Source organism: Chelativorans sp. YIM 93263, from assembly GCF_028767125.1.
Classification (GTDB): Bacteria; Pseudomonadota; Alphaproteobacteria; order Rhizobiales; family Rhizobiaceae; genus Chelativorans.
Genome location: NZ_JAKCWP010000002.1, coordinates 345,272 through 459,041, shown reverse-complemented (window position 1 = coordinate 459,041; position 113,770 = coordinate 345,272). Strand labels below are relative to the sequence as shown.

Sequence of the window (113,770 nt, the reverse complement as noted above, 5' to 3'; positions counted from 1 at the left end):
ACTTCCCTCAAAGACTTCAGTCCGTCCAGCGGACTTGCGTCAGATCATTGGCCTGGATGGGCATGTTCTCCCACATGCCTTCGAGGTTCACGTCCCACACGCCCGTTTTGGGGAGCTGGAAGAGAAAGCCATTGACCGCATCCTCGGCGATGATGCGCTGGGCGCGGCCATAAAGCTCGTTGCGCTCTTGGGGATCCGTGGTTGCCTCGAGCTCCTCCATCACGGCATCGAACTCGGGATTGTCATAATCGAAATAGTAGTCATCCCGCGCATAGATCTCGATGTCGTTGGGCTCGGTATGGGAAATGATCGTCAGGTCGTAGTCCCTGTTGGTGAAGACCTGTTCTAGCCACTGCGCCCACTCCATCGGGATGATCTCGAACTCTATCCCGATCTCGCGCAGCTGCGAGGCAACGATCTCGCCGCCCTGGCGCGCATAGGTGGGCGGGGGCAACTTCAATGTGGCCTCGAAGCCCTCGGGATAGCCGGCTTCGGCAAGAATCTCCTTCGCCTTTTCTATATCGTGCGGATAAGTGTCCGTCAGATCGACGTAGGCCTCGCTCGCGGGAGAGAAGTGGGAGCCGATCGGAACGCCGTTACCCGACGTCGCGCCGAGGATGATCTCGTCGCGGTTCAGCGCATGAGAGATGGCCTGGCGGACCTGAAGGTTGTCGAACGGCTCCTTGCCGTTGTTCATGGCAAGGATCGTCTCGCCTTCTGTGGCGCCGATGACGACCTCGAAGCGCGGATCGGCTTCGATCTGCGGCAGGGAATCGCTGGCCTGCAGATTCGGGAAAGCCTGAACATCGCCGGACAGAAGCGCTGTGACCGAAGCCGCCGCATCCGGAATGAAGCGGAACTCGGCCTCGTCAAGCGCAACCGGCTCACCCCAGTAGTCGGGGTTTTTCACGATGGTCACGGAAGAACCTTTGGCCCAGTTCTCGAACGTGAAAGGGCCGGTGCCGACGGGGTTCTCCCTGTTGTTCTCTGCCGATTCCGGCGCGACGATCACCGCGTCGCCCCAGCCCATGTTGTACAGGAAAGAGCCCTGGGGATTTTCAAGAGTGACCTCGACCGTGGCGGGGTCGATGACCTCAACGGTTTCGATGGCGGAAAAGAGCTGCTGCTGGGCGTTGGTGGAATCCTCCGCCATGGCGCGTTCGAGCGAGAACTTCACGTCCTCGGCATCGAAGGTGGTGCCGTCGTGGAAGGTAACGCCCTCGCGCAGGTGGAAGGTGTAGACCGTGCCGTCGTCGGAAACTTCCCAGCTTTCGGCCAGGGCGGGCTGCACATTGCCGTTCGGCCCGATGCGCGTCAGTCCCTCGAAGATGTTGGCATAGACGATCTCATCGATTGCTGCGGCTGCGCCTGCGGTGGGATCGAGGTGAGGGGGCTCCAGTACGACGCCGACCACCAGATCGGTGCGCGCGCTCAAAGCCGCAGACCCTGACGTCAGCACCATCGCCGCAGCGCCGAGCATCGTTGCTAAAGTTTTCATGCCATGTCTCCCCGTTTCTTGTTCGCGCGACGGTGCGCTCTTTTCTGGCGCTGATTGAAGCGCGGTTTGATGTGTGAGTAAACGTCCCCCGGAGCGCTTTCAAGCGTTCACACCCCGAAGCAGCGCGTTCAGCCCCATGGCCATAACCGTGGCGGACTGGATCATATCGTCGATGCCGACCCATTCGTCCGGCTGGTGAGCGAGATCGAGCACACCGGGGCCATAGGCCACGCAATCATGCAGATGGCCGAGCCGTGCGACGTGCTTCTGGTCATAAGTACCGGGCGAAATCACGTATTCAGGCTCCTTGCCGAAGACGTCCCGAATGGCGGCGGCCAACGCTTGTGGCACGGGAGCATCCTGCTCGGTCATGGTCGGCAGGACCTCCATGAGATCGCGCATGTGGTAGTCGAAGCGCGAGCGCTCGCGTTTCAGGCGGTCGAGGATCGCCGTCACTTCGCTCTTCACCTCGGCAATGTCTTCCTCGATCAGAAAGCGCCGGTCGATGACCATCCGGCAGGAGTCCGCCACGTTGGGCGAGGGCAGGCCGGGGAAGTGGTCCTCCGTCTGGCCGCCATGGATGGAATTGATGTTCATGGTCGAGCGCCGGGCGCCTTCCGGCACGACGGGCATGGAGGTCTGCTTGCGGTCGAGCGCCGGGAAAAGCTCCTGCTCGAATGCCTCGAGGACCGCGCCCATGTGCCGGATGGCCGAATCGCCGAGGAAAGGCATGGAGCCATGGGCAATGGCGCCGTGGGTCTGGATCTCCGCCCACCAGACGCCGCGATGGCCAAGGCAGATGCGGTCCTTGTTGAGCGGCTCGGGAATGATGACGTGATCGACGCGCGGCCGGGAAAAGAAGCCCTGCTTCGCGAGATGGGCGACGCCGCCAAAGCCGCCAGACTCCTCGTCCACCGTGCCGGAGATTTCGATCGCACCGGGAAAATCGGGAAAAATGGCGAGGAATGCATCTACGGCGATGACAGAAGCCGCGAGACCGCCCTTCATATCACAGGCGCCGCGACCAAAGACCTTTCCGTCGCGTACGGTGCCGGCGAATGGATCGACCGTCCAACCTTCACCGGCCTCTACCACGTCAATATGAGAATTGAAGTGAACAGTCGGGCCGGGGCGGTTGCCCTCGCGGCGGGCGACGACATTGGTGCGCGGATATCGATCATTGTCGCCCGGAGCCCCTTCGCCGCGAATGAGCCGGGTTTCGAAGCCACGGCGGGCAAGGTCGCGCGCAATGTATTCCGCACATGGCGTATAGGCTTCGCCGGGCGGATTGACTGTGGGAAAACGGATCAGGTCGACCGTAAGGTTGACGATTTCATCGGCACGGTCGGCGACCGCTTTGGCAAGCTGCTGGTTCATTCGGGCAATCAAGACTCTGTTTCAATTTTTTGCAAGCAAGGGAGGGTTGCAATGCCACAAGAATATTGGTCCAGACGCTATCTGATCTCCCAACGCTTGTGGAACCACATCCACTGGCCGGGATCGGCGCGAACCCACTCTTCCACGGTATCGTTCAGGAGTTGAGTCATGCGGGTAACGTCGACGGCACCGTTCGAATCGCGCGGCAGGTCGAGCTTTTCGCTGACTTCCAGCCGGAAGCGGCCGCCGGGCAGGCGGATGCAGCGGGCCGGGTATACGTCGCATTCATACTGACGGGCGAGCTTCGGCACGAGCGGGCTCGTGTTGCATTCGCGGCCGAAAAAGTACGTGCGTACGCCCCCTAGGAATTTCTGATCCACCAGCGCGCCGACATTGCCGCCGTCCTCCAGAATGCGAGCGAGCTGTAACGCGGCGCCCGCACGTGAGGCGAGGAGACGGCCCATGGATGCCCGGCGCGTGCGTTCAATGTAGTCGGCGATGAAAGGGTTGTTGGGCGGGCGGAAGAGTGCGGTGACGTCGAGGTCGAAGGTTGCCGCGGCGATCGGCAGGAACTCGAAATTCCCGAGGTGAGCGGTAAAGAAGATATGGGGCTTGTCCTCATTGCGAATGCGCTTGAAGATCTCGGCGCCGGAGACCTCCACGCGTCCCGGTTCGGCTTGTTCAGGGTCGTAGTCGAACAGCTTGTCGAGAAAGACATATTCCGTTGAAAGCCGCGCCATGTTTGCCCACATGTCGGAGGCGATGATTTCGATCTCGTCTTCCGACTTTTCGGGATAGGCTTTGCGCAGGTTATCGAGCGCGAGTTTATGGCGCCCGACGAGCGGGCCAATTCTGCGCGCTGCGCGTTCGGCGAAGCTTAGTGCCTTGTCGGGCGGCAGGCGCCGCAGGAGCGAGAGGATGGCGAGCGCTACTTGCGCCGTCAGCCAATGTTCGGCCGTCTTGAGATTGCGGCCGAGCTTTCGCAGCAGGCGTTTCATTTCGCGCCGGGCAGGGTGCTTGGCTGGGGGCGTGGGCGTCGGCCGTCTTGTAAGTGAAACTGCTCAGGCTTGACTCGAGGATCCATGCCTGAGCCGTCCCGCTTCGCTACGGGAGACAACGATATCAGCAGAGGAGGCCAGCACCGACGCAAAATGGTCTCCTAATCAACCCGCAGGACGATCTTGCCGAAGACATCGCGGGTTTCCATGCGCTCCAGCGCCTTGTCGATATCCTCGAAGCCGACTTCGGTATCGATGACAGGCGTGACGATTCCGGCGGCCATCTTCTGCATGGCGTCGGCCATGTTCTCCATGCGGCAGCCGAAGGAGCCGAAGATCTTCAACTGCTGCTGGAAGAGCTGCATCAGGTTCATGTTCGTCGAGACACCTGAGGTGGAGCCGCAGGTGACGAGCCGGCCTCCGCGCTTCATGCACAGCATGGAGCCCGCCCAAGTGTCGGCACCGACATGCTCGAAGACCACATCCACGCCGCGCTTCTTGGTGATCTTGCGCACGACGCCTTCGAAGCGGTCTTCACGGTAATTGATGACGTGGTCCGCCCCCAGTGCCGATGCCTTTTCGGCCTTATCGTCCGAGCCGACGGTGGTGATAACCGTGCATCCCATGCGCTTGGCGAGCTGGATTGCAGCGGAGCCGATACCGGAACCGCCGGCGTGAACCAGGATCGTCTCGCCCGGCTCCAGCTTCGCGTTGTCAAACAGCATGTGCTCGACCGTGCCAAAGGTGACGGGGGCGACGGCAGCGGCAATCTCGTCCGCTCCGGGCGGGGCAGGGACGAGCAGGCGGGCCGGCAGATTGATCTTTTCCTGGGCAAAACCGTCGAGATGAAAGCCGTGAACGCCGCCGACATGCTCACAAAGATTGTCGCGGCCCTCGCGGCAAGGGCGGCAGAGCCCGCAGGTACGTGCGCCATAGATGGAGACAAGCTGACCGGGAACCAGGTCGCTCACACCTGGACCGACCGCGTCAACAATGCCGGAAGCTTCTGCACCAATGACGAGCGGCAACTTGCGCTTTGCAAACGCCATGCCGCGCCAACCCCACACGTCGATGTGGTTGAGCGCGACGGCAGCGATGCGGACCGTCACCTCGCCCTGGCCGGGGGCGGACGGTGGTGAGATGTCGGCAATTTCGAGATTGCGGTCTGCGACCAGTTGTAGTGCGCGCATGGGTCAATGCCTCGAGGAAAAGCGGATAGCGAGTAGAAAGTAGCGGATAGGAAAGAGCCGAGAGGACGGCAAACTTGCAGATGCAAAACTCACTATTCGCTACCCGCTATTTTGCTATTCGCCCGTTTCATCCTGCTTCCCGAGCCATCACCAGACACGTGTTCTGGCCGCCAAAGCCGAAGGAGTTCGAAAGCACGGTCGCGACCTCCGCCTCTCGCTTGGTGTTGGGAACGACGTCGAGCGCGATGGAGGGATCAGGATTGTCGTAGTTGATCGTGGGCGGGATTACGCCTTCACGCATGGTCATCAGTGAGAAAACCGCCTCCACCGCGCCGGCCGCGGAGAGCGTGTGGCCGATCATCGACTTGTTGGAAGAAATGGGCAGGGTGGGCATCCGCTCGCCAAAAACCGCGGAAAGCGACATATGCTCCATCTTGTCGTTTTCCGGCGTCGAGGTGCCGTGGGCGTTGATATAGTCGATCTCGTCCGCATTCATCCCGGCATCGGACAGCGCGGCTTCCACCGCGGCGATGGCCGGCGATCCATCCGGCTTCGAGCGCGTGCGGTGGAAATCGTCCGCCTTTTCCCCGCAACCGCGCACGATGCCCAGAACCTCCGCGCCGCGGGCCAGGGCGCTTTCAAGCGATTCGAGGACGAGCGCGGCAGAGCCTTCGGCGAGCACAAAGCCGTCGCGATCCTTGGTGAAGGGCTTGGAGGCCTTTTCCGGATTGTCGTTCTGCGTGGAAAGCGCCGAAAGCAGCAGAAAGCGGATGAGGGCCTCGGCGGTCGCCGAGCCGTCGGAACCGATGGCCAGCGCCCGGTCGCATTCGCCCCGGCGAATGGCCTCGACACCGAGCTGGATGGCCGTGGCGCCGGAGGCGCAGGCGGTGGAAAGCGTGACGGGCAGGCCGCGTGTGCCGTATTTTTCCGCCAGCCGGTCGGCTATGGAGGCGAACTGGCTTTCCTCAAAAAGCGCTTTCTCTCTGGTCTCGCGCGCTTGCTGGATCAAGCTGCGCCAGCCCTCCGAGCGATCCGACTCGCCATAAAGACGCAGGCGATTATGCCAATCGAGTTCGACGGGCGGGGAGGCAAGGAAAAGGGGGCCGTCGAAATCGCCACGCGCAAGGTCGGCCTCGGCAATCGCCTCGTCGGCGGCAAGATCGGCCAGCGCATGGGTCAAGGCGCTCGCACCCTGCCGGCTTTCGGGCAGGAAATCGACCATGCCGGAGATGGTGGTCGCCAGATGATCGATGGGAAAGCGGGTAATGCGGTGAATGCCGGACTTGCCATCGGTCAGCGCGGCCCAGTTTTCCTCCTTGCCCTGACCGAGGGACGTGACGACGCCCATGCCGGTCACCGCCACGAGCGGTCTTGCGAAACTGTCGGTCGTTTTCACGCCGTGCTCCTTCCTGCTCAGGCCTTGACGACGAGTCCCATGCCTTCGAAACAATTATAGCCGATTGTCGTGGCAAGGGCCGCCGAGGGCGCGGCGTCAAAGGCCTTTTCGTTTTCCATGTCGAAGGCCGGGTAGGACGCCTCGTGATGAACGGCAAGCGCGGCAAGCGCCACGGCGAACGGGAACTGCGCTTCCTTGAGGTGCCCGGTCAGACTGGAAAAGCCCCGCGTGACGATCTTCCGCCCTTCCAAAGCCGCTTTTTCGGCTTGCGTTGCCGCGTGTGCGCCGGAGGCGCCCGACAGGCCGAGAATCGGTTCCCGATTGCCGGAGAAGGCCTCCAGCATTCCGTCCAGATGCTCCTGAAAGGCGCGTCCCTGGCGGCGTGCGCGGCCCGACAGGACCGTGCCGATCGCCGCATAGGCGTCTCGTCCGCGCTCCTCTGCGTGCTCGCGCGATTCGAGCACCAGAAAGGCCGCGCCCGAGCCTGTTATGATGCCACCACCTTTTTCGTCATCGCGCTGCCAGACCGGCGACCACGCATCACGCTGAAGATGGCCGGCCAACTCATAGGAAAGGAGCATGTCGGGATGCTCCGTCTGAAAGGCCGCGCCGACCAGAATATGGCTCGACTGCCCTGAGCGGATGCGCGCGGCCGCGGTCTCGATGGCCGAGACACCCGCGCCTTCCTCGCCCATGAAGGTACGCGAGGAGCCGGTGACCTTGTGCACGATGGAGATATTGCCGGCCAGGAGGTTCGAAAGCTGTGAGAGGAACAGCGTCGGGCGCAGTTCCGTGGTCAGCTTCTCGTTGATGAGGACATCGTGATCGTTGCGCGAAAGCGATTCGTCCAGAATGGCCTGGTCGACGTCCACGTCCCGCTCGCCGCCGCCGGCCGCCACGACCATGTCCATGGAAGCGCAGAGCGCCTCGTCGGCCTTGATCCCGGCATCGTCGAGCGCAAGCCCGGCCGTATAGGTGCCAAGGCGCTGCCAGGTGCCCATCTGACGCTGATCGCCGCGGCGCGGGATCTGCTCGCTCCAGTCGATCTCGGGCAGGGGGTGGACCGTGTAGGGGGCAAAACGCTCCCGGTCGAGAACCGGGACAGGCGTCTTTTTCGTCAGCGCCTGCCAATGCGCGTCGGGGCCGAGCCCGAGCGAGGAGACGATGCCCATCCCGGTGATGACCACATCTGTCGGATTCATGTCGCCTCGCACGCTGTCCCTGGCGTTCCTAAGCCTTTTCGGCCACCAGCGAATCGATCTTGGAGCACAGATTCTTCATGACGAAGTATTCGTCCGCCCCGACTTTGCCGTCGTTGACTTCCTGTGTCCATTTTTCGAGCGGCACCTTGATGCCGAACTCTTTATCGATGGCAAAGACAATGTCCAGGAAATCCAGGCTGTCGATGCCGAGATCGTCAATGGTGTGGCTTTCGGGCGTAATCGTGTCGCGGTCAATCTCGCTGGTTTCGGCGATGATATCGGCAACCTTGTCGAATGTTGTTGTCACTGCAGGTTTCCCCTGAAACGGGATTCGGTTCCTTGATAAACGATGGCTGTCTAATCGGTTTTTCTAGGCAGGAAAAGGGCAGAACGGTGGTTGCCCCCGGCAAAGTCAGTTGAAGTTTATGCGCGCGGCAACGCCGATCTCGTCATCGGAGCGGGACAGGATGACAGCTTCGGCGTCCCGCGGGCGCACGCCGGCCACGGCTTCTATGGTTTGCGTATGGGTGATCATGATCAGATTTCCTGCGCCGCTATACGTGTTGATGCGCTCGCGCAGCTCTTCAAGTTGGGCGTCCTGCAACTCCGGATCGGGCGAAGGCGGATTCAGCGGCGTGAAAATCTCCACGTCGGTATCGAAGGCGAGATCGGCCGTATCCCGCGCCCGGCAATAGCCGCTGCTCAATACCTGTTGAACCGGCGCCGCACGGGCAAAGAAGAGCGCGCCCATGCGCCGTGCCTGCTGTTCACCCTCGCTGGAGAGGTTGCGCTGGGTGGCGCAGTTCTCGATGTCGAAATTCGCCGGCTCGTTGCCGCCCGGTGAATGCGCGTGGTTGATGAGGATAACCTGGCCGCCATAGCGCAAGAGCGCCCAGCCGGCCTCCGTGGCTGCCACGGGAAGCGCAGCGAGGAGAACGAAGATGAGAACGGCGGCACGAAGCATCAAAATTTCCTTGCTGTTCCCAATCATATAGAGGTGGTGTGCCCGCACATACAATCAGCATCACATAATATTGCGTGAGGACAACCTGCCGCATCTCACTTGCCGGCACCCGCTACATGCCATAAAGCGGACCGCGATGTCGCCCCTTGCTGCCACCGTCGCATTCGTTTTCGGTCTTGTCGCACTCGGCTACTTCAGCGGCTGGTCCGGCCTGTTGAAGCAGGAGACCGATACGGCGCTCACCGAGTTTGCCGTATCCGTCGCCGTCCCGCTGCTTCTTTTTCGCACCATGTCACAAGCCGATTTCGCCGGCAGCCTCCCGCTGGGGCTGTGGGCGGTCTATTTTTCGGCAATCGTGGTCACATGGGGGCTGTCCCAGCTCATAACGGTTCGCGTTTTCGGACGCGACAGTCGCGCCGGGGTCGTCGGAGGCCTGGCCGCCGGATTTTCGAACCTGGTTTTGATCGGGATACCGTTCATGCTGGGCGTTTACGGGCAGGAGGGCTTCGAAATCCTCTCGCTCCTCGTGTCCGTCCACTTGCCGGTTATGACCGCGGCGTCAATTCTGCTGTTCGCACTTTTGGGCAGCAAGGCAGGCGAACGGCCGGGATGGCTGGATATGACGCGGGATTTTGCACGCACCCTCCTGTCCAATCCGCTCGTCATCGGTATTCTGGCCGGGCTCTTGTGGCGCGTGACGGGGCTCTCGATGCCGGCGCTGCTCGAACGGCTGATCGATGCGCTGGCGGATGTTGCCGGGCCGGTCGCGCTGTTTGCGATGGGGCTTAGCCTGCGCCGCTACGGCATCAGCGGGAACGTGCGCCCGGCTCTCGTTGTCGCGGCGCTTAAGCTTTTTCTGATGCCGGCGGCGGCGCTCGTTTTTGCAAAGCTGTTCGGCTTGCCGCCCTTGACTGCCAAGGTGGCCGTTGCGGCCGCGGCACTGCCATCCGGCGTCAATCCCTATCTCATCGCCTCGCAGTTCCGCACCGGCCAGGCGCTGGCCTCCAACGCCATGACCATCGCGACCGCCTCGGCGGTGGTGACGACGTCGTTCTGGCTGGTCGTGGCCCAGTGGGCGTTCGGATGATGGATATACAACGGGAAACTTGCATTCGTTAGATCGGACGTTAGTTTCCAAGGCAAGTTGGCTCCGCTGATACCCGCAAGGCGAATTCGGCGAAGCGCTTTTCGGCTGATACTCGATTTTCATGCGGAACAAGGCGCTTTATCCGCGGCGCCGAGGAGGAAAGAATGCTCCAGAAAACAAGCCAGTTTCTGCGCGAGGCAAACTACATCGACGGTGCCTGGGTCGGAGCCGACTCCGGCGCGACGGTCGAAGTCACGAACCCGGCGGCGGGACAGACGATCGGTACCATACCGAAGGGCGGCAGGACCGAAACACGCCGGGCGATCGAGGCGGCAGACAAGGCTTTTCATTCGTGGAAGAAAACATCCGCGAACGAGCGCGCGGTGCTCCTGCGAAAGCTTCACGACGCGATCATGGACAATCAGGATGCGCTCGCCGAACTGCTCGTTCTGGAGCAGGGCAAGCCGCTGGCGGAAGCCAAGGGCGAGGTCGGCATGTCGGCGGCCTATGTGCTGTGGTTCGCCGAGGAAGGCCGGCGCGCTTATGGCGATCTCGTGCCGTCGCCCTGGGCGGACCGGCGCATTATGGTGACGAAGGAGCCGGTCGGCGTCATCGGCGCCATCACGCCGTGGAATTTCCCGTCTTCCATGCTGGCGCGCAAGATCGGCCCGGCGCTGGCGGCGGGCTGTACGACTGTTGCCAAGCCGGCCACGCAGACGCCTTATTCCGGGCTTGCCTGGGGCGTTCTGGCCGAGGAGGCAGGTATCCCGAAAGGCGTGGTGAATATCGTGACCGGCTCGGCCTCGGAGATCGGCGACGAGCTGTGCGAGAACCCGTTGGTGCGCAAGATCACCTTCACCGGCTCGACTGAGATCGGCAAGATGCTCATCAAGAAGTCGGCGGATACGGTCAAGAAGGTCTCGATGGAGCTCGGCGGCAATGCGCCGTTCCTGGTTTTCGACGATGCCGATGTGGACCGGGCCGTGCAGGGAGCGGTCGCCGCGAAGTATCGCAACTCCGGCCAGACCTGCGTTTGCACGAACAGATTCTTTGTGCAGGAGGGTGTTTACGACCAGTTTGTTGAGAAACTGATTCAAGCGACCAACGAACTGAAAGTCGGCTCCGGGCTGGAGGATGGCACCCAACAGGGGCCGCTGATCGACCAAAGTGCGGTGGAGAAGGTCGAGGAGCTGATCGCTGACGCGACAAGCAAGGGTGCCAAGGTGGTCGCTGGCGGTAATCGCCATGCGCTGGGCGGCACCTTCTTCGAGCCCACCGTGATTTCGGATGCTTCGCCGGACATGCGCTTCATGCAGGAGGAGATCTTCGGGCCCGTTTCGCCCATATTCCGCTTCAAGGAAGAGGATGAAGGCGTGGCTCTCGCCAACGATACGATTTTCGGCCTCGCCTGCTACTTCTATACCGGCGACCTGGGGCGCACGTTCCGCGTCATGGAGGGCCTGAGATACGGTCTCATCGGGGTGAACGAGGGCATTATCACCACCGTCGAAGCCCCGTTCGGCGGCCTGAAGGAATCCGGCCTCGGCAAGGAAGGCGGACATCAGGGCATTGAGGACTATCTCGATACCAAGTACGTCTGCATCGGCGGGCTGGGGCTTTAAGGTCATGATGAATTGACGAGGTGCGCGATTTACTCGGAAGTCCGCCCTCGTGTTTCGTATTTAGGCACGCTCAGGAAGCTCACGGTAAAGGCTCGTGTTGCGCCTGGCTCTTCAAGGCCGCAGCTTTGCACAGCCGCTCCCACCCAAGTTCATCTTGCTTTATAGCCAGGTGAACTTGGGTGGGGCACCTCTCTCGCTCGTCACAAGATTTCCAGGTTCATTGCTTCAGGAGTAGCCCTTCAGGATATGAGTTTGGCAAACAGGCCGGCATCGACATTGCCGCCGGTGAGAACGATGGCGACCGTTTGCCCCCTCACATCGATGTGCTGGCTCAGCAAAGCAGCAAGAGCCGCCGCTCCGGAGGGTTCCACCACCAGCTTCAGTTCACGGAAGGCGAAAGCAACGGCCCGCTTTACCTCTTCCTCCGAGACGATCAGGCCTCCCGTGACATGCTGCTTGTTTATCTGGAAGGTAAGTTCGCCCGGCATCTGAACCAACAGCCCGTCGCAAATCGAACCGGAGGCTTTCTGATTGGCTCGTCGTTCGCCCGCGATGAACGATCGCGCGTGATCGTCGAATTCTTCCGGTTCCACGGAGTAGAGCTCCGTTGACGGTGCTTGGTCGTGGATCGCCAGGGCGCTTCCCGCGAGCAGTCCGCCGCCCCCGCAGGGAAAGAGGACCGCGTCGGGCGTGAGTTTCAGCTCGTTCAGGTCTTCGACGATTTCGCGGCCGACGGTTCCCTGTCCAGCGATGATGAAGAAATCTTCGAATGGCGGGACGACAATAGCGCCACGCTCCTCGGCGATCCCGTTGGCCACGGCCACACGGTCGTCTTTGTCGCGATCGAACAGCACCACCTCCGCACCGGCTGCGGCCGTACGCTCCCGTTTCGTCGCGGGACTGTCCATCGGCATCACGCTGGTGGCGCGGATGCCGAGCAATCTGGCGGCCGTGGCGACGCCAAGCGCATGGTTTCCGGAAGACAATGCCACCACACCGACCGCTTTGCGCTCGTCGGGGATGCGTGAGAGACGGTTATACGCACCACGAAATTTGAAGGCGCCGGCGCGCTGCAGTGTCTCCGCCTTCAGGAACACCCTGGCACCGGTGATGGTATCGAGCTCGGGCGAGGTCAGGAGCGGCGTGCGAAGCGCCACGCCGGAGATCACACGGGCTGCATCGGCGACATCGGCCGCAGTGGGTAATTCAGGCACGGGCGAATCCTGTGTCAGACGCGAGGTTCGGATACGATAAGAGGCTGTGTCCCGATAGTAATGCGGGCAGGATCGTGCGCGCTCTCGACGGCGGCGGCATCGAACTCCTCCCCGGAAGGCTCTGGGCCTTCGTCCTTGCCGGAAAGGTTTGAGTGAAACTCGGATGCGAGCCACCGCGCTGCGGGGCCAAGCGGATTTGCGCCATTGCGTATTGTGTAGACCGGGTATCCACCCTGGTCAAAAGCGGGAAACTGAAGATGGACGAGGCGGCCACGAGCCACATCCTCCTCTACGAGGGGGGCAGGAAGCCCACCCCAACCCAATCCGCCACGGATAAACATGTACTTGGTCGCGCCGTCGCTGACCCGCCAGGTCTTGAAGGAGAGAATGTTGAAATCCTCTCCCTCCGTAAGCCCTGAGTCGTCGTGTATGACGAGTTGCGTCTTGTCTCGTACATCGGCCAGGGTCAATGGGCGGTCCAGCATTCCCAGGGGGTGCTCCGGAGCCGCGACGGGAATCATAGCCGACGAGTGGCCGATCCGTTCGAAAATGATCCGGTCGTTTTTCGTTGGCAACACACCGCCGAAACCGATGACGGCCTTGCCGTTTATGACGGCATCCATGACGTGCCCGAGCGTGCCAACCGTCACATTCAAGGACACGGCAGGATAACGACCTCGGAACGCGCGCAGCGTATCGATAACGGTTTCACACGGCACCATGCCGTCCACGGCGACATTAAGCTCCCCCTCGAGACCATCGTTCAAAGCCTGCACGCGGGCTCGCATCAGGTCGAGGTCGCCAAGCATCCGGCGGGTATCCTCAAGGACGGATTTACCCGCTTCCGTAAGTTGCGGTCGCTTCGTGCCGGAACGGCTAAAGAGCTTCAGGCCCAGCTGGGCTTCGAGATTCGTGATCGTGTAGCTGATAACCGATTGTGTGCGATTGAGCGCGCGGGAGGCAGCCGAGAAGCTGCCCTTCTCCACGACGGTCAGGAACACCTGTAGCTGATCCAGGGTCGGATTGGGCTGCATGTCTCATCCATCCGTTCGATAAGTTTGTTCGAAATTATCGCGGTTTTGGACAGATATGTCCATTCCTATCTCATGCTCATCGAGCGTGGGCCAGGAACGGAACGAGTTTCGAGAAGGCCGCGCTCTCAACTCGAATAGGAAAGAAACACCATGCGTAAGATCATTTTCCTTGCTTCCGCCCTCTCGGTTCTGGCCGCGCCGGCCTTGGCGCTTGAGCCCATCCCGGGCAGCATCACCTATGGTGGGCCGTCCGAGGTCCAACTGGAGAAGACACCCGTCGGCTCCGTGACGTTCCACAACGTGCATCATCGGGGCAACCACTATCGGGAGGTCTATGTGGTGGGGCCCGATCAGCGTTTTGAACTGGTCAGCCGCACTCTCCTAAGCAGCGACTGATAAGCCTCCTACGTTCTCTCCTGCTGCCCGCCGTTTCCGCTAAGAAACGGCGGGCACTTTTTATACGGGTGGGCCGAGAGTCCGTCCAGCGCGATTACCGATCCTTCACCGACTCCATCGCCACGAAGGTGGAGGTGTGTGAGACATGGGGAAGAGTCGAGATTTTTTCGCCGAGCACGCGGCGGTAAGCCGAGATGTCCTTCGTGCGAACCTTCAAAAGATAATCGAAACCCGACGCAATCATATGGCACTGCTCGATCTCGGGGACTTCGAGAGCGGCGCGGTTGAAGGCCTGAAGTGCTGCCGAGCGCGTATCGGACAATGTCACTTGCACGAAAGCCAGATGGGCTTCTCCGGTGCGCTCGCGGTCGATGATCGCGCTATAGCCGCGAATGATGCCTTTCTCCTCGAGCCGGCGCAGGCGCGCCTGCACGGGCGTCTTCGACAGGCCGACACGGCGGGCGAGCTCAGTTGTGGAAAGCCGCGCATCCCGAGACAGCGTTTCCAGGATGGCGCGGTCGATGCGGTCCAAACGGGCTGACATTTCGATTTTTCCAGTCCAATCAGGATTTCGACGCGAGGCAGAATAGTCAAATCGACCAGTTATTTCGCTGTTTTAGGCCGATGGAGACGAATATTATATGGTAGTCAATAGCATCTTGTTGCTGTTACGTCAGAGCGGAGGCCAGCCATGTCCATACCCGATTCCGGGCCCCTGCGCGCGGAGATCCGCGACAATTACCTGACCGAAGAGGGAAAGGCGCTTGTGCGTCTCGTTTCCATGGCTGACCTTTCCCAAGCGCGGCGCGAGGCGATTTCCGCGCATGCGGCCGAATTGGTGCGCGCGGTTCGCAAAAAGTCCGACCTTCATCTTATGGAGGCGTTTCTTTCCGAATACGGCCTTTCCACGAGCGAGGGCGTGGCGCTGATGTGTCTGGCAGAGGCACTGCTGCGCGTTCCGGACGCGGAGACGGTGGACGATCTCATCCGCGACAAGATCACGCCGCACGACTGGTCTGCGCATTCGGGCGATTCCGCCTCGATTTTCGTCAACGCCTCTACCTGGGCCTTGATGCTGACGGGCCGGGTGCTGGACGAGCGCGGGGAAGGGGTGGAATCCACCTTGCGCCGCATGGTGCGGCGGCTTGGCGAACCGGTGATTCGTACGGCAGTGGGCGCGGCCATGCGGGAGATGGGCGAGCAGTTCGTGCTCGGCCGAACCATCGGCGAAGCCGTCAAGCGCGGCCGCCCCTATACCGACAAGGGCTATACCTATTCCTACGACATGCTCGGCGAGGCGGCGCGTACCGAGGCCGATGCCAAGCGATACTTCGAAGCTTACCGTCAAGCGATCGCCGCGCTGAAGGAGCAGGCCAACAGCCGCGATATCCGTGAGAATCCCGGTATCTCGGTGAAGCTTTCGGCGCTCCACCCTCGCTACGAGGCAACGCACCGCGAGGCGGTGGTGCCGCAAATCTCCGAGCGGCTGCTCATCCTGGCGCAGGCGGCGCGGGAAGCCGGCATGGGGCTGAACATCGATGCTGAGGAGGCGGACCGGCTGGACATCTCGCTCGATATCATTGAGCGCGTGCTTGCCGAGCCGTCGCTCGCAGGTTGGGATGGCTTCGGTGTGGTCGTGCAGGCGTATGGGCAGCGCGCGCCCTTCGTACTCGACTGGCTCCACGCGCTCGCGTCGAGACTCGACCGGCGGATCATGGTGCGGCTGGTCAAGGGCGCGTATTGGGATACGGAGATCAAACGCGCCCAGGTGTTGGGGCTTTCGGGCTATCCCGTCTTCACCCGCAAGGTGAACACCGACGTTTCCTACATCGCCTGCGCGCGCAAGCTGCTTTCCATGACCGATCGCGTCTATCCGCAGTTCGCCACTCATAACGCACACACCATGGCCGCGATTCTGGCGATGGCGGAGGACAAGGACACGTTCGAGTTCCAGCGTCTGCACGGTATGGGCGAGGCGTTGCACGAGACCGTCCGCCGGCGTGAGGGCACGCGTTGCCGCATCTATGCGCCCGTGGGGGCGCATGAAGACCTGCTGGCCTATCTCGTCCGCCGGCTTCTGGAAAACGGGGCCAATTCTTCCTTCGTGCACCAGATCGTGGATGAGGATGTGAGTGCCGAGGAGATCGCGCGCGATCCCTTTGCCACAGTGGAGGCGAACAATCAGGCGGCCAATCCCGCCATTGCCGCCCCGTCCGATATTTTTGGGCCCGACCGGCCGAACGCCAAGGGGTGGGACATCACCGACCCGCAGGCGATGGAGATCGTCGACACCGAGCGCAACCGCTTCCGCCCGCCCCATCAATGGGAGGCAGGGCCGATCACGCGCGCGCCCGGTTCCGGCAAGGCGCGTACTGTTCTGAACCCAGCGCGGCTGGACGAGGTGGTCGGCACTGTAACGGATGCCTCCGCTGACCAGGCCCGCGAGGCCGTGGGGCTCGCGCTTGCCGCGCAGGCCGGCTGGGCGGCAACGCCGGTAAAGGAACGCGCGGCGATTCTCCGGCGGATTGCCGATCTCTACGAGGCCAATGCGAGCGAACTTTTCGCCCTTGCCACGCGGGAGGCGGGCAAATCTTTGGCCGACGGCGTGGCCGAGGTGCGGGAAGCGGTGGATTTCCTGCGCTACTACGCCATGGAGGCGCAGAACGTCGAAGCGGGCACCCGCGCACGCGGGGTGATCGTCTGCATTTCGCCGTGGAACTTCCCGCTCGCCATCTTTACCGGGCAGATTGCGGCCGCGCTCGTCACCGGCAATACGGTGGTGGCCAAGCCGGCCGAGCAGACCTGCCTCATTGCCGCGCGGGCAGCCGCGCTCATGCATGAGGGTGGGATTCCGCAAGACGTGCTGCAACTCCTGCCCGGCGATGGGCCCAGCGTGGGCGGGCCGTTGACGGGGGACCCGCGGATCGCCGGCGTGTGTTTCACCGGTTCGATGGATACGGCCCGGCTCATCGAGCGGCAACTGGCCGAGACGGCGGCGCCGGATGCCATGCTGATCGCCGAGACGGGCGGGCTCAACGCCATGATCGTCGATTCCACGGCGCTGCCGGAACAGGCAGTGCGGGACATTCTGGCCTCGGCGTTCCAGAGCGCGGGGCAGCGCTGTTCCGCGTTGCGCGCGCTTTATATCCAGAAGGATGTGGAGGACCGTACGGTCGAGATGCTGACGGGCGCCATGAAGGCGCTTTCGATGGGCGACCCGTGGGAGCGCTCCACCGACGTTGGGCCGGTCATCGACGATGAGGCGCGGGCCGATATTTCCGGCTATTGCGCCGAGATGGAAAGCAAGGGCCGGCTGATCGCCAAGCTCGACGCGCCGGAGGGCGGCCGCTTTGTCGCCCCGCATGCGTTCAAGGTTTCCGGAATTGAGGAGATAGAGAGGGAGGTCTTCGGCCCCGTGCTGCATGTGGCGACGTTTGATGTCGAGGAGATGGAAAAGATCATCGCCGACATCAACGCCAAAGGATATGGGCTCACATTCGGACTTCACACACGGATCGACGCTCGCGTGCAGGAAATCGTGGACGGTGTGCATGCGGGCAATCTCTATGTAAACCGCAACCAGGTGGGCGCGGTAGTCGGCTCCCAGCCCTTCGGCGGCGAGGGGCTTTCGGGAACGGGCCCCAAGGCGGGCGGGGCGCATTACCTGTGCCGGTTCCGGAGCGCGCCGGAAAAGAGCGACGCCATGCCCTCGGGCAGTCCCATCCTTGGCACGAGGGAACTGGCCGACCGCCTTCCCGAATTTTCGCAGGAATGGGCCGGGCGGGGTGATCGCGTGTCGGTCCTACGGCAGATTTTACGCGGGCGCTGGTCGGACGTGCTTTCGGCCGCCGCGGGCCTGGACTACGGCCCCATCGACCTGCCGGGACCGACAGGCGAGGCCAACAGCCTCAAGTTGACCCCGCGCGGGCGCGTCCTCTGCCTGGGGGCCGATCCGGAGGTGCTGGTCGCGCAGGTTATCCAGGCGCTGAGCGCGGGGAACGCCGTTCTGGCCGTGGGTGGGGAGGCGATGTCTCTCCTCCAGCCGCTCCTGAAAGGCGAACTGCCGCTCGCCGTGTTGGACGGGCGAGTGGAGGCGGAAGCGCTGACGAGCCTTGCCGTGGATCTTGTCGCGGCCCAGGGCGAGTCCGGCTGGCTGACGGCGCTTCGCCGGGCGTTGGCCGCGCGCCAAGGGGCGATGGTACCTCTGGTGACGGAGACGCTTTATCCGGCGGCGTATGTGCACGAGCGCGCCGTTTGCGTCGACACGACCGCGGCGGGCGGTAACGCGACGCTGCTCGCGTCGGCTTGAGCCGCACCGGTGGGGCGCGAGACGAATCGGCCACGCGGCATTTTCCTTATCGTGGGTCCGTCCGGCCGGTCATTTTCCGAATCGTGATGGCCTCTGTTGCGCAATGATTCGCGCTGGGAGGGGTCGGAGAGTGTGCTTGTCTACACAGGCGAGGCGGTTTTTTCGCTGTGTTCCTTAACGAGTCCTTACTGGGACCGCTATATTCGTGGCATTTGTGCAACAGGTGATGCGGATAGGCTCCATCAAGCGCAGTTGAGCGGGCGATCGTTGTTGAACGCAGGCGCTCCATAGGTAATGTCGGCTTCGGAGAGAGAGCGCTGCTGCGCACTTATCTCACACATTGGGGATGGGGCAGGGAAGCTGTCCTTCAGCAATATACCCAGACCCTACTTTAAAACTTTGACTGGAGGTCAGAACATGAACATTAAGAGCCTTCTTATCGGCTCTGCGGCTGCCACGGTTGCCGCTACCGGCGCCCAGGCTGCCGATCCGATCATCGTGCCTGAGCCGGAGCCGATGGAATATGTCCGCGTCTGTGACGTTTACGGCGCCGGCTTCTTCTACATTCCGGGGACCGAGACCTGCTTGCGGGTCGGTGGAATGGTTCGTTACCAGATCGGTTTCACCAATGGTGACTTCGGTGATTCCGATGGTTGGGATAAGTATGCTCGTGGTGAGCTCAACATCGATGCCCGCTCTGAGACCGAACTCGGCACGCTGCGCGGCTGGATAAAGTTCCGTGGCACCAGCTCGAATGGGCCTACTTATGCAGTGCCCGGCCTGAACGAAGGTGAGGCCATTTCCACAGGTGTCACCAGCTCGGGTGTAAACCTGCAGCAGGCGATCATCTCGCTTGGTGGCCTCTCCATGGGTATGAGCGACTCGATCTATGATGTCGGTATCCACGGTGAGCAGGATCGGGGTTACTTCCCGGATTCGCGCGTCCACTTCGTTAGCTACACCTTTGATGCGGCCAACGGCTTCTACACCACGATCGTGCTCGAAGAAGCTGACGAAGACTACGATTGGACGCCAAACGTCGTCGGTAACATCGGTATCGCTCAGGGCTGGGGCAGTGCCGATCTCTACGGTGCCTATGACGCCACCGCCGAAGAGTTCGCCCTTAAGGGTATCGTGAGGACCAACCTGACGGAGACGTTCTTTGCGGAGGCTCTGGCCACGTATGAGAGCGGCATCAGCTTCTACTCGGTCAATCCGTTTGATGGCATTTCCTCCACCACTTATGACACCGACGAAGGTACTTCCAGCTTCCATCCGGGCGCCGAGTGGTCAGCTGCTGGTACGCTGGGCTTTCATGCCACGCCTAAGCTGACGGCTTCTGTGGGTGGTGCTTACTACAGCAATGTTGGCCATGATTTCGCTGCAGACCTGTTCGGTGGCGAGGTTAACGCCTACAATGTCGGCACGACCATCGACTACGAGATCGTCGAGAACTTCGATGCCAAGTTGGCTGTCAACTACACCAACTTCGACACCCCGGAGGGTGATGTTGACCAGTGGCATGGCTTCCTGCGCTTGCAGCGCAACTTCTAATCTCGGTTAGAAGTCAGCTATCCATGACCCGGCGGGCTTGCCCGCCGGGTTTTTCTTTGCCGAGTGTAATGGCGGCTTTGCGTTTCAAAGATCCTTCCGCAAGTGGCCAGTTTCCTTGTATTCTATAGAAGAACTTGCTGTTTGCCCGGGGCAGGGATCTGAAATTATCCCTCAGAGTTGATGACGCGCGTGAGGTGCATTTCCAAGAAGCGCTGTCACGTTTCGCCCTCGCTCAGGCTCGGTTCTAGGCTCAAGTTCTGGGATCTTGAGTGGCCATCCAGCGCGCTGGTGTTTCCGCAGAAGCCGCCTCACAGGAACATCCTGGGCCCGCGAGCAAAGCGAGGCTACGCGTGAGGTGCTATCCGGCACAAAACCGCTGTGGCTCGAATCGACCGAGAGCATCAATCCACAGCGGGATGGGGGCTTACGGCCCCTCGATGAGCAAGCAAAGGTCGGCTTCGCGGCGATGAAACACAACCGCGTTACCAGGGGAACATGAGCGCCCTTCTGTCGTTCGCAGTGGAATCATCAACGCGACCCAGGAGATGAACGATGAAACGACTTCTATTGCTTCCCGCAATCGTGGCGTTCAGCGCCGGAACGGCTCTCGCTCAGTCGAACACCGAGAGGCAGGTGACGGTTGATCTCGAGAACATTGAGCCGGAGATCGCCGCCAACGTGACCGTCGACTCCACCAGCGGCATCCCGAGTACCGTGAATGTGGAGCCCTGGCTGGCGGAGAGTGTCTGCGATGTCGACTCGGCTGAGCTGGCCGCCCAGCTCACGGCGGGGAACGCGTATTGCATGGCCGTCGCGAACTCGCCCGAACTGATGCAGATCGTGGAAGAGGTGATGGTCGCCGGCTATACTACCAATGATCCTGCCAGGGATACTGAAAGGACCACCGGCACTGACGAAACCGTCACAGGTGAAATAGGGGACGACGACGGAATCGGTGACGACGGCGCGACCGATGGCGACGATGACACCGATAGTGGTGACGATGACACCGATACCGGTGGCGACACGGACGATGGCGAATTGGACTGATCATCCGTCCGGCCATTCCCGTTGATATTGTCGGCCTGAAAACGCCCGCCGCGTCCGCGCGGCGGGCGCAAACGTTGCTGGCCGGTCAGCTATGATGCAGGGTTGAAAGCTCGCATTTGCGATAGCGTTCCGCTTGCCTTCGTCCTCCTATTTGTCAGTCTTTGTCAGTAGTGTATTTTTTTCTAGGAATTTTATCCCCGACCTCTCAGCCACCCTTATTCNCATTTGCGATAGCGTTCCGCTTGCCTTCGTCCTCCTATTTGTCAGTCTTTGTCAGTAGTGTATTTTTTTCTAGGAATTTTATCCCCGACCTCTCAGCCACCCTTATTCTGCACCCATCGCCCTCACGGGAACCGGATGCGCACCGGGTGTTCGGGAGGGCGGCGGCAGCCTCCCCCTGCAGGTAACCGGTACCTGGAGGCATGTGAGGGCCCGCAACAGGCCGGCGGCGCCGGGGTGCTGGGTGACAGACAGCATCGCCGGAAAAACCGGGCACCGGGTGAGAGACGGTGTCGGGCAGCCGCGGAGAAGCCGCTAGGGCTTCTTCTTCGGCCCGGCCAAGACCACCCCCTAATTGGGTGCAGCCGGGAAGGAGAGAGAAGCCCGAGTGACCGGCCAACCGCGGGACAGCGGCCGGACGGGCGGCCCGAGGGTCGCACGATTACTACTAGACGAGCGATGCTTTGGCCGCCCGTCTTCCCATACCGCTCTTGGACGACCAGAGAGCGGGTTCTTTGACAAGCCCCGGCGGACCACCGCGCGGGAACGAATAGGCATGCCTTCACCGCATCCTGAGGTGCGGAGCGGTGGAGGTCTCGAAGGGCGAGGTGAGCGCAAGCACTAGCCCGCAGGCCTCACACAATAAATCACTTCCTGCCGTCCCATGGTCAATTTTCGCCCTTATAGGTGGTGAAACTCCACTGCAAGGGAATGCCGAACAATGAAGATACCAGCCGCACGGCGCGCCGCATCGGCTCTGCTGGCTCTTTCACTCTCCACCCTCTATCCCGCAACAGTTTACGCCCAATGCGGCAGCGCTTCATGGTATGCGTTGACTTCAAAGACCGCCTCCGGCGAGCGCATGAACCCGTCGGCCATGACGGCCGCGCATCGCAAGCTTCCCTTCGGCACGAAAGTCAAAGTCGTGAACAGGCGCAACAATAAGTCCGTCATCGTGCGTATCAATGACCGCGGCCCGTTTGTTGGCGGGCGCATTCTCGACCTCTCCAAGGCGGCAGCGGCCAAGCTTGACTTCGTCCGCGCCGGTCACACGAATATCTGCCTCGAGAGAGTAAAGTAGCCGCTCAGGTGTAAAGCCTAACGTCGTCCACCCCACGGGAGCGGGTCCGTCGAGGAATGAACACCCTCTCCGGCCCGCCTTCGGCGGCCCAACTCCCCCGTCGAAGGGGAGGAGAAGCCTGCCAGCATCACTTTAGCAAAGCGCCCATACTCGTCGCTGGCGGAGGAACGCCGAACCCGGCTGGGACAACCCGTCCAGCCGCCTCAGGCGGCAGTCGCCCCTCAAGGGGAAAGCGTTCAAGTCGCTTATCGCCCCTTCGTCAGGTCGTCCACGATATCGAAGCTGCCGGTAAGGCGCATCTTGTAGACTTGGTAGTTTTCCATCACGCGCTGCACGTAGTGACGCGTTTCGGTGAAGGGGATGCGCTCGATCCAGTCGATCACCTGGTCGAGGGGTTTTCCGCGCGGATCGCCATAGCGTGCCATCCACTGCTGCGCGCGGCTCGGGCCGGCGTTGTAGCCGATGAACGTCAGAATATAGGAGCCGTCGAAACGGTCGAGCTGCTCGCTCAGATAGGTTGCGCCGAGGGTGGCGTTGTATCCGGCATCGGCAGTAAGGCGGGAGGTGGAAAAAGGAAGGCCGCTTTTGCGCGCCATGTCCCGTGCTGTGCCCGGCATGAGCTGCAGCAGGCCAAGCGCGCCCGCGCTGGAGCCCGCGCCGACATTGAACTCGCTTTCCTGCCGGGCGATGGCATAGGCGAGCGCCTTGCCCGCGCCTGAGACCGCGGCGCCGGCCGGAATTGCTCCAACCGGATGGGTGAGCGCTCCGACATCCAGCCCCCGCGCTGCCGCAATCTTGCCGATGCGCAGCGCCAGATAGTGGCTTCGGTTGCGCTCGGCCATTGCCGCGAGAAGCGCGAGCTCGCCAGCGGTCGGCAGTTCCTCGGCTAAGGCATGATAGAGGCTATCGGCCAGCCGTTCGTGACCGGCGTTCTGCAAGCGGGTGATTGCGCGCACGGTTTCGCGCGCGGTAAAGTTTTTGCTATCGCTGGTCGTCGGTTCGGGATGATCGGCTGTGATCGTGTTGCGGCCCAGTTTCGCGGCCGCAAGCTGCCCGTAAAACGCCGTGCCGTAATTGGCGGCGCGCTGGTAATATTCCGTCGCATCGCCGGCCCCGCCGGCTTCCGCGGCACGGCCCAGCCAGTAGTAGGCGCGGGAAAGGGAGATCGCGCCCTCGGCAACCTGCGCAATCCTGGCGAAGTGGCGGGAGGCCGTCTCAGCGTCGTCCAAGTGTTGCAGGGCCAGCCAGCCCGCATGGAATTCCGCGTCGGCGATGGCGGTCTTGCCGTCCGCGGCATGCCCTGCGGCAATGCGATAGGCCGTTTGCGGGTCGCCTTCGTCCAGAAGCTCACGCGATAGGACGCGTCGTTCCACCCACCATTCGTCGGGGTCGATGAGCTGCTCTGCATCGCCGGGCGCGGAAAGCATTACCTGCGCTGCTTCATCGAATTTTCCTGAGCGGCGCAGATATCTCGCCTTGGCAAACAGGTATCCGGCGAAGTGCTGCGCCTTCGGGACCGCATCCAACAGTGTGCCCGCATCCGACTGGTTGCGGATGACCGCTGCCCAAGCCTTGGTCAGCGCCTCGCCTCCTGCGCGCGCCGCCACGCGCTCGGCGGAGCGTATCCGGTCTTCGTATAGCATGCGTTCCATGCGGTAGCGGTGATCGTCGGCCGAGATCAGATCTCCGAAGGCCTTGAGGAATGCGTGCTCCTGCGAGGCCGCCAATTTCTCCTGTCGCCAGAACGGGGTCAGGAGACGGCGCGCGGCCTCCCGCTCTCCGAGTGCTACATGGGCTTTCGCCAGCGCCATGGTGCCTGCGAAGGTGGTCGGTTGCGTGTCGCCGAAAGCCTCGACAACCTCCTGCGGTGGCGCATTCTCGCGGTAGAGCGCTCGTTCGCTGTTGGCGCGGCGGCGGGCCATTCCGGGCCAATCGTCGAGAATGCCGGAGGCGCTCGCAATTTCGATGCTGGGAATGTCCGCAGCATTCGACATGGCGATGGCCCAGGTCAGGATGCGGTGATCGAGAGACTCGTCGGCAAGTCGGTCGCGCGCGCTCAATGCGCGCCGACCATCGCCCTTGGAGAGGGCGTCCAGCCCTTCCTTGAGCACGCTCATGTCGGTTTGCGTCAGCACGCCGGCGGAAAAGGGGATCGAGGCGGCGGAGGCCGTCGGGTTCATGGGAGCGTAGGGTCTCGGGTCCGGCAGGGGGGCGGTGGAGGGAAGGTCGAGACTCATGGCCCCCACACTCGAACAATTCATCGCCAGCGCAAGTCCCGCCAGCCTCGATACAGTGCCCAACCTTGTCATTGCGTAACCACTCTGCGTAAAACAGCCCGCATACACTTCCTATGGTGCGACCATGAAAAACGGGCAATTGCAGCTTATCGTGCATGGCCGTTTTCTAACAACCATGCCGTTATCCTCACCTTGCGCTTAGAGCGTGGCAACACTATGGTCCCGCGTCCGTCGATCAGATGGCGGCAGGCTTCGGGGTTTGGTGGAGTAAGAGAATGTTCAGTGGTTCGATGACCGCGCTGGTAACGCCATTCCGGCAGGACGGTAGTATCGATGAAGAAGCCTTCCGCTCGTTCGTGAAATGGCAGATCGAGGAGGGAAGCAACGGCCTCGTTCCCGTAGGCACTACGGGCGAGTCGCCGACCCTCAGCCATGAAGAACACCGCGAGGTGGTCCGTATTTGCGTGGAAGTTGCCGGCGGCCGCGTTCCGGTGATCGCCGGCGCGGGGTCCAACTCGACGCGGGAAGCGGTGGAGTTCGTCGCGCACGCCGAGTCGGTCGGTGCCGATGCCGTTCTGGTCGTCACGCCCTATTATAACAAGCCAAATCAGGAAGGGCTCTACGAACATTTCGCGGCCATCGCCCGGGCCACCAGCTTGCCGATCATCATCTACAACATTCCGCCGCGCTCGGTGATCGACATGACGCCGGAGACGATGGGGCGTCTGGCCAAGGATTTCTCCAATATTGTAGGCGTGAAGGACGCGACGGCCAAGGTCGACCGCGTCTCGGAGCAGCGCATTACCTGTGGCAAAGACTTTATCCAGCTTTCCGGCGAGGACGCTTCTGCGCTTGGTTTCAATGCACATGGTGGCGTGGGTGCCATTTCGGTGACGGCCAATGTGGCGCCCCGGCTTTGCGCCGCGTTTCAGAAGGCAACGCTCGCCGGCGAGCGGGAGCAGGCCATTGAGCTGCAGGACCGTCTCATGCCTTTGCACAAGGCACTGTTCATCGAGCCGGGGCTGTGCGGCACGAAATATGCGCTGTCGCGTTTGGGCAAGGTGGAGAATGTCGTACGACTGCCGCTGCTGCCCGTGACCGCGAAGACGGCCGAGCACATCGACGCGGCGATGAAGCACGCCGGTCTTCTGGACTGATCTGATTTTTCTCACGACTGTGTTTTGAATGGCCAAGGAAAAGAATCCGAACAGCCGAACCATTGCCGAGAACCGCAAGGCGCGGTTCTCCTATGAGATCATGGATACGCTCGAAGCGGGCCTCGTGCTGGTTGGTACGGAGGTGAAGTCCCTCCGTGAGGGGCACGCGAATATCCAGGAATCGTATGCCTCTGTTGAAGGTGGTGAGATATGGCTTATCAACGCTCATATCCCGGAATATTCGGCCGGCAATCGGTTCAATCACGCGCCCCGGCGGCGCCGGAAACTTCTCTTGTCGAAACGCGAGATGGCCCGGCTGTCGCAAGCGGTGGAGCGTGAAGGTATGACGCTGGTGCCGCTTCGGCTCTATTTCAACGAGCGCGGACTCGCAAAGCTGAATCTGGCACTGGCGCGGGGTAAGAAGACCCACGACAAACGCGAAACGGTGAAGCAGCGCGACTGGAATCGCGAGAAGGCGCGGCTGTTGAAGGAGAGAGGGTGAGGGGAAGGCGATAGGGCAGTGAGTTACTGCCCTAAATATTCCCTCAAACTCCTAAACACCTCCACAAACATCTCCTCGGTCAGCTTGCCCGTGTTCGTGTTGTACCGCGAGCAATGATAGCTTGAGAAAATGCGGAGTTGGCCGGCATCCTGCTCCGCGCCGTGGGCGAAGGGGAATTGACGGACCGGATAGCCGAGCGCGCGGACCGTGGACTGGTGCGCGATGGTGCCAAGGGTCAGAATGGCCTTCAGATTGGGAAACCGGGTGAGGGAAGGGGCGAGGAACCGCTCGCGGCAGGTCCTCACCTCGGCGCCGACCGGCTTGTTCTCCGGCGGAACGCAGCGCACGGCATTGGTGACTGCCGCATCCACCAGTTCAAGCCCGTCATCGGGGCGCGCATCGAAGACGCCCCGGGCAAAGCCGAAGCGTGTCAGCGTCCCGTAGAGCAAGGTGCCGGCGTAATCACCAGTGAAGGGGCGTCCCGTCCGGTTCGCTCCACGCAGCCCCGGCGCAAGCCCAACAATCAGGACGCGCACGGCGTCTGCCCCTTGTCGCGGAAGGAACGTGGGAACCGGTCCGTTGAACCACTCCGGTTCGCGCTCGCGCCAATCACCGATGAAGGCGTTCAGGCGCGGGCAATGGGAGCAGTCGCGCGACGGCTCCTCAAGTTCGAGGGCAGCACGGGCCATCAGGTTTCGTGCTCGTGACTGTCCTGTTCTGGGCGGCGCGGCGGGCGCTCCGAAGGTGCGCGGCCGATTTCGGACTGGAGCGAAGCGAGGTCGATGAAGTTATCCGCCTGGCGGCGCAACTCGTCGGAAATCATGGGCGGCTGGGACTGAATGGTAGAAACGATGCTGACCTTGCGGCCCTTGCGCTGAAGCGTCTCGACCAGGGTGCGGAAGTCCCCGTCACCGGAAAAGATGACATAGTGATCGACGACTTCGATAAGTTCCAATGCGTCGATGGTGAGCTCTATGTCCATATTTCCCTTGATCTTGCGGCGGCCGCTGGAATCTGTGAATTCCTTGGCAGGTTTGGTCACGACCTTGTAGCCGTTGTAGTCCAGCCAATCGATCAACGGGCGGATCGAGGAGTATTCCTGATCCTCAACCAGCGCGGTGTAGTAATAGGCGCGCAGCAGGTAAGCCTTTTCCTGGAAACTCGCCAGCAGCTTGCGATAGTCAATATCGAAACCCAGCGAACGGGACGTGGCGTACAGGTTCGCTCCATCTATAAACATTGCGATCTTCTCGCGCGGATCAAACATCGCTCAAATATCCTTCGTGACAATTAACTGCGCTGGAATACGGGCGTGCATCGCAAAACGCGGTATCATCACACCCACCTTATAAAGACATAGTGCGGTCTTGTTTTTCTGCCAATGCTCATTAAATCTCCATACCGCGAAATAACGTGTATTTTATCGGCATCACGGTCGGTAGCGACCACGGCCCTTGTATTCACAGCCCGGAAGGGCTAAGGACCGGCCGATTCCGCAAATTTCAAGATTGAAAGGGGCGCAGATGGCCCGTGTCACGGTAGAAGATTGTATCGACAAGGTTGAGAACCGGTTTGACCTCGTACTTCTGGCCGGCCACCGCGCCCGCCAGGTTTCGCAGGGTGAGCAGATCACCGTTGATCGCGACAACGACAAGAACCCGGTCGTCGCGCTGCGCGAAATCGCCGAGGAAACGCTTTCTCCCGGCGATCTGAAGGAAGATCTGATCCATTCGCTGCAGAAGCACGTCGAGGTGGATGAGCCGGAACCCGACCTGCCGGAACTTCCTGCCGAGCCGCAGGAAGAGGCCGCCGTTGCACAACAGCAGCGGCCGGAAGGCGTGGAGGAAGAGGCTGTCGCCTTCGACCGTATGAGCGAAGAAGAGCTTCTTGCCGGAATCGAGGGGTTGGTCCCGCCGGACAAGAACGACGATTTCTGATATCGGGAAGATCTCTTCCGCAAACGACGGCTCGGGCTTATCCTGCCGGGATTCGATTGTGCCGCAGCACTGCGGCACATGAATTTTGCGTGTGGAGAAGCGGCCTATGATGCGTCAGTATGAGCTTGTTGAGCGTGTCCAGCGCTACAAGCCTGACGTGGACGAAGCGCTTCTCAACAAAGCCTATGTCTACGCAATGCAGAAGCACGGCTACCAAAGGCGTGCTTCCGGCGATCCCTACTTTTCCCATCCACTTGAAGTCGCGGCGATCCTGACGGAACTGAATCTGGACGAATCGACCATCGCCGCGGCGCTGCTTCATGACACGATTGAGGATACCACGGCCACGCGCGACGAGATCGACGTGCTGTTCGGGCCGGAAATCGGTCAGCTCGTTGAAGGCCTGACGAAGCTGAAGAAGCTGGACCTGGTCTCCAAGAAGGCGGAGCAGGCGGAAAATCTCCGCAAGCTCCTGCTCGCCATATCGCAGGATGTGCGCGTGCTGCTGGTGAAGATGGCGGATCGACTGCACAATATGCGCACGCTCCACCACGTTCCCACCCACAAGCGCCTGCGGATCGCCGAGGAGACAATGGACATCTATGCGCCTCTGGCCGGGCGCATGGGCATGCAGGATATGCGTGACGAACTGGAGGAGCTGGCCTTCCGCTATATCAATCCGGAAGCCTTCCACACCGTCACCGAGCGGCTGGCCGATCTGCTGGAGAGCAATCGCGGCGTAATCAAGGAAATCGAGGGCGCTCTGGCGGAGCTTTTCAAGGCGTATGAAGTCGATGCGACCGTGAAGAGCCGGCAAAAGAAGCCGTGGTCGGTCTTCCGAAAGATGGAAACCAAGGCCCTGTCTTTCGAGCAGCTCTCGGACATTTTCGGTTTTCGGGTGATCGTCGATACGGTCGATGATTGCTATCGGGCGCTCGGGGCCATTCACAAGACGTGGTCCATGGTGCCGGGCCGGTTCAAGGACTACATCTCCACGCCGAAGCAGAACGATTATCGCTCCATCCACACCACCATCGTCGGTCCGTCCCGGCAGCGTGTGGAGTTGCAGATCCGCACGCACGAGATGGACCGGGTGGCCGAATACGGCGTGGCGGCGCATTCGCTCTACAAGGATTTCGGCTCGAATCCGAACGGGGCCGGGCATCAGATTTCCAAGGACACCAATTCCTATGCCTGGCTCAGGCGGACCATCGAGGCGCTTTCGGAGGGCGACAATCCGGAGGACTTTCTCGAGAACACGAAGCTGGAGCTGTTTCAGGATCAGGTCTTTTGTTTCACCCCGAAGGGGCGTCTGATCGCGTTGCCGCGCGGCGCTTCGCCAATCGACTTCGCCTATGCCGTCCATACCGACGTGGGCGACACCTGTGTGGGCGCGAAAGTCAACGGCCGCATCATGCCGCTGATGACGGAGCTGAAGAACGGCGACGAGGTGGAGATCATACGCTCCAAAGCGCAGGTTCCGCCGGCAGCCTGGGAATCGGTAGTGGTGACGGGCAAGGCCCGTTCGGCCATTCGGCGGGCGACGCGAAATGCTATACGCAAGCAGTACTCGGGACTGGGGGCGCGCATCCTGGAACGGGCCTTCGAACGTGCTGGCAAGGATTATTCCAAGGAGGCGCTGAAACCCGTTCTGCATCGGCTGGCGCGCAAGGATGTCGAGGACGTGCTCGCGGCAGTGGGGCGCGGTGAGCTTTCATCCCGGGACGTTCTCCATGCGGTTTATCCCGACTACAGGGACGAACGCGTGACGCAGACGCAAAAGCCACGCGAGGAAGGCTGGTTCAATCTGCGCAATGCGGCAGGAATGCTGTTCCAGATTCCGGGCCGTTCCTCGCGGCGCGGGCGGCGGCGGAAGAACGGCGATGCGCGGGAGGAAGGCCAGAACGGCGCGCTTCCCATTCGCGGGGTCAGCGGAGATCTGCCGGTACGTTTCGCGCCGGAAGGTGCGGTTCCGGGCGATCGAATCGTCGGCATCCTGCAACCAGGATCGGGTATAACCATTTACCCCATCCAATCGCCGTCGCTGACAGCTTACGACGACCAGTCAGACCGCTGGATCGACGTGCGATGGGACATCGACGAAAACAACACAGAACGTTTCCCGGCGCGCATTTCCGTTACGGCGATCAACGAACCGGGATCGTTGGCCGAAATAGCCCAAACCATCGCCTCTAATGACGCGAACATCCATAATCTCTCTATGGCCAGAACCGCCCCCGATTTCACCGAGATGATGTTCGATCTGGAGGTCTGGGATTTGAAACATCTCAATCGTCTGATTTCGCAGCTCAAGGAGGCCGTTTGCGTAAGCAATGCACGGCGCGTCAATGGGTAGCAGCTTTCTAGGGCGCTGTTTCGCCTAACTTTCGTGCTGGTTTCGGGCAGGGCTGTTTTCGCGAGAGGCTTGCTTGCCTAAGTGTCACTTAACATTCGGAAGATATTGGTGAGTCGCACACGGACCGGCTCTGCTCGATCATAGACTCGGCCTGGATAAAGGCACGGAACGCGAATGCTGTTCAAACGGAGGAAAAATGCGGATTTCTGGGAGCGTTTGCGGACGCTCCTCTGGCCGCGGCGGTCGTTCTGGCGTTCGGCGCAGTATTTTGCCAAGCGGGCACTGCGGCTGAGCGGAACGCCGCACGCGATCGCGGCCGGCGTTGCTGCCGGCGCCTTTTCCTCCTTCACACCGTTTCTCGGATTTCATTTTCTGCTCGCAGCGGCACTTGCCTGGATCATTCGCGGCAACTTGATCGCCTCTGCGATCGGGACGGCCTTCGGCAACCCGATCACTTTCCCGTTCATCTGGGGCGCCACGCTCGAAGTGGGCCGGATAATCCTGTATGGGCGGCATACCGGCCAGCTTGGCCCGATGCACATCGGTGAACGACTGTGGAGCATGCACTTTTCCGAGCTTTGGCAACCGCTCCTCAAACCCATGGCTGTTGGGGCACTGCCGGTCGGGTTGCCGATAGCGATCATTCTTTACCTCGTAATGCGCTGGGCCGTGGTTGCATTCCGCGCTCAGCGCCGGAAACTTCTCGCCGAACGGGCGCGCCGCCGGGCAGCGGCGCAGTCTTATGGCGCCAACACGGCTGCGAGCTGATGATCATAGGACTTGGAAGCGATCTGATCGATATCCGACGTGTGGCCAGAACGCTGGAGCGCTACGGTACGCGTTTCACAAACCGCGTCTTCACAGAGATCGAGCAGGCAAAGTCCGATCGGCGCCGTGAGCGCGCGGCTTCCTACGCCAAGCGGTTTGCCGCGAAGGAGGCTTGTGCGAAGGCATTAGGGACCGGCCTTTCGCGGGGTGTCTTCTGGCGGGACATGGGAGTCGTGAACGAACCGGGCGGTAAGCCCACGATGAAACTCACGGGCGGCGCAGCCCAACGCCTGAAGGCGATGGCGCCTGAAGGGCACGAAGTGCGCATACATCTCACCATTACCGATGATTTTCCGCTCGCGCAGGCCTTCGTGATCATCGAAGCGGTACCCGAATCATGGCAATGAAGCCGCGACTGCCTTATTCAGAGCACATTGCGGCTGATGAAACGAGCCGATAAGACGAGACCAAGATGAGCGGCGTGGCAGTTGGGGCCGCGGCCGAACCGAGGACGACATGAGCGTGGTGGATAAATCTCAGAAGAAATCAGGCGGTATTGGCGAGACAGTCAGCGTCATTGTACAGGCGCTTTTGATTGCGCTCGTCATACGTACTTTCTTTTTTCAACCTTTTTCCATTCCGTCCGGTTCGATGCGGCCGACGCTGCTGGAAGGTGACTATCTCTTTGTTACCAAATGGGCCTATGGCTATTCGCGCTATTCGTTCCCCTTTTCACCGCCGCTCTTTTCCGGCCGTGTTTGGGAGAGCCCGCCGGAGCGCGGTGATGTTGTGGTGTTCAAGTTTCCGCCGAACCCGTCGCTCGATTACATCAAGCGCGTGATCGGCCTGCCGGGTGATCGCATCCAGGTGCGGGACGGTCAGCTCTACATCAATAACGAGCCGGTCGCCCGTGAAAGGATCGGGCAGATCAACAATGAGGATATCACCGAGATGAACCGGCCGGTGGATGTCTATCGCGAGACCCTGCCCAACGGCGTTTCCTACGATACCCTGGATCTTTCCACCAATTCCATCGGCGACAACACGCGCGAATTCACCGTGCCCGAGGGGCACTATTTCATGATGGGAGACAATCGCGACAACTCCACGGACAGCCGCTTCTCGGTAGGATTCGTGCCCGAGGACCATCTTGTCGGGCGCGCCAACATCATCTTCTTCTCCATCGCCGGTGGCGCGAGTCCCCTGGAGATCTGGGAATGGCCGTCGGAGCTGCGCTGGTCGCGCATTTTCTCCTGGGTTGACTGATGACCAATAAGCGCCTCAAGGGGCGGGAGCTGGCCGATGCGGTGGAGAAGTGCACGGGAACCAGCTTCAGCGATGTAAAACTGCTCGAGCAGGCGCTCACCCATTCCAGCGCGCGTGCCGAGGCCGATTACCAGAGGCTGGAGTTTCTTGGCGACCGGGTTCTCGGACTCGCGATCTCGGAGATGCTCTTTGAGGCCTTTCCCGATGCTCCCGAGGGCGAGCTTTCGGTGCGGTTGAACGCGCTTGTGAATGCAGAGACGCTTGCCGAGATAACGGACGAGCTCGGTTTGTCGCCGTTTATCCGTACCGGTAACGATCTGCGTTCGCTGGCTGCCCGCAAACAGGTCAACATGCGCGCCGATGTACTGGAGGCGATCGTGGCGGTCGTTTACCTCCAGAATGGATACGACGGGGCTCGGGATTTTGTGCGTGCGCACTGGGAAAAGCGCTCACAGGCTGCAGATGCAGCACGCCGGGATCCCAAGACGGTGCTACAGGAATGGGCCCATCAGGTATCCGGCGGCGCTCCCGATTATCGAGTGGAAGAACGGGAAGGCCCCGATCACGATCCCCTCTTCACCATTGCTGTCCACATCGAGGGGTATCCGGCAGGGCGCGGGCGCGGGCGTTCCAAGCGCGAGGCGGAACAGGCCGCCGCGACCGAGATTCTTGTACGTGAAGGAGTGTGGCAAACGCTGGGCGGAACATCATGACGAGCGAGACCAAAACCGCTACCCATTCGGGTTTTGTCGCGCTCATCGGCGCGACGAACGCGGGCAAGTCGACCTTGATCAACCAACTGGTCGGCACAAAGGTCTCCATCGTCACGCACAAGGTGCAGACGACGCGCTCGAACATTCGCGGCGTGGCTATTCACGGAAATGCGCAAATCGTTTTCATCGACACGCCGGGCATTTTCCGGCCGCGGCGCAGACTCGACAAAGCCATGGTGACGACGGCGTGGGGTGGTGCGAAGGACGCCGATATCGTGGCGCTGCTCATCGATGCAGAGCGCGGTATCAAGGGTGACGCGGACGCTATCCTCGACAATCTACGTGACGTAAGGCAGCAGAAGATCCTCCTCCTCAACAAGGTTGATCGTGTGAAGCCGGAAACGCTTTTGGCCCTTGCGGATGAGGCCAACAAGCGCGTCGCATTCGAGCGGACCTTCATGATCTCGGCGCTTACGGGTTCCGGCTGCGAGGATTTGCTCGATTATTTTGCGGAAAACCTGCCGGAGGGGCCCTGGTACTACCCGGAAGATCAGGTTTCAGACCTGCCCGTGCGGCAGCTCGCCGCCGAGATTACGCGAGAGAAGCTTTACCTGCGCCTTCATCAGGAGCTTCCATACTCCGCTCATGTCGAGACGGAGCGATGGGAGGAGCGCAAGGACGGGTCGGTTCGCGTCGAGCAGGTGATCTATGTCGAGCGCGATAGCCAGAAGAAAATCGTGCTCGGCCGCAAGGGAGTGGCAATCCGCGATATCGGCCAGGCAGCGCGTGAGGAGCTTTCCGCGTTGCTGGAGCAGAAGGTGCATCTGTTCCTTTTCGTGAAGGTGCGCGAGAACTGGAGTAACGACCCGGAGCGCTATCGCGATATGGGACTTGAATTTCCCACGTAATGGGATGAAAACATTCCTATGGAATGGCGCGATCAAGGCATTGTTCTGGGCACCCGCCGGCATGGCGAAACCAGCGTCATTCTGGAGGCGATGACGGCGGCGCACGGACGCCATCTCGGCCTGGTGCGGGGCGGACGCAGCCGGCGCATGCAGCCTGTCCTGCAAGCCGGCAATCGCGTCGAACTGACCTGGCGCGCCCGGCTGGACGAGCATCTGGGAAACTTCCAGGTGGAGCCGGTTGCCCTGAATGCGGCGCGGCTGATGAACTCGGCACTTTCCGTCTACGGAATTCAGACGCTCGCCGCGCATCTGCGGCTTCTTCCCGAGCGCGATCCGCATCCTGGCTTTTTCGAGACGCTCGGCTTCATGATCGAGCATCTTGAGGAGGTGCATACGGCCGGGGTCATGCTCGCCCGTTTTGAAGTCGCCGTCCTGGAGGAATTGGGCTTCGGGCTCGATCTGTCCCATTGCGCGGTAACCGGTCAGCAGGAAGGGCTCGCCTATGTGTCACCCAAGTCGGGGAGGGCGGTGACACGAGAAGCCGGAGAACCATGGCAAGACAAGCTCTTTCCTCTGCCGGCCTTTTTGATTGCCGAAAAAGACGTGCCGTGTGATCGTCCGGATATCCAGAATGCCTTCGCGTTGACCGGTTTTTTCCTCCACCGCCACGTCTATGAGCCGCGCGGGTTGATGGAGCCGGAGGCGAGAGTGGGCTTTCTTGCGGCACTGATGCGCGGGCTGACGCAGGCCGCGCCGGAGGCGGACGGCGACAGCGCGGCGTAGCTACGGGTGTTGATGCCCCCGGCGGTGTTAACCTTAATGAATGGTATGCATTGCAGGAGAGCGCTCCGAGGGCCACCCTTCGCCAATCCTAACGCGCGGAGTGGAAGAGCCTTATGCGTTACCTCTTTATCTTCTGGGCATTGCCGATCGGGCTCTTCTGGGGTTGGTATCATCTTTCCTTTAACGACATACATTTCGGGCTGTGGTTCTTCAGCCGCGAGATGCACGATCTCGTGTTCGGGATCTATGGTGAGATCCTGGGGATAGCGCCCGACAAGCTTCCGCCGCTCGTGGCGCGCGCTTGCGTGGTCGATACGTTCATTCTTCTGGGGATTATCGCATTTCGCCGCCGCCGCGTGATCCGGGAATGGCTGGAGGCGCGGCGGCAGCGTTACCGGCGGGGAGAAGAGCCCGCGCGCAGCGCCTGAAGACGATCCAGCGCCCCCTGCAGGATGAAGGCGGCCGCGGCGGCATCAATGCGCTCGGCGCGCTTTGCCCGCGAGGTATCCATTTCGAGCAAGGCCCTTTCGGCCGCGACGGACGAGAGACGTTCGTCCCAGAACACGAAGGGCAGGGCCGTCAAGCGCTCCATATTGCGCACGAAAGCGCGAGTGGACTGGGCGCGGGGTCCTTCGCTTCCGTCCATGTTGACAGGCATCCCGATGACGACCGCGCCGGCATCTTCACGCATCAGGATATTGAGGAGCTTTTCGGCGTCCTGTGTGAACTTCTTGCGTGCGATGGTGGTGCGCGGCGTGGCGAAGGACAGGCCGAGATCGGAAACGGCGACGCCAATGGTCTTCGTACCGAGATCAAGGCCGGCAAGCGGTCGCCTCTCCGGCAGGCCGGCGACCAACTCTTCGATGGAAATGACGTTCACAGCGCGGTCCGTTCCTTTAATTCATCGGCGGCACGTTCTATCGTCTATGGCAGCAACAAGCGAGGAGTGCGGCAATGAAAATCACCTGGTATGGCCATTCCGCTTTCAAGGTCGAGGCGGGAAACGCAACGATTCTCATCGATCCGTTCCTGACCGATAACCCCGCATGGGACGGCGGCTGGGAAGAACCTGCCGAAGGCGTCACGCATCTTCTATTGACCCATGGGCATAGCGACCACGTGGGTGATTCAGTCGAAATCCTGAAAAAGACCGGTGCCATGCTGGTCGCCAATTTCGAGCTTAGCAATTATCTGGTCGGGCAAGGCGCCGATGGGGAGAAGATCAATCCCGGCAATCACGGCGGCACCGTCGATTGCGGCGGCTTCACCACCACATTCGTCAATGCGCTTCATTCCTCATCCTCCCCGCAGGAGGGCGGCGGGAATGTCTATCTGGGGAATCCGGCCGGGCTCGTCCTGCATTTTCCGAACGAAAAGACGCTCTATCACATGGGCGATACCGACATTTTCGGCGATATGGCGCTTATCCAGGAGTTGCATCAGCCGCAGGTCGGGCTCGTCCCCATCGGTGACCGTTTCACCATGGGTGGCGCGGTGGCAGCACTTGCCTGCCAGCGCTATTTCCATTTCGAAACCGTGATCCCCTGTCACTATGCGACATTCCCGCTGGTCGACCCGACCGCCGAGAAATTCACCGAAAGCATGGAGGGGAGCAGCACGAAGGTGCTGACGCCGGAATATGGCAAGCCCGTAGAGCTTTAGACGGCCGAATTGCCGATCGCGGTTGCGTCCGGCTGCCGGCGCCATTATAGCCCTGTGCCAATGTTCCCTTGCAAGGAAGAAGGCCAATGTCCGTCGATATCGACACGGTGAAACGGGTCGCGCGATTGTCGAGAATAGCCGTCGATGAGGAAGATGCGAGCCGCATGACGGGAGAGCTTAACGCGATCCTCGGCTTTGTGGAGCAATTGAACGAGGTCGACGTAAGCAATGTCGAGCCGATGACGTCGGCAATTCCGACATCCATGAAGATGCGGGCGGACGAGGTTACCGACGGGAGCAAGGCAGAAGACATCGTTGCCAACGCGCCGGTGACGGATGAGAATTTCTTCGTCGTTCCGAAAGTAATGGAATAGCCGGCATGGCCATTCAGATCGCTGTCGAGACGCCACTTCAGGATGATGTGCGCGCGCTGATCGCGGAACTAAACGAGACCCTGTCGGCTCTTACACCGCCGGAGTTCTGTTTCCACATGACGGTGGAACAGATGGCGAGGCCCGAAACTACACTGTTTGTGGCGCGTGACGGCGGATGTGCCGTGGCCTGTGGCGCCTTACACCGCCATGACGGTGATATTGGCGAGGTCAAGCGCATGTACACGCGCTCCTCTCACCGGGGGCAGGGAATCGGAAAGGCTATCGTCCAAAGGATTGAGGCGGCGGCTCGCAGCGAAGGGGTGGCGAAACTCGTGCTGGAAACGGGGGATCGTCATCCTGCGGCATGGGCTATCTATGAGCGGGCGGGTTTTACTCGCTGCGGGCCCGTGCTCGACTATCCCGATTCCAAGTGGTCCATTTTCTACGAAAAATCAATCACCGCCGAACCGGCGGTCGCTGACGGGTAATCATGACCGAACTGACCAACCTCACGATTTCCGAAATCCGCGAGAAGCTCGCGGCGAAGGATTTTACCGCACTCGAATTGACCGAGTCCTATCTTTCGGCGATCGAAACCGCGAATGAGCGGCTCAATGCCTATATCGAGGTGACGGCCGACAAGGCGCGCGAGATGGCGAAAGCCTCCGACATGCGGCTGGCGGAGGGCGGGGCGCGACCGCTTGAGGGGGTGCCGATCGGCGTAAAGGATCTTTTCGCCACCGAAGGCGTGCACACCCAGGCCGGTAGCCATATTCTGGATGGCTTCAAGCCACGCTACGAGTCGACCGTGACGGCCAATCTGTGGGCCGACGGGGCAGTGATGCTGGGCAAGCTCAATATGGATGAGTTTGCCATGGGGTCGTCCAACGAAACCTCCTATTACGGCCCGGTGGTCAATCCGTGGCGCGCCGACGGCGACAACACGGATCTGGTGCCGGGCGGGTCTTCCGGCGGTTCGGCGGCGGCGGTGGCAGCATGGCTGTGCGCCGGCGCGACCGCGACCGATACGGGCGGCTCAATCCGCCAGCCTGCCGCCTTCACGGCAACGGTCGGCATGAAGCCCACCTATGGGCGGTGCTCACGCTGGGGCATTGTCGCATTCGCCTCGTCGCTGGACCAGGCCGGGCCGGTGGCGCGTGACGTGCGGGACGCGGCTATTCTTATGAAATCCATGGCTTCGGTGGATCCGAAGGATACCACGTCGGTCGATCAGCCGGTGCCGGACTACGAGGCAGCGATCGGACAATCCGTGAAGGGGCTGAAGATCGGTATTCCCAAGGAATATCGCATGGAAGGCATGCCGCAGGAGATCGAGACCCTGTGGCAGAAGGGCATCGACTGGCTGCGTGACGCGGGCGCGGAGATCGTCGACATCTCGCTGCCGCATACGAAATACGCCCTGCCGGCCTACTATATCGTCGCGCCGGCGGAGGCTTCGTCCAATCTCGCCCGCTATGACGGTGTGCGATACGGTCTGCGCGCCACAGGCGGCGGCGATGTCACGGATATGTATGAGAGGACGCGCGCGGAGGGCTTCGGCCGGGAGGTGAAGCGGCGCGTGATGATCGGCACCTACGTGCTTTCTGCCGGTTATTACGATGCCTATTATCTTCGCGCACAGAAAGTTCGTACGCTGATCAAGCGCGATTTCGAGCAGACCTTCAATGACGGCATCGATGCGATCCTGACGCCGGCAACACCATCGGCCGCGTTTGGCGTGGGCGATCAGGACATGGCGGCCGATCCCGTGAAGATGTATCTGAACGACATCTTCACGGTGACGGTGAATATGGCCGGATTGCCGGGCATTTCAGTGCCCGCGGGGCTCGACCCGCGTGGCCTGCCGCTAGGGCTTCAACTGATCGGCCGACCCTTCGACGAGGAAACGCTGTTCCGCACCGGCCACGTCATCGAACAGGCCGCCGGCCGGTTTTCACCCAAGCGCTGGTGGTAGCCGTGAGCGGCGCGTCATCGCTCGGGTGAGGGCGCGCGGCCGTGTTTCACCTCGCGTCAGCCATCTTCTGGGCGGTGGCCCAGCCAGTCAGCCTTGTCATGCTGCTCCTGGCCGGCGGTACAGGGGCTTCCATACTGCAGTGGCACAGGCTTTCGCTCGTTCTTTGCAGCGCGTCGCTGGTACTCCTGTTTCTTTCGGGATGGACGACAGTGGGCGCCCTGCTTCTCCAGCCGCTTGAGGAGCGCTTTCAGAGGCCCGACCCGCCGCCGCGGGATGTTGACGGGATCATCGTTCTGGGCGGCGGTATGGAAAGCGGAATCAACCTCGCGCGCAGCGGTTACGAGCTTAATTCCGGCGGTGACCGGCCAGTGGAGGCCGCCGTGCTCGCCCGGCATTATCCCGAGGCGAGGATCGTCGTTTCCGGCGGTTCCGGTTCTGTCTTCACCGAGGGAGAAGGCGACGCGGATTCGGCGCCTCGTCTGCTGACCGCGCTCGGTGCGGAGCCGGAGCGCATCGAACTCGAGAAGAAGTCGCGCGACACCTACGAGAACGCACTTTTTTCAGCGCGCCAGATCAATCCACGGCCGGGGCAAACCTGGCTCCTCGTAACTTCGGCCTTTCATATGCCGCGCTCGGTCGGCGTGTTTCGCAGCGTCGGTTTCCCGGTCGTGCCGTGGCCGGTCGACTACAAAACATCAGGGCGTGAAGGCATTGGTCTTTCTCAGGATAACCTGATCGATACGCTCGATAACATTACCGTGGCCGTCCGCGAGTGGATCGGTCTCATCGCTTATCGTGTGGCCGGTAGAACGGATGAGCTTCTGCCCGCGCCGGGCGAGGAATAAGCGCGCGTTCTTTTCACAAGCATGAGCCACGATTTCGCCAAAAGTGTTGAAAAATTCTTGCGGTTAAGCAGCCTGCAAAGCATTGAATCCTCTAGTATTATGCCTATCTACGCGCGGCGCTGGGCGGTTTGCGCCTTCATACTGCCCCTTTTGGGCTTGCAACCGCGTGCCGGGCGCAGTATTGCGGCGTTAATGCGTTGATCGGGGACGTTGGATCGGCGCGATAACCAGTGAAAGAATGAGCAATCGATGGACGAAAGCGTTCAGAAATCCTGCTGGGGCGTCATGGCCAAAGCAGCGGTTGGCCTGGCTTGTATCATTCTGCTTGCATGGCTTTTCACAGGTGGTGAAGCTGCTGCGTTAATGGCGGCAAACTAACCAAATCTGACCACCACATCGAATGACTTTTAATGACAGGCGGGGAGTGACACCCGCCTGTCATGCTTTGCCCGCCCCGTAGGGAAGGCGGTGACGGCGACTTGCGTCCCGAGGAAGAAAAAGCCCGGAAGGAATCATTGGCGCGCCGGTAAAGGAGGGTTCCGTGGCCGCTCGCCGCTATTTGATCTATGATGTGTTCGCCCAGAGTGCGCTGGCGGGGAACCCGCTGGCCGTGGTGCTCGACGCCGAAGGGCTGAGTGACGCCGAGATGCAAGCGATTGCCGGCGAGTTCAATCTCTCCGAAACCGCTTTCATTCTTCCGCCGGACAACCCCATCCATACAGCCCGCGTTCGTATCTTTACACCGCGTAGCGAATTGCCATTCGCGGGTCACCCGACGGTTGGCACAGCGGTCGCTCTCTCACAGCAGGTGGACACGCTCGGTTCCAAAGAGCGCATGTCGATCGTCGTTCTGGAGGAAAATGTCGGGCCGGTTCGCTGTGCGGTTACGATCGGGCAGGGCACGGCTTTCGCAGAGTTCGATCTGCCGCGCCTGTCCGAGCGGGTCGATTTCGACGCGCCATCCGAAGTTGTTGCCGCCGCCTTGGGTCTTTCGCATCACGAGATCGGTTTTGAAAATCACGTGATCAGCGCCTGGACCTCCGGCGTGCCTTACGTCTGTGTGCCGGTGGCCGATCTGCGGACCGCGGAGCGCGTTCGGCTGGATGCCGCGATGTGGGAAGAGTTTGCACCACAGGAAGGCGGCGGCGGGGACCCTTACGTCTATTGTCGCGAGACGGTCAATCACGATTGCGCCTTCCATGTGCGCATGTTTGCGCCGCGAGCGGGTATACCCGAAGACGCGGCAACGGGATCAGCGGCCGCTGCCTTTGCAGGCGCTGTGATGGAATATGACGAGCCCCTTGATGGTGCGAGCCAGTTCTGGCTTGAACAGGGCATCGAGATGGGCAGGCCATCGCGTATCCGCCTGGAAATCGATGTTTCGGGAGGCGCGATCGAGGCCGCGCGTATCGGTGGATCGGCCGTCAAAGTTGCCGAAGGCACGCTTTTTCTTTGAAATCGGCAAAGGTGGGGACCATATAGCGCCCGAAATGCATAACTTCTGCATGCTAAAAGCGGCAAACGGGCTTGCGCGGCACGGCTGAACACGCTAATGGCCGTCCCGTTAATCGGTGGCCGTCGGCGCAGCTCAGTGCTTTGCCCGGAAGCCAGTCCGGATGGGTGATTAGCTCAGTTGGTAGAGCAGCTGACTCTTAATCAGCGGGTCACAGGTTCGAGCCCTGTATCACCCACCAAATTTTCAAAGACTTAGATAGAAGTGTGCGGACAAGACGAGAGCGTGCCGCGCTCATAACGTCGTCTCGTGCCTCTATGGGCTTCAGGATGCGTTTTGGTAGCGTATCGCAAGTTGCCTTTCCCGCTAGCGGGCGGAACATCAGCGGTTCCGGCATTGTTGGACCCAAGTATTCTAAGCTGAGGAGACCGACAATGGCACGATGTGAGGTTTGCGGGAACGAATATGACAAGGCCTTCCGTGTTGAAATGGGCGGGGAGGCACATGTGTTCGACAGTTTCGAATGCGCAATCCATGCTCTAGCGCCCAACTGTGCTCATTGCGGGTGCCGCGTCATAGGCCACGGGGTGGAGAAGGACGGCGTCATCTTCTGCTGCGCACATTGTGCCGGGGAGGAAGGCGTGGGGCAGGTCAGGGATCGCGCCTCATAGCTGTGGGTCGTCCTTCGGGCCAGCATGTGTCAGCTTGTCGGGGCGCTCAAGCCCCTTCAAGACGCTGCGCGGGCCTTCCTGTGGAAAGTCGCCGCTATTGTCTTCCACGACACGATAGAGCTTGTCGTCCCGAAATGCGCTGGCGAAGCTGGTGGAGACGCCGTCACCGGGCTTGGCTGGGATGTCCAGAAAATCGATTTCAGCTTCTGCGGCGACAATCCGCGCGTCGGCGACCGAGCGCGCCCGGACGACCACCTCGCCGGCTGGGGATGCAAGATCCCAGTTCGGATCGGTTTCCGCCGCATCTGGTATCAGTCTGTAAATTCTCATTCCATCTGGCCCCGCTTGGTAAGATCGGAATTGAAGGAAAACGCACGGTTGGGCGAGCTGTTCCAGGTGGTTCGGACCGGGCAAATTTTTTCGATCTTTTTTCGGGAACCTTTGTTCGGCTGGCGCATTGGGTGAATGACGACACGCACTCCCCCCGCCCCCCAACCCCACAACTGCGTGTCGTTTGCCGGCGCTTGCGCCGGCATTTTTTTTGGGGCGAACAATTAGCCTCGGGAGAGGTTGGGGATAATACCAATTCACTTGTCTGACGGAGGTGCCAAACCGTGAAACACTATCTGAAAGCCGCGCTGAGCGTTGCCTCGGTCATAGCTGTTGTCCTGCCGGCGTCCGCGCAACAGGAGAACGAGGAAAGCCAGGCCGACGCACAGACGGGAGAAACGTCCCAGTGCATGGAGCAACTTCAGCAATTGGCCCAATCCATGCAAGATGACGGTTATTGGCTCTCAGGCTATCGCGGGTATGGAACGGTAGGAGTCATGTCGCCTTCAGCTGCACGCAGCACGGCGCCCGTGGATGCGCAGCCGGAGCAAATGACCGGCGAACTCGAGGTGCAGCCTGAAGGCCAGGACACGACGCAGGACGTCCCTGGAGGAGCACCGTGGGGCGGCGTGACCTGGGAGCAGCGGCCGCAGTTCGAAATCGGCGTCCTCTACCGCGCGGGGTACGTTCTCGCGCAAAACGACAACGAGGAAGCCTGTCAGACAGTCGCCGACGCGACCCAGCAGCGATATGAACAGTATGTAAGCGAACTGCAGGAACTCGGAGTCGACCCACAAGAGGTGACGACTTGGCGGCAGGCGGCAATTACCGGGTCCCAGCCGGTTACTGAGTTGGAAGGTAGTTTCCGTGTCGAGGATGTTATCGGAACCGATATCCGGAACGCCGAGGATAACAACCTCGGCAGTATCGAAGATGTGATGCTCGATCCCCAGACCGGCGAGATTCGATATGTCGTGGTTGGGCATGGCGGCTTTCTGGGCATCAACACGGATGATGTCGTTGTGCCGTGGGAGCGTCTGCGGGTCACCGCGGGCATGAACGCGTTCGTCCTGCCGGTGGATGAGGCGATGATGGAACAGGCGCCGCAGCTCCCGGATGGCGGGCTGATGGATCAGCAGCAGACCGGGTCGCTCAATCCTGAGGAAATCGATTCGTACTGGAACCAGACGCAGGCCGAATAGCAGCGGTCCTTATACGGACGGGGTCAATAGTCTCTTTCGTAGAATATACCGAGACTTGAGTCTCCGTCCGAGCCGACAGAGCCACGCGCGCGAAGGTCCTCGGTGATATCGAGATTGATCGTTGCGCGCGTGGTGCCGCCGGTGCCGGTTTCCACGCCCACGTAAACATTCTCCTGAATATAGTTGCCGACGCGCAGGGCAGGGTTGCCTTCCGCATCCGTAATGATGTCGATGTCTTCCAACCCGGTCGCTTCGCGCAGCGCGCCAAGGAGCGAGTTACCGCCGCCGCCGGCCAATTCCGCTGCAGCGGCGGCGAGTTGGGCGAGCTGAAGCGGGGAGAGTTCATCGATGCCACGATTGAAGATGAGGCGCGCCAGGACCTCGTCTTCGGGAAGCTCCGGCTGCGAGGAAAATGTAATGTCGAGGTCCGAGACCGGTCCGGACACCGTGACGAAGACGGTGATATCCGTTCCCGCGGAACGGGCGACAAAGTTCAGCACGGGATCGAGGTCGCCCAGCAATGTCACCGTGCCTTCATCGAAGGTCAGCCGCTGCGTGAGGATATCGAAACGGCCGCGTATGAGCCGGAACCCGCCCACCGGCTGCACCGAGGTTATTGGGCCGGTCAGTTGAATGGATCCGCCGAGCTCTGCATCAAGGCCGCGTCCACGCACGAAGATGCGTGCCGGGGCATTGATGTTCAGATTCAGCCGAAGGACACTGGGCCGATCACTCGGCATGGGCGTGCCGTCATCGGCTCGCGCCCGCCGGAGGGTCTGCTGGACGGCGGGCGGCGGGGCGATGTGTTCGACCTCCAGTTCTGCCGCGCCTCCCCCAAAATGCTCGGGCACCGCGATTTCCGCATTATCAACGGTCAGATTGCCTGAGAGAAGAGGATCGCGCGTGAGCGGACCCTGGAGCGACATCGAGCCGTTCAATGTTGCCGTGACGAGATCCTGGTCGACGTAACGGGCCTGATTGAGATTGATCGTGAGATTGGCGGGAAATCCCGCTGCGGCATTGGTGGAGATCGAGCCGGCGATCGAAACGGTTCCCCCCGCCGCGAACGCGGCTGAGGCGGAGCTTATGGTAAGGGTCTCCTGCTGGAGAGCGGCGACGAGTTGAATGTTCGTCAGGCGCATATTTGTCATCGGATCGACCGCCGCGGCATTCGCGGTCGAGAAGGATCCGGTTATGACGGGATTTGCAAGGCTGCCGGCTACGTTCAAGTCGGCGGTAATCGTCCCCGTGAGCTGTGCACCCCGTTCGGCCAGGAGGCGGTTGGCCAGGGGCAGCGGAACGGTGCCGCTCGCGTTTACCGCCAACCCGCTTCCCGTCAGGGGTACTCTGCCGCTGGCGGAGACGGAAAGGCCCGCCGGCCCGCTTGCGCTCAGGCTTTCAAGCGCGACCGCTCCTTCCGCGTAGCGCCCGGAGGCAGAGATGGCGAGCGGGGTTGCGCCGAAGGTCGCAAGAGGGGCTGCCGTGAAGTTTTCTGCCTGGAGAGTGAAATTTGCGGCCGGGTTATCCAATGTGCCCACCACGCGAGCCGAGCCGGTCAGTGTTCCGCCGAGGTCCTGTCCGGGAATGCGCGCGTTCAGCAATGAGATCGGAAAGGCTTGCAGCGTTATGTCGAGCGCCATGTTCCCGTTATCGAGGGGGACCGCGCCCTCGATGACGACGTTCAATCCGCCAGGGCTGGTCGCGCGCGCATTGACGTTGAGCGTTTGGCCTACGGTGTTGCCGTTCGCGTCAATGTCGAGCGACTGGAGACCGGCCTGTGCCAACACGTCGGCGGTAATCGCGCGGCCGGTCAGGTCAAAATTCACCTGAGGCTGAGAGCGGGGGCCCGAGATCGTGGCGTTGCCGCTAATCGTCCCCCCCATTTCAAGATCGGGACGAACCGTGTTCGCGAGGGAAAGCGGAACGCTGTTGATCGTCACTGCTACGTCGTACGTAGCGCTTATCTCGCCCTGAGCTGTGATCTGGCCGCCAGCGACGTCCAGTTCAACGGGATCAAACCTGATCGTCCGCCCCTGAACGCTCAAGCTTACCGGGCGTGCGAGGCTGGCCGATGCGCCTTGCTGCTCCAGTTCCGCTTGCTCCAGCGAGATCGTATAGCCACCATCCTGCGGGGTGAGAGAACCGCTGGCGGATATGTCGGTCCCATTGGTAAGAACAGCGTTAGCCGAGAACTCGGTCGTTTGGCCGCGGGTTTCGGCGGTGGCGTTCATCTCCGCCACGTCTATGCCGGCCGCCGAGAGCCCGTTTGCGTCGATCGTTCCCTCAATTTCCGGAACGCCGAAAAGGTTGTCGATATCTGCCTGTATATCGGCCGCATTGACCGAAAAGCGCTCGCTCACGACGTTGCGCAAATTGGCGGCCAGGGCAACGTGCTGCTCGTCGTTTCGCGGTTGGAGGGAAAGCTCCGCATCCACCGCGCCTTCGGCCTCTTCCAGGAACAGGGCGGCTGCGGTCGAGATATCCGTGGCGTTCAGCACGAGATCACCGGTCAGCAGTCCGTCTCCGTCCTGCATCAGATCGCCGGTCAGCCGCGCCCCCTCGGTCGAGAAGGTAAGGTCGTTCAACTGCCGTCGGTCCTCGGCTGCCGATACGTTTGCTTGAAGCTGTGCGTTAACACCGTCGAGCAAGGCATTGCCGTTCAGGTCGCCGGCCAGGATCCGGTTCTGCAGTGTGCCGTCGAACCGAAGGCTGGCCGCGCTCAATGATCTATCGAGGAGGCGCCCGTCCGGAACCTCCGCCGCGAATGTGAGGTCGAGGATGCCGTCAGTGCCGGTTGCACTACCGTTGACAGTCAGCCGGCCCTGGGCCCGGTCGGTGACAAGTGCCAGATCGGAAAGAGCTGCGTCGAAACGGAAATTTGCGTTGTCGCTTGCGATGGCTCCGTTGGCGGTGAGTTCCACCTGCTCGTTGGCGATCCTGAAATCATCGGCGGACAGCCCTTGTTCGCCGCGGGCCAGTCGTCCGCCAATCTGTGTTTCACCGACAAGTAGCGCGTCGGCGGTCGGGATGCCTATGCGAAGCGAATCCGCCGTACCATCCAACGTCAGGTCGAATGCGCCGCTGATGGGGCGTACTGCGCCGTTTGCGGAAAGATTAAGGCCACCCTCAAGCTCGCGCTCGGCGAGGCCTGAGAACGGTGCGATGCTCTCCGTCTCAATGCTGATGTCACCCTGGAACGCGAGGTCTGAAACCGTTCCGTCAAGGGAGACAGTCAGGGCGTGACCGGCCAATTCGGCGCTGGCAATGGTGAGGGGCTCGCCTGCGCTCCACGAGCCACTGGCCTGGAGGAGAATGGAGCTGCCGAGTGCATCGGCGATATCGGCGCGCACTGCGATTATACCGTCCAGCCCGCCTTCGGCATCGAAAGTGAGGCTGCGCGCATCCGGTTGCGCGAGATTGCTGGCCTCGCCCGTCAGCACAAGGGTTGCTTTATCCGCCGTAATCGTATCGGTCTGCAGATCGGTGACGTCCAGGTTTGCTTCCCATTCTCCGCTTGCATCGCCATAGTCCACGGTCAGGTGCGCGGACTGCACAGCGGTGGTGCCGCCCCGGACGGGTAGCACGACCCGTTCGCCGTCCGGGTCGGCGATACTTGCGTTGAGCGAAAAGCTGGTTGGGAAACCGTCGCTGGCGGTATCGGCTGTGGCCTCGAGTTGCAGCGAGGCGCTGGTAAGTGTCAGTTCGTCCAGGCGCATTCCACCGCTGTTCTTGGCGACACCGGACGCTTGGAGCGTTGTCTGATCGCCAAAAAAGCCGCGCAGGGTTGACGGAAGCAGCCGTTCGACGGAGCCTTCAATATCTGCTCTGAAGCCCAGCCCGTCCGATGTCTGGCGAAACCGGGCCGTTCCCGTAACCGCGGGTTGATCTGCGACGGTCAACGCCAGCGCGAGATCGAGCTGGTCTATCGGCCCGGAACCGTTGAGTGTGAGGGACAATGGCGGGTGCCCCTCGATGTTGAGGACGTTTGCCAAGACTCCGTTTTCCGGCTCCGATAGCGCCAGATCGACGTCCATTTCCTCGGATTCATTGCTGTATTCGGCCTGTAAGGAAAGTTGCCCACCGGGGCCGTCCAGCCGCTCGATTTCCATTGCCGTATCGAGCGAGCCCGATTCCAGTCGCAGCCGGCCCTCGATGGAGAGCATCGATTCCAATCCGAAGACTTCCTCTCCGAAGGAAACCTGCGGTACCTGCAGACTTTCCAGGTTTATCGCGATCGGCAGTTCAGGGACGGTGAACGAGCGTGCTTCGGGCGAGGGCAAACCCTCGCTGGGAAGGGGGCGCCGGATAACTTGGATCGATTCGGCGCCGAGGTGCTGAATTTCCAGGCGCTGCCGAAGCAGGAGCGTGGAGCGGCTCCAGTCGATCACTGCATTGGAAATACGCAGCCAGACGCCTTCTCGATCCGCAATGGTGATTTCGGCGATAATGGCTTCGGAGGAAAGGGCGCCCTGAATGCCGCTAATGCGGATCTGTCGGTTCGGCGTCGAAAGCTGGTCCTCCAGAAAGGAGGTGAACAGCGACCGTTCCTCCTCAGCCGTCGTGTCTGTATCCTGCGCGAACGCAGGCAGGCAGAGCAGGAAAGCAAACAGGGCGAGAATGGACCGTGTCAAAATGCTTGTCCTATTCCGAGATAGAGTGCCACGGTCGGATCGTCGGGTCCAGGATCCAGCGGAACCGCCAGGTCCAGGCGAATCGGTCCCACCCCGGTCTGGTAACGCACGCCGGCGCCGACGCCTATGCGAAGATCTTCCGAGAAATCAGGAAGCGCGTCGGCGTCGACAAAACCCGCGTCGACGAAGCCGACGATGCCGATGTTTCTCGTGATGCCGGCGCGCAACTCGATCGACCCTTCAATGAGGGAGCGACCGCCGATGGTGCCGGCCGGTGTCTCAACTCCAATGCTGCGGTAGGCATAGCCACGCACCGAGTTGCCGCCACCGGCAAAGAAGAGCTGATCGGGGGGCGTTTCAGCAACAGGTGGTTCGATGAGCGCCCCGAGCTTCGTACGACCTGCCAGGACAAACCGGCTTTCCTCGTCCAGGCTGTAATAGGTGCTGCCCTCGGCGACGATGCGCGCTGCGGCATTGCCATAGTTGAACTCGTAATAGGGCGCCACGGACAGGTCGACATAAACGCCACGCGTGGCGTTCGTCGGGTCGTCCCGTGTGTCATAAGCGATGCCACCCAAGAAGCCCGCAGTCGTGAACTCGCGTGTGCCGAAAATGTCGTCCTCGAACTTGGCATGACTGCCGGTCGCGAAGATGCGGCCCGAAAGTTGCTCGGAAAATGTGTGGGTGAACCCGACTTCAGCGGAGACGCCGGTTCGGGTATAGACGTCCAGGACTTCGCGCTGGCCGTAGAGCGAAGCGGTAAAATCCGTTTCCGGCGTATAGATTCCCGGCTTCGTAAAGGTTGTGCCTACGCGATAGGTGAATTCGCGAGGATCGATCGTCTCGCCGATGCCGGAGACCTTGCCTTCGACGCGCAAACGTTCGGCGCGACCAAAAAGATTCCGGTGCAGCCAGAATGCCTCCAGTCCTAACCCGTCCAGGGTCGAGTAGCTGCCACCCAGGCCGTAGCGGCGCAGCAGACGCTCCTGCACCACGACTTCGATCGGCAGGGTTCCATCCGGATTGATCGTGTCGGCCTCCTCGATGCGCGACGAGCGGAAGACGCCGAGTTCCGTCATGCGTTTACGTGCAGTCGCGATTTCATCGGGATCGTATTCGCTACCGGGTACGATTCCAGTCTGGCGGGCGACGAAATTCGGGTCCATGCGTTCCGTGCCCCGGACGGAGACTGGGCCGAAAACCGCATGCGCACCCGGATCGACCGTCAGGATCGCCTCAATGGTGTCCGTTGTATGGGCCGCCGTGACACGGCGATCGGCGATCTCCGCCTTCGCATAACCCTGCTGCTGCCAGGCAGTGGCAGCAAGCCGCCCCGCGAGCAAGATGACATCACTCCCGGCCGGTTCTCCGCGGCGAAAGCCGCGATCTGCGGGATCCTCGACGGTATCATCGGGGTCAGTTGTCGGCGGCGCCTTATTGACGATGCGGGCCTCTTCGAAATGGAAGAGCGGGCCGGGATCGATCGTGACCTGAACCACCGCCGGGCTGCCAAAGACAGCATCGGGAAGCAGGTTCGAAGCTTCCTGGCCGTCAACGGTGATGGAGATCGTACCGCCGTATCGCGCTTGACCGTACAGTGCATAGAGTATCCGGCGGTAATCGCCGCGCGCCTTTGCCACCAGGCCGGCAGCACCCGAGGCGGGCTCGTCCCTGTCTGTCCATAGGCGGGAAGCGTTTCTCAGCGCCCGTTCTATTTCGTTGTCCTCGCCAGCGACCGAAAAGGTGACTTCATATGGCTGAGGCGTGCCGATGACTTCTTCCGCGGGATCTTCACGCGGCTCGAAGAGGCGCAACCCGAAAATCTCCAAGGCTGCTGCCGGGGCCGGAATTACAACCACGAGTGCCGCCAAAGCGGCTATCAACACGGGCGGCACTGAGCCTCGTGATTTGGGGGTGCAGTTACTCAAACATCCTCCCACGGCTAACTGAACTGTGCCGCTCAAATTATTGATTTTCCCCTACCGCCCCCCGGGTGCAACCAGAACCAATGGGAAATGGTTTGCCATAAGCTGCCGTGAGGAAAGGCAAAATGCAATAGGTTCAACCTGGAAAATGGGCCCGGTAGAACGTTTGGTTCCCAAGGAAAAATTCAATGGGCAAGCAACAGATGGAGAACAGCCCTGCGGGGCGCGGGCGTGAGGCCGAATGGCCCGCACAGATTCCCGGACTTGGCTGGAAGGATATCCTGTGGCGGGTCTTTCGGGAGATCGGCAGTGACAGAATTATGCTTGTTGCCGCGGGCGTGACCTTCTATCTGATGCTGGCCATTTTTCCCGCCTTGGTTGCATTCGTCTCTCTGTATGGTCTTGTCGCCGATCCGACAACGATAGCCCAGCACATCTCGCTTCTTTCCGGTTTACTCCCGGAGGCCGGGCTCGAACTCCTGCGCGATCAGCTCAACCGGCTGGCGGAGGGTGACGGCAATGCGCTCTCGTTCGGGTTTCTGTCCGGTCTGCTATTTTCTCTTTGGAGTGCCAATGCCGGCGTAAAGGCGCTTTTCGATGCCTTGAACGTCGCTTACGAGGAACAGGAGAAGCGCGGCTTCATCGCACTCACTCTTCTTTCATTCGGCTTTACGCTGGGGGCGATGCTCATTGCTGCCGTGCTTATCTTTTCCATCGGTCTCGCGCCCGCGATGCTGGCGCTTCTTGATTTCGAGCAGCACGCGGAAACACTTATCCGCCTGACGCGATGGCCGATTACATTTGCGATCGTGGCCATCGCGACATCGGTTGTCTACCGCTACGGCCCGAGCCGGGAACGCGCGAAATGGCGATGGATAAGTTGGGGTGCGGCGCTGACGACGTTGGTGTGGTTCGGTGCATCCTTTGCTTTTTCACTCTATCTGCAGAACTTCGCCAGCTATGACGCGACCTACGGCTCGTTGGGAACGATCATCGCGTTCATGATGTGGATCTGGATTTCGGCGATGATTCTGTTGATTGGCGCGGAGATCAACGCCGAAATGGAGCATCAGACCGGACGCGACTCCACTGTCGGCGAAGAGAAGCCCATTGGGCATCGCGGTGCGGTGGTGGCCGATACGCTGGGCGAATCGGCCGACCGGGAAGAGGATCGATAGCCGAGAGTGGGGAACCTATTGGCCGCTCGGGCACCGCTCCAAGGTAAATTCGTCCTGACCGGTTGGGGAGATCGGACGAAGTGACAGCGTGTCGTCGTCTGTGACTTCCAGCCTAAACCGGCGATCTCTGCGTCCGTTTTCGCCCGCGCACTGCGAATAGATGGTGCCCGAGCCGTTTTCCGAATCGATATTGCGGATGTTGCAGGTCGCGCCCTCCCAACGAATGATCGTGTCGGTGAGGTAAAGGCCGGTTTCGCTCCCTTCCGCATCCGCGCACGCGGCCTCATCCGTGGCCCAAGCGCCTGGAATTTGCACGAACGCTTCCTCCTCAGATCGGACTTCAGCTCCGTCAGTGCCCGCATCGGCGGGTGGACGCTCTCTAATGATGACCGGGGAATCGTCGCGATCGATATGCTGCTGCGTCCCGATGGATTCACCCTGGTCCTCGCCATCCTGAGCCTGGATGGGGGTGGTGAGTAAGGCGACAACGGCCAATGCGCCAAATGCTGTCCGCAGCATTATCGACCACTCCTGTTACCTTTGCCGAGATCGGTACGGGCCCGCTTCTCCTTGTCCATTTTCTCGAAGCTCTCCATGACCTCGTCAGCCTCGCGACGGGTATCGGGTTGCGCGTGACGCTGGTTGCGGACGCTCATTTGATCATCGCCCTGAAGGCTGTTCCTGCCGGTCTTCTGGTTTGCCAGGTCCGTTTCCCGAGTTTTGTTCGCGCGGTTCAGACCACGCTCCTCATTAGATTTGTCAGTTGCCATGCCGCTCTCCTGTTATCTGCCGTAAGAACGTACGAGGTCGAATAGGGTTTCGTGGCTGCCCGGAATTCGTCCAGGAACGAAGGGGTGCAATAGGGCGTTGCACGCACATGCTGGGCGAATCGGGAAAACATATCTATCCTGGGGCAACGAAGGAGCGAGGGTGCCGATGGCAAAGGGAGCGGAACCGGAACCGAAGCCAACGCGACGACGGAGCGCTGCACGCCGGCCTACTGCGTGGAAAGTCGCTTCACCTCTGGTAGGCGACCCGCGCAAGGACGACAAACCAGTCTACCTCGTCGACGGCGCACGCACACCTTTCCTGAGGGCTCGGGGCAAGCCCGGACCGTTCACGCCAGTGGATTTGGCGGTCCAATGCGGCCGGCCGCTATTGGAACGGCTCCCGATTGCGCGCGACGCCTTCGATCAGGTCATCCTCGGTTGTGTCAATGTAATAGCCGACGAGATGAATCCGGCGCGGGTCGCGGCCTTGCGGCTCGGTATGGGCGAGGCCATGCGCGCCTTCACGGTTCAGATCAATTGCGGCTCGGGCATGCAATCCATCGATACCGGGTTCCGGCTGATCGAAGGCGGCAAAGCCGATCTTATTCTTGCCGGCGGCGCAGAGGCGCTTTCTTACGCTCCGCTTGTTCTATCAAACCGCACTGCCGGCTGGTTCGGCCGGTTCGCCACGGCCAAATCGGCTTGGGAGCGTGCCTCCGCCATCGGCGCTTTCCGCCCGGACATGGCCAAGCCGGTGATCGGGCTCGAACGTGGCCTCACCGATCCGATTACAGACCTGAATATGGGTCGAACGGCCGAAATCATCGGCCATGCCTTTGGCATTACGCGCGAGCAGGCGGACGGCTATGCGATCGAAAGCCACAAAAGGCTGGCGCGAGCTCAGAAAGACGGCCATCTGGCTGGCGAAGTCATCGCCTCCGTCGCGCGCGATGGCACACTTTATGACTATGATGACGGTGTGCGTCCCGACAGCTCAATGGAAAAGCTCGCCAAGCTCAAGCCGGCATTCGAAAAGCCGCATGGCCGGGTCACACCAGGTAATTCCTCGCAAATCACCGATGGTGCGAGCTGGGTTGTTCTGGCTTCGGAAGAGGCGGTCAAAAAGCATAAATTGGAGCCGATCGCACGCATCGTGGACAGTGAATGGGCTGCCCTTGACCCCTCGGTGATGGGCCTTGGGCCAACACTCTGCTGCACAGCGCTTGCCAACCGACGGGGCCTCACACGCGATGACATCGATCTGTGGGAGCTCAACGAGGCTTTCGCCGCGCAGGTGCTCGCCTGTCTGGCGGCATGGGAAGACGAGGAATACTGCCGTGAGATACTGGGGTTGAACGAACCCTTCGGTGCGGTCGATCGCGACCGGCTGAACGTCGATGGCGGAGCCATCAGCCTAGGGCATCCCGTCGGCAGCAGCGGCAATCGCATCGTGCTCCATCTGGCAAACGCAATGCGCCGTCTGGGTCTCAAGCGCGGCATGGCCACCGAGTGTATCGGCGGCGGGCAGGGCGGCGCCATGCTTCTGGAGGTCGTGTGATGACCGTCTCGCAATCGATATGGGCGGTGCTTGAGCGCCGGAACATTGAACTCGGCCCCGAAGGCGAGGCCACCAAGACGCTCACCAACTGGCGCTACACGAAGGATGAAGGCGGGGTCGTCTGGCTGGTGCTCAACCGGCAGGACGAAAGCACGAACACTCTCTCGGAAGCGGTGATCGCCGAACTCGATACCGTTCTGAACGAATTGCACGGTATGGGTGCGAAGGCCCTGGTCATCCGGTCCGCGAAGAGAAGCGGCTTTATCGCCGGAGCGGACATACGGGACTTCCAGGGTGTGACCGAGCTTGGCGAAGTAGAAAAACGCATGCGCCGCGCGCATGAGATCATCGACCGGCTGGATGATCTTTCGATTCCGACTATCGCCGTTATCCATGGCCACTGTCTCGGCGGCGGGTTGGAACTGGCGCTGGCCTGTGATTATCGCATTGCCATAGCTGGCTCGAGCTTCGGGTTTCCCGAGGTGCTTCTGGGGCTTCATCCCGGTCTCGGCGGCACGTACAGGCTCACGTCGCTGATCGACCCGGTGGAAGCGATGACCATGATGCTGACCGGGCGTGCGGCGCATGCGAAGAAAGCCAAGAAGCTAGGGCTCATCGACGAGATCGTCGAAGAACGTCATGTGAAGACAGCCGTCGAGGCTGCGGTCGCCGGTGAACTGAAGCGCATGAGCGGCGGGCTGAAAGCGAGTGTCTTGGGACTGGGGCCGGCTCGGCGAATGGCAGCGCGCCGCATGCGCGCGGAAACGGAAAAGAAAGCTCCGAAGGAGCACTATCCTGCGCCTTACCGTCTCATCGACCTGTGGGAAGAACATGGCGGTGACGACAGCGCAATGCAGCGGGGCGAGCTCCGGTCTTTTTCGGAACTTCTAGTCGGCGACACGGCGCAGAACCTGATCCGCGTCTTCTTCCTGCGTGAGAAGATGAAAGGCCTCGCCAAGGGCGAAAGCGGCATTGAGCATGTGCACGTGATCGGTGCAGGAACGATGGGCGGAGACATCGCGGCCTGGTGCGCCTCCCGGGGGCTGCGTGTCACCCTTACCGATCTGGACCCCAGGGCCATAGCAGCGGCGGTCGGTCGCGCCTCGAAGTTCTACGACAAGAGGCTCCATTCCAATCTCGACCGGCGCGACGCGCTAGACCGGCTCGTGCCGGATTTCGAGGGGAGCGGTGCCGCCAAAGCGGATCTCGTGATCGAAGCGGTGGCGGAAAAGGCCGAAGTCAAGCGCAAGGTTTACCAGTCGATCACGCCGCGCATGAAGGCCGGTGCGATCCTCGCCACCAACACGTCGAGCATTCCGCTGGAGACGCTCCGGGAGGGCGTGTCTTTCCCCGACCGGTTTATCGGCCTGCATTTCTTCAATCCCGTGACGCGGATGGAGCTTGTCGAGATTGTCGCGCATGACGGGGCAAGCGAGCAGAGCCTGCAGCGTGCGCGCGCGTTCTGCGGCGATATTTCCCGGCTTCCGGCGCCGGTGAAAAGCGCGCCGGGGTTCCTCGTCAACCGGGCGCTGACTCCTTATCTCGTCGAAGCCTTCGTGATGCTGGACGAGGGAATTCCCAAGGAGGCGATTGACAAGGCCGCGAAGGATTTCGGCATGCCCATGGGGCCGGTTGAACTCGCGGACCGTGTCGGACTTGATATCTGTCTGGAGGTCGCACGGATGCTGAGGGAGCGGTTGTCCGACCCGATGCCTGACGTGCCCAAATGGCTGGCCGATAAGGTCAAGTCCGGGGAAACCGGCCGCAAGGCGGGCAGGGGACTCTATGCCTATGACGAGAATGGAAAGATCAAGCGGGAAGAGACGCAGAAGTCGGACGGCGAGGCCGCGCGGGGAATGGACGCGGATATGGCGGATCGGCTCGTTCTGCCCATGTTGAACACGCTGGTTCGGTGTCTGCGCGAAGGTGTGGTGGCTGATGAGGAAACCGCCGATGGCGCGATGATCTTCGGTACGGGTTTTGCGCCGTTCCGCGGCGGGCCGCTTCACTATGCGCGCGAGCGTGGTGCTGAAGACATCGTTGCCAAGCTGCGGCAGCTCGAAGACAAGCACGGCGAACGTTTTTCGCCGGATGAAGGCTGGCAGGTACAGGAAAACCAGCCGGCCCGTTAGAGCGAGATGAATTTGCGCTGGGTCACACCCTTGCGCGAAGTAAACTCATCAAGCGATCGGAGGAGCGGGGCCGCGAGGCCCCGCTTCTTTTAAATCATCCCTGTGCGATCTTTCCACCGCCTTGCTTGGTCACCACGACGACGGCCGGGCGCACCGGCATGTTGTCATCGAAGTCCGGCCAGCGGGTGGCGGGCTGCTCGTAGGTCGCCAACCCTTCATCGCCAGGGTGCTGAACGGCGAGGAACAGCGTCTCATCGTCCGGCGTGAAGTACGGGCCGCACATTTCGGCGCCAACCGGCACACGGAAGAAGAGTTTTGAGGTGCCGCGGGCCTCACCTTCGGTGTCCACCGCCCACAGGCCGTCGGTACGGCCGGTCTTCTCTTTGCTGTTGCCGTCCGTGGAGACCCATAGGCGGCCGGCGGCGTCGATAGCGCAATTGTCGGGCATGCCGAACCAGCCGTTCTCGCTGGTGGCCGGCGAGAATGTGGCGCCGACAGCTGCAATCGAGGGATCGCCGCATTTGACCAGCACTTCCCAAGTGGACCTGGTGGATGCGTAGTCGCCGTCGGCCTCGGTGATCTCGATGATGTGGCCGAACTCGTTTCCCGCTCGGGGATTGGCGGCGTCGGGCTCCGTGCGGCGCGTGTTATTGGTCAGCATCACGTAGACCTTGCCGGTCTCCGGGTTGGGCTGGATATCTTCCGGGCGGTCCATCTTGGTCGCGCCGAGAAGATCGGCGGCGCGGCGTGTCTCGATGAGAACGTCGGCCTGGCTCTCGAACCCGTTCTCCGCCGTAAGGGGGCCTTCTCCATGGACGAGCGGTAGCCATTCCATGGTGCCATCCTCGTCGAAGCGGGCGACATAAAGCCTACCCTCGTCGAGAAGGTCCATGTTCGCTCCGCGGTCGCCCTCGTCGAAAGTGCCGTCGGTGACGAACTTGTAAACGTAATCGAAGCGCTCATCGTCGCCGCTATAGCAGACGACCCGGCCGTCGCCATTCACAACGGTCTCGCAGCCTTCATGCTTGAAGCGGCCGAGGGCGGTGCGTTTTTTCGGCACGGAATTGGCATCGAAAGGATCGACCTCGACAATCCAGCCGAAGCGGTTGGGCTCGTTCGGCTCTTTGGAAACGTCGAAACGGTCATGGAAAGACGCCCACTTATACCATCCGCCGGGGACGCCGATGCGCTGGTAGTTTTCCGACTCCTTGTGGCCCCACGGCAGGCTGCCATCGAAATAGCCGTGGAAATTCTCCTCGGCCATCAGATATGTGCCCCAAGGGGTAAGGCCGCCGGCGCAGTTGTTGAGCGTGCCGAAGGCCCTGGTGCCGGAGGGGTCGGCGTTCGTCTTGACGCGGTCGTGCCCGGCCACCGGACCTGCGATTTCCATTTCGGTATCGGGGGTAATGCGGCGGTTGTATTCGCTGTCCAGAACCGGCTGCCACTTTCCGTCCACCTTCTGGATCTCGGTGACCGTACCGCCATGCGCGGCCATCTCGATATCCACCAGCTCCTGGGTGTATTCGCCGAGCTGGACCTTAGCACCCGAAACGCGGGCGAAATTCGGGAACATGAGTTCCGCGCTCGTATATTCATGGTTCACGACCAGAATGCCGTGCTCACCCGAGTCGTCCAGGGGAATAAAGCCGACATAGTCGTTGTTATAGCCGAACTGACGGGCCTGGGCTTCGGCCGACTGATTCTGCGGGTCGAAATCCGGCGAGTCGGTGAAAATCTTGTCGCCCCAGCGCAGAAGGATGTCCGCATCATATCCTTCGGCTATGTGGTGCGTCTCGTCCACACCGGCTTCGACTTCGACGAAATTGAACTGAGAAGCGTCCGCGGCTTCGGCTCTGTTCGCGGCAAGCAGCGCCAATGGGCTGACGGTCGAGCCGATCGCCGCCACAGCGAGTGAGCCGCCGAGGAAGCTGCGCCGCGAATAACGGCGGTGGATGACGTCGCCCATGGTCGGATTGTCACTTGAATTGCGACCGACATCTTCCGTTTCCTCGCGCACGTCAGTGAGTGTCTTGATCGCGCGGGGGTCGACCTGCTCATTCATGCCTGCCTCCTGGTAGGTTGGTTATGAGCGGATAAAGCAAACTCCTGTTGCAATCAAATGACGAACTCGCAATCCATTACTCGGCGGCTGCCACAGCGGGCCGTTCGACCGGCATCTCCTTTATGGGCCAATGTACGACGGCTGCAAAGAGGCCGAGTACGACCCCAAGCCACCAGACAACGTCGTAAGTGCCGAACAGGTCGTAAAGATATCCGCCCAGCCAGACACCCAGGAAAGAGCCGACCTGGTGTGAGAAGAAAACGATACCGCCAAGCATGCCGAGATACCGGGTTCCGAACATGATGGCGACCAGCGCATTTGTAGGCGGCACGGTCGAAAGCCACAAAAGTCCCATGACGACGGCGAAGACCACCACGCTGGTAGGCGTTTGCGGCAACAGGAGAAATGCCGTTACCGCGACTGACCGCGCGAGATAGATAAACGCCAGAAAAGCAGGCTTGGAGTAGCGCTGACCGATAAAGCCCGAGCCCAGCGAGCCAATGATGTTGAAAAAGCCGATCAGCGCCAGCGCTATCACCGCGTAACGGGCATCAATCCCGAGATCGCCGAGATAGGCGGGGAAATGAGCCGTGATGAAGGCCACCTGAAAGCCACAGACGAAGAAGCCGGAGACCAGAAGAATGAAGCTGCGATGGGCGAAGGCTTCGCGAAGTGCCGCACCGAATGTTTGCTCGAACTGGATCTGCCGAACGCGGCTGGTGGCCGCATTGCCGGCAAGCGGAATGGCAAGCACCGGGACAATTAACATCGCCAGTCCCAAATAAGCGAGCGTGTCCGACCAGCCGAAGGCATCGATCATACCCTGGCTTATCGGCGCGAAGATAAACATGCCCGCCGAACCGGCAGCCGTGCCAATGCCGAACACGAGGCTGCGGGTTTCTTCCGGCACATTGCGGGCGAACGCCGCCAACACGATGCCGAAGGAGCCAGCCGCCACGCCGAGACCGACGAGCACGCCGCCACTGATATGCAGCATGACCTCATTGGGAGCGGCCGCCATCAGGACGAGACCGGCCGCGTAAAGCAGGCCGGAAAGCGCCAGTACACGCCATGTGCCGAACCTGTCCGCGATTGCGCCGAAGAATGGCTGGCCAATTCCCCAAAGCAGGTTCTGGATCGCCATGGCGAGGGCGAAGGTCGTGCGATCCCAGCCTTTCTCCGCAAGCATCGGAAGCTGGAAGAAACCCATGGCCGAACGCGGTCCGAATGTAAGAGCCGCGATGAGACAACCGCAAATGACGATCATCCAGGGAAATGCGGACGCAGGGGAGCGCGCGGGCGCAGCATTAGACATTGCACAGAATCTCCAGAATGGAGAAGACAGCGTAATGCCGAGGCTGGTCGCTTCAAGTGAATTGAACAGGTGTTTCGTTCAATAAAATTGATGAATGGTAGGTTGCGGGAATTCCCGCGCCCGCCTGCTGCAAAGAAGATCCGCCAATACGGGCCTTAGCGAGGGGCCGCCGTTTTTCGGGGCGTCGTTGCTTTTTTCGCCGGCTTACTTTGCGCCGAGCTATCGGGAATGTAGTGAACGTCTCGCTGCGGGAAGGGGATGGAGATACCCTTCGCGTCGAAAGTCGCTTTTGCGGCTTTGCGCAAGTCGAGTTGCGTCTGCCACCAGTCGATTGTTGCCGTCCAGTAGCGTAGCGTCACGACGACGGCGCTGTCTCCGAGATCGGAGACGAAAGCCGCCGGCTCCGGGCTGCTCAAGACGCGGTCGTCACCTTTAGCCAGGGTTATAAGCTCACCGAGCGCGAGTTCGATGTCGTCGTTGTAACCGATGCCGATTGCCAAGTCTTCGCGGCGAATGCTGTTACGCGAATAATTGGTGACGGCGGTGTTCCAAAGCTCGCTGTTGGGAGCCATGATGAAGACCCCGTCGACGGCCTTCATCTCCGTCGCGAATAGGCCGATTTCCTGAATCGTGCCGCTGATGCTACCGGCGGTAATGTATTCACCGACGCGGAAAGGCCTGAGGACCAGCAGCATGATGCCGGCGGCGATATTCTGCAAAGTTCCTTGCAAGGCAAGGCCGATCGCCAGGCCGGCGGCACCAATGGCAGCAATGATGCTGGCCGTTTGCACGCCGAATTCGGCCAGGACGGTTACGCCCATAAGGATCAGCACAATGTAGCGCACGGCCTTGGACAGGAAACGCTGAAGCGTTTCATCGAAGGCGGGATGGTAGCTCAGCGCCCGGGAAGTCCAGCGTTGCAGAATGCCCGCCACGATGAAGCCGGCGATAATAAGAATAACCGCCCCAAGAACGGCGAAGGAGTAGTTGACCGCGAACTCACCGATCTCGTGGAGCATCGCTTCCGTCGTGGTCATCACGTCTCTTACATCGTTCTCCATGGTGCCCCGTCCTGAAAGTGGAGATGCGCATCTATCAACGTGGATACGCAGAATCACCTTAGGGCAGAGAAACAAACAAAAAGTTTCCCGAGAAAGCAGCTCAACAGCGCCAACGCGGCTTCCCTCACGCGGCCTGGCACGACGGTGAAACGTAACTGTGAGTTAGCTCTTGGCGCGAAGTTTTTCGATCAAATAAAACCGGGCAAGAAAGGCTCTTTGCGCACGTCTGGCCGGGCGGGGCGTAAGATCAAGACCATCGGGCGAGAAGTTGCGCGAACGGCCGAATAACCGCGCAGCCTCTCCTTCATGGAACCCGGCGAGCCGCGTCGCCTCGAAAAAGGCGGAGATACGGTCGGCGCGCTTTATCTCTTTGCTCAGCTTCGCCGGAATGTCCGCCGGAAGCCCAAAGCGCAGGTGGACCGCACGCTGGAGCCGTTTTTCCACCGCCTTGTAGTCTTCTCCGAGTGTTGCCTTGAAAGGGGAGATCATGTCCCCGATCACGTACTCCGGCGCGTCATGGAGAAGCGTGGCAAGGAGCCAATCCGGCGAGGCGTTCGGGTCCAGCGTGCGAAAAATTTGCTCCACGACCAATGAGTGCTGGGCAACCGAAAAGGCATGATCGCCGTCCGTTTGTCCGTTCCAGCGGGAAACGCGCGCCAGGCCGTGCGCGATGTCGGTAATCTCTATATCGAGGGGGGATGGATCCAGGAGGTCGAGGCGCCTGCCGGAAAGCATGCGCTGCCATGCACGGGGCGGTTTGGTCTCCCGGACAATTCCCATTACCCGGCGTCTCCCCCGGCGCTGCCGAGCGAGAATCCGGCGAAAGCCGGAACATGGAGCGTGATCGGCACTTCGCCGGCAAGAACCGGTGTATCGGCATCGATCGCTTCGCCTGCACGGTCGATGCGAACGATGGCCAGTCCGTCATTGCCGCAGACCGAACCCAGCGTGCCCACAGAGCGGCCACCGGCGGCCAGGGAAGTGCCGGGCGCGGGGAGGGAGGATTCCGCGCGTATGATCACCAGCCGCCGGCGCGCGGTGCCGCGGTGGTGCATCCGCGAGACGACTTCCTGGCCGACGAAACATCCCTTTTTCAATCCGACGCCGCCATTCTGGTCGAAGAGGACGTCGTGGGGGAATACATCACCCAGTTCATAGTCCAGCCCACTCTCCGCAACGCCATGGGTGATACGCAGCTTATGCCACTCCTGTATGTCTCCACTTTCGCCGCTGGCTTCTCCATAGTGGCGCATGACCGGCACGCTGTCGGGAAAACGCCGGTCGATCGTCGCCAGGGAATCGTCTTGCGCGGCGGAGCTCGTGTCCCAGGAAACGAAGACATCCGTTTCCTCGACGGAGAGGTCGACCTTGGCACGAAGCTTGTAGAGCGTGAGCCGTTTCAGAAGATCCTGCGCGATGTCCCGCCGGCATTCGAGCCGGAAGGAGTCCCCGTCTGTGCGCATGATCAGAAAATCGAAGAGGATCTTGCCCTGCGGGGTCAACAGCGCGCCAGGGCGAGCTTCGCCGGGAGAAAGAATCGCGAGATCCGGGGTGATGACGTTTTGCAGAAGCGATTCAGCTTCCGGGCCGGAAGCGAGAACGAGCGCGCGGTCGGTCAACCGAATAGTGGACATGACGAATCCCGTTTGGCGAACTCTGCCTAGGTAGGCGCCATGGCGGCCGGGGGCAAGATTCAATCCCGGCGAGCGGTCGTGGCAAGAGTTCAGTGCCGCGTGCGGTCGGGATTGAATTCCCCGGCGATCACCTGCTCGCGCATGCGGTCCAGAAGTGAAAGCAGGGCCTCTTCGCCGTCACCCTTGCCAAGTTCGCTCAGCGCTGTGCTCAGCGCGGATTCGGCGATGATTTGCGGTTCGATGCCCGCCAGGAGGCCTTCGGCCCAGGCCGCATTGTGGCACTCGATGCAGGTCGAGCGCTTTTCCTCTTCTATGATCGCTTCGATTTCTGCGACAGTCATATGCATTGAGTTCACCCGTCGCCCGCCAGCTGTATCTGCTGCGGTCCCAAATTGTCCCAATGTCCTGATTACCACGAGTAAAAAGGCGATGCCGTGACGTACGGTTAGCGTGGTTACCGAAACGTTGATGCGCTATTCGCCGAACTGCATGACGATGTCGTTCGTCAGGGTCTCGCCTTCCTTCTTGTAATATTCGATCGCCTGTTCAGCCGATTCCGTGCAGCGCGTGTAGGTGGCGGCGAAGGCGCGATAGCCATGATTAAAGCTCCCGATCATCTCTGCCCGGCGTTCCTCCGAGGGCGATTCCGCCCGCAGAAGCACCTCCATTTGGGCCCGCCAAGGGCCTTCCGATTCGTGACAGAGCCCGTGCAGGAAATGTATCGAGCCCAATATTTCCGCAAGCCGCACGAGATGGTCTTCATAGGAGGAGTCTGCTGCGACCGCCGGCATGGCACACATCAGCAGCCCTATCCCTGTTGCGCGGATTCTCGGTATCAGGCGCATGGATTTCCTCTTGCCGTGAGTTCCTCCGCCACTGCCAGAGTGCTCGCCGTGACGGGCAGGCGGCGCATTTCATCAAGCGCATACCAGCCCGCGTGGTTGGCGTCGTCGCCGGCGCACAGGAATCCATGGGCTTCCAAAGCGGTAAAGACCTCAAGCCGATAGCGCCGGCCGCCGTCCCCGTCGAGTACCATCTCGCGCAGCAACGATATCTTGTCCGCTACAAGTCCGGTTTCTTCGTGAAGTTCCCGCAGGACCGCCTCTTCAGCCGTTTCGCCGGTTTCCACGCGGCCGCCGGGAAAGGCAAAGAGTCCCTCGGCCGGGGGACGCCCGCGGCGAACGAGCAAAAAATGCCCGTCCGCGTACACAACCAGAGAAACGGCGTGGATAACGGCTTCGTCCATCATTGCGTCCTTTGCATGGGGATCTCTACTTTGTTCACCGGAACAAGGAAAGCAGCGATATGTGCGGACGTTTTGCGCTCACCTCCACGCCGGAGGCGGTCGAGACCTTCTTGGATGTGATCGAGATGGAGGACTTTCCGCCGCGGTACAACATCGCCCCCACGCAGCCGATCCTGATGGTCACCTCTAGTGGTGCCCGTCCGCACGGTTCCAACTTGCCCGAGCGACGCGCCGTGCTTGTGCGCTGGGGCTTCATCCCGGCCTGGGCGAAGGCCCCGAAAGAACTGCCGCTTCTCATCAACGCCCGCGGCGAGACGGCTGCTGAGAAAGCGAGCTTCCGTGCAGCCATGCGCCACCGGCGCACACTTGTCCCGGCCTCCGGATTTTATGAGTGGCGGCGTGCGGGCAGGGGACGGGCCCAGCCTTTCTGGGTCCGTCCGCGCGATGGCGGGCTGATCGCCTTCGCCGGGCTGATGGAAACCTGGTCGGAACCCGGCGGAAGCGAAATCGACACCGGCGCAATTGTCACGACAGCGGCAAGCAGTGATCTGGCTTCCATTCATCATCGCATGCCGGTGGTCATCCGACGGGAGCATTTTTCCCGCTGGCTCGATTGCATGGGCCAAGAGCCGCGTGACGTGGCCGATCTGCTCAGGCCTGCAGAACCAGGCTTCTTCGAAGCGAGCCCGGTTTCGGATAAGGTCAACAAGGTTTCCAACGTCGACCCCGATCTTCAGGAGCCGGTGGAAGAGACATCGTCGAGCGAGCACGTCGCGGATCCAGAGCAGCTCAGTCTGCTATAATGCAAGAGTTTGGTTATTAGCCAGCTTCAACTCATCGCCCCGGCATGGGAAGCTTGGAGCACAATCCGCGTTGCAAATCGCGTTCTGATCGGTACAAGCGGCGCGTATGGGCACGGCACTTCATTCCGCTTTCCTGGCAGGTTTTCTGCTTGGCGGTTCACTGATCCTGGCAATCGGGGCGCAGAACGCTTTCATTCTGCGCCAGGGTCTTCTGCGCCAGCACGTGTTCATCCTTTGCTTGATCTGCGCATTCTCCGACGCCTTTTTGATCAGCATCGGCGTAGCAGGCCTAGGGACGCTGGTTTCCGGATCACCGGTTCTTATTACCATCGTGACGATCGGTGGAGCGGTGTTCCTGTTCGCCTATGCGTTCCAGGCTTTCCGCCGCGCTTTTCATCCGGATGCGTTGCATGCCGCGCGCAAGGGAGAAACGAGCCTCAGCGCGGCAGTGGCCACCTGTCTCGCCTTCACTTTCCTGAACCCGCATGTCTATCTCGACACGGTGGTGCTGGTCGGCTCGCTTTCGGGCGCATATGAAGGATCGGCGCGCACCAGCTTTGCGGCCGGTGCCATTCTCGCCTCCTTCGTCTGGTTCTACGCGCTCGGGTACGGAGCGCGTCTCCTGCAGCCGGTCTTTGCGCGACCGGCATCCTGGCGAGTGTTAGACACGCTGATCGGCGCCGTGATGGCCGGGCTGGGACTAAATCTCGTCGTGCGGCTCGTATGAGGGCTTCCGTGCTTTCTCTTTCTTCTTCCGAGAGCACAGAAGCGCCGCATTGATCGCGGCCGGGCCAACCTTCCGGTATTCCTCGACAAGGGCGGATTTCTTGCGCCGCTCTTGCTCGACTTGCTCCTGGTGAGCGTTATCTGTGGCCATGGTTTTGCCTGAACTACTGGTTTTCTGTCCCTTGCTTTGCGCATGACGGGCATTTTGGACAAAATCATGTCCCTAATGCGCGAAGCTGCGACTGGTTCACGAGCATGTGCTAGCAAACTTAAAACTTTCTTCACATTGTGAGGATTTTGTTGGGCGAAGTTTTACCCATCTATTTGCTTGACGCCGGCCCATGTGGAGGCGATAAGGGCGGCCATGAAAACGCTGTTCGCCATTATCGGCATTTGCATTATCGACTAGCGCTTCTCGCTGGTCCGGTCGTTTTCGCCTTCTCTTTCCCTGACACGAAAAACGCCCTGGCCAGCAGGCCGAAACATCATATGGCGTTACTGACGGGAAAAAAGCATGGCTGAAGACTTCCGTGGATTGAAAATCTACAACACGCTGTCGCGGCAGGAGGAGGATTTCATTCCTCTCGATTCGCAACGCGTGCGGATGTATGTCTGCGGGCCGACGGTCTACGATTTTGCGCATATCGGCAACGCCCGGCCGGTGATCGTTTTCGACGTGCTCTTTCGTCTTTTACGCACGCTCTATGGCGGGGACAACGTCACCTATGTGCGCAACATCACAGACGTGGACGACAAGATCAACGCTCGTGCCCTGCGGGACTTCGGCGACGAGATCAGCGCAGGGAAGCTGGCGCTCAACGAAGCCATCCGCAAGGTCACGGAGCGCACCGCGAACCAGTTCCATGCCGATATCGAGGCCTTCGGCTGCCTGCCGCCAACCGTGGAGCCGCGGGCGACGGAGTTCGTCATGCCCCGGGACGACGGGCGCATGGATATGGTCAGCCTGATCCAGACGCTGATCGACCGCGGCCACGCATACGCGACCGCTCGCTCGGAAGGCGCGGGAGGGGAGATTCTCTTCAATACCGCCTCCATGGCCGATTACGGTGCACTTTCAAAACGCCGGCTCGATGAGCAGCAGGCCGGCGCGCGCGTTGCGGTTGACGCGCACAAGAAAAACCCTGCCGATTTTGTGCTGTGGAAGGAGTCCTCGGTCGAAGAACCCGGCTGGGAGGCTACCTTCACATTCGACGGCGAGCCGTTGACCATCCGGGGCCGGCCGGGTTGGCACATCGAGTGCTCGGCCATGTCGGCGGCCTATCTCGGCGAGACCTTCGATATCCACGGTGGCGGGCTCGACCTGATCTTTCCACATCACGAGAATGAGATTGCCCAATCACGCTGCGCCCATGGCACGCCGGCCATGGCCAGATACTGGATGCATAACGGCTTTCTGCAGGTGGAAGGCCGCAAGATGGCGAAATCCGAGGGCAACTTCGTGACCATCCACGACCTGCTGCATACGGACAGCTTTGGCGGGCGCAAATGGCCTGGCGAAGTGCTGCGGCTGGCGATGCTGATGACGCATTACCGCGAGCCGATCGACTTTTCCGTGCGCAAGCTGGAGGAAGCGGAAACGGTGCTCGACGGCTGGTACCGCGTCCTGAGCCCCTCGAGGGAGGGCGATGCGGAGCCTGACGGCACGATTTGCGCGGATACACTCGGTGCACTGAAGGATGACCTAGGGACGACCGGAGCGATCACCGCCTTGCACGAACTGCGCGCGCAGGCGGCTAAGGGCAGCGCGGGAGCGCGGGCGAGCTTGAAGGCGAGCGCAGCCCTCATGGGGCTTCTGGAGAAGTCGCCTGACGAATGGTTCGCAGGAAAGGCTGCCGCGGCGGCGGTGGACGAGAATACCGTGGAGGCGCAGATTTCCGAGCGCCTCTCCTTCATCCGCGAGAAGAACTTTGCCGAGGCCGACCGCATTCGCGACGAGCTTTCGCAGCAGGGGGTCCAACTCATGGACTACAAGGATTCCGAGACCGGTGAACGTAGGACCCGATGGGAGGTGAAGCAGTGATCGACCATATCGGTATCGATGTCGCAGACTTCTCGCGTGCGAAGGCATTTTACGACAAGGCGCTGGAGCCGCTTGGCGCCGGTCTTCTGATGATGGTTCCGGAAGAATATACGGGCGGCAAGAAGATTGGCGGTTATGGCCGCGAGCGGCCCGTCTATTGGCTGAGCGAAACGGGCTCGTCGGGAGAGAGCAAGCACATCGCATTTACCGCAAGATCACGGCAGGAGGTCGATGCCTTCTACCGAGCCGCGATCGCGGCCGGCGGAAGAGACAATGGTGGCCCGGGTCTGCGGCCGGAATATCATCCCGACTACTACGGTGCCTTTGTGTTCGATCCGGACGGCAACAATATCGAGGCGGTCTGTCACGCGCCAGAATGAGCGCGGTGGAAGGAGGCGAAGATGAGCTTAGACAACGAACCTGTCTACACCGGCGGTTGCCAGTGTGGCGCCGTGCGCTTCCGCGTGGAGGGAGCGCTAGGCGAACCATCGATCTGCCATTGCCGTATGTGCCAAAAGGCGTTCGGCAATTTTTACGCCCCGTTAGTTTCCGTACGGGATGCGAAGCTGGAGTGGACACGTGGAGAGCCGAAGCGCTTTCAATCGTCAAACCACGTCAAGCGTGGCTTCTGCGCCGATTGCGGAACACCACTCACGTTTGAGGCTCCTGGCGACAGTGCCGACGGAATTGCCCTTGCCATCGGCGCCTTCGACCATCCGGACGAACTCGCACCGCGCATCCAGTGGGGCATGGAGGGTAAGCTGCCTTACGTCGACACGCTCCATGAACTGCCGGGGCAGAGCACCATGGAGGATGCGCAATCGGCGCCGTATCTGAACGACGTCGTTTCATACCAGCACCCCGACCACGATACGGATAAATGGCCGTCCGAGGACGGGAAATGAGCGGATTGCGCAGCTATTATCCAGAGATTGAGCCGTTCGACAGCGGGATGTTGGATGTTGGGGACGGGCATTCGATCTACTGGGAGCGCGTGGGAACGCGCGGCGCCAAGCCTGCCGTTTTTCTTCACGGCGGGCCGGGCGGGGGCCTTTCGCCAGATCATCGGCGTGTGTTCGATCCCGATAAATACGATGTGATGCTGTTCGACCAACGCGGCTGCGGAAGGTCCATGCCGCACGCCTCGCTCGAGGCCAACACCACGTGGCACCTCGTGGACGACATCGAGTGTCTGCGAGAGATGATGGGCGTTGAAAGATGGCAGGTCTTCGGAGGGTCCTGGGGCTCGACCCTGGCGCTTGCCTACGCCGAAAGCCACCCAGAGCGCGTTTCCGAATTGATTGTGCGGGGCATCTACACGCTCACCAAAGCGGAGTTCGATTGGTATTACCAATTCGGCGTTTCCGAGATGTTTCCCGATAAATGGGAGCGTTTCGTCTCGATTATTCCCGAGGCCGAGCGCAGCGACCTGATGGGGGCATATCACAAGCGCCTGACGTCCGACGACAGGGCGGTGCAATTGGAGGCGGCGAAGACCTGGAGTTTGTGGGAGGGCGAGACCATTACGCTGCTTCCCGATCCTTCGCTGTCCGATCGGCATAGCGAAGATGAATTTGCCATAGCCTTTGCGCGCATCGAGAATCACTACTTTGTCCACGGCGGCTGGCTGGATGAAGGACAGTTGCTGCGCGAGGCGCACCGGCTGAAGGGCATTCCCGGCGTAATCGTCCATGGCCGCTACGACATGCCGTGCCCCTTGCGCGCGGCCTGGGAATTGCACAAGGCGTGGCCGGAAGCCGAGTTTCAGATCATCGAAGGCGTGGGCCACGCATTCTCCGAGCCGGGTATTCTCGACCGGCTAGTCCGCGCCACGGATCAGTTCGCGAGTCGTTAAATGTCTGCTTCAAGAAAAGAACGCATCTATCTGTTCGATACCACCTTACGTGATGGCCAGCAGACGCCTGGCATTGATTTCTCGGTTACGGACAAGATCGCCATTGCAGACCTGCTGGATGAATTGGGGGTCGATTATGTCGAGGGCGGGTATCCAGGTGCAAATCCCACGGATACGGAGTTCTTGAGCGCCAAGCGCACGAGCCGCGCTTCTTTCGTCGCATTCGGCATGACCAAGCGGGCAGGCGTTTCGGCTTCGAACGATCCGGGACTTGCCGCCATTCTCCAGTCGAAGAGCGATGCGGTCTGCTATGTCGCGAAGAGCTGGGATTATCACGTGCGGGTGGCGCTCGGCTGTTCCAATGAGGAGAATCTGGAGTCGATAGCCTCCTCGGTCGAGGCCGCGCGCTCGTCCGGCAAGGAGGCGATGGTCGATTGCGAGCACTTCTTCGACGGGTACAAGGCCAATCCGGATTACGCTCTGGCTTGTGTAAAGGCGGCTTACGAGGCCGGCAGCCGATGGGTGGTGTTGTGTGATACCAATGGCGGTACGCAGCCGGGCGAGGTGCGGGAGATCGTTGCGGCGGTGATCGCGGCGGGGATCCCTGGAGATCATCTGGGAATCCACGCCCATGACGATACGGGGCAGGCGGTCACCAACTCGCTTGCCGCGGTCGATGCCGGTGTACGCCAGATCCAGGGCACGATGAACGGCATTGGCGAGCGCTGCGGCAATGCCAATCTTGTCACAATCATCCCGACGCTCATGCTGAAGGCGCCTTATGCGGAGCGTTTCGAGCTTGGAATCTCACATGAAGAACTGAAGAACCTTTCGCGCATTGCTCACGCCTTCGATGAATTGCTCAACCGGGCACCGGATACGCAAGCGCCCTATGTGGGGGCTTCCGCTTTCGCCACAAAGGCCGGTATTCACGCCTCGGCGATCCTGAAGGAGCCGGAGACCTACGAGCATGTTCCACCGGACGCGGTTGGTAACGCGCGCCGGGTCATGATCTCGGACCAGGGCGGCAAGTCCAACTTCGTCTCCGAGTTGAAGCGCCGGGGTATTCCCGTCGACAAGAACGATCCTAAGCTGGACACTCTTATCTCGATCGTGAAGGAGCGCGAGGCGCAGGGCTATGCGTATGAGGGCGCCGATGCGAGCTTCGAGCTATTGGCCCGCCGTACGCTCGGCAAAGTGCCGGAATTCTTCAGGGTTGACGGATTCCGCTGCATGGTGGAGCGCCGCTTTGATGCGCGGGGAAACCTCAAAACCGTCTCGGAGGCGGTGGTGCGTGTCGCGGTCGACGGCGAACTGCTGCTTTCGGTTGCCGAAGGCCACGGGCCGGTGAATGCGCTGGATATCGCGCTCAGAAAGGATCTCGGCAAATATCAGGACGAGATCTCAGATCTGATGCTTGCCGACTACAAGGTGCGCATCCTCAACGGCGGTACGGAGGCCATAACGCGTGTGCTCATCGAGTCCAGCGACTCTTCAGGTGCGCGGTGGTGGACGGTAGGCGTGTCCGACAACATCATCGATGCCTCGTTCCAGGCGCTGATGGATTCCGTCGTCTACAAGCTGGTGAAAAACCGGGACAAGGTCGGCCTCGCGGCTGAATAGTTCATGACCGAAACTGCCTCGCCAACCAGCGCCACTGCCGATGACGAATCGGTGCGGGGCTTCATGTTTGCTTTCTCGGCATATTTCATCTGGGGGCTGTTGCCCTTCTTCATGAAAGCGGTGGCGCATATACCGGCCACGGAGATTGTCGCACATCGGGTGGTCTGGTCCGTGCCGCTGGCCGGAATCGTGCTTCTGGTCCTGCGGCGCACGGGGGACATCAAGCGGGCCTTCAGCTCACCGCGAACGCTGGTTATGGCTACGCTTACCGCAACCGTCATTTCCCTGAACTGGGGCGTTTACGTATGGGCCATCGCCGCGGACCGCGCCGTGGAAACCGCGCTTGGCTACTATATCAATCCGCTGGTCAGCATTGCGCTTGCAGCTGTTTTCCTGCGTGAGCGCCTGGGCGCGCTGCAGATCTCGGCGGTGGGGCTGGCCGCCATTGCCGTCGTTATCCTGACGGTCGATGCAGGCGGTCTGCCCTGGGTCTCATTGGTGCTCGCGCTGGCCTTCGCGACCTATGGTTTTCTCCGCAAGACACTTCCCATCGGCCCGAGCCAGGGATTCTTCCTCGAAGTTCTCATTTTGAGCCTGCCCGCGCTGCCCTATATCGGCTGGCTGGCGTGGACAGGGCAGGGGCACTTCCGCATGTCGGAGCCCGGCGACATCGGCTTGCTTCTGGCCTGCGGACCGATAACGGCGATACCGCTGATGTTCTACGCGTTCGGTGCGAAGCTTTTGCGCTATTCGACGATCGGCATCATGCAATACATTGCGCCGACGATGATTTTCCTGGTCGCGGTCTTCATTTTCAAGGAGCCGTTCAGTGGTGTGCGGGCCTTCGCCTTCGTCCTTATCTGGTCCGCTCTGATTATCTACACTTGGCCGATGCTCAGGGCGCATTATGTGGCGTCAAAGGCGGTCGATGACCGCAGTATCCCCGGCTGAACGCGGACGGGTGTCGAGGAGAGCCGGGACGATGCCCTCCACACGATCCACGACAAGAGGTTGTACGCGGTTTTGAGTGTGAACAAAGCCTTGCGCCGTCATGTGCTTGAGCAGTGCGAGCAAGGGGTCCCAGAAGCCGTCGATATTGGCGAAGACGATCGGCTTTTCATGCCGGCCGAGCTGTGCCCAGGTCATGATTTCAACGATTTCCTCCAGCGTGCCGATACCGCCCGGCATCGCTACAAATGCATCGGAACGCTCGAACATCATGTGTTTGCGCTGATGCATGTTGTCGGTGACGATGAGGTCGTCCATCTTTGCAAGGGCGGTCTCCGTCGCTTCCTTGTTCATAAGAAAGCGTGGAATGATACCCGTTACGGCACCGCCTTCCTCGAGACAGCCAGCAGCGACGGCTCCCATTATACCTTTGGTGCCGCCGCCATAGACAAGGCGCAATCCGGCACGCGCAAGCCGGTTGCCGAGAAGGCGGCCCGCGGCCACATAATCATTTATGCCGCTCGACGAGCCGCAGTAAACGCAAACTGATTCGACTGTGTTCATGTCAGCATTGGTTAGTGTGCTTCTCTGATGGGTCAAGGGCTTAGGGCCTTCGGACAGTTACCGCGTGCCGCGGCGCTGTTGTTGAGGGGGCCTACCTTGTCGATACCGGTAAAACGCGATAGACCGTCCTAAAGGGTGCAAGGGCCGTTATATATGGCGAATAATTCATTGAAAGTATTGTTTTTGGGTGCCGGAGTTCTGATCGGAGGACTCGGGGCGGCCTATTTCGCCGGCGCTTTGGATCCGACTTTGAGAATGGCCGAGGGCGCGGCTGTGGATGCGCCGGAAACGTCCGAGCAATCGGCCACGGATCAGCCGTCGCAAAACGAGATTGTCTCCGCAACCGGCTCTGCCGACCAAGAGCGGTCGCAGGAAGAAGAACAACAACAGTTTCAAGGCTTGATTCCGGGCGGTTCGAGCAATGTGAATGTAAGCGAGGCAGCACCGGAGGGCGAAGGCGAGGGTGATGCAGAGCCAGGCGGCAATGCCGAGAACTCAGAGGTTGCCGTTCCGACCTTCGATCTGTTGCGAGTGGAGCCCGATGGCTCGATGGTCATCGCGGGGAAAGCTGCTGCGGACGCGGAAGTGCAGGTCCTAAACGGTTCTTCGGTTCTTGCGACCACCGAGACGGGGATGTCCGGTGACTTTGCGGCCGTTCTCGACGAGCCTCTGAAACCCGGCGACTACAATATCGTGCTTCGCGGAACTTCCCCGGAGAGCGTTGTAACCTCCGTGGAAACCGCCATCGTCTCGATTCCAAGCAACGAGAGCGGTCAGGTTGTCGCGCTGGTGCAGGAGCCTGGCGTGCCGAGCCGGTTGATCACAGTCCCGCAGGCAGAGCCGGCAGAAGCGCCGGACGGCACGGACAAGCAAGAAGCAGCCGAGATCTCCGGCCCGATGAATCCGCCTGATGCTGAGACGGACGGGGATGAGGGCGCTGGTGACGAGACCGAAGGAGGTCCCGCGGACCGAGTAAACAACGAGGTGCCCTCGGAAGCCGAAACGGCAGGCGAAGACGAAGCATCCTCCTTGGCTGCAAGGTCGGATCTACCGGACACAACGGACAATGTAGACGATCAGGCCGCATCCGGGCCGACTGATGAAGAGCTGTCGCCGGATATCGAGGCGCGAGAGGATAGTGGAACGTCACCAGAGGCGAACCAGGAGGCGGCTTCTGAGAGCCAAACCGAAGCTTCCCCCGAGGCACGCCAGGACGTTGCGGAAGCTAGAGACGGAAATGACTCAGCCGGTTTCGAGGCGTCGGCTTCAGAGGCTGCGGATGCCTCGCCGTTCATCGAAGCGGTGGAGATTGACGGTCGCCAAGTGTTTGTGGCCGGCAGAGCCAAACCTGGACATCGTGTGCGTGTCTACATCAACGATATTCTGCTTGGACAGACCGATGCCACCCCAGACGGTACTTTTCTGATCGAAGCCGAGCGTGATCTTCCGGCCGGTGATTATATCGTGCGTGCTGATGTCCTTGATAGCGACGGTTCAGAAGTCATCGCGCGGGCTGCCGTTCCGTTTGAGCGTCCGGCCGGCGATCATTTTGCCGCGGTGGCGGGGGAAGGCGGCGCTGAACAGGCTTCGGATGAGGCGCGGAACGAGGCGGACGATGAAAGCGCCGTATCGCGGCCCGGGAATGATGAGATACCTGAACGGCTCGTGCGTTCGCGTCCCGGTGAGAGCATGGACCGGACCGAGGAAGATGATAGCTCGATGGAGGGCGGCGGTGCGGTCTTCCCTCCGAGCACGCCGCGGGATGAAACCCGCGAGGTGGTTATGCCGCCGCTCGAGCCCACAGATGGCTCGGTGATCATCCGGCGTGGTGACACGTTGTGGCACATCTCGCGCCGTGTTTACGGTCAGGGCGTGCGCTACAGCACGATCTATCTCGCAAATCAGGAACAAATTCGTGACCCCGACCTGATTTATCCCGGTCAGATCTTTTCCGTCCCGGATTCGACGGACGAGGGTGAGGCTGCGAATTTCGACGCCATCCAGGATCAAGCTTTGTCGCCTGACGAAGCCGCTGCAGAAGTGGATAGCTAAGGTCGGTTATAGTCGCGTGAACGGGCTGCAATGGCCCTTCTTGCCCTCCCGGTGCCCAAGTCCCCGCATGTACGTTCCGCCCCGGTTTCCAAACCACCATTTTTGGCTTGTCAGTCATGATGACAGAGGTTGAAAATCTACCTGCCGGTGGCCGGGTCGTTTGCTTTTTTAATCTTCATCGTTTATCGGCGATAGACGATGAAGATACCTCTCGACATTTCGCTCGAACGGAGTTGCAGTAGGGCTGGCGATGGCTGCGGGCCTGAGCGGCTCGCGCATTCCATGGCCGCGCTCGGGCACCCGGCCCGGATTGCGATCTTGCGTCACCTTTCCGGCGTTCAGGCATGTTGCTGCAAAGAGGTGGTCGCTCAGTTCGATCTCGCGCAATCCACGGTTTCCCAGCACCTGAAGGTGCTTCATGAGGCCGGCCTGGTGTGCCGGACATCACAGGGGCAGAAATCCTGTTATGCGGTTGACCGGAACGCTCTGCGCGAGCTTTCGGGCGGTTTTCACGACCTGATCGACATGTGCGTCGCAGGCGAATCAGAATCCCAAGGCTAACACGGGACTTTTTCTTGGCTCAAAAGACAGTATCCGCCGAATCCGGCGCCACATTGCGAACATTGCTGAATCTCTGGCCCTTCATGTGGCCATCCGATCGCCCGGACCTGAAGATGCGCGTGGCCATGGCGACCTTCTTTCTCGTCCTGGCGAAGGTGGTGCTCGTCCTTGTGCCGTATTTCTACAAATGGGCGACAAACGCTCTTTCCGGCGAGGGGGCGCCACCGGCTTACATCCCTGCGGCTTTGGCCGGGCCGCTGATGTTGGTGGTCGCCTATAACTTGATGCGCATCACCCAGCAGGGATTCAATCAACTCCGCGACGCACTTTTTGCGCGGGTCGGTCAGCATGCCGTCCGTCAGCTTGCCTATCGCACATTCGTGCATATGCACGCGCTCTCGCTGCGCTTCCATCTGGAGCGGCGGACAGGCGGCCTTTCGCGCATTATCGAGCGTGGCACCAAAGGCATCGACGTGATCGTCCGGTTCACGATCCTGAACACGCTTCCCACTCTACTGGAATTCGCGCTTTCGGCCGTCGTGTTCGCGATCGCCTATGGCTGGGCCTATGTCAGCATCATTGCCGTTACGGTTTGTGCCTATATCTGGTTCACTGTCCTTGCCAGCAACTGGCGTATCGCCATCCGCAGGGAAATGAACAACTCGGATACGGACGCGAACACAAAGGCGATCGACTCGCTGCTCAACTTCGAGACAGTGAAATATTTCAATAACGAAGCCATGGAAGCGCGCCGCTTTGATGGCGCGATGGTGCGCTATGAGGAGGCCGCGACGAGGACGTGGACATCACTCGGCTGGCTCAATTTCGGGCAGGGGATAATCTTTGGTCTCGGCATGGCTTCCGCTATGGGACTATCTGCCTGGGAGGTGATGCGGGGAACGCAGACGATCGGCGACTTCGTCTTCATCAACGCGCTCCTGATGCAGCTTTCCATTCCGCTCAATTTCATCGGTTCGATCTACCGGGAAATTCGCCAGGCCCTCACCGATATCGAGCAGATGTTCGATCTGCTGGACGTTCCAGCGGAGGTGCAGGATCGGCAGGGAGCCAAACCTCTGGAGGTGAGTGAGGGGCAAGTCCGCTTCGAAAACGTGTGTTTTGCCTACGATCCCAGCCGTCCCATTCTCAAGGGCATAAGCCTGGATATCCCGGCGGGGAAAACCGTCGCCGTTGTTGGCCCTTCCGGCGCTGGGAAATCGACGATTTCCCGACTGCTCTTCCGCTTCTACGACGTTCAGCAAGGCGCTATCCTGATCGACGGGCAGGATCTGCGCGATGTCACCCAGGAGAGCCTGCGAGCGGCCATCGGGATGGTTCCGCAGGATACGGTGCTTTTCAACGACACGATCGCCTACAATATCCGATACGGACGCCCGGATGCGAGCCAAGAGGAGGTGCGCCGCGCAGCGGAACTGGCGCAGATCGCCGATTTCATCGAAGACCTACCGGACGGTTACGAGACCATGGTCGGCGAGCGGGGCCTGAAACTCTCCGGCGGTGAAAAGCAGCGCGTGGCTATCGCCCGGACGATACTCAAGGCGCCGCCGATCCTGATCCTCGATGAGGCTACGTCAGCGCTGGACACCCATACCGAGCAGGATATCCAGGCGGCGCTCGATTTGGTCAGCCGCGGGCGGACGACTTTGGTAATCGCGCATCGGCTCTCCACCGTGATTGCTGCCGATGAGATCATCGTCTTGCGGGCAGGCCAAATCGAGGAAAGAGGCACACATCGAGCCCTGCTCGACAAAGGCGGGCTTTATGCGGAGATGTGGAACCGTCAACGTGAGGCCAGCGAGGCGGAGGAGCGGCTTCGGCGGGCGCGCGAAACCGATGAGATGGGGATGGTTGTCCGCCACGAGCCAACCTATTGAGTATCTGCGTTGCTAGCGTGGTCGCTTTCCGGTAGGAATGCGGCACTTGCAATCAACTAAGCAACCGCATGAGCCTGACCGACACGATCCGAAACACGCTGGTGCCGATCCACCGAGAAGGGTATTCATTCATTGCAGGTTTCGGGGTGGCTACGCTCATCCTCGGACTGCTATGGGGGCCGCTGTTCTGGATCGGCCTGATACTGACGGCCTGGTGCACCTATTTTTTCCGCGATCCGCCGCGGGTCACGCCGGTTGACGACCGGCTGGTCGTTGCGCCGGCCGATGGCATCGTCTCTTCCGTCGGTCCGACCGTGCCACCCCGTGAACTGGGCTTATCCGAGACGGAGATGATTCGTATTTCCGTCTTCATGAATGTCTTTTCCTGCCACATAAACCGCGCGCCGGTGCGCGGGCGCATTTCCTTGATCGAGCATCGGCCGGGTCAGTTTCTCAATGCGGATCTCGACAAGGCGAGCACCGAGAACGAGCGCAACAGTCTGGTGATCGAAGGCGCTCACGGTCCGGTCGCGGTGGTTCAGATTGCCGGCCTCGTCGCCCGCAGGATCGTCTGCTGGGCGGAAGCGCCGGGCGAGATCGCTGTCGGCGAGCGTTTCGGCCTCATCCGTTTCGGGTCGCGCGTTGATGTGTATCTTCCGCCAGAGGCGCGTCCGCGTGTTGCAGTAGGCCAGGTTTCCGTCGGTGGGGAAACCATTATTGCGGAATTCGGAAGTGAAGCGGCTCCGCCGCTCGTGCGCGTGTCCTGATGGCGGGCCCGTTTGCTCCCTTCGAGCCACACGGTAACGGCGGGCCACGCATTCGCGAGATCCCGCTACGCCTCATCGTGCCCAATCTGATCACTGTCCTGGCAATCTGCGCAGGGCTGTCGGGCATCCGGCTTGCGTTTGAAGGCCGGCTAGAGACAGCCGTTCTGATGGTGCTGCTTGCAGCCTTTCTGGACGCGGTGGACGGGCGCGTTGCGCGAATGCTGAAGGCGACATCCAAGTTCGGCGCCCAGATGGATTCGCTCGCCGATATTGTCAATTTCGGGGTTGCGCCGGCGCTGGTGCTCTACGCTTACATTCTGGAGGGGGCAGGGGCCCTGGGCTGGATTGCGGCGCTGCTCTTCGCGATAGCCTGCGGACTTCGGCTGGCGCGTTTCAATGTGATGCTGGACGATGAAGACAAACCGGCCTGGCAGGGGGATTACTTCGTCGGCATCCCCGCGCCGGCGGGCGCCGCGCTGGTCATGCTTCCGATTTATCTCGGTTTCGTAGGCATCGAGCCCGGGCCCACTCTCGAGCTTGCAGCCTGTGTTTATACGATCGCGGTCGGCTTCCTTCTGATCAGCAGGCTGCCGGTTTACTCAGGCAAAGCGTCGGGAAGCCGGGTTCGCCGCGAACTCGTGATCCCGATAATGCTGGGGGTCGTCCTTTATGCGCTGCTGCTTGCAAGCTTTACATGGGTGACGCTGAGCGCGTCCGCTGTCCTTTACTTCGGGTTCCTGATCGTGAGTGTCCGCGCATATGCGCGCCGGGCCGCGCAGGAGGAGGCGAAGCAGGAAAGCGGGAAAGAAGAGTAAATTTCCATAGAGATCGGCTTACGCCGCAGTGCGGTTCTCCGCGATGGGTGCTGGTTCTCCGCGCGCCTGCAGCATGCGGGCGAAAAAGGCGTTCGCCGCCATCGGCTTTTCCAGGCTGGAATGGTCGACCATTTCCGTGATGGTCATCGGGGCAAGTGTGCTGACGCGCAAGTTTGGCAGCACACGCCGTTCGACATCCGGCGGAGCGAGAGAAAAAGCCGTGTGCCGTGCACCATCTACGTGAATGGGCACGACGCGCGCCCCGGCCTTTGCCGCGATCCTGGCAATTGCGCGGAAAAGGCGGAAGCTCTTGGGATCAGGTGACGCATCGTCCGGAAGGTAGACCGCCAGGCGGCCGTTTCCCTTCAGGCGCCGAACCAGACGGCGGCTGACAAACACATGATGCGTATTGAAGGCGATTGTGCGTCCCAGCGCGCGCCACGGGTCAAGCCACCAGGCTCGGGAAGATGCATTGTCGAGAATATGCAGGGTGTCGTGCGGCAGGAGCGCCAGCATCAGCGCCGGTTCCAACCGGGATTGGTGCCAGACGGCGTAGATAACGGGAAATTCGACCGCATGGACCTGTCTGACAGCACGGTCGTCTATGCGGAAAAGTGCTTTGAAGGGCACATAAAGCAGCGCCTGATGCATGTTTATGCCTAGCCGCAATCGGCTATAGAGTGCCGTTGCAAGCCACAAAGCAAGGAGAGCGCCCACCAGAATAATGGCGATCATCCGTGCCCTCCCATGGATCGTCTGCGCTGTGACATCGGAAAAAGGAGTCCAATCAAATGATTGTAGGGAACTTCTAATCCATTCCTTATGCCGGCGCATCCAGTGCCCAGCGTCACTCCCAAGTTCGGGTGCAGGGTAGTGGAAGATGAGAGGAGATCAATATAATTTTCGACGCATCTACTCCGGCATCCTGTAGCTGAGAAACCGGTTCTTTCGAACATCGAAAATTTCGCCAGTCTGCTCGAGAGCCGGACTCGCCAGTGGAAGGATCTTGGACGCCACGTCCGAAGGATGGGGAAGGGTTTCCGGATCCTCGCCGGGCATGGCCTGCGCGCGCATGGCGGTGCGGGTCGCGCCCGGATTTACGGCATTGACACGTAGAGATATGTTCCTTGTTTCGTCCGCCCAGGAACGAACGATCGCTTCAACCGCGGCCTTTGAGGCCGCATAGGGACCCCAGAATGCACGGGCCGAATGGGCCGCGCCGGAGGACATGATAATAGCACGACCTGCATCCGACATTCTCAGAAGCGGGTCGACTGAGCGAATCAGCCTCCAGGTTGAGGTCACGTTGATGTTCATCACCTTTTCAAAGGTGCGTGCTTCCACATGGCCAATGGGCGAAATCACACCCAGGATTCCGGCGTTTGCAACGAGAATGTCCAGCTTGCCCCAGCGCTCGTGGATTGCTCCGCCCAGGCGATCGATCCCTTCCATGTCCGTGAGATCGAGCGGGACCAGAGTTGCTTCGCCACCTGCGCTTTTGATCTCGTCATCCAGCTCTTCAAGGCCGCCTATGGTGCGTGCGACGGCAACCACATGCGCACCGGCGGCGGCAAGTTCCCTCGCGAGAAAATAGCCGATGCCGCGCGATGCGCCGCTAATCAGGGCGGTGCGGCCGGAAAGATCGATGGGGTCGGGCATAGCGCTTCCTTCGCGTTGGCGATTCCCGGGGGTCATATTACGAAACAGCGCACGGAGAAAGACTCAGGAGACCGTCTTGCGAAGGATAAGGTAGGGTTTATCTATTGTCCGCCTGCAGCCAGAAGCGAAAGCTGGCGGACGTTGTCGGTCCCCTGCTGGTCAGTCAATCGCGTCGGGTAGTCCTTCGTGAAACAGGCATCGCAGAATTGCGGAATTTCATTGTTGCGCGCGGCCTCTCCGACGGCGCGGTAAAGCCCGTCGATGGAGAGGAAACTAAGAGAGTCCACGCGGATAAAATCCGCCATCTCCTCGATTGACATGCGCGAGGCAAGGAGTTTTGCCGCCGAGGGCGTATCAACGCCGTAAAAGCAGGAGGCGCGCGTGGGCGGTGAGGCGATGCGCATGTGCACCTCCGTGGCGCCGGCGTCGCGGACCATCTGCACGATCTTTTGGCTTGTCGTGCCGCGAACGATGGAGTCGTCCACCAGCACGATGCGCTTTCCCTCAATCAGCTTGCGGTTGGCGTTATGCTTCAGCTTCACGCCCATATGCCGGATCGAGTCGGAGGGCTGAATGAAGGTGCGCCCGACGTAGTGATTGCGGATGATGCCCAGCTCGAAGGGAAGTCCCGCGGCCTGCGCAAAGCCGATGGCGGCGGGCGTACCGGAATCGGGCACGGGTACGACAATGTCGGCTTCGACAGGATTTTCATTTGCAAGCTCGGCACCGATACGCTTGCGCACTTCGTAGACATCACGGCCTTCGACGGTGGAGTCAGGACGGGCGAAATAGACGTATTCGAAGATGCAAAAGCGCTGACGCTCCTGGGCAAAGGGGAAATGGCTTTCGACGCCCTCTTCTGTGATGACGACCATTTCGCCGGGCTTCAGGTCCCGAACAAAGCGGGCGCCGATGATGTCGAGAGCGCAACTTTCCGAGGCCAGGATATAAGTGCCGTCCAAATCCCCGAGAACCAGCGGGCGGATACCCAGCGGATCACGGCAGCCGATCATCTTTTTGGACGTCAGTGCAACCAGCGAAAAAGCGCCTTCAAGCTGCCCCAGGGCATCAATGAAGCGACCGACTGTGTTGTGCTTCAGGCTCGTGGCAACCAGATGCAGAACCGTTTCGGTGTCCGAGGTGGAAGAGAATATCGCGCCCTGCTTCTGCAGGCGGCGCTGCACGGTCATTGCGTTGGTGATGTTGCCGTTGTGGGCGAGGGCAAGTCCGCCCTCCGCAAGCTCTGCGAAGAAAGGCTGGACATTGCGCAATCCGGAGCCACCGGTCGTGCCGTAGCGCGTGTGGCCGATCGCGCGCCCGCCTTTTAGCCGCTCGAGGATAGCCGGTTTCGTGAACGTGTCGCCGATCAGGCCGATATGCCGCTCGACGTGAAATTGGCTGCCGTCGAAGGAAACGATACCCGCGGCTTCCTGGCCGCGATGCTGCAGAGCGTGCAGTCCGAGGGTCGTTATGGCCGCGGCGTCCTGGCGCTCGAAGATGCCGAACACACCGCATTCGTCGTGGAAATGATCGTCGGATTCGCCTGCGAGAGGCATTTCTGCTTTGTCCACCATGAACGGCCGCTCTTTTTCTTTCCGCGTTCAAGACGGCCGGAGGCCGTCAGTTGGCTTCCCCTGTATCGCCTGCCCCTTCGGCGTTGGGAGACACGCGATCGAGAATGGTTAAATCAGCGTTCTCGTTCACCAGATCCTGAAGCCAATGCCCAACGCTTTCCAGCAATGGCCTCGACTTTGCTTCCGATATCCAGCCTGGAGGGGACGATCCCAGAAACCAGCCCAGAAACATATATGCAACGGCTACGACGAGGATGCCGCGTGCGGCTCCATATAGAAAGCCCAGCGTACGGTCCAACGCACCGACCCGCGAATCAACGATGAAATCAGCGATCTTCATCGTAATGATTGTGACGATAATCAGCGTAACCAGGAATACCGCGCCGGCTGCAATCCCAAGAGCGAGCATCGCATTTCCTATATAGGGCGTCACATAGGGTAATACGACAGGATAGAGGAAATAAGCCGCGATTGCGGCGAGAATCCAGGATGCGACGGATAATATCTCACGCGAGAAACCGCGCACCATGGCGAGCATAGCCGAGACGAGAGTGAAACCCACTAGAATGCCGTCAAGCAGCGTGATTGGCATTGTTACCCCTAATCTTTTCCCCACCGGGATGTTTGCGCTGTGTTCTTTTTCTTGCCCCGGTCATTCTGCCGCGCGCGACCCTGCAATTTCCGCAACGAGGTCCGCGAGCCCTTCCGGCCTTTGCGCCTTCGCAGCAATGCCTCCGACCGCTTCTTCGCTGCCCGGCGGCATGACGGCGCGCGTAAAGCCCAATTTCTCAGCTTCCTTCAAACGGCTTGCCGCATGCGCCACCGGCCGAACGGCGCCCGAGAGGCTGATTTCGCCGAAATAGACGCAATCGGCGGGAAGGGCAAGCCCGGTGAGTGAGGATACAAGTGCGGCGGCCACCGCCAAATCGGCTGCAGGTTCCGTAATCCGATAGCCGCCGGCAATGTTAAGGTAGACATCATGGTTGGAAAAGCGCACGCCGCAATGCGCCTCAAGCACGGCCAATACCATTGAAAGGCGCGAGGAATCCCAGCCGACCACCGCCCGCCGTGGCGTGCCCAAAGTCGATGGCGCAACGAGGGACTGTATCTCGACCAGAACCGGCCGCGTGCCTTCCATCCCGGCAAATACCGCTGCGCCCGGAGCGGCGGCAGTACGCTCGCCAAGAAACAGCTCCGACGGGTTGGATACTTCGCGCAGGCCCTGGTCGCCCATTTCGAACACACCGATTTCGTCCGTGGGGCCGAAACGGTTCTTGACTGTGCGCAGGATGCGGTAGTGATGCCCGCCTTCGCCCTCGAAATAAAGGACGCCGTCCACCATGTGTTCAACCACGCGAGGACCGGCAATCTGTCCTTCTTTTGTTACGTGACCGACCAGCACAATGGCGGCTCCGGTCGATTTTGCGTAACGGATCATCGCCTGGGCGGCGGCGCGCACCTGCGTGACCGTTCCTGGAGCCGAGTCTGCCAGATCCGTCCACAGGGTCTGAATGGAATCGAGAATGAGGAGGTCGGGCCGGCGTCCTTCGCCGATGGTGGCCAGGATATCTTCCACATTGGTTTCGGCGGCGAGCTCGACAGAGGTGTCCGCTACACCGAGACGCTGGGCGCGCAGGCGAATTTGGGCGACCGCTTCCTCGCCGGAAACATAGACGATCCGATGCCCTTTGGCGGCGAGGGCGGCTGCTGCCTGGGTCAACAAGGTCGATTTGCCGATGCCCGGATCGCCGCCAACCAGAAGCGCGGAGCCGCGCACGAAACCTCCACCGGTCGCGCGGTCGAGCTCGGCAATACCGGTGGCGATCCGCGGTGCATCCTCGATGTCACCTGAAAGAGTGGTCAGCGCGACCGCTCGTCCGGCGCGCGCCTTCTTGAGCGATTGCGGCCCGCCGCCAATGCCGCTGCCCGTACCTTCCTCGATAAGCGTGTTCCACTCGCCGCAACCGTCGCATTTGCCGGCCCAGCGGGCATGCACCGTTCCGCAGTTCTGACAGATGAACTGGACGCGCGCTCTCGCCATCAGCGTTTGCTCCGATCTTGCCCGGATTTCGCATCAGCCTCGATGTACTCCCGGTGATAGCGCTGGCCGAGGGAGGTCAGGACCTCATAGGAGATCGTACCGGCGGCGTCTGCCATCCGGTCGATGGGCATGTTAGGGCCGAACAGTTCGATATGATCGCCGACAGCAACGGCATCTGCGCCGAGGTCGGTCACGTCGAACATGGTGAGATCCATCGTCACCCTGCCGAGAAGGGGGACCTCCCGCCCGTGGAGGAAGCCGGATGCACCGGGCTGGCCCAACTTGCGCAGAGGAACCGCCGCGCTCGAGGCTGATCTGTGATATCCGTCCGCATAACCGGTCGAAGCAACGGCGATGATCGTGTCTCGCATGAGAGGCGTGGCGGCATAGCTTACCGTTTCGCCCGCCCGCGCATAGCGTACCTGTGCAACACGGGTTTCTGCGGTAACAACGGGTTTCATCGGGTTCGGACCATCCGCGGCAGCACCGCCGTAAAGGGCGATGCCTGGGCGTGTAAGGTCGCAAAGAAAATCACCGCCGAGAAAAATGCCGGCGGAATTGCAAAGGCTTGCCGGAACACCTGGGAAGAGCATTCGCACAGCCTGGAATCCCGACAACTGCCGTGCGTTCATCGGATCGTCCGGCGTGCCGGCGCAGGCAAGATGGCTCATCACCAGTATCGGAGTCAGCGCGCCGGTCAGCGCGTTCTCTTCCACGAGGGCTCGCGCGCGTTCATAGGTGAGGCCCAGGCGGTTCATGCCTGTGTCAACGTGAATTACGCAGGGGCGGGGATCCTCGCTGTCCCAACCATGAGCTTCCCATATGGAAAGGTCGCTTTGCGAGCCGAGAACAGGGATCAGCCGTGCTTCGCGATGCACAGCCGCTGCCTCGGTGCCGAAGAGACCATTCAGGACGAAAATCTCGGAGTCCGGTACGGCCTCCCGCAGCGCTACACCTTCGTGCGGAAGCGCGACAAAGAAACGTCGGCAGCCGGCAGTCCACAGCGCACGTGCGGCCGGCCGTATGCCGATCCCGTAGGCATCCGCCTTGACTACCGCCGCGGCCTCTGCCGGGGCGGAGCGTGCCGCGAGGAAACGGTAATTTTCCGCCAGAGCCGACAGATCGATGGTCAGACGTCCGCCCGCCAAATGGGGCTCCAGCCCCCCACCGCTCATATGAGGAATTCTTGCCACGTCTATTCAAAACGCTCCGGCAGGTGCGATTCCTCGGCCAAATCCGAAAAGCGGGTGAATTCGCCCTGGAAGCCAAGACTAACGGTGCCCGTGGGGCCGTGGCGCTGCTTGGCCACGATCACCTCGGCTTTACCACGCATCTCGTTCATTTCGGATTCCCACTTGATGTGCTCCTCCGTGCCCGGCTTTGGCTCTCGGTTCTGGAGGTAATATTCCTCACGGTACACGAAGAGCACCACGTCGGCATCCTGCTCGATGGAACCCGATTCACGCAAATCGGAAAGCTGTGGGCGCTTGTCGTCACGGCTTTCGACCTGGCGCGAGAGCTGGGAGAGCGCGAGGATCGGCACACCAAGCTCCTTTGCAAGAGCCTTTAGACCTGTGGTGATTTCGGTGATTTCCTGCACGCGGTTTTGCGCCGCGCGTGCGGATGTTCCTTGCATCAGCTGAACGTAGTCGACCACGATGACATCAAGTCCGCGTTGCCGCTTCAGCCGGCGGGCACGCGCTGCCAACTGGGCGATGGAGATGCCGCCGGTCGCATCGATGTAGAGCGGCCTGTCCTGCATCATCTGCGCGCAACCAACGAGCTTTTCGAAATCGGCTTCGGTAATTTCGCCGCGCCGGATCTTGGAGGAGGGGATTTCGGTTTGCTCGGAGATGATGCGGGTGGCGAGCTGCTCGGAAGACATTTCCAGCGAGAAAAAGCCCACCACACCGCCGTTGGCGGCGGCAAAGGAGCCATCAGCCTGCTGTGCCGGCTCGTAAGCGGAGGCTATGTTCCAAGCGATGTTCGTGGCCAGTGAGGTTTTACCCATGCCCGGGCGACCGGCGAGGATGATCAGGTCCGATGGCTGCAGCCCACCCATGCGCCGGTCGAGGTCCTGCAACCCGGTCGCGATCCCGGAGAGGTGCCCGTCGCGCATAAAGGCGGCGTTTGCCATATCAACGGCGATCTTCGTCGCGTCGCCGAAGCTCTCGAATCCCCCGTCGTAACGTCCGGTCTCGGCCAGTTCGAACAGCCGCCGCTCGGCGTCCTCGATCTGATCCTGAGGCGACATGTCAACCGGCGCATCGTAGGCGATGTTGACCATGTCCTCGCCGACTGTGATCAAGGCCCGGCGCACGGCCAGATCGTAGATGGCGCGGCCGTAATCTGCTGCATTGATGATGGTTACCGCTTCGGCAGCCAGTCGGGCGAGGTACTGTGCCACCGTCATTTCGCCCACCTTTTCCTCGGCAGGCAGGAAGGTCTTCATAGTGACAGGATTGGCGGTCTTTCCCATGCGGACAAGCTCGCCCGCGACCTCATAAATCTTCCGATGCAGAGGCTCCAGAAAATGCTCGGGTTTCAGAAAGTCCGAGACCCGGTAAAACGCATCGTTGTTGACCAGAATCGCGCCAAGGAGCGCCTGCTCGGCTTCAATATTGTTGGGCGCTTCGCGATATGAAGGCGTTTCCGCCGTATTCAACTTGCGGACTGCGTCGGCCATTGTATTTCCATTGTCTCTATCGGCTGCCGGTACACAGCGGACACAGTCCGGCACCCCCCGGTTCCTCTTCTCCTAGACCATCGGAGGAACACGGGTAAGCCGCCTGAATGAAAATAATGTCGATGCACACGCTATCCCCAGCGGCGCTGGTGAAAAACACCGATTCAGCGCATCAGAGCTTGACACCGAATCACCACAATTCCGCTGACTATATTCCTATTCGGCGGCGTGGGTGAAGACCTTTCCTTCGTCCGCAGCCAAGCGCTCCTCCGTCTCGCCGATATAATCACGGGTCAGGGGTAGGGTCTCTCGCTTCTTGGCGATCTGGATCTGGAAGTTCACCATCTCCTGCCAACGGAAGGATGCTTCCGCACCGGACAGATAAAATTCCCACATCCGCGCGAAACGCTCGTCATAGATCTCCACCGCCTTGCTGCGGTTGGCCATGAAGCGCTCGCGCCAGTTCTTCAGCGTTTCGGCGTAATGGAGCCGCAGCACCTCGACGTCGGTGACGATGAGGCCCGCCTTCTCGATGGCGGGCAGAATCTCCGACATGGATGGGATATAGCCGCCGGGGAAAATGTACTTCCGGATAAAGGCGCTCGTGACGGACGGGCCGGAGGTGCGGCCAATCGTATGCAGGAGCATCACACCATCGTCGTCCAGCAGTCGTGCGCATTGCTCGAAGAAGGTGCGGTAATGGTTGACGCCCACATGCTCAAACATGCCGACCGACACAATACGATCGAAAGGACCGGTCAGGGAGCGATAATCTGCAATCTCGAAACGTGCCCGGCCGGCAAGGTTTGCTTCTTGCGCGCGCTTCTGTGAGACCGTGTGCTGCTCTTCCGAGAGGGTGACGCCGAGTACCTCCGCGCCAAAATGCCTGGCGAGATAGAGACCCATGCCGCCCCAGCCCGAGCCGATATCCAGCACCTTCTGTCCCGGCTCCAGCGCCAGCTTGGCGGCAATGTGGCGCTTCTTGGCGCGTTGCGCCTCTTCCAGAGAGACGTTGGGGTCGGAGAAGTAGGCGCAGGAATACTGCATGTCCTCGTCCAGGAAGAGCTTATAAAGCTCGCCGGATAGGTCGTAGTGGCGCTGGACATTGCTTTTTGAGCGCGCGGCGGGGTTGAACTGGTGCAGCCGGCGGAAAAGGTAACGCAGACCTTCACCCATCCTCATCGCCAGGATTGGACCGCTGCCGGCCTCCATGTTCTGGTAGATCAGCTTCAGCAGTGCCAGCGGATTTCCTTTTTTGAAATCCAGATCGCCGTCCATGTAGGCCTCGGGAACCGCCAGCGCCGGATCGAGGGAGATTGCGCGTTCAGCCTGCCTGGAATGTATGACGACATGCACCGGCTCGCCGGACCCATCGCCAAAACTGTGCGTAGAGCCGTCGGCGCTCGTGATGCTCAGGTGTCCGGTCCGTATGAGGCGCGAAGCCAATTTCGTAAGTAACCGATTCATCACTCACCCCGCTTCTTTGGGATGAACAACTATGTATCAAATGAAACCTGAATGAAAAGGCTTTATGCTGCGGGCACTTACCAAATTGCGGCAGGAAATTGGCATAGAAAGGGCCGCCATCGCTGGGTTTCGTTGGCCTTGCACACCGGATGCGTCCTCGATTCAATTTTTCTAAAGCGTTATTGCCGGCAAAGAAAAGGCCGGGCGTGCGCCCGGCCTTTATCGGTGATGACGGGGGTCAGCACTACGCGTTGGAGTTTTCGTCCTCGGCCTCGCCGCCTTCGGTCTCCGGGTTTTCTTCGGACTCTTCAAGCTCGTATTCCGCACTCGGATCGAAGAACTCCTCGGGGCGGGCGCTCTCGTTAACGTCTTCGCCGTAGATCGCTTCGGCCGAATCAAGGCGCTCACCACGCGCCTGGCGCTCGGCTTCATCCTCGGAACGCGCGACATTCACCGTGATGGTGACGATTACCTCGGGATGCAGCGCGATCCCGACATTGGAGAGACCGATGCTCTTAATGGGCTGATTCATCTCGACCTGGTTGCGCCCGATCTTGAAGCCTTCCTCGTTAAGGATCTGCAGAATATCGCGCGGCGAGACAGAGCCATAAAGCTGGCCGGTCTCAGCTGCCGAACGGACTACAATAAAGGTCTTGCCGTCCAGCTTCTCCGCAACGCCCTCGGCGTCCTTACGACGTTCAAGGTCACGCGCCTCGAGATCGGCGCGCTGTGTCTCAAACTTCTTTTTGTTGGCTTCGTTGGCGCGCAAGGCCTTGCCTTGCGGCAGAAGGAAATTGCGGGCAAAGCCGTCTTTGACCCTCACGACATCGCCCATCTGGCCGAGCCGTGGAATGCGCTCCAAAAGAATGATTTCCATGGTTCCGTTTCCCTGATTGCCGGCTGGTGCCGGAATATCTTGAAGGCAGGTCAGGAAACAGGGCCTTGCGGCGGGTGTTCGCTGTCCTGCCTTGTGGCAGTTAGAGGCGGTGTTGCAACTGCCTCAACTCGGGTTTTGCAAGAATCCCGTTCCGTTCCCGAGGCGGAGGGGAGTTGCGGGCGATGACGCCCGCGCCGAAATTACTTCACAACGTACGGCAGAAGGCCCAGGAAGCGGGCGCGCTTGATGGCGCGGGCCAGTTCACGCTGCTTCTTCTGGCTAACTGCCGTGATGCGCGAGGGAACTATCTTGCCTCGCTCGGAAATGTAGCGCTGGAGCAGCTTCACGTCCTTATAGTCGATCTTCGGTGCGTTGGCACCGGAGAACGGACAGGTCTTGCGGCGGCGATGAAAGGGGCGCCGGGTGGGAATCTGATTAATGTCAACCATTACTGGCCACCTCCATTGCCTTCGCGCGGACGGCGCGGTCCGCGATCGTCACGGCGGCCACGGTCGTCGCGGCGCTGCATCATGGCCGAAGGGCCTTCCTCGTGTTCATCGACACGCACGGTCATGAAACGCAGGATATCTTCGGAGAGGCCCATCTGCCGCTCCATCTCCTTGACCGCTTCCGCCGGAGCGTTGATGTTCATCAGAGTGAAATACGCCTTGCGGTTCTTCCTGATCCGATAGGCCAGGGATTTCAGTCCCCAGCTCTCCACCCGACCGACACTGCCGTCGCCATTTTCGAGAACGCCCTTGTATTGCTCAACGAGCGCCTCGACCTGCTGCGGCGAGAGGTCCTGCCGGGCAAGAAACACGTTTTCGTAAAGTGCCATTTTCTTGCCTTTCTTCCATTTTCTGCCTGCCCGGCTCAGCGGCTAAAGCCTCAGCGACCCCTCCTGCCCGGTTTCCCGGTGAAGAAAGGCCAATTCGAGACGGTCGAGAGCGGAGACACGGGAGGCCGAAGCAATTCCTGCTTCCGGCGGTGCGACAGCACCAGCCCTCCGTTCAGCCCCCGGCTGAGACCGGCAGACGGCGCGTATATACAGCGTTTTGCCCGTTATGCAAGCCCGCGCTCGGAGGAAGCGGGAGGCCAGCCGCGTGTTGCAGATCGTGTGGTCGCCGCCGGCCGAAAGCCTCAAATGGGTTGAAGTTCTTTCACCCGCTGTAAAGCGCTTTAGCCGGTTTCTGTTGAAAGTGCGGGTGGAATGCGTGTCAATGTACACGTATTGCGGGAAATCTCTCCGCAGTCTGATGATCCTTGAGCCAGAAGGGGCGAAGAAAATGGGTCTTATGGATTCGATATTGGGCAAGGCCGTTCCGGGCGGCGCTATTTCCAAGCCGTTGATGATTGCGCTTGGAACGCTAGTCGTCGGGAAGATGATGCATCATGGCGGAAATCAGGGGCAGGCAATGGCGGCGCAGGCCGCCCCGGCCGCCAGTGGCCCAGCGGTCAGCAGTGGCCCAGCGGCCACTAGCGGCCCCGCGGGCATTAGCGGCTCACAACAGGATGGCGGGCTGCTCGGCGGCATGGACGGCCTTTTGCAGAAGTTGCAGGATGCCGGCCACGGCGAGGCGGCGCAATCGTGGGTTGGCAGTGGCCAGAACAAGCCCATCGATCCGCAGCATCTGCACCACGCGATCGGCAAGGAAAACGTCAGCCATGCGGCTCAGCAGGCCGGTATGAGCGAGCAGGAACTTCTTTCACAGCTCTCCAAGGCGCTTCCGGGACTTGTCGACAAGCTCACAGCCAACGGTAAAGTTCCCAATCTTCAGGAACTCGCGACCATTTTGGGACAGCACAAGTAAAGCCGAAAACGTGCCGGACAGCCGTCCGGCACGTACAATTGTTCAACTCCAGGAATGCAGGCTTCGTCATGTCGATTATTGGATGGATTATTCTCGGTCTGATCGCCGGGTTCATCGGCAGTAAAATCGTCAACAAGAGCGGGGAGGGGTTCTTCCTCGACATCGCGCTTGGGATTGTCGGCGCTGTCGTCGGCGGCTTTCTGTTCAGTCTGATTGGCGCGTCCGGGATCACGGGACTTAATATCTACAGTCTGATCGTCGCGGTCATCGGCTCGGTGGTTGTCATTCTTGCTTACCACATGGTGCTGACCCGGAAGGCAGGTTGACGATGGTTCGAGTTGGGATACTGGCAGGCACGGTCTTTATTGTCGTGCCTGCCATCGCGCAAGCCGAAAGCGCTCACCTGACCGATACCGTTGTGCTGCGGTCAGGTCCCGGATCGGATCACGCGCGCGTTGCCCAACTCAAAAAGGGCGCCAATGTGAGGGTATTTAGATGCGAAGATCGTTGGTGCAGCATCGCGTTTGGGAGCGAACGCGGCTGGGTTTCGGGAACCTGCCTGACGACCGTCAATAAGCCGGACGCGGAAGCGAACCATCCCCGTCGGATTCCGCTGTTGCTGGGGCCGGGGCCGGTACGCTCTTCCACTTTCGATCCTCCGGATTGGCCCGGGCAGGCCTGCCCGCAGCCGTGAAGGTTTGTTTGTGCATCGAACTGTAGGAAGGGCGTGAATGCGTGCGATTAGATTTTCCAAGGGGCTTTTACCCGCAATATTAATTCTGGGCGGCGGGGCGTTCCATTCGGCGCAGGCTCAAAGTTTCGATTGCGGCAAGGTCGAGTCCGATCTTGAATCCGCGATCTGCAATACGCCTGAACTCACTCGGATGGATATCAAGGCGGCGATTCTGTACAGAACGCTTGAAACCGCCGCGGAGACCGCGCCGGATTTCAAGAAGGAGCTTCAGGAGCAGCAGCGGGTGTGGTTGCATTCGCGGCGGGAGGATTGCGGGGGCAATGTCGAGTGCCTGGAAAAGCTTTACAAGGCCCGCGTCGCAGCCCTGCAGGAGCTTGCCGACAAGAAGCTTCAGGTGCGCCAATAGACGGCTGTGCGATTCAGCCGGATAGCGGGACCACGAGCGCATAAGCGCGGCGATGCGGCCGGTCTTTTGAAGACCGGCTAGTTCCTTTCGCTTGAAATCGTCATCGCCCGCGTCTCTTTGATTTCTAGGTCTTCAGTCGGTAACCGGTCTTGAATATCCACCAGACCAGGCCAAGGCAGATGGCAAGGAAGAGACAGATCATCGCGATACTGACGCCGATGCTGACGTCCGCGGTTTCGTAGAAGCTCCAGCGGAAACCGCTGATCAGGTACAGGACCGGATTGAAATAGGTCACCCGCTGCCAGAACTCGGGCAGCATATCGACCGAGTAGAACGAACCGCCGAGAAACACGAGCGGTGTAACGATCAGAAGCGGAATGAGCTGCAGCTTCTCGAAATTGTCTGCCCAAATGCCGATGATGAAACCGAATAGGCTGAATGTGACCGCCGTCAGCACGAGAAAGAACAGCATCCAGAAGGGGTGTCGGATCTCGATCGGGACGAAGAGATGGGCGGTTGCAAGTATAATGATGCCGAGGATCAGGGACTTGGTCGCGGCCGCACCCACGTAGCCGAGCAGGATTTCGACAAAGGAAATCGGCGCCGAGAGAACTTCATAAATCGTGCCGATGAATTTTGGAAAGTAGATGCCGAAAGAGGCATTCGAAATCGAGTTCTGCAGAAGCGTGAGCATCATCAAGCCCGGGACAATGAACGAGCCGTACTGCACGCCGTCAATCTCCTCGATACGCGACCCGATGGCGGCACCAAAAACAACGAAATAGAGCGAGGTGGACAGGACGGGTGAAACCACGCTCTGCAGGAGCGTGCGCCTCATCCGAGCCATTTCGAACAGATAGATGGATTTGACGGCCTCGATATTCACGGCGCTTCTCCTACAAGGCTGACAAAGATATCCTCAAGCGAGCTTTGCTTCGTGCTCACGTCTTTTACGGAAACGCCCGCCCTGTTGAGATCGGCGAGCAGTGACCCGATGCCCGTGCGCTCGGCCTGGGTGTCGTATCTATAAACGATGCGCCGTCCCTCGTTTTCAAGATCGAGATCATAGGCTTTCAGGTTGTCGGGCAGGGTGTCGACGGCGTCGTTCAACTCCACATTGAGTTGCTTCTTGCCGAGCTTGCGCATCAACTCGCTCTTCTCGTCGACGAGTATCAGCTGGCCCTTGTTGATGACACCCACGCGATCCGCGATCTCCTCGGCTTCCTCAATATAATGTGTGGTCAGGATGATCGTGACGCCTGAATCGCGCAGACGACGGACCAACTGCCACATGTCCTTGCGCAGTTCGACGTCTACGCCCGCCGTGGGTTCGTCCAGAAAGAGGATTTGTGGTTCGTGCGAAAGCGCCTTGGCGATCATGACACGGCGCTTCATCCCGCCCGAGAGTTCAAGAATCTTGTTGTCCTTCTTGTCCCAAAGAGACAAATCCCTGAGAATTCGTTCAACGATAGCGGGGTTGGGCTTTTTGCCGAAAAGGCCGCGGCTGTAGCTTACCGTCGCCCAGACAGTCTCGAAGGTTTCCGTATGCAGCTCCTGGGGGACCAATCCGATCCGCGAGCGCGCTTCCCGGAAATCCTTGACGATGTCGTATCCTTCGACGCTGACGGATCCGGAGGTCGGATGCACGAGACCGCACACGATGGAGATCATCGTCGTCTTGCCGGCGCCGTTCGGGCCGAGGAGGGCGAGGATTTCGCCCTTGTGGATCTCAAGGTCAACCTCGTGCAGGGCCGTGAGACCCGAATCATAGACCTTGGATAGGCTGGAAATGGTGATCGCTTGCTGCATGGGAACCGTGACAAACAGAAGGGAAATGATGCGTTCTATGTCGTGCGCGATGTACAGGAAACAGGCACCGCAAGTCGAAGCCGGCTTCATATAGGGCAGTTGGCGGCGATATGCCATCGGGGAGTATCAAAGGTCTGACTCCTCCTGACAAATATATCTCGCCGGACCAGATATATCAGTAATGTATCTGTTTGAGGGCGAGCGGCCCCCTTCGGTAAAAGGCTTGACGCGGAGGGGCAGTTGGGCCACCACCGTCTCCCAAACGAAAGCAGGTTTTGGGAGTTATCCGCGATGAGCACCGCTTTCACCTTCCCTGGGCAGGGGAGCCAGGCTGTCGGCATGGGCCGCGATCTGGCGGACGCGTTTGCAGAGGCTCGCGAGGTGTTCGGGGCGGTGGATGACGCGTTGGATCAGCGGCTTTCCACCATCATGTGGGAGGGGCCGGAAGACGAACTCACGCTCACGGCCAACGCGCAGCCGGCGCTGATGGCGGTCTCGATGGCGGTTATGCGCGTCATGGAGAAGGGCGGGATATCGCTGAAGGACAAGGTGTCCTATGTGGCCGGCCATTCGTTGGGCGAGTATTCGGCACTCTGTGCCGCCGGGACATTCACCCTCGCAGATACTGCCCGGCTCTTGCGTATCCGCGGCAACGCCATGCAGGCGGCCGTGCCGGTGGGTGAGGGAGCCATGGCTGCGATCATCGGGCTGCCTGCGGAAGATGTAGAAGCAGTCTGTAGCGAGGCCGCAGACGGTGCCATCTGCCAGATTGCCAACGATAATGGCGGCGGGCAGCTCGTCATTTCCGGGAACAAGACGGCGGTGGAGAAGGCCGCGAACCTTGCCACGGAGAAGGGCGCCAAGCGCGCGATGATGCTGCCGGTGTCTGCACCGTTCCACTCCGCCCTCATGGCTCCGGCAGCGGAGCGGATGGGCGAAGCGCTTGCCCAGGTGGCCAAGAAGCGGCCCGAGGTGCCGGTGATTCCGAACGTTGCGGTGAGCCCGATAACCGATCCTGAGGACATCACGGCGCGCCTTGTGGAGCAGGTTACCGGGCGGGTGCGGTGGCGCGAGACCGTGGAGTGGTTCGGCCGGAACGAAGTTCACACGCTCTATGAAATCGGTTCCGGAAAGGTACTCACCGGTCTGGCCCGGCGCATCGACCGCCAGATCCACGGGATCACCGTAAATTCTCCCGCCGACATCGAGGCGGCCATGAAAGCGCTTGCATGAGGCGCAACCCAAGTTTTTCGAAAGAGGACCGGACAATGTTTGATCTCAGTGGCCGCAAGGCGCTCGTAACGGGAGCTTCCGGTGGCATCGGTGAAGCCGTGGCGCGCGCGCTCCATTCGCAAGGTGCCACCGTCGGGCTGCACGGAACCCGCGTAGAGAAGCTGGAGACGCTAGCCGGCGAGCTGGGCGAGCGGGTCAAGCTCTTCCCCGCCAACCTTTCCGATCGCGAGGAGGTGAGTGCACTGGGCCGTAAAGCCGAATCGGAGTTGGAAGGGGTGGATATCCTCGTCAATAATGCGGGGATTACCCGGGATGGACTGTTTGTCCGTATGAGTGATGAGGACTGGGACGCGGTCCTGGAGGTTAATCTCACGGCCGCTTTCCGCCTGACTCGAGAATTGACCCATCCCATGATGCGTCGGCGCTTCGGCCGTATCGTCAATATTTCGTCTGTGGTCGGAGTGATGGGCAATCCGGGGCAGGCGAATTATTGTGCTTCGAAGGCTGGCCTCATAGGTTTTTCAAAGTCTCTTGCGCAGGAGATCGCAGGACGGAATGTTACGGTCAACTGCGTTGCGCCGGGCTTCATCGAATCGGCAATGACGGAAAAGCTCAACGAAAAGCAGCGCGAGGGGATTATGAGCACGATTCCCATGAAGCGCATGGGAACCGGAGCGGAGGTCGCTACGGCGGTCGCTTACCTGGCCTCCAACGAGGCTTCTTACGTGACCGGGCAGACCGTGCATGTCAACGGAGGGATGGCCATGCTTTGAGGCGTGGCTGGCGCTTTGATCCGGCGCGCATTCGTGCTATTGGCGCGTCCAACGAATTGCGAGCCTATCGAGAGCAGGCGGATGCAAAAAGTGGATAAAGCCGTTAGTACGATTGTCTTTTCAGCTTGATTAGGCGAATTCGTGCCGCTAACGAGTACCGGAAATTCACGAGCGAGGGTTCTCACATGAGTGATACTGCAGAACGCGTCAAGAAGATCGTCGTCGAGCATCTTGGCGTCGACGCTGACAAAGTAAACGAACAGGCCAGCTTCATCGACGATCTTGGCGCGGACAGCCTCGATACGGTCGAATTGGTCATGGCGTTTGAAGAAGAATTCGGTGTTGAAATTCCCGACGACGCCGCCGAGACGATCCTTACGGTCGGCGATGCGATCAAATACATCGAAAAGGCCACTGCCTGAGGCCAGGCCGGTCGTCCGAATCAAGGCAAGGCAATCGAAATATGAGGCGTGTCGTCGTCACCGGAATGGGGCTTCTTTCTCCGTTCGGCCTAGGGGTCGAGCACGGATGGAAATGCCTGTTGTCCGGACGGAGTGCAGCAAGGCGCATCGATGGATTCGAGATCGATGACCTGCCGTGCAAGATTGCCAACGTCATCCCGCGCGAGGGCGAGGGTGCATTCGATCCGGACCAGTTTCTGGAGCCGCGCGAGCAACGCAAGATTGGCGACTTCATCTCCTATGGCATTGCTGCTGCCGATCAAGCTCTCGCCGATTCTGGGTGGGAGCCCAAGTCCGAGGCCGACCGCAATAATGCGGGCGTGCTGATCGGATCAGGTATCGGCGGAATCGAGGGGATTGCGGAAAATGCGCTCATCCTGCGTGATCGCGGACCTCGGCGCATCAGTCCCTTCTTCATTCCGGGCAACATTATCAACCTGGTTTCGGGCCAGGTCTCCATCCGGCATGGTTTGAAAGGACCGAACCATGCCGTGGTGACGGCCTGTTCGACCGGTGCGCATGCTATTGGCGATGCGGCCAGGCTTATCATGCTGGGAGATGCCGACGTTATGCTGGCCGGCGGCGCAGAGGCGCCGGTTACGCGGCTTGCGATCGCCGGGTTCTCCGCGTGCAAGGCGCTCTCCACCAGTTTCAACGATACGCCGGAAAGAGCGTCGCGCCCCTATGACAGGGACCGGGACGGTTTTGTCATGGGTGAGGGCGCCGGTGTCCTTGTTCTGGAGGAACTGGAGCACGCGAAGGCGCGCGGAGCCAAGATCTATGCCGAGGTCGTCGGCTATGGGCTGACGGGCGATGCCCACCACATCACCGCGCCGGCAGAAGACGGCGACGGTGCTTACCGGTGCATGACCGCGGCAGTAAAGCGCGCCGGGCTTACGCCTGCCGACATCGACTATATCAACGCACATGGCACCTCCACCATGGCAGATACGATCGAGCTTGGGGCTGTTGAGCGGTTGATGGGCGATGCAGCCGAGAACGTGTCCATGTCGTCGACGAAATCGTCCATCGGGCATCTGCTCGGCGCAGCGGGCGCAGCGGAAGCTATCTTCTCCCTTCTGGCTATACGCGACAACGTCGTGCCGCCGACGATCAATCTCGACAATCCGGATGCCGAGACAGCGATCGATCTGGTCCCGAAGAAACCGCGCGAACGCCGCGTGGATGTGGCGCTGTCCAACTCGTTTGGATTCGGCGGAACAAACGCTTCGCTGGTCTTCAAACGGCTTGATAGCTGAGCCTGTTCTGGGCTGCAGGGTCGGAAATTTGTCGTTATTGTACTGCATGGTATGCATATGATTCCTCCTCGGCGCGGAGGATGCATAATCTTATCAGCAGAAGGAGACCGACGATTTGGTTAGACGGACTGGATCGGATAGGATCGTCGCCAAGTCGGCGCGTGAGACACTTCGTCCCGAGACTGGTACACCGCCGCCCTCCAAGCGTTCGCGGTATGCACGGAACCGGTTTGTCGTATTTCTGAATTTCGTTCTTTCCTGTGTCATCTTTCTCGTCATTCTTGCCGGTGTCCTGTTCTACATTGGCAAGCTTCAGTTCGAGAGGCCGGGCCCGTCGACAACGGCGGAAACGATCATGATCCCGCCAAGGACCGGCGTGCGGGCGATCGCCGATTTGTTGGAGCGGCGCGGGCTCATCACTGATGCGCGGATCTTCGTCGTCGGCCTGCGCATCCATGATGCGGATAGCGCCATCAAGGCGGGCGAGTACGAGATCAAGGCTCATGCTTCCATGCAGGACATCATGGAGCTTTTGGAGAGCGGCCGTTCGGTGCTGTATTCGCTGACGATTCCGGAGGGGGAGACCGTTGCCCAGGCCTTTGAGCGTATTGCCAATATGCCTCAGCTTTCCGGAGAGCTGCCGGAGGAACTGCCGCCGGAGGGGAGCCTCGCCACGAATACGTTCCGCTTTACGCGCGGAACATCTCGCGAAGACGTGGTGAACCGGCTGATGGAGGAGCAGAAACAGATCGTCAGCAGTGCCTGGGAGCGCCGTGCGGACGATCTTCCCATCGACAGTGTCGAAGAGTTCATAACCCTGGCGTCTATTGTGGAAAAGGAGACCGGTGTTCCGGACGAGCGTTCCCGCGTGGCGGCCGTGTTCCTCAACCGTCTGGAACGCGGTATGCGTATGCAGTCGGATCCGACGGTCATTTACGGCCTGTTTGGAGGAGAGGGGAAACCGTCTGACCGGCCAATCTATCGGTCCGATCTTGAGAAAGAGACGCCCTATAACACCTACATTATCGACGGACTGCCGCCGACGCCCATCGCTAATCCGGGCAAGGCCTCACTCGAGGCGGTGGCGAACCCCTCGCGCACGGACGATCTTTATTTCGTAGCCGATGGGACCGGGGGGCATGCCTTTGCCACGACGCTGGACGAGCATAATCAGAATGTCGCCCGCTGGCGCAGAATTGAGCTTGAGCGTCGAACGCAGCAAGAGCAAGAGGCGGCCGAAGGCGCCGAAGAGGCGGAGGATAGCGAATGAGCGCTTATCCTTTCTGACAAATGGATCGTGCGGCCGGGCGGGACGCGGGGGACGTCTATGGCACTACAGAGCATGACGGGTTTCGCGCGTGCTGCGCTCGAATGCGAGGCGGCAACGGTGAGCTGGGAGTTGCGGTCGGTGAATGGCCGCGGTCTCGATGCTCGTTTGCGCATGCCACAGGGACTCGAACGGGTGGAGCAGTCCGCGAAGCAGCGTATCATGCGCCGCTTTTCGCGCGGAAACATCCAGGCAAATCTGACTGTGCAGCACGGCGAGGCGTCGCGCCGCCCGGTTGTGGACGAGGTATTTCTCGATGAACTGGCGAAGCAGGCCCGCCGACTTGAGGAAGAGTACGGTGCTGCTCCCGCCAGGGCTGATGGCTTGCTCGCGCTTCGGGGCGTTCTGGATATCCCCGGCTCGACTGCCGACGAGGGAACTCAGGGCCAGATCGAAGATGCGGCGTTGCGTGCACTCGACACTGCGCTCGAAGAATTGGAAGCCGCACGCCGGGCGGAAGGCGAAGCGCTGAAAGATGTGATATCCGGCCAGATAGATTCCATTGAAAGGCTTGCCGATCGGGTGGAAACCGATCCTTCACGCGAGACCGAGAGCATTCGCGCGCGGCTCGGGGAGCAGGTCCAACTCCTTCTGGATACCGCGCCGTCTCTGGAGGAAGGCCGTCTCTATCAGGAGGCTGCTTTCCTTGCCGCCAAGGCCGATATACGCGAGGAAGTAGATCGCCTGAAGACCCATGTAAGCTCGGCACGTTCCCTTCTCGAGAATGGTGGGCCGGTCGGGCGTAAGCTGGACTTTCTTGCACAGGAGTTTAATCGGGAAGCGAATACGCTTTGCTCGAAATCCAACGCGTCTTCCGTGACTGCGATCGGACTGGAGCTGAAGGTCGTTGTGGATCAGCTGCGCGAGCAAGTTCAAAATCTGGAGTAGGAATGCCGTCTTCTGCGTCCGAAATTACCCCCATCCGCCGCCGGGGCCTGATGCTTGTTCTCTCGTCGCCTTCGGGCGCGGGAAAATCGACTATCGCGCGGAGCCTGCTGGAACACGACAGCAGCTTCAAACTGTCGGTCAGCGTGACGACACGGCCCCGCCGGGCCAGTGAGATCGAGGGTGTTCACTACAAATTCAAAACCATGCGCGAATTCGAGATGCTGCGGGACAGCGGCGAATTACTCGAATGGGCAGAGGTGCACGGAAATTGTTATGCCACGCCGAGAAAGCCGGTCGAAGAGGCGATTGCGGATGGACGCGATATGCTTTTCGATATCGACTGGCAGGGTGCGGCACAGCTTCGCGAGAAAATGCCCGACGATATCGTTTCGGTTTTCATTCTGCCGCCGACAATGGGTGAACTTCTAGCGCGGCTGACGCGGCGCGCAGAGGACACGCCGGAGACGATCGAGAAGCGGCTGAAGAACGCGTGCTTGGAGATCGAGCAATGGCGCGACTATGACTACATTGTCATCAATGATGATCTGGGTAGCGCTTTTGAATCTGTCCGCTCGATCGTCCAGGCAGAAAGGCTGCGGCGCGAGCGCAGGCCCGGACTGGAAGATTTTGTGGGACGGCTTCTAACCGGGAAGAACGCTGATAAACGAGAAGAAAGCTGACAGAATGTTAGACTAAATCGCGTTCGCCAAACGGACGAATTCTTCCACCGACAGCGTTTCGGCCCGGCGAGTGCCGTCAATTTCAGTGGCTTCCAGCAACTCCCCGCCGCCCAGTGCTTTCAAGCTTTGCCGCAGCATCTTACGCCGCTGGCCGAAGGCGGCTTCGGTCACGCGCGCCAGCTTCTCCACCTTTGTTTCCAGCGGCTGCTCACGCGGGATGAGGTGAACCACCGAGGATGTGATCTTTGGCTGTGGCGTGAAAGCACGGGGCGGCACATCGAAGGCAATGGAAGCCTCCATGCGCCATCCGGCCAGGACGCCGAGCCGGCCGTAGTGGCTGCTTCCCGGTGGCGCAACGATCCGCTCGGCCACTTCCCGCTGAAACATCAGGGTGAGGGACCGGTAGTATGGCGGCCATTGCTTTGACGTCAGCCAGCGGATCAGAAGCTCCGTGCCGATGTTATACGGCAAATTGGACACGATCTTCGTTGGTGCGTTGCCAACGAGTGCGGTAAAATCGGTAGCGAGCGCGTCGGCGGCCACGATCTCTAACTGGCCGGGATAGTGCGCAGCGATTTCCTCCAGTGCGGCGATGCAGCGCTCGTCGCGCTCAATCGCTATGACCCGCGCGGCTCCTTCGGATAGGAGGGCGCGGGTGAGGCCGCCGGGCCCGGGGCCTACCTCGATTACGGTAAAGCCTTCGAGCCGACCGGCCGTGCGGGCAACCCGGCGGGTAAGGTTCAGGTCGAGGAGGAAGTTTTGGCCCAGCGCTTTCTTGGCAAAAAGCCCATGTCGCTGGATGACGTCCCGAAGCGGTGGTAGTTCATCGAGCGTCATGCCGGATTTCGGGCCGCGTTGTCGGCGAGCTGACGGGCGAGCTTGAGCGCCGCGATCAGACTATCCGGTCGCGCGATACCCTTTCCGGCGATGTCGAAGGCTGTGCCGTGATCAGGGGAGGTGCGGATAAAGGGGAGCCCGAGCGTGACATTCACCGTTTCGTCGAAAGCGAGTGCCTTGACTGGGATAAGCGCCTGGTCGTGATACATGCACAGCGCTGCATCGTATTTGCGGCGCGCATCGGCGTGGAACATCGTATCGGCAGGGAGGGGACCGACAACATCGATCCCTTCTGCACGCAAGGCTGCGACGGCCGGAGCGATGATGCGGGCGTCCTCCTCACCAAGCGCGCCGCCCTCACCAGCGTGAGGATTAAGGCCGGCGACCGCCAGGCGTGGCCGTTCGATGCCGAAACGCTGGACAAGGTCGCGCGTGACGACCCTCGCGGTTTCTTCGATTGCCTCTCGTGTGAGGGTTGCCGGCACCGTGGCTAGCGATTGATGCACGGTGACTGGTACGGTGCGGAGGTCGGGGCCGGCCATCATCATAACCTGGGTGGCGGGTTTCCCCGTGATCTCCTGCGCCAGGTGGCCAAGAAATTCAGTATGCCCGGGGAAAGTGAAGCCGGCGTCGTAGAGTGGCTTCTTCGCGATCGGGCAGGTGACGATTCCGTCGGCATTGCCGCTCATCGTGTCTTGGACAGCTCGCGTGATTGCCTCGATGACACCGGCGGCGTTTTCGCGGGCCGGCTGTCCCGGGGCATCCGTAAGATTGTTTTCCAGCGGAACGACGGGAAGGGCATCGGCGAACCGCGAGATCGCCTGTTCGGCAGAGGTCTCGACGATGGGGACATCCAAATTGAGCCGCTTTGCGCGCGCGACGAGCAATGACGGGTCTGCCAGCGCGTAGAAAGCGGGAACAGCATGTTTCCTGCGCTGTAGCCAAGCAGATACCAGGATCTCCGGACCGATGCCCGCCGGCTCACCAACGGTCAGCGCGAGGTTGGGCATGGCAGACCAGCTGGAATATTTACACCGGTCGGAAGAGCTTCAACGCTGGATGATGCGCGCATTCTCGCGTAGCTCGCTCGTAAGTTCTTCGGAAAGCTGTTCGACAGACGTGTCTTCCGTATCTTCATTCTGGAACATCAGCTTGGCAACGTGATCGTCCGAGACCTGGCGTGTGCTGCATACTCCGATGAATTCCACGCCGCGATCGGTTGTGCGTACCGGCGTGGCCTGACCCGGGCCCAAGCCAACGATATCGTCCTTCCAATCCGCAGGAAGTTCCGGTTCCAGAACTCGGCCCTGATCCCTCACAGTAACGTCAATAATGCCCTTGGCAGCTTCCACCGTAGTATCGCAGCCGTTGAAGCGGCCGCGCATGGCGCGGGCCTCACCCTGACGCTGCGACAGCAATTGCGAGCGCTGGGCCGACGGCACGACAAAGATCACTTGCTGCAGCCGATACTCCGTGGTGGAGGGCTTTTGGCCGCCCTGCTGCATGATCCGTTCAACCACCTCCGCCTCGCTCAGTTCTCCGCCGGAGCCGGACCGCGACTGCAGGAAGCGCCCCCAGCCAATCTGAACGCTCATGAAGCCTTGAAAGTGCTCCTTCGTCACTCCGGCTTCAGACAGGATACGATCGAGTTGAGCTACAGTCAGGTCGTTCGATGCCGCGAAGTTCGCATAAGCATCATCGATCATCGCCTGCGTGACCGCGACACCGGAACGTTGCAGCTCCTGCCGGCGCAAGGTCTGATTGATCATCTCATCCACCGCGGCCTGGTTTAGGTCGCCGCCCCGCCGCATGAGCCTAAGAAGCGCCACCCGGCGGTTGATATCGTAATTCGTGATTGGCTGATCATTGACCACGTAGCGGACTTCAGTGGCCATGGCGGGAAGCACAATCGGTGCGACCGACATGGAAAACGCCATTGCCAATATCAGCAATGCTTTTGGAAAATGGCGGGTGAATGTCGGCATGATTCCTGTTCTTCCGTTCATTTCAATCTGACCTGTATGCCCCTGATCCTTCCTTGCCATCATTCCAGATGGGCAAAACTGTGACGATAGGGGTATACCACGCTCTAAAAAGCCTTAGCAGAACATAGGCCCTAGCCGCTGGTAAAGCCAGAAGAGTCCGTGCCGAAGTCGCCCAGTGTGCGCAGTGAGATGCTGAAACCGAAGCTCCGTTCCACGTCATCCGTGTCATCCGTGCGCTTTTCGGAGACGTTTAGGCGATAGCTGAAACATTCGTCGTCATATGCAAATCCGAACGAATTCTTCACAAGCGTTTTGGTTTCCAGATCATAGGTTCCTGACGCAAAGCCGCGCCAGTTTTCATTGAATCGAATAGAGGTCTGGGCCGTAACTTCGCGGCGGTCATCATCAAAACCGTAGAGGGGCTGGCTCTGGATGAAGGTGTAACCCACACTTGCAGCCACCGCTCCGAAGTTCGTGCCTGCTTCGACGTCGGTGCGCCGAATCTCGAACGTCTCCTCGTCAAAACGGCCGCTTACGGATGCGGCGAAGCCACCCGGAGTGGTGAAGCCCAGCATGCCGACATAGTCGGATCGGTCGGTTTCGAGACCGGAGTAGGCCCCAACGTTCACGAGGTCCGGCGAGGCATAGGAATTGTCACCGGCCAGGTGATAGGACTGGCCGAAAAGACCGTGCGCCGTAACGCCATTATCGAAGCTGCCGGAATAGCGGATGCCAATATTGGCGCGCGTTCCGCCTTCGATTCGATCGTAGCCCGAGAACTTATCGCGCTGGAAGAGACTGGTTGCATCAAAGACCAACGATTGCGCATCTTCGTTCGGAATGCCGAGCCTGTCGTGATAGGGCTCATCTGGGCGCGCAAAAACCTGGGCCATCGGCTCCAGAACGTGAGAAGAACTGCTCGTGGAAAAAAGGATTGGCCAGCGCGCCTCGAGACCGGCGGTTGCCATAGAGCGGTAATAAGCCGAGCGTACATCGCTGTTTGTCTCAGCTTTGTCGATCGTGAATCCGCTGATCTCATCGATCGCGTCTTGAGACAAATCCGCGTAAATTGCGTCGCCACGCGCATGCAAGAGTGGCGTGACAACCAAGCCTCCCTCGCTTGTAAAGGAACGCTTCCACTCCGCCTCCGCGGTTAGCCGGCCGGATTTGCCTTCCAGTCCCTGGACCTTGGTGCCTTCGATTGTGTGCTCACGATACCACGTCGTCGGGGACATGCCTTCTTCGCGGTAGAGGTTCTGAGCGTTTACGTCGAAAGTCAGTTCTCCTCCAGCAACCGGCTCGTCCGCCGTATAGGTGTAATCGAGATTGGGCAAAACCCAAGGCTGCTTCCTATTGCGAGCATTGTTATTAGAGTCCAACATGCTTTCCTGCACTTCAAAGTGATAGGCGCGCAGGTCGAAGAAATTCCGGTCGTCCAGCCCAGTGAGATAGGCTTGCGACGTGTGAACCGAACTGGAGAACCCACCGATATCGTAGGTGTTGGAAAAATTCTTGTCGGATTGCGCCAGCACGTCCCAACCGAAGGACCAGCGCCGGTTGATGCTGAAATCCCCTGTGGAGCCGATCATGCCGCGCTCGGTTACGGTCGAGTCGACTTTCTTGCTGTCCCAGGCGGCGGGATCCCGCTGACTGATCCCCGCGATCTTTAGATTATACTCCCCGTTATTGAAGCGCTGACGCCATTCCGCCTCGCCCAGAAAACCCTGGTTTGTGTATCCCGTAACGGAAACGGTAAGGTCATATGTCGGTGAAAGCGCCAGATAATAGGGTACCGTCACGCCGAAGCCGCGTTCGCTGCCGCCTGCAAACCTGGGCATGAGGAAGCCTGACTTGCGCTCGACTGTCGGGTCCGGAACCTCAAAGACCGGTAACCACGCCAGCGGCAGGCCGAAGAATTCGAACCGTGTGTTCTCAAAACGGACGGTCCGCGCCTCACCGTCCCAGATAATCTTTTGTGCTTTGATCTGCCATTGCGGCGGCTTGTCCGGATTTTCCTCGCACGGCTCGCAAGCGGTGTAGACGCCTCTGAGGAAGGTCGTGCGCCCGTCCCCGGTGCGCTCCGCGCTTGCAGCGGCGAAATGGGTGTCGTCGGCCGCCTCGACCCTAAGCGCGTCGACGAAGCCTTCGCTGAAATCGTCGGTGACGTCGATCCGGTCGGCATAGATTACGTTGCCGTCTTCCTCAACGATCTCGACCTCACCGCTGGCGATGACTCGCGAGGTGGCCTGATCATAGGTTACCTGCTGGGCGACCAGATTGTTTCCGGCATATTCAATCTGGACATTGCCGACCGCGGTGATCGTGTTGCGGTCATTATCGTAGACCACCGTATTCGCAGTGAGCAGCATCTGCTCATTTTCCGGCAGGTCGCGGCCGGCAAGGGAATCCACCTGGGCAGCTGCAACGGAGGCAGCAGCGGCCAGGGCGATAAAGGCGACCCCCGCTTTAAAGCGCAGTCCGCGTACAATCCGCTGCGGCGAGCGATCCCTCTTTACCGCGTTCCCCAACTTAACCGTCCTCCTTAAACAATAAAAACGTAATCCCGAAAAACATCGCAGCCAATACCGGAGTCCACGCGGCGACGGTCGGCGGCATGAAGCCGGCACTCCCAAATGCCCTCACCAAAACTGATACGACATAAAGCAGAAACCCGGAGATGATGCCACCCAGAATCACCACCACAGATAGCCCCATCCGGTTAAAACGCATGGAAACGGTGGCCGCTATCAAGGTCATAGCAACCAGCAATGGCGGCAGAGTCACCAGCGATTGAAATTGCATTGCGAAGGCGTTTGCGCGCAGGCCGAGGGAGCGTGCCACCTCGACCATCGTGGGGAGATCGAAGACGGAAACCGCCTCCGGATCGGTAAGCTGATAGCCTAAATAGCGCGGCTGAAGGTTCGTCGGGACCGATACGGTTTCGAGCCTTTCGGGCGTTAGCGTTCCCTGCCGGCGCGTGACACTGGTCAGCTCCCAGTGTCCATCCCGCAGTCGCGCGCGCTCTGCATCCAGCCTTTGGGTGATTCTTCCCTGGTCATCCATGAGCAGGAATACGGGCCGAACGAGGGTCTGCCCGCCATCCAGCGTCGTCTCCGCGCCAATGACGGTCTGTCCTTCGTCCGTTCGCTGATTGATCCACTGCTCGCGTTCCCCGTTCAGTGCAGAACTCGCTCCCCTCACTTCTGCCTCGAGCGCTTGTGCTCTTGCAAAGCCGTTGGCGGCTAGCGGATTAAGGAGGACGACGGAGAGCAACCCGAAAATGAAAGCGCCCGCGCAGATCGGGGTGAGAAATTGCCAGGCTGAAATGCCGGCCGCTCTGGCGATTACCAGCTCATATTTTCGATTTAAGCTGATCAGCGTCGCCATTGCCGCGATCAGACCGATAAACGGCACGGCCTGGAGCATGATCATGGGAAGTTGAAGTGCTGCAAGGCCCAAGGCCCAGTCCGCGGAGTAGCCGTCCAGGTCGCTGGAGCGGCCGGAGATTTCCGTAAAGGATACGACGAAGATAAGGGCGGCTATACCAATGAAGTTCCCCGCGGCGATGACCGCATAGCGACGCAGGAAATAACGGGCCAGCGTAAAGCCGATCATGCACGCCCCCCCGATGAAGGGGAGAACCTGGCACGAAGACGAGAGAGGCGTTCACCAACGGATTGCAACCGTTCCAGGAGGCGCTCCGTCCAACTCGTCGGCAACTCCATGACGCGATTTGTTACGATGAAGAAACCGGAAATAAGGATCATGCCGATGGGGATGGCGTAGAGCATGAAAGAAAAGAAGGGGTTGGTTTCCGCCTCGTTGCCGGCGTAGAAACCTCCCCAACGCACCAAGAGGCTAATGGCCATGGTGGTGACCGTCGGATGCAGGCGCGCTTCCCGGAAAGAGCGCGCATCGCCGGCGACAGCAATGCCGATAAGCGCAAATACGACCGGATACAGCCATTCGGAAAGTCGTTTGTGCAGCTCCGCGCGATACTTCTGCGGGGCATGCGCATAGAGCTTGTCGTCCGGATCGGGATTCATGAGGTATGTTAGATAACGATCCTTCCTTTGCAGGTTAGGCTCGCCATCATCGCTCGTGAATTCGGAGAGGTCGAAGGCGTATGAATCGAAACGGATCACCGAGACGCTTCCGTCTCCCGACTTGCGCTGCACCTCGCCATCTCGCATCGCCAGGATGCTGCCACTGTCCGACTGGACAGCCGCGCCCTCGCGGGCATGATAGATCAGCTGCATATCTTCTTCGCGCGAATCAACGACGAAGATGCCTCCGAGTCGTCCGTCCGAAAGGTGCTCAGAAACCTGGACGAATAGCCCGTCGTCCACCCGCTGAAATGAGCCTTCCTGCAACACGCTCGTGATCAAATCCGCGTTCGCATTGGCAAGGATATGGCGCATGGATTGGCGTGAGTAGGGCTCTAGTGTGTTGTGAATGGCGAAAGAGGCCAGGCTGGCGATGATTGCGATGAGCAGCATAGGCCGGATCGTTATCGTTCTTGGGCCGCCAGCCGCACTGATCACCACGAGTTCGGAATCGGAGTTCATGGTGGCCAGCGTCTGCGCAACGGCCAAGCCGATGGCGAATGGGATGACAATAGGAATGACCGCCGGCAGTGCAAGCGCGGCCACGGTGAAGAACGTGGCAGCGGACTGCCCGCTAGTGGTGACCAGGTCGAGACGGTTGAGGACTTGAGTCGTCCACACGATGACGAGCACCCACGCCAACGCGGCGACGAAAATCGCCAGCGTACGCCGCAGGATGTAGAGCTCGATCACCTTCATCAGTATTAATCTTCCGGCTATTGATGGCCACTATGCGGCAGGCGCGTAGAATCGATCCGAGCGATACAACGCGGTGCGCCGATATCGGAATCATTCATCTACCGTTGTCCCCACACCAATGTGTTACCAGTACACCTAACGAAATGGAAAGGAACAAGGTTAACAGCCCTCACGCCTTATGACACGCTGTCGCGACGGGTATATCGACAATCGCCCTTGCCAATTGGCTGAAAAAAACCAAGATCGCGCGAGCGTTCACGTTCTAAAGAAGCAGGAAGTTCCATGACCAAAGAACCGACAGTTGCCTTTGCCGAGTTTGCCACGCCGAAATCCGGAAGCGCGATTGTTCTTGTCCCGGAGGGCGGAAAGCTCAGCGATGCGGCCGCTTCTTGCGACCCCGCAGGTGTTCTGCCCCGGGTCTTCGATACGGCCGAGTTCAAGGGGAAGCTGGCCGCATCGGTCGAAATTTTTGCGCCGCAGGAAACGCAACTCGATCGGCTTGCGGCCGTCGGAACCGGCAAGGCAGGCGCGCTCGATGAAAACGCATGGCTGAGGATCGGCGGCGCCGTGGCCGCAGCGGCAAAGAATGCGAAGGAGGTCACGGTTGTGGTGGACGTGGCGGATGCCTCTCCGGGCGCGCGGGATGTCGCGGCGATCGGGCTCGGTATCCTGCTGCGCTCTTATAGGTTCGATAAATACAAGACGCGCAAAGACGACAATGGCGATAACGGCCGCAAGGACGACAAGCCTGTCAAATACACCATTCAGTGTGCCGATCCGGCCGCGGCCGAAAAAGCGTTTGCCGAGGCTTCCGCGGTCGGGCAGGGGGTATCCCTAGCGCGGGATCTCGTGAACGAACCGGCCAACATCTTGGGTCCCGAGGAATTCGCCGATAAAGCCAAGGCGCTCGAGAAGCTCGGCGTGAAAGTCGATATTCTGACCGAGAAGGAGTTGGAAAAAATCGGTATGGGCGCGCTGCTTGCTGTTGGCCGCGGCTCGGTCCGTCCGCCGCGCGTGGCGGTGATGCGATGGGACGGTGGTGATTCCAAGCAGAAGCCGGTTGCATTCGTCGGCAAAGGTGTCGTGTTCGATACGGGCGGAATCTCGATAAAGCCGGCCGCTAGTATGGAGGATATGAAAGGCGACATGGCCGGTGCGGCAACCGTCGTCGGCCTGATGCACGCACTGGCCGCGCGCAAGGCCCAAACCAATGCCGTAGGCATCATCGGCCTCGTGGAGAATATGCCGGACGGCAACGCGCAGAGGCCTGGCGACATCGTCACATCGCTGTCGGGGCAGACCATCGAGGTCATCAACACGGATGCGGAGGGACGTCTCGTTCTGGCTGACCTGCTGTGGCACTGCAAGGAAGAGTTTAAGCCGGAATTCATGGTCAACCTTGCGACGCTCACCGGCGCTGTGATCGTCGCGCTTGGCAACCAACATGCCGGTTTGTTCTCGAATGACGATGCGCTTGCGGAGCGGCTTGCCGCAGCCGGCAAGGTGACGGGCGAGAAAGTCTGGAGGCTGCCGCTTGGCTCGGAGTATGACAAGCTTATCGACACCAAGAACGCCGATATGAAGAACACAGGCGGACGCAGCGCCGGCTCAATCACTGCCGCGCAGTTCCTCAAGCGCTTTGTCGACGATACGCCCTGGGCACACCTCGACATCGCGGGAACGGGAATGGCGTCGCCTTCCTCGGAGATCAACCAATCTTGGGCATCCGGCTTCGGCGTTCGTCTTCTCGACCGATTGGTGGCTGATCACTACGAGCGGTAAGCGTGGAAGCGCTCTTTTATCATCTCACGGAGTCGACGCTGGAAGATGCGTTGCCCCCGCTCGTGGAAAAAAGCCTCGAGCGGGGGTGGAAAGTGTGCATTCAAACCACCGACGAGGAGCGCCGGGATGCGCTGGATGCGAGGCTGTGGACCTACCGGGATGACGGCTTTTTGCCGCATGGCACGGACCGGGAGCCTAACGCGGCGGAGCAGCCGGTCCTCTTGACCACCGGGACCGAAAGCGTGAACCGAGCCACGATCCGCTTCCTGGTCGACGGTGCAGTGCCGGGGGAGATGGAGGGATACACACGAGCCGTGTTTCTCTTTGACGGTCACGACACGGTGCAACTCGAGTCCGCGCGTGAACAATGGAAGTCCATGAAAGCAGCGGGTCACGATGTAACCTACTGGCAGCAGGGACCGGACCGACGTTGGCAGAAGAAGGCGTAAGCGCAGAGACCGGAGCAACGTTTCATTTCGAATTCCGGCTAGGTCTTTTTCCGCGGCCAAACGTGTAACCTGTTTCGACGGCTGTCCGTCCATACTTCGCACGGAGGCTGTCGACAGCACCTTCGGCCAGCGCGCGTTTGTGAGAGAGAGTGTCCACGAGATCCTGCGGGTCTGCCTTGGCGGCATCGGTGAGTTCACTTACGCCGATGCCCAGAAGTCGGAATCGTGTGCCGTCCGCCTCCCGTTTCAGCATGTCCAGACCGGCGGAAAAAATCCGGTCTGCGAGGCGCGTGGGGTTGCGTAACTGCCGATTTCGCGTGCGCGTACGAAAATCTGCGGTCTTGAGCTTTAAAACCACGGTGCGCCCGGCGATCTCCTTGCCCTTCAGCCGTGCCGAAACACGCTCGCTGAGGCCGCGCAGAACGGGTACAAGCTCGTCGAAATCGGCAATGTCGCTGTCGAACGTTGTTTCGGAAGAAACGCTCTTGGCTTCTGCGCGCGGCTTCACGCGCCGGGGGTCCTCGCCTCGGGAAAGGCTATATAGCCGCTCACCCATGGTGCCGTAGCGGCGCATGAGATCTTCGCGTTCCATGCGCTGTAATTGGCTGATGGTGCGGATGCCATCCTTGGCGAGCGTAGCGGAAAAGGCTTTGCCGACACCCCAGATCGCCGTTACCGGCTTTTCGGCCAAGAAGGTGAGGGCTTCCGCCTTGCCGATGACAGAAAAGCCGCGCGGCTTATCGATATCCGATGCGATCTTTGCCAGAAACTTGCAATAGGAGAGGCCGACGGACGCGGTAATGCCGATCTCCTCCTCCATCTCGCGCGCAAAGCGCGCGAGCACGTAAGCCGGCGTCGCACCGTGGAGGCGCTCCGTGCCCGAAAGGTCGAGAAACGCCTCGTCTATAGAAAGCGGCTCAACCATGGGCGTCAGTGCGAGCATCTTTTCCCGCACCTGGCGGCCGACGCCTGCGTATTTCTCCATATTCGGTTTGATCACGATGGCGTCGGGGCATGCCTCCAGCGCCTTGAACATGGGCATTGCGGAGCGTACGCCGTTGATACGGGCTATGTAGCAAGCGGTGGAGACGACGCCGCGCTTGCCGCCGCCAATGATCAGCGGCTTGTTCTGCAGCTCTGGATTATCGCGCTTTTCCACCGCCGCGTAAAACGCGTCGCAATCAATGTGTGCAATGGAAAGCGTGGCCAGTTCGTCATGATGCAACAGGCGAGGGCTGCCGCAAGAGCGGCATCTGCGCTCCGCTCGCCCTGCCTCGACGAGGCAATCGCGGCAGAAGCCCTCGATTGATGCGTTGACGTTCATGGCATCTTATTTGAACATAACAGGAACAAGGATTTTACGGCAGGAAATCCTACCGCACAAGAAGGAGGTGGACGCGTAAAATCCGATCGGGCGTGTGTTTGCCAGTTCCGGTGGCGATCATCTGCGTTCAGGGCTGGATATCCCAGAGATCATTTCCGAAGGGGAGAGCCTGGTGCGCTGCGGAGACATCTTGCGGTGTAATATTCTTGGCTTCGCTGAAGGCCATCAACGTCGGCTCGTGGGCGAGGATGAATTGCAGTACGCCGGCGAGAAATCCGGATTGCTGTGCAGCCTCACGAATTTGCTGTGCCTCGATACCGGTTAGAGCCAGGAAGCGGGGGAGAAGGTCGGGATCAGAGGCAATAAAGGCAAGTCCCTGGACGGCGATTTCCTGAGCTTTTTCCTGTTGCATAGGAATGGTCCTGCTTTTGCATTGGCGCGTTGAGGTGGCCTGCGACGGTGGTGGGAAAAGGAGGGAACCGAATGCAGTAAGCGCTTATCTCAAATTTGCGCCATCTATTGCGATAATTTTCGTTTCGTAAATCAAATTGTGCGAGAGAAGCACTGGGAGCAAGGAATGCTCAAGCCCGGTCGGTCCGGGTGCATTCAGCGGTACGGGGTTCCAATGCCGAAAAAGGTCATGATCGTCGAGGACAATGAGCTCAATATGAAGCTCTTCCGCGACCTCATCGAGGCAAACGGATATGAGACCGTGCGTACGCGCGACGGCCTTCAGGCGCTTGATCTGGCGCGTGAGCATCGTCCCGACCTGATCCTGATGGACATTCAGCTCCCGGAGGTTTCGGGCCTGGAAGTCACGAAATGGCTGAAGGAGGAAGACGATCTCCGCGATATCCCCGTCATCGCGGTCACGGCGTTTGCGATGAAGGGGGATGAGGAACGGATCCGCCAGGGCGGCTGCGAAGCTTATATTTCGAAACCAATTTCGGTGCCGCGCTTTATCGAGACGATCAAATCATATCTTGGTGAGGCGTGATGGCAGCCGGCGTGAGTGTTAGTGGGGGTGAGTGCACGCCATGACTGCGCGTATTCTGGTGGTCGACGATGTGCCGGCCAATCTGAAACTCCTCGAGGCGAGGCTGCTTGCGGAGTATTATGAAGTCGTGACCGCGCGGTCGGGACCGGACGCCATTGAAATTTGCGAATCCAGCAAAGTCGACGCCATATTGCTCGATATCATGATGCCGGGGATGGACGGCTTTGAGGTTTGCAGCCGACTGAAGGCCGATCCTGCCACCATGCATATTCCCGTTGTCATGATCACTGCGCTCGACCAGGCCTCCGACCGTGTGCGCGGCCTCGAAGCGGGGGCCGATGATTTTCTCACCAAGCCAGTCAATGACCTGCAATTGCTCACACGTGTGCGAAGCCTCGTCAGGCTGAAGGCGCTGACTGACGAGTTGCGGCTGCGGGCGGCGACGACGCGAAATATCGGAATTGAGCAGATGCTGCGGAAGGACGCGGTGGGGGAGGAGGTCCCTCATGTTCTTCTGGTGGATGAAGATCCGATCTCGGAAAAGCAGGTCAACGAGATGTTGCATGGGCATTTCGTGGTCGATTCCGCACGGGACCCGCAAATGGCACTGCGTCGTGCTTCCGAGGGCGACTACGAATGCATCATCGTCTCGACAAGCTTCTCCGAACACGATCCGCTGCGCCTTTGCTCGCAGCTGCGCGCACTGGAGAGCACGCATCTTGTTCCCATCATCCTGATGGCGTGCGAGAGAGATGAAGATTGCGTGATCCGCGGCCTGGAACTGGCGGTGAACGATTACGTGCTCAAGCCCGTCGAGCGGCAGGAACTGCTTGCTCGCCTGCGCACGCAGGTTCGCCGTAAGCGCTATAATGACAGCCTTCGCTCAAGCGTCGCCAGGACAGTGGAGATGGCCATCACCGATCCGCTGACAGGGCTCTATAACCGGCGCTATCTCGACAGCCATTTGGAAAATCTTTTCGATCGCGCGATGGCGCGAAAGCAGCCTCTCTCAATCATGTTGGCCGATATCGACCGGTTCAAGGACATCAACGATACCTGGGGCCATGACGGTGGAGATGCAGTCCTCAAGGAGTTTGCTGACCGCCTGCGCAAGAATCTTCGTGGAATTGACCTCGTTTGCCGCTTTGGCGGCGAGGAGTTCGTCATCGTGATGCCAAACACCGCATTAGCGGTTGCCAAGAAGGTGGCAGAGCGCATTCGTAGTCAGATTGCCGAGAACCCTTTTCCTGCCGGGGAGGGAAAACCCAGCATCAATGTGACGTCCAGTCTTGGCGTTGCCGCCGTGAAACAGGAGAGCGATACTGTGAAGGACCTCTTGAAGCGGGCCGATGTCGCCCTTTACGAGGCCAAAACACGCGGGCGGAACCGTGTGGTTGCTCCGGCAGCCTGATCAGTTATCGGGAAGCCAATTCAAGCGGCGAGATAATCTGTTTACCTTAATGTAAAGCGGTTCATAATATTGGTTAAGTAAGTGTTGATTTTTTCAATCGAATGCGCAAGTCTCACAACCAATGGTGATGCAGCCGAAGAGGATGGGCAGCAAGGATTCACCGATACCCCATGATGCTCAGGTCCGCCGCATCTCCTGGGTCCGTGGGGTTGGCCGGTCGGCACTGGTATAGTGGCCTCCTCGTACCGCGGCCAGATCGCCGGCCGGCCCCCTTTTCCTTTTCACTCTAGAACGGCAGCACACCGAGCGGTAAGCGCTCGCTACGCTTCAATGACTTCGTAGCCGACTTCTTCTGCCGCGGTGCAGAGCGTATTCCAGAATGCGCGCGCGAAGGAGCGGAAGACATAGAGGTCGAATTGTGCTGCATCGCTGCGCTGGATTTGCGCGAAAATATCGTGGTGGGCTGTAGCGCGTCCTTCCCCCACGGGGAATACGGCTGGTGAGAAATCGATAGCGAAAAGCTTGCTGAGAACCCATTCGGCACGCGTTCCGGAGACGCGAAACGTTGTTCGTCCATGGGAGAGATCGGTGACCGTGCCGGTTTCTTCGCTCAGGACCCGCGCGAGTCTCGCCGACAGATCTTCCTCGCCTGACACCAGGTATCGGTCGGGACCGATGGAGAACGCGGCCGTGCCCCGACCAACGACACCTGCATTGGGCGTCGTATCGACTGAAAGACCTGTTACTTCCTGAATGGCCGCCGTGAGGCGTTCATTGAGACCTGGCCAGCAAGCTGCCTCGACTATCGAGAGCGGTGTCACCTCGCTCAAGGTGATACTGATGCTACCGACATCGTTGCTATGGACCGCCGGCCGGAAGATTGGGGTAAGGGGAGACTGGCGCTCAACCATGCATACGTTTCCCTTCCGGATCGAAGAAGTGGTGGCTAACGATCTGCACCGGACCGAAATGCTTTCGCAGCGGGTCGGAGATATAGGCACGCTTCCCGTGAAGTTCCTTTCCACCTTTGACCAGAGCAAGTC

General features: G+C 60.3%; 110 protein-coding genes and 1 tRNA gene (1 of these 111 only partly in view). 58 read left to right on the top strand and 53 right to left on the bottom strand.

Annotation, left to right across the window (positions count from 1 at the left end):
• Positions 1-16 precede the first annotated feature (16 nt).
• The 8 genes from LY631_RS06370 to LY631_RS06335 form a co-directional block, all read right to left on the bottom strand.
• Positions 17-1,498: an ABC transporter substrate-binding protein gene (locus LY631_RS06370; RefSeq protein ID WP_274424294.1), complete on the bottom strand. Its 1,482-nt coding sequence runs from the start codon at positions 1,496-1,498 to the stop codon at positions 17-19.
• 99 nt (positions 1,499-1,597) lie between these two features.
• Positions 1,598-2,875, bottom strand: coding sequence for an acetylornithine deacetylase/succinyl-diaminopimelate desuccinylase family protein (locus LY631_RS06365; RefSeq protein WP_274424292.1), 1,278 nt, complete (start codon positions 2,873-2,875; stop codon positions 1,598-1,600).
• Between the two features lie 77 nt (positions 2,876-2,952).
• Positions 2,953-3,873 carry a lipid A biosynthesis lauroyl acyltransferase gene (locus LY631_RS06360; RefSeq protein ID WP_274424291.1) on the bottom strand — a complete coding sequence of 307 codons (921 nt, stop codon included), beginning with the start codon at positions 3,871-3,873 and terminating at the stop codon, positions 2,953-2,955.
• A 161-nt stretch (positions 3,874-4,034) separates the two neighbouring features.
• On the bottom strand, positions 4,035-5,063 hold the full coding sequence (locus LY631_RS06355; protein ID WP_274424290.1) for a zinc-binding dehydrogenase: 1,029 nt from the start codon (positions 5,061-5,063) through the stop codon (positions 4,035-4,037).
• Between the two features lie 127 nt (positions 5,064-5,190).
• The gene (locus LY631_RS06350; RefSeq protein WP_445082854.1) at positions 5,191-6,411 is read right to left on the bottom strand and encodes a beta-ketoacyl-ACP synthase; all 1,221 of its coding nucleotides are present in this window, start codon (positions 6,409-6,411) and stop codon (positions 5,191-5,193) included.
• A gap of 65 nt (positions 6,412-6,476) precedes the next feature.
• Positions 6,477-7,661: a beta-ketoacyl-ACP synthase gene (locus tag LY631_RS06345; protein ID WP_274424288.1), complete on the bottom strand. Its 1,185-nt coding sequence runs from the start codon at positions 7,659-7,661 to the stop codon at positions 6,477-6,479.
• Positions 7,662-7,689: 28 nt separating this feature from the next.
• The gene (locus tag LY631_RS06340) at positions 7,690-7,968 is read right to left on the bottom strand and encodes an acyl carrier protein (RefSeq protein ID WP_274424286.1); all 279 of its coding nucleotides are present in this window, start codon (positions 7,966-7,968) and stop codon (positions 7,690-7,692) included.
• Between the two features lie 105 nt (positions 7,969-8,073).
• Positions 8,074-8,625, bottom strand: a complete 552-nt coding sequence (locus LY631_RS06335) for a histidine phosphatase family protein (RefSeq protein ID WP_274424285.1) — start codon at positions 8,623-8,625, stop codon at positions 8,074-8,076.
• 136 nt (positions 8,626-8,761) lie between these two features.
• Between LY631_RS06335 and LY631_RS06330 the strand changes: the two genes are divergently transcribed.
• Together LY631_RS06330 and LY631_RS06325 are read left to right on the top strand one after the other, a co-directional pair.
• Entirely contained in the window at positions 8,762-9,712 is a 951-nt protein-coding gene (locus tag LY631_RS06330; protein ID WP_274424284.1) for an AEC family transporter, read from the top strand.
• 164 nt (positions 9,713-9,876) lie between these two features.
• Positions 9,877-11,334, top strand: coding sequence for an NAD-dependent succinate-semialdehyde dehydrogenase (locus tag LY631_RS06325; RefSeq protein WP_274424283.1), 1,458 nt, complete (start codon positions 9,877-9,879; stop codon positions 11,332-11,334).
• A 239-nt stretch (positions 11,335-11,573) separates the two neighbouring features.
• Here LY631_RS06325 and LY631_RS06320 read toward each other — a convergent pair whose 3' ends face one another.
• Both LY631_RS06320 and LY631_RS06315 read right to left on the bottom strand, forming a co-directional pair.
• On the bottom strand, positions 11,574-12,548 hold the full coding sequence (locus tag LY631_RS06320) for a threonine ammonia-lyase (protein ID WP_274424282.1): 975 nt from the start codon (positions 12,546-12,548) through the stop codon (positions 11,574-11,576).
• 14 nt (positions 12,549-12,562) lie between these two features.
• Complete coding sequence (locus LY631_RS06315) at positions 12,563-13,582, bottom strand: LysR family transcriptional regulator (RefSeq protein ID WP_274424281.1); 1,020 nt, start codon at positions 13,580-13,582, stop codon at positions 12,563-12,565.
• 150 nt (positions 13,583-13,732) lie between these two features.
• Here LY631_RS06315 and LY631_RS06310 point away from each other — a divergent pair, with 150 nt between their 5' ends.
• Positions 13,733-13,978 carry a hypothetical protein gene (locus LY631_RS06310; protein WP_274424279.1) on the top strand — a complete coding sequence of 82 codons (246 nt, stop codon included), beginning with the start codon at positions 13,733-13,735 and terminating at the stop codon, positions 13,976-13,978.
• A 94-nt stretch (positions 13,979-14,072) separates the two neighbouring features.
• On the opposite strand, the gene LY631_RS06305 is transcribed toward LY631_RS06310, so the two are convergent.
• Positions 14,073-14,522 carry an Lrp/AsnC family transcriptional regulator gene (locus LY631_RS06305; RefSeq protein WP_274424278.1) on the bottom strand — a complete coding sequence of 150 codons (450 nt, stop codon included), beginning with the start codon at positions 14,520-14,522 and terminating at the stop codon, positions 14,073-14,075.
• A 147-nt stretch (positions 14,523-14,669) separates the two neighbouring features.
• Here LY631_RS06305 and putA point away from each other — a divergent pair, with 147 nt between their 5' ends.
• The 4 genes from putA to LY631_RS06285 all read left to right on the top strand — a co-directional run bounded on the left by putA (position 14,670) and on the right by LY631_RS06285 (position 22,191).
• Positions 14,670-18,287: a bifunctional proline dehydrogenase/L-glutamate gamma-semialdehyde dehydrogenase PutA gene (gene putA, locus LY631_RS06300; protein ID WP_274424276.1), complete on the top strand. Its 3,618-nt coding sequence runs from the start codon at positions 14,670-14,672 to the stop codon at positions 18,285-18,287.
• Between the two features lie 417 nt (positions 18,288-18,704).
• A complete protein-coding gene (locus tag LY631_RS06295) occupies positions 18,705-19,841 on the top strand; it encodes a porin (RefSeq protein WP_274424274.1) in 1,137 nt (378 codons plus the stop codon).
• A 552-nt stretch (positions 19,842-20,393) separates the two neighbouring features.
• Positions 20,394-20,891 (top strand): hypothetical protein, encoded by a 498-nt coding sequence (locus LY631_RS06290; RefSeq protein WP_274424272.1) that lies wholly within the window; start codon positions 20,394-20,396, stop codon positions 20,889-20,891.
• 940 nt (positions 20,892-21,831) lie between these two features.
• Complete coding sequence (locus LY631_RS06285; RefSeq protein WP_274424271.1) at positions 21,832-22,191, top strand: septal ring lytic transglycosylase RlpA family protein; 360 nt, start codon at positions 21,832-21,834, stop codon at positions 22,189-22,191.
• Positions 22,192-22,436: 245 nt separating this feature from the next.
• Here the strand turns inward: LY631_RS06285 and LY631_RS06280 are convergent, their stop codons facing one another.
• Positions 22,437-24,500, bottom strand: a complete 2,064-nt coding sequence (locus tag LY631_RS06280) for a lytic transglycosylase domain-containing protein (RefSeq protein ID WP_274424269.1) — start codon at positions 24,498-24,500, stop codon at positions 22,437-22,439.
• Between the two features lie 203 nt (positions 24,501-24,703).
• On the opposite strand from LY631_RS06280, the gene dapA reads away from it, so the two are divergent.
• Both dapA and smpB read left to right on the top strand, forming a co-directional pair.
• Positions 24,704-25,585, top strand: coding sequence for a 4-hydroxy-tetrahydrodipicolinate synthase (gene dapA / locus LY631_RS06275; protein WP_274424268.1), 882 nt, complete (start codon positions 24,704-24,706; stop codon positions 25,583-25,585).
• Positions 25,586-25,613: 28 nt separating this feature from the next.
• Positions 25,614-26,087 carry an SsrA-binding protein SmpB gene (gene smpB / locus LY631_RS06270; RefSeq protein ID WP_274424267.1) on the top strand — a complete coding sequence of 158 codons (474 nt, stop codon included), beginning with the start codon at positions 25,614-25,616 and terminating at the stop codon, positions 26,085-26,087.
• A 23-nt stretch (positions 26,088-26,110) separates the two neighbouring features.
• Here smpB and LY631_RS06265 read toward each other — a convergent pair whose 3' ends face one another.
• Positions 26,111-26,776, bottom strand: coding sequence for a uracil-DNA glycosylase (locus tag LY631_RS06265; RefSeq protein ID WP_274424266.1), 666 nt, complete (start codon positions 26,774-26,776; stop codon positions 26,111-26,113).
• Positions 26,776-27,354, bottom strand: coding sequence for a LabA-like NYN domain-containing protein (locus LY631_RS06260; protein ID WP_274424265.1), 579 nt, complete (start codon positions 27,352-27,354; stop codon positions 26,776-26,778). Before LY631_RS06260 ends, LY631_RS06265 begins: the two co-directional genes overlap by 1 nt.
• Positions 27,355-27,610: 256 nt before the next feature.
• On the opposite strand from LY631_RS06260, the gene rpoZ reads away from it, so the two are divergent.
• The 9 genes from rpoZ to LY631_RS06215 all read left to right on the top strand — a co-directional run bounded on the left by rpoZ (position 27,611) and on the right by LY631_RS06215 (position 35,246).
• Positions 27,611-28,024 carry a DNA-directed RNA polymerase subunit omega gene (rpoZ, locus tag LY631_RS06255; protein WP_274424264.1) on the top strand — a complete coding sequence of 138 codons (414 nt, stop codon included), beginning with the start codon at positions 27,611-27,613 and terminating at the stop codon, positions 28,022-28,024.
• Between the two features lie 106 nt (positions 28,025-28,130).
• Positions 28,131-30,380, top strand: a complete 2,250-nt coding sequence (locus tag LY631_RS06250; RefSeq protein WP_274424263.1) for a RelA/SpoT family protein — start codon at positions 28,131-28,133, stop codon at positions 30,378-30,380.
• A gap of 174 nt (positions 30,381-30,554) precedes the next feature.
• Complete coding sequence (locus LY631_RS06245) at positions 30,555-31,148, top strand: DUF2062 domain-containing protein (protein WP_274424262.1); 594 nt, start codon at positions 30,555-30,557, stop codon at positions 31,146-31,148.
• A complete protein-coding gene (gene acpS / locus LY631_RS06240; protein ID WP_274424261.1) occupies positions 31,148-31,555 on the top strand; it encodes a holo-ACP synthase in 408 nt (135 codons plus the stop codon). The genes LY631_RS06245 and acpS overlap by 1 nt, the downstream gene beginning before the upstream one ends.
• Before the next feature lie 109 nt (positions 31,556-31,664).
• Positions 31,665-32,414 (top strand): signal peptidase I, encoded by a 750-nt coding sequence (lepB, locus tag LY631_RS06235; RefSeq protein WP_274424260.1) that lies wholly within the window; start codon positions 31,665-31,667, stop codon positions 32,412-32,414.
• Positions 32,414-33,127, top strand: coding sequence for a ribonuclease III (gene rnc / locus LY631_RS06230; RefSeq protein WP_274424259.1), 714 nt, complete (start codon positions 32,414-32,416; stop codon positions 33,125-33,127). The genes lepB and rnc overlap by 1 nt, the downstream gene beginning before the upstream one ends.
• Complete coding sequence (gene era, locus LY631_RS06225) at positions 33,124-34,035, top strand: GTPase Era (RefSeq protein WP_274424258.1); 912 nt, start codon at positions 33,124-33,126, stop codon at positions 34,033-34,035. The genes rnc and era overlap by 4 nt, the downstream gene beginning before the upstream one ends.
• An 18-nt stretch (positions 34,036-34,053) precedes the next feature.
• Positions 34,054-34,818, top strand: coding sequence for a DNA repair protein RecO (gene recO, locus LY631_RS06220; RefSeq protein ID WP_274424257.1), 765 nt, complete (start codon positions 34,054-34,056; stop codon positions 34,816-34,818).
• 113 nt (positions 34,819-34,931) lie between these two features.
• Positions 34,932-35,246 (top strand): DUF6105 family protein, encoded by a 315-nt coding sequence (locus LY631_RS06215; protein ID WP_274424255.1) that lies wholly within the window; start codon positions 34,932-34,934, stop codon positions 35,244-35,246.
• Here LY631_RS06215 and ruvX read toward each other — a convergent pair.
• Positions 35,210-35,698, bottom strand: a complete 489-nt coding sequence (ruvX, locus tag LY631_RS06210) for a Holliday junction resolvase RuvX (RefSeq protein ID WP_274424253.1) — start codon at positions 35,696-35,698, stop codon at positions 35,210-35,212. The genes LY631_RS06215 and ruvX overlap by 37 nt on opposite strands.
• Positions 35,699-35,772: 74 nt before the next feature.
• On the opposite strand from ruvX, the gene LY631_RS06205 reads away from it, so the two are divergent.
• The 8 genes from LY631_RS06205 (at position 35,773) to LY631_RS06170 (ending at position 41,798) form a co-directional block, all read left to right on the top strand.
• Positions 35,773-36,480: a metal-dependent hydrolase gene (locus LY631_RS06205; protein ID WP_274424252.1), complete on the top strand. Its 708-nt coding sequence runs from the start codon at positions 35,773-35,775 to the stop codon at positions 36,478-36,480.
• 86 nt (positions 36,481-36,566) lie between these two features.
• Positions 36,567-36,854 carry an Asp-tRNA(Asn)/Glu-tRNA(Gln) amidotransferase subunit GatC gene (gene gatC, locus LY631_RS06200; RefSeq protein ID WP_274424251.1) on the top strand — a complete coding sequence of 96 codons (288 nt, stop codon included), beginning with the start codon at positions 36,567-36,569 and terminating at the stop codon, positions 36,852-36,854.
• Positions 36,855-36,859: 5 nt separating this feature from the next.
• Positions 36,860-37,342 carry a GNAT family N-acetyltransferase gene (locus tag LY631_RS06195; protein WP_274424250.1) on the top strand — a complete coding sequence of 161 codons (483 nt, stop codon included), beginning with the start codon at positions 36,860-36,862 and terminating at the stop codon, positions 37,340-37,342.
• Between the two features lie 2 nt (positions 37,343-37,344).
• The gene (gene gatA, locus LY631_RS06190; protein ID WP_274424249.1) at positions 37,345-38,829 is read left to right on the top strand and encodes an Asp-tRNA(Asn)/Glu-tRNA(Gln) amidotransferase subunit GatA; all 1,485 of its coding nucleotides are present in this window, start codon (positions 37,345-37,347) and stop codon (positions 38,827-38,829) included.
• 41 nt (positions 38,830-38,870) lie between these two features.
• A complete protein-coding gene (locus LY631_RS06185; protein WP_274424248.1) occupies positions 38,871-39,674 on the top strand; it encodes a YdcF family protein in 804 nt (267 codons plus the stop codon).
• A gap of 541 nt (positions 39,675-40,215) precedes the next feature.
• Complete coding sequence (locus LY631_RS06180) at positions 40,216-41,130, top strand: PhzF family phenazine biosynthesis protein (RefSeq protein ID WP_274424247.1); 915 nt, start codon at positions 40,216-40,218, stop codon at positions 41,128-41,130.
• A gap of 162 nt (positions 41,131-41,292) precedes the next feature.
• A tRNA-Lys gene (locus LY631_RS06175) sits at positions 41,293-41,368 on the top strand.
• A 193-nt stretch (positions 41,369-41,561) separates the two neighbouring features.
• A complete protein-coding gene (locus LY631_RS06170) occupies positions 41,562-41,798 on the top strand; it encodes a hypothetical protein (RefSeq protein WP_274424246.1) in 237 nt (78 codons plus the stop codon).
• Here LY631_RS06170 and LY631_RS06165 read toward each other — a convergent pair.
• Positions 41,793-42,128 (bottom strand): hypothetical protein, encoded by a 336-nt coding sequence (locus LY631_RS06165; RefSeq protein ID WP_274424244.1) that lies wholly within the window; start codon positions 42,126-42,128, stop codon positions 41,793-41,795. The two genes, LY631_RS06170 and LY631_RS06165, sit on opposite strands and share 6 nt — an antisense overlap.
• A 284-nt stretch (positions 42,129-42,412) precedes the next feature.
• Here LY631_RS06165 and LY631_RS06160 point away from each other — a divergent pair, with 284 nt between their 5' ends.
• Positions 42,413-43,330 (top strand): PRC-barrel domain-containing protein, encoded by a 918-nt coding sequence (locus LY631_RS06160; RefSeq protein ID WP_274424243.1) that lies wholly within the window; start codon positions 42,413-42,415, stop codon positions 43,328-43,330.
• A 23-nt stretch (positions 43,331-43,353) separates the two neighbouring features.
• Here LY631_RS06160 and LY631_RS06155 read toward each other — a convergent pair whose 3' ends face one another.
• Both LY631_RS06155 and LY631_RS06150 read right to left on the bottom strand, forming a co-directional pair.
• Positions 43,354-47,961 (bottom strand): translocation/assembly module TamB domain-containing protein, encoded by a 4,608-nt coding sequence (locus tag LY631_RS06155; RefSeq protein WP_274424242.1) that lies wholly within the window; start codon positions 47,959-47,961, stop codon positions 43,354-43,356.
• A complete protein-coding gene (locus tag LY631_RS06150; RefSeq protein ID WP_445082844.1) occupies positions 47,958-49,889 on the bottom strand; it encodes an autotransporter assembly complex protein TamA in 1,932 nt (643 codons plus the stop codon). The genes LY631_RS06155 and LY631_RS06150 overlap by 4 nt, the downstream gene beginning before the upstream one ends.
• 185 nt (positions 49,890-50,074) lie before the next feature.
• Here LY631_RS06150 and LY631_RS06145 point away from each other — a divergent pair, with 185 nt between their 5' ends.
• Positions 50,075-51,064 carry a YihY/virulence factor BrkB family protein gene (locus tag LY631_RS06145; protein ID WP_274424240.1) on the top strand — a complete coding sequence of 330 codons (990 nt, stop codon included), beginning with the start codon at positions 50,075-50,077 and terminating at the stop codon, positions 51,062-51,064.
• Positions 51,065-51,079: 15 nt separating this feature from the next.
• Here LY631_RS06145 and LY631_RS06140 read toward each other — a convergent pair whose 3' ends face one another.
• A complete protein-coding gene (locus tag LY631_RS06140) occupies positions 51,080-51,583 on the bottom strand; it encodes a hypothetical protein (RefSeq protein ID WP_274424239.1) in 504 nt (167 codons plus the stop codon).
• On the bottom strand, positions 51,583-51,834 hold the full coding sequence (locus tag LY631_RS06135) for a hypothetical protein (RefSeq protein WP_274424238.1): 252 nt from the start codon (positions 51,832-51,834) through the stop codon (positions 51,583-51,585). The genes LY631_RS06140 and LY631_RS06135 overlap by 1 nt, the downstream gene beginning before the upstream one ends.
• A gap of 166 nt (positions 51,835-52,000) precedes the next feature.
• Between LY631_RS06135 and LY631_RS06130 the strand changes: the two genes are divergently transcribed.
• Positions 52,001-53,392 carry an acetyl-CoA C-acetyltransferase gene (locus LY631_RS06130; RefSeq protein WP_274424237.1) on the top strand — a complete coding sequence of 464 codons (1,392 nt, stop codon included), beginning with the start codon at positions 52,001-52,003 and terminating at the stop codon, positions 53,390-53,392.
• Positions 53,392-55,524, top strand: coding sequence for a 3-hydroxyacyl-CoA dehydrogenase NAD-binding domain-containing protein (locus tag LY631_RS06125; RefSeq protein WP_274424236.1), 2,133 nt, complete (start codon positions 53,392-53,394; stop codon positions 55,522-55,524). The genes LY631_RS06130 and LY631_RS06125 overlap by 1 nt, the downstream gene beginning before the upstream one ends.
• Positions 55,525-55,618: 94 nt before the next feature.
• Here LY631_RS06125 and LY631_RS06120 read toward each other — a convergent pair whose 3' ends face one another.
• The 8 genes from LY631_RS06120 to LY631_RS06085 all read right to left on the bottom strand — a co-directional run bounded on the left by LY631_RS06120 (position 55,619) and on the right by LY631_RS06085 (position 62,842).
• Complete coding sequence (locus tag LY631_RS06120; RefSeq protein WP_274424235.1) at positions 55,619-57,586, bottom strand: PhoX family protein; 1,968 nt, start codon at positions 57,584-57,586, stop codon at positions 55,619-55,621.
• Between the two features lie 76 nt (positions 57,587-57,662).
• Entirely contained in the window at positions 57,663-58,901 is a 1,239-nt protein-coding gene (locus LY631_RS06115; protein WP_274424234.1) for an MFS transporter, read from the bottom strand.
• 155 nt (positions 58,902-59,056) lie between these two features.
• Positions 59,057-59,962 carry a mechanosensitive ion channel family protein gene (locus LY631_RS06110; RefSeq protein WP_445082843.1) on the bottom strand — a complete coding sequence of 302 codons (906 nt, stop codon included), beginning with the start codon at positions 59,960-59,962 and terminating at the stop codon, positions 59,057-59,059.
• Between the two features lie 162 nt (positions 59,963-60,124).
• Entirely contained in the window at positions 60,125-60,742 is a 618-nt protein-coding gene (locus tag LY631_RS06105) for an HD family hydrolase (RefSeq protein WP_274424233.1), read from the bottom strand.
• The gene (gene ygfZ / locus LY631_RS06100) at positions 60,742-61,596 is read right to left on the bottom strand and encodes a CAF17-like 4Fe-4S cluster assembly/insertion protein YgfZ (RefSeq protein WP_274424232.1); all 855 of its coding nucleotides are present in this window, start codon (positions 61,594-61,596) and stop codon (positions 60,742-60,744) included. The genes LY631_RS06105 and ygfZ overlap by 1 nt, the downstream gene beginning before the upstream one ends.
• 89 nt (positions 61,597-61,685) lie before the next feature.
• On the bottom strand, positions 61,686-61,943 hold the full coding sequence (locus LY631_RS06095) for a hypothetical protein (RefSeq protein WP_274424231.1): 258 nt from the start codon (positions 61,941-61,943) through the stop codon (positions 61,686-61,688).
• A 126-nt stretch (positions 61,944-62,069) separates the two neighbouring features.
• Complete coding sequence (locus LY631_RS06090) at positions 62,070-62,441, bottom strand: TIGR02301 family protein (protein ID WP_274424230.1); 372 nt, start codon at positions 62,439-62,441, stop codon at positions 62,070-62,072.
• Positions 62,432-62,842, bottom strand: coding sequence for an NUDIX hydrolase (locus LY631_RS06085; RefSeq protein ID WP_274424229.1), 411 nt, complete (start codon positions 62,840-62,842; stop codon positions 62,432-62,434). The genes LY631_RS06090 and LY631_RS06085 overlap by 10 nt, the downstream gene beginning before the upstream one ends.
• A 59-nt stretch (positions 62,843-62,901) precedes the next feature.
• Between LY631_RS06085 and LY631_RS06080 the strand changes: the two genes are divergently transcribed.
• Positions 62,902-63,645, top strand: coding sequence for an SOS response-associated peptidase (locus tag LY631_RS06080; protein WP_274424228.1), 744 nt, complete (start codon positions 62,902-62,904; stop codon positions 63,643-63,645).
• A 106-nt stretch (positions 63,646-63,751) separates the two neighbouring features.
• Positions 63,752-64,372: a LysE/ArgO family amino acid transporter gene (locus LY631_RS06075; protein WP_274424227.1), complete on the top strand. Its 621-nt coding sequence runs from the start codon at positions 63,752-63,754 to the stop codon at positions 64,370-64,372.
• Here LY631_RS06075 and LY631_RS06070 read toward each other — a convergent pair.
• Complete coding sequence (locus LY631_RS06070) at positions 64,346-64,522, bottom strand: transcriptional regulator (RefSeq protein WP_274424226.1); 177 nt, start codon at positions 64,520-64,522, stop codon at positions 64,346-64,348. The two genes, LY631_RS06075 and LY631_RS06070, sit on opposite strands and share 27 nt — an antisense overlap.
• A 363-nt stretch (positions 64,523-64,885) precedes the next feature.
• Between LY631_RS06070 and cysS the strand changes: the two genes are divergently transcribed.
• Genes cysS through rarD form a run of 6 tightly spaced genes read left to right on the top strand, consistent with a single transcriptional unit; the run spans position 64,886 to position 70,841 of the window.
• On the top strand, positions 64,886-66,412 hold the full coding sequence (gene cysS, locus LY631_RS06065) for a cysteine--tRNA ligase (RefSeq protein WP_274424224.1): 1,527 nt from the start codon (positions 64,886-64,888) through the stop codon (positions 66,410-66,412).
• The gene (locus LY631_RS06060) at positions 66,409-66,792 is read left to right on the top strand and encodes a VOC family protein (RefSeq protein WP_274424223.1); all 384 of its coding nucleotides are present in this window, start codon (positions 66,409-66,411) and stop codon (positions 66,790-66,792) included. Before cysS ends, LY631_RS06060 begins: the two co-directional genes overlap by 4 nt.
• 21 nt (positions 66,793-66,813) lie before the next feature.
• Positions 66,814-67,317, top strand: coding sequence for a GFA family protein (locus LY631_RS06055; RefSeq protein ID WP_274424222.1), 504 nt, complete (start codon positions 66,814-66,816; stop codon positions 67,315-67,317).
• Complete coding sequence (gene pip / locus LY631_RS06050) at positions 67,314-68,267, top strand: prolyl aminopeptidase (protein ID WP_274424221.1); 954 nt, start codon at positions 67,314-67,316, stop codon at positions 68,265-68,267. Before LY631_RS06055 ends, pip begins: the two co-directional genes overlap by 4 nt.
• Positions 68,268-69,890 carry a citramalate synthase gene (cimA, locus tag LY631_RS06045; protein WP_274424220.1) on the top strand — a complete coding sequence of 541 codons (1,623 nt, stop codon included), beginning with the start codon at positions 68,268-68,270 and terminating at the stop codon, positions 69,888-69,890.
• Positions 69,891-69,893: 3 nt separating this feature from the next.
• Positions 69,894-70,841 (top strand): EamA family transporter RarD, encoded by a 948-nt coding sequence (gene rarD, locus LY631_RS06040; protein ID WP_274424219.1) that lies wholly within the window; start codon positions 69,894-69,896, stop codon positions 70,839-70,841.
• On the opposite strand, the gene LY631_RS06035 is transcribed toward rarD, so the two are convergent.
• On the bottom strand, positions 70,806-71,402 hold the full coding sequence (locus tag LY631_RS06035) for an LOG family protein (RefSeq protein ID WP_274424218.1): 597 nt from the start codon (positions 71,400-71,402) through the stop codon (positions 70,806-70,808). The genes rarD and LY631_RS06035 overlap by 36 nt on opposite strands.
• Before the next feature lie 168 nt (positions 71,403-71,570).
• On the opposite strand from LY631_RS06035, the gene LY631_RS06030 reads away from it, so the two are divergent.
• The 5 genes from LY631_RS06030 to pssA all read left to right on the top strand — a co-directional run bounded on the left by LY631_RS06030 (position 71,571) and on the right by pssA (position 77,492).
• Complete coding sequence (locus LY631_RS06030) at positions 71,571-73,454, top strand: LysM peptidoglycan-binding domain-containing protein (protein WP_274424217.1); 1,884 nt, start codon at positions 71,571-71,573, stop codon at positions 73,452-73,454.
• Between the two features lie 198 nt (positions 73,455-73,652).
• Positions 73,653-74,015 (top strand): ArsR/SmtB family transcription factor, encoded by a 363-nt coding sequence (locus LY631_RS06025; RefSeq protein ID WP_445082842.1) that lies wholly within the window; start codon positions 73,653-73,655, stop codon positions 74,013-74,015.
• 14 nt (positions 74,016-74,029) lie between these two features.
• A complete protein-coding gene (locus tag LY631_RS06020) occupies positions 74,030-75,910 on the top strand; it encodes an ABCB family ABC transporter ATP-binding protein/permease (RefSeq protein WP_274424216.1) in 1,881 nt (626 codons plus the stop codon).
• 68 nt (positions 75,911-75,978) lie between these two features.
• The gene (locus LY631_RS06015) at positions 75,979-76,677 is read left to right on the top strand and encodes a phosphatidylserine decarboxylase (protein WP_274424215.1); all 699 of its coding nucleotides are present in this window, start codon (positions 75,979-75,981) and stop codon (positions 76,675-76,677) included.
• A complete protein-coding gene (gene pssA, locus LY631_RS06010; RefSeq protein WP_274424214.1) occupies positions 76,677-77,492 on the top strand; it encodes a CDP-diacylglycerol--serine O-phosphatidyltransferase in 816 nt (271 codons plus the stop codon). The genes LY631_RS06015 and pssA overlap by 1 nt, the downstream gene beginning before the upstream one ends.
• An 18-nt stretch (positions 77,493-77,510) precedes the next feature.
• On the opposite strand, the gene LY631_RS06005 is transcribed toward pssA, so the two are convergent.
• The 11 genes from LY631_RS06005 to rpsF all read right to left on the bottom strand — a co-directional run bounded on the left by LY631_RS06005 (position 77,511) and on the right by rpsF (position 88,634).
• On the bottom strand, positions 77,511-78,227 hold the full coding sequence (locus LY631_RS06005; protein WP_274424213.1) for a 2-acyl-glycerophospho-ethanolamine acyltransferase: 717 nt from the start codon (positions 78,225-78,227) through the stop codon (positions 77,511-77,513).
• A gap of 177 nt (positions 78,228-78,404) precedes the next feature.
• Positions 78,405-79,151 (bottom strand): SDR family NAD(P)-dependent oxidoreductase, encoded by a 747-nt coding sequence (locus LY631_RS06000; RefSeq protein WP_274424212.1) that lies wholly within the window; start codon positions 79,149-79,151, stop codon positions 78,405-78,407.
• 101 nt (positions 79,152-79,252) lie between these two features.
• Entirely contained in the window at positions 79,253-80,725 is a 1,473-nt protein-coding gene (purF, locus tag LY631_RS05995) for an amidophosphoribosyltransferase (RefSeq protein ID WP_274424211.1), read from the bottom strand.
• A 46-nt stretch (positions 80,726-80,771) separates the two neighbouring features.
• On the bottom strand, positions 80,772-81,317 hold the full coding sequence (locus LY631_RS05990; protein WP_274424210.1) for a CvpA family protein: 546 nt from the start codon (positions 81,315-81,317) through the stop codon (positions 80,772-80,774).
• A gap of 60 nt (positions 81,318-81,377) precedes the next feature.
• The gene (radA, locus tag LY631_RS05985; protein WP_274424209.1) at positions 81,378-82,766 is read right to left on the bottom strand and encodes a DNA repair protein RadA; all 1,389 of its coding nucleotides are present in this window, start codon (positions 82,764-82,766) and stop codon (positions 81,378-81,380) included.
• On the bottom strand, positions 82,766-83,941 hold the full coding sequence (gene alr, locus LY631_RS05980) for an alanine racemase (RefSeq protein ID WP_274424466.1): 1,176 nt from the start codon (positions 83,939-83,941) through the stop codon (positions 82,766-82,768). The genes radA and alr overlap by 1 nt, the downstream gene beginning before the upstream one ends.
• 20 nt (positions 83,942-83,961) lie before the next feature.
• Entirely contained in the window at positions 83,962-85,452 is a 1,491-nt protein-coding gene (locus tag LY631_RS05975) for a replicative DNA helicase (protein ID WP_274424208.1), read from the bottom strand.
• Between the two features lie 216 nt (positions 85,453-85,668).
• Positions 85,669-86,919: an SAM-dependent methyltransferase gene (locus LY631_RS05970; protein WP_274424207.1), complete on the bottom strand. Its 1,251-nt coding sequence runs from the start codon at positions 86,917-86,919 to the stop codon at positions 85,669-85,671.
• A gap of 244 nt (positions 86,920-87,163) precedes the next feature.
• Entirely contained in the window at positions 87,164-87,796 is a 633-nt protein-coding gene (rplI, locus tag LY631_RS05965) for a 50S ribosomal protein L9 (protein ID WP_274424206.1), read from the bottom strand.
• A gap of 200 nt (positions 87,797-87,996) precedes the next feature.
• Positions 87,997-88,245 carry a 30S ribosomal protein S18 gene (rpsR, locus tag LY631_RS05960; RefSeq protein ID WP_011581252.1) on the bottom strand — a complete coding sequence of 83 codons (249 nt, stop codon included), beginning with the start codon at positions 88,243-88,245 and terminating at the stop codon, positions 87,997-87,999.
• Positions 88,245-88,634, bottom strand: coding sequence for a 30S ribosomal protein S6 (gene rpsF / locus LY631_RS05955; RefSeq protein WP_274424205.1), 390 nt, complete (start codon positions 88,632-88,634; stop codon positions 88,245-88,247). Before rpsF ends, rpsR begins: the two co-directional genes overlap by 1 nt.
• Before the next feature lie 448 nt (positions 88,635-89,082).
• Between rpsF and LY631_RS05950 the strand changes: the two genes are divergently transcribed.
• From LY631_RS05950 to LY631_RS05940, 4 genes are all read left to right on the top strand, one after another.
• The gene (locus tag LY631_RS05950; RefSeq protein ID WP_274424204.1) at positions 89,083-89,607 is read left to right on the top strand and encodes a YidB family protein; all 525 of its coding nucleotides are present in this window, start codon (positions 89,083-89,085) and stop codon (positions 89,605-89,607) included.
• Positions 89,608-89,675: 68 nt separating this feature from the next.
• Positions 89,676-89,933, top strand: a complete 258-nt coding sequence (locus tag LY631_RS05945; protein ID WP_274424203.1) for a GlsB/YeaQ/YmgE family stress response membrane protein — start codon at positions 89,676-89,678, stop codon at positions 89,931-89,933.
• 2 nt (positions 89,934-89,935) lie between these two features.
• The gene (locus tag LY631_RS20435) at positions 89,936-90,301 is read left to right on the top strand and encodes an SH3 domain-containing protein (protein WP_445082853.1); all 366 of its coding nucleotides are present in this window, start codon (positions 89,936-89,938) and stop codon (positions 90,299-90,301) included.
• Positions 90,302-90,338: 37 nt separating this feature from the next.
• The gene (locus LY631_RS05940) at positions 90,339-90,707 is read left to right on the top strand and encodes a lysozyme inhibitor LprI family protein (RefSeq protein WP_274424202.1); all 369 of its coding nucleotides are present in this window, start codon (positions 90,339-90,341) and stop codon (positions 90,705-90,707) included.
• A 124-nt stretch (positions 90,708-90,831) separates the two neighbouring features.
• Here LY631_RS05940 and LY631_RS05935 read toward each other — a convergent pair whose 3' ends face one another.
• Complete coding sequence (locus tag LY631_RS05935) at positions 90,832-91,593, bottom strand: ABC transporter permease (protein WP_274424201.1); 762 nt, start codon at positions 91,591-91,593, stop codon at positions 90,832-90,834.
• Positions 91,590-92,516 carry an ABC transporter ATP-binding protein gene (locus LY631_RS05930; protein ID WP_274424465.1) on the bottom strand — a complete coding sequence of 309 codons (927 nt, stop codon included), beginning with the start codon at positions 92,514-92,516 and terminating at the stop codon, positions 91,590-91,592. The genes LY631_RS05935 and LY631_RS05930 overlap by 4 nt, the downstream gene beginning before the upstream one ends.
• Before the next feature lie 291 nt (positions 92,517-92,807).
• Between LY631_RS05930 and fabD the strand changes: the two genes are divergently transcribed.
• From fabD to gmk, 7 genes are all read left to right on the top strand, one after another.
• Positions 92,808-93,749: an ACP S-malonyltransferase gene (gene fabD / locus LY631_RS05925; RefSeq protein WP_274424200.1), complete on the top strand. Its 942-nt coding sequence runs from the start codon at positions 92,808-92,810 to the stop codon at positions 93,747-93,749.
• A gap of 35 nt (positions 93,750-93,784) precedes the next feature.
• Positions 93,785-94,522, top strand: coding sequence for a 3-oxoacyl-[acyl-carrier-protein] reductase (fabG, locus tag LY631_RS05920; RefSeq protein WP_274424199.1), 738 nt, complete (start codon positions 93,785-93,787; stop codon positions 94,520-94,522).
• A 185-nt stretch (positions 94,523-94,707) separates the two neighbouring features.
• Positions 94,708-94,944, top strand: coding sequence for an acyl carrier protein (locus LY631_RS05915; RefSeq protein WP_274424198.1), 237 nt, complete (start codon positions 94,708-94,710; stop codon positions 94,942-94,944).
• Positions 94,945-94,985: 41 nt separating this feature from the next.
• Positions 94,986-96,242 (top strand): beta-ketoacyl-ACP synthase II, encoded by a 1,257-nt coding sequence (gene fabF, locus LY631_RS05910; RefSeq protein ID WP_274424197.1) that lies wholly within the window; start codon positions 94,986-94,988, stop codon positions 96,240-96,242.
• 115 nt (positions 96,243-96,357) lie between these two features.
• On the top strand, positions 96,358-97,512 hold the full coding sequence (gene mltG / locus LY631_RS05905; protein ID WP_274424196.1) for an endolytic transglycosylase MltG: 1,155 nt from the start codon (positions 96,358-96,360) through the stop codon (positions 97,510-97,512).
• Positions 97,513-97,569: 57 nt separating this feature from the next.
• The gene (locus tag LY631_RS05900) at positions 97,570-98,457 is read left to right on the top strand and encodes a YicC/YloC family endoribonuclease (protein ID WP_274424195.1); all 888 of its coding nucleotides are present in this window, start codon (positions 97,570-97,572) and stop codon (positions 98,455-98,457) included.
• 2 nt (positions 98,458-98,459) lie between these two features.
• A complete protein-coding gene (gene gmk / locus LY631_RS05895; RefSeq protein WP_274424194.1) occupies positions 98,460-99,137 on the top strand; it encodes a guanylate kinase in 678 nt (225 codons plus the stop codon).
• Positions 99,138-99,149: 12 nt separating this feature from the next.
• On the opposite strand, the gene rsmA is transcribed toward gmk, so the two are convergent.
• The 6 genes from rsmA to lptF form a co-directional block, all read right to left on the bottom strand.
• On the bottom strand, positions 99,150-99,974 hold the full coding sequence (rsmA, locus tag LY631_RS05890; protein ID WP_274424193.1) for a 16S rRNA (adenine(1518)-N(6)/adenine(1519)-N(6))-dimethyltransferase RsmA: 825 nt from the start codon (positions 99,972-99,974) through the stop codon (positions 99,150-99,152).
• A complete protein-coding gene (pdxA, locus tag LY631_RS05885; protein WP_274424192.1) occupies positions 99,971-100,984 on the bottom strand; it encodes a 4-hydroxythreonine-4-phosphate dehydrogenase PdxA in 1,014 nt (337 codons plus the stop codon). The genes rsmA and pdxA overlap by 4 nt, the downstream gene beginning before the upstream one ends.
• A 39-nt stretch (positions 100,985-101,023) precedes the next feature.
• Entirely contained in the window at positions 101,024-101,959 is a 936-nt protein-coding gene (locus tag LY631_RS05880) for a peptidylprolyl isomerase (protein WP_274424191.1), read from the bottom strand.
• A 131-nt stretch (positions 101,960-102,090) separates the two neighbouring features.
• Positions 102,091-104,487 (bottom strand): LPS-assembly protein LptD, encoded by a 2,397-nt coding sequence (locus tag LY631_RS05875; protein WP_445082841.1) that lies wholly within the window; start codon positions 104,485-104,487, stop codon positions 102,091-102,093.
• Between the two features lies 1 nt (position 104,488).
• Positions 104,489-105,574: an LPS export ABC transporter permease LptG gene (gene lptG, locus LY631_RS05870; protein ID WP_274424190.1), complete on the bottom strand. Its 1,086-nt coding sequence runs from the start codon at positions 105,572-105,574 to the stop codon at positions 104,489-104,491.
• The gene (lptF, locus tag LY631_RS05865) at positions 105,571-106,764 is read right to left on the bottom strand and encodes an LPS export ABC transporter permease LptF (RefSeq protein WP_274424189.1); all 1,194 of its coding nucleotides are present in this window, start codon (positions 106,762-106,764) and stop codon (positions 105,571-105,573) included. The genes lptG and lptF overlap by 4 nt, the downstream gene beginning before the upstream one ends.
• 282 nt (positions 106,765-107,046) lie before the next feature.
• On the opposite strand from lptF, the gene LY631_RS05860 reads away from it, so the two are divergent.
• Both LY631_RS05860 and LY631_RS05855 read left to right on the top strand, forming a co-directional pair.
• A complete protein-coding gene (locus tag LY631_RS05860; RefSeq protein WP_274424188.1) occupies positions 107,047-108,546 on the top strand; it encodes a leucyl aminopeptidase in 1,500 nt (499 codons plus the stop codon).
• Between the two features lie 2 nt (positions 108,547-108,548).
• Positions 108,549-108,995: a DNA polymerase III subunit chi gene (locus tag LY631_RS05855; protein WP_274424187.1), complete on the top strand. Its 447-nt coding sequence runs from the start codon at positions 108,549-108,551 to the stop codon at positions 108,993-108,995.
• A gap of 22 nt (positions 108,996-109,017) precedes the next feature.
• Here LY631_RS05855 and LY631_RS05850 read toward each other — a convergent pair whose 3' ends face one another.
• Entirely contained in the window at positions 109,018-110,319 is a 1,302-nt protein-coding gene (locus tag LY631_RS05850) for a DNA polymerase IV (RefSeq protein ID WP_274424186.1), read from the bottom strand.
• 127 nt (positions 110,320-110,446) lie between these two features.
• Positions 110,447-110,731 (bottom strand): DUF3572 domain-containing protein, encoded by a 285-nt coding sequence (locus tag LY631_RS05845; protein ID WP_274424185.1) that lies wholly within the window; start codon positions 110,729-110,731, stop codon positions 110,447-110,449.
• Positions 110,732-110,944: 213 nt separating this feature from the next.
• Here LY631_RS05845 and LY631_RS05840 point away from each other — a divergent pair, with 213 nt between their 5' ends.
• Entirely contained in the window at positions 110,945-111,316 is a 372-nt protein-coding gene (locus LY631_RS05840; RefSeq protein WP_274424184.1) for a response regulator, read from the top strand.
• 40 nt (positions 111,317-111,356) lie between these two features.
• Complete coding sequence (locus LY631_RS05835; protein ID WP_274424183.1) at positions 111,357-112,727, top strand: PleD family two-component system response regulator; 1,371 nt, start codon at positions 111,357-111,359, stop codon at positions 112,725-112,727.
• 320 nt (positions 112,728-113,047) lie between these two features.
• Here LY631_RS05835 and LY631_RS05830 read toward each other — a convergent pair whose 3' ends face one another.
• Together LY631_RS05830 and LY631_RS05825 are read right to left on the bottom strand one after the other, a co-directional pair.
• Complete coding sequence (locus LY631_RS05830; protein WP_274424182.1) at positions 113,048-113,638, bottom strand: sarcosine oxidase subunit gamma; 591 nt, start codon at positions 113,636-113,638, stop codon at positions 113,048-113,050.
• Positions 113,631-113,770 carry the final stretch of a sarcosine oxidase subunit alpha family protein gene (locus LY631_RS05825; protein WP_274424181.1) on the bottom strand. Its footprint extends 2,851 nt past the window's final position, so 140 of the gene's 2,991 nt are visible here — the last part of the coding sequence; its start codon lies off the right edge, out of view — the gene reads right to left on this strand; it ends in the stop codon at positions 113,631-113,633. The genes LY631_RS05830 and LY631_RS05825 overlap by 8 nt, the downstream gene beginning before the upstream one ends.

Bases quoted from the DNA above. Each gene is read 5' to 3' on its own strand.
- LY631_RS05860 (WP_274424188.1), top strand. From the start codon at position 107,047: ATGACCAAAGAACCGACAGTTGCCTTTGCCGAGTTTGCCACGCCGAAA.
- LY631_RS05840 (WP_274424184.1), top strand. From the start codon at position 110,945: ATGCCGAAAAAGGTCATGATCGTCGAGGACAATGAGCTCAATATGAAG.
- LY631_RS06115 (WP_274424234.1), bottom strand. From the start codon at position 58,901: ATGTCTAATGCTGCGCCCGCGCGCTCCCCTGCGTCCGCATTTCCCTGG.
- LY631_RS05940 (WP_274424202.1), top strand. From the start codon at position 90,339: ATGCGTGCGATTAGATTTTCCAAGGGGCTTTTACCCGCAATATTAATT.
- LY631_RS06000 (WP_274424212.1), bottom strand. From the start codon at position 79,151: ATGCCCGACCCCATCGATCTTTCCGGCCGCACCGCCCTGATTAGCGGC.
- lepB (WP_274424260.1), top strand. From the start codon at position 31,665: ATGAGCGTGGTGGATAAATCTCAGAAGAAATCAGGCGGTATTGGCGAG.
- LY631_RS06085 (WP_274424229.1), bottom strand. From the start codon at position 62,842: ATGGACGAAGCCGTTATCCACGCCGTTTCTCTGGTTGTGTACGCGGAC.
- gatC (WP_274424251.1), top strand. From the start codon at position 36,567: ATGTCCGTCGATATCGACACGGTGAAACGGGTCGCGCGATTGTCGAGA.
- LY631_RS06365 (WP_274424292.1), bottom strand. From the start codon at position 2,875: ATGAACCAGCAGCTTGCCAAAGCGGTCGCCGACCGTGCCGATGAAATC.
- dapA (WP_274424268.1), top strand. From the start codon at position 24,704: ATGTTCAGTGGTTCGATGACCGCGCTGGTAACGCCATTCCGGCAGGAC.
- LY631_RS06325 (WP_274424283.1), top strand. From the start codon at position 9,877: ATGCTCCAGAAAACAAGCCAGTTTCTGCGCGAGGCAAACTACATCGAC.
- rnc (WP_274424259.1), top strand. From the start codon at position 32,414: ATGACCAATAAGCGCCTCAAGGGGCGGGAGCTGGCCGATGCGGTGGAG.
- LY631_RS05900 (WP_274424195.1), top strand. From the start codon at position 97,570: ATGGCACTACAGAGCATGACGGGTTTCGCGCGTGCTGCGCTCGAATGC.
- LY631_RS06295 (WP_274424274.1), top strand. From the start codon at position 18,705: ATGAACATTAAGAGCCTTCTTATCGGCTCTGCGGCTGCCACGGTTGCC.
- cysS (WP_274424224.1), top strand. From the start codon at position 64,886: ATGGCTGAAGACTTCCGTGGATTGAAAATCTACAACACGCTGTCGCGG.
- fabD (WP_274424200.1), top strand. From the start codon at position 92,808: ATGAGCACCGCTTTCACCTTCCCTGGGCAGGGGAGCCAGGCTGTCGGC.
- LY631_RS05845 (WP_274424185.1), bottom strand. From the start codon at position 110,731: ATGCAACAGGAAAAAGCTCAGGAAATCGCCGTCCAGGGACTTGCCTTT.
- LY631_RS05850 (WP_274424186.1), bottom strand. From the start codon at position 110,319: ATGAACGTCAACGCATCAATCGAGGGCTTCTGCCGCGATTGCCTCGTC.
- lptF (WP_274424189.1), bottom strand. From the start codon at position 106,764: ATGAAGGTGATCGAGCTCTACATCCTGCGGCGTACGCTGGCGATTTTC.
- purF (WP_274424211.1), bottom strand. From the start codon at position 80,725: ATGGTGGACAAAGCAGAAATGCCTCTCGCAGGCGAATCCGACGATCAT.
- LY631_RS06015 (WP_274424215.1), top strand. From the start codon at position 75,979: ATGAGCCTGACCGACACGATCCGAAACACGCTGGTGCCGATCCACCGA.
- LY631_RS06245 (WP_274424262.1), top strand. From the start codon at position 30,555: ATGCTGTTCAAACGGAGGAAAAATGCGGATTTCTGGGAGCGTTTGCGG.
- rpsF (WP_274424205.1), bottom strand. From the start codon at position 88,634: ATGGCACTTTACGAAAACGTGTTTCTTGCCCGGCAGGACCTCTCGCCG.
- LY631_RS06310 (WP_274424279.1), top strand. From the start codon at position 13,733: ATGCGTAAGATCATTTTCCTTGCTTCCGCCCTCTCGGTTCTGGCCGCG.
- LY631_RS06285 (WP_274424271.1), top strand. From the start codon at position 21,832: ATGAAGATACCAGCCGCACGGCGCGCCGCATCGGCTCTGCTGGCTCTT.
- cimA (WP_274424220.1), top strand. From the start codon at position 68,268: ATGTCTGCTTCAAGAAAAGAACGCATCTATCTGTTCGATACCACCTTA.
- LY631_RS06290 (WP_274424272.1), top strand. From the start codon at position 20,394: ATGAAACGACTTCTATTGCTTCCCGCAATCGTGGCGTTCAGCGCCGGA.
- putA (WP_274424276.1), top strand. From the start codon at position 14,670: ATGTCCATACCCGATTCCGGGCCCCTGCGCGCGGAGATCCGCGACAAT.
- LY631_RS06335 (WP_274424285.1), bottom strand. From the start codon at position 8,625: ATGCTTCGTGCCGCCGTTCTCATCTTCGTTCTCCTCGCTGCGCTTCCC.
- LY631_RS06360 (WP_274424291.1), bottom strand. From the start codon at position 3,873: ATGAAACGCCTGCTGCGAAAGCTCGGCCGCAATCTCAAGACGGCCGAA.
- lptG (WP_274424190.1), bottom strand. From the start codon at position 105,574: ATGATCGGCTTTACGCTGGCCCGTTATTTCCTGCGTCGCTATGCGGTC.
- LY631_RS06145 (WP_274424240.1), top strand. From the start codon at position 50,075: ATGGGCAAGCAACAGATGGAGAACAGCCCTGCGGGGCGCGGGCGTGAG.
- alr (WP_274424466.1), bottom strand. From the start codon at position 83,941: ATGAGCGGTGGGGGGCTGGAGCCCCATTTGGCGGGCGGACGTCTGACC.
- LY631_RS05970 (WP_274424207.1), bottom strand. From the start codon at position 86,919: ATGAATCGGTTACTTACGAAATTGGCTTCGCGCCTCATACGGACCGGA.
- era (WP_274424258.1), top strand. From the start codon at position 33,124: ATGACGAGCGAGACCAAAACCGCTACCCATTCGGGTTTTGTCGCGCTC.
- LY631_RS05830 (WP_274424182.1), bottom strand. From the start codon at position 113,638: ATGGTTGAGCGCCAGTCTCCCCTTACCCCAATCTTCCGGCCGGCGGTC.
- LY631_RS05880 (WP_274424191.1), bottom strand. From the start codon at position 101,959: ATGCCGACATTCACCCGCCATTTTCCAAAAGCATTGCTGATATTGGCA.
- LY631_RS06140 (WP_274424239.1), bottom strand. From the start codon at position 51,583: ATGCTGCGGACAGCATTTGGCGCATTGGCCGTTGTCGCCTTACTCACC.
- LY631_RS06165 (WP_274424244.1), bottom strand. From the start codon at position 42,128: ATGAGAATTTACAGACTGATACCAGATGCGGCGGAAACCGATCCGAAC.
- fabF (WP_274424197.1), top strand. From the start codon at position 94,986: ATGAGGCGTGTCGTCGTCACCGGAATGGGGCTTCTTTCTCCGTTCGGC.
- LY631_RS06035 (WP_274424218.1), bottom strand. From the start codon at position 71,402: ATGAACACAGTCGAATCAGTTTGCGTTTACTGCGGCTCGTCGAGCGGC.
- LY631_RS05975 (WP_274424208.1), bottom strand. From the start codon at position 85,452: ATGGCCGACGCAGTCCGCAAGTTGAATACGGCGGAAACGCCTTCATAT.
- LY631_RS05950 (WP_274424204.1), top strand. From the start codon at position 89,083: ATGGGTCTTATGGATTCGATATTGGGCAAGGCCGTTCCGGGCGGCGCT.
- LY631_RS06055 (WP_274424222.1), top strand. From the start codon at position 66,814: ATGAGCTTAGACAACGAACCTGTCTACACCGGCGGTTGCCAGTGTGGC.
- LY631_RS05930 (WP_274424465.1), bottom strand. From the start codon at position 92,516: ATGCAGCAAGCGATCACCATTTCCAGCCTATCCAAGGTCTATGATTCG.
- LY631_RS06075 (WP_274424227.1), top strand. From the start codon at position 63,752: ATGGGCACGGCACTTCATTCCGCTTTCCTGGCAGGTTTTCTGCTTGGC.
- LY631_RS06080 (WP_274424228.1), top strand. From the start codon at position 62,902: ATGTGCGGACGTTTTGCGCTCACCTCCACGCCGGAGGCGGTCGAGACC.
- LY631_RS06125 (WP_274424236.1), top strand. From the start codon at position 53,392: ATGACCGTCTCGCAATCGATATGGGCGGTGCTTGAGCGCCGGAACATT.
- LY631_RS06130 (WP_274424237.1), top strand. From the start codon at position 52,001: ATGGCAAAGGGAGCGGAACCGGAACCGAAGCCAACGCGACGACGGAGC.
- LY631_RS05945 (WP_274424203.1), top strand. From the start codon at position 89,676: ATGTCGATTATTGGATGGATTATTCTCGGTCTGATCGCCGGGTTCATC.
- LY631_RS06005 (WP_274424213.1), bottom strand. From the start codon at position 78,227: ATGATCGCCATTATTCTGGTGGGCGCTCTCCTTGCTTTGTGGCTTGCA.
- LY631_RS06280 (WP_274424269.1), bottom strand. From the start codon at position 24,500: ATGACAAGGTTGGGCACTGTATCGAGGCTGGCGGGACTTGCGCTGGCG.
- rsmA (WP_274424193.1), bottom strand. From the start codon at position 99,974: ATGACGCTCGATGAACTACCACCGCTTCGGGACGTCATCCAGCGACAT.
- LY631_RS06195 (WP_274424250.1), top strand. From the start codon at position 36,860: ATGGCCATTCAGATCGCTGTCGAGACGCCACTTCAGGATGATGTGCGC.
- fabG (WP_274424199.1), top strand. From the start codon at position 93,785: ATGTTTGATCTCAGTGGCCGCAAGGCGCTCGTAACGGGAGCTTCCGGT.
- LY631_RS06305 (WP_274424278.1), bottom strand. From the start codon at position 14,522: ATGTCAGCCCGTTTGGACCGCATCGACCGCGCCATCCTGGAAACGCTG.
- LY631_RS06170 (WP_274424246.1), top strand. From the start codon at position 41,562: ATGGCACGATGTGAGGTTTGCGGGAACGAATATGACAAGGCCTTCCGT.
- rplI (WP_274424206.1), bottom strand. From the start codon at position 87,796: ATGGAAATCATTCTTTTGGAGCGCATTCCACGGCTCGGCCAGATGGGC.
- rpsR (WP_011581252.1), bottom strand. From the start codon at position 88,245: ATGGTTGACATTAATCAGATTCCCACCCGGCGCCCCTTTCATCGCCGC.
- LY631_RS06355 (WP_274424290.1), bottom strand. From the start codon at position 5,063: ATGCGCGCACTACAACTGGTCGCAGACCGCAATCTCGAAATTGCCGAC.
- acpS (WP_274424261.1), top strand. From the start codon at position 31,148: ATGATCATAGGACTTGGAAGCGATCTGATCGATATCCGACGTGTGGCC.
- LY631_RS06070 (WP_274424226.1), bottom strand. From the start codon at position 64,522: ATGGCCACAGATAACGCTCACCAGGAGCAAGTCGAGCAAGAGCGGCGC.
- LY631_RS06205 (WP_274424252.1), top strand. From the start codon at position 35,773: ATGAAAATCACCTGGTATGGCCATTCCGCTTTCAAGGTCGAGGCGGGA.
- LY631_RS05915 (WP_274424198.1), top strand. From the start codon at position 94,708: ATGAGTGATACTGCAGAACGCGTCAAGAAGATCGTCGTCGAGCATCTT.
- gmk (WP_274424194.1), top strand. From the start codon at position 98,460: ATGCCGTCTTCTGCGTCCGAAATTACCCCCATCCGCCGCCGGGGCCTG.
- pssA (WP_274424214.1), top strand. From the start codon at position 76,677: ATGGCGGGCCCGTTTGCTCCCTTCGAGCCACACGGTAACGGCGGGCCA.
- pdxA (WP_274424192.1), bottom strand. From the start codon at position 100,984: ATGCCCAACCTCGCGCTGACCGTTGGTGAGCCGGCGGGCATCGGTCCG.
- radA (WP_274424209.1), bottom strand. From the start codon at position 82,766: ATGGCGAGAGCGCGCGTCCAGTTCATCTGTCAGAACTGCGGAACGGTG.
- LY631_RS06370 (WP_274424294.1), bottom strand. From the start codon at position 1,498: ATGAAAACTTTAGCAACGATGCTCGGCGCTGCGGCGATGGTGCTGACG.
- LY631_RS06260 (WP_274424265.1), bottom strand. From the start codon at position 27,354: ATGTTTGATCCGCGCGAGAAGATCGCAATGTTTATAGATGGAGCGAAC.
- LY631_RS06345 (WP_274424288.1), bottom strand. From the start codon at position 7,661: ATGAATCCGACAGATGTGGTCATCACCGGGATGGGCATCGTCTCCTCG.
- LY631_RS06250 (WP_274424263.1), top strand. From the start codon at position 28,131: ATGATGCGTCAGTATGAGCTTGTTGAGCGTGTCCAGCGCTACAAGCCT.
- LY631_RS06095 (WP_274424231.1), bottom strand. From the start codon at position 61,943: ATGCATATGACTGTCGCAGAAATCGAAGCGATCATAGAAGAGGAAAAG.
- LY631_RS06025 (WP_445082842.1), top strand. From the start codon at position 73,653: ATGAAGATACCTCTCGACATTTCGCTCGAACGGAGTTGCAGTAGGGCT.
- rarD (WP_274424219.1), top strand. From the start codon at position 69,894: ATGACCGAAACTGCCTCGCCAACCAGCGCCACTGCCGATGACGAATCG.
- rpoZ (WP_274424264.1), top strand. From the start codon at position 27,611: ATGGCCCGTGTCACGGTAGAAGATTGTATCGACAAGGTTGAGAACCGG.
- LY631_RS06110 (WP_445082843.1), bottom strand. From the start codon at position 59,962: ATGGAGAACGATGTAAGAGACGTGATGACCACGACGGAAGCGATGCTC.
- pip (WP_274424221.1), top strand. From the start codon at position 67,314: ATGAGCGGATTGCGCAGCTATTATCCAGAGATTGAGCCGTTCGACAGC.
- ygfZ (WP_274424232.1), bottom strand. From the start codon at position 61,596: ATGTCCACTATTCGGTTGACCGACCGCGCGCTCGTTCTCGCTTCCGGC.
- LY631_RS06265 (WP_274424266.1), bottom strand. From the start codon at position 26,776: ATGGCCCGTGCTGCCCTCGAACTTGAGGAGCCGTCGCGCGACTGCTCC.
- LY631_RS06330 (WP_274424284.1), top strand. From the start codon at position 8,762: ATGTCGCCCCTTGCTGCCACCGTCGCATTCGTTTTCGGTCTTGTCGCA.
- LY631_RS06090 (WP_274424230.1), bottom strand. From the start codon at position 62,441: ATGCGCCTGATACCGAGAATCCGCGCAACAGGGATAGGGCTGCTGATG.
- recO (WP_274424257.1), top strand. From the start codon at position 34,054: ATGGAATGGCGCGATCAAGGCATTGTTCTGGGCACCCGCCGGCATGGC.
- LY631_RS06105 (WP_274424233.1), bottom strand. From the start codon at position 60,742: ATGGGAATTGTCCGGGAGACCAAACCGCCCCGTGCATGGCAGCGCATG.
- LY631_RS06120 (WP_274424235.1), bottom strand. From the start codon at position 57,586: ATGAATGAGCAGGTCGACCCCCGCGCGATCAAGACACTCACTGACGTG.
- LY631_RS06315 (WP_274424281.1), bottom strand. From the start codon at position 13,582: ATGCAGCCCAATCCGACCCTGGATCAGCTACAGGTGTTCCTGACCGTC.
- smpB (WP_274424267.1), top strand. From the start codon at position 25,614: ATGGCCAAGGAAAAGAATCCGAACAGCCGAACCATTGCCGAGAACCGC.
- LY631_RS05990 (WP_274424210.1), bottom strand. From the start codon at position 81,317: ATGCCAATCACGCTGCTTGACGGCATTCTAGTGGGTTTCACTCTCGTC.
- LY631_RS05835 (WP_274424183.1), top strand. From the start codon at position 111,357: ATGACTGCGCGTATTCTGGTGGTCGACGATGTGCCGGCCAATCTGAAA.
- LY631_RS06215 (WP_274424255.1), top strand. From the start codon at position 34,932: ATGCGTTACCTCTTTATCTTCTGGGCATTGCCGATCGGGCTCTTCTGG.
- LY631_RS06350 (WP_445082854.1), bottom strand. From the start codon at position 6,411: ATGGGCGTCGTCACGTCCCTCGGTCAGGGCAAGGAGGAAAACTGGGCC.
- LY631_RS20435 (WP_445082853.1), top strand. From the start codon at position 89,936: ATGGTTCGAGTTGGGATACTGGCAGGCACGGTCTTTATTGTCGTGCCT.
- gatA (WP_274424249.1), top strand. From the start codon at position 37,345: ATGACCGAACTGACCAACCTCACGATTTCCGAAATCCGCGAGAAGCTC.
- LY631_RS06135 (WP_274424238.1), bottom strand. From the start codon at position 51,834: ATGGCAACTGACAAATCTAATGAGGAGCGTGGTCTGAACCGCGCGAAC.